This is a genomic window from Lentzea roselyniae (genome assembly GCF_039537795.1).
GTDB classification, from domain to species: Bacteria; Actinomycetota; Actinomycetes; order Mycobacteriales; family Pseudonocardiaceae; genus Lentzea; species Lentzea atacamensis.
In genome coordinates this window covers 227,364-339,402 of record NZ_BAABBE010000001.1, presented here as the reverse complement: position 1 = coordinate 339,402, position 112,039 = coordinate 227,364, and the positions used below count along the sequence as shown (strand labels likewise).

The 112,039-nt window shown below is 68.6% G+C and carries 114 protein-coding genes, 2 tRNA genes and 3 pseudogenes (2 of these 119 only partly in view); 53 read left to right on the top strand and 66 right to left on the bottom strand.

Annotated elements, in window-relative coordinates:
• Window positions 1-624 carry the 5' portion of an HAD family hydrolase gene (locus tag ABFX45_RS01705; RefSeq protein WP_233442570.1) on the bottom strand. The gene continues 180 nt to the left of window position 1, outside the view, so only the first 624 of its 804 coding nucleotides appear in the window; the start codon lies at window positions 622-624; its stop codon lies beyond the left edge, outside the window.
• Between the two features lie 71 nt (window positions 625-695).
• Between ABFX45_RS01705 and ABFX45_RS01700 the strand changes: the two genes are divergently transcribed.
• Window positions 696-1,577, top strand: a complete 882-nt coding sequence (locus ABFX45_RS01700) for an LLM class flavin-dependent oxidoreductase (protein ID WP_109630512.1) — start codon at window positions 696-698, stop codon at window positions 1,575-1,577.
• A 32-nt stretch (window positions 1,578-1,609) separates the two neighbouring features.
• Window positions 1,610-2,782 carry an L-2-hydroxyglutarate oxidase gene (gene lhgO / locus ABFX45_RS01695; protein WP_346127033.1) on the top strand — a complete coding sequence of 391 codons (1,173 nt, stop codon included), beginning with the start codon at window positions 1,610-1,612 and terminating at the stop codon, window positions 2,780-2,782.
• A gap of 48 nt (window positions 2,783-2,830) precedes the next feature.
• Here lhgO and ABFX45_RS01690 read toward each other — a convergent pair whose 3' ends face one another.
• The 3 genes from ABFX45_RS01690 to serS form a co-directional block, all read right to left on the bottom strand.
• Window positions 2,831-4,177 (bottom strand): FG-GAP repeat domain-containing protein, encoded by a 1,347-nt coding sequence (locus tag ABFX45_RS01690; protein ID WP_346127031.1) that lies wholly within the window; start codon window positions 4,175-4,177, stop codon window positions 2,831-2,833.
• A 32-nt stretch (window positions 4,178-4,209) separates the two neighbouring features.
• The gene (locus tag ABFX45_RS01685) at window positions 4,210-5,529 is read right to left on the bottom strand and encodes an FG-GAP repeat domain-containing protein (protein WP_346127029.1); all 1,320 of its coding nucleotides are present in this window, start codon (window positions 5,527-5,529) and stop codon (window positions 4,210-4,212) included.
• A gap of 130 nt (window positions 5,530-5,659) precedes the next feature.
• Window positions 5,660-6,913 (bottom strand): serine--tRNA ligase, encoded by a 1,254-nt coding sequence (gene serS, locus ABFX45_RS01680; RefSeq protein ID WP_346127027.1) that lies wholly within the window; start codon window positions 6,911-6,913, stop codon window positions 5,660-5,662.
• Between the two features lie 114 nt (window positions 6,914-7,027).
• Between serS and ABFX45_RS01675 the strand changes: the two genes are divergently transcribed.
• Both ABFX45_RS01675 and ABFX45_RS01670 read left to right on the top strand, forming a co-directional pair.
• Window positions 7,028-7,507: a hypothetical protein gene (locus ABFX45_RS01675; protein ID WP_346127025.1), complete on the top strand. Its 480-nt coding sequence runs from the start codon at window positions 7,028-7,030 to the stop codon at window positions 7,505-7,507.
• Between the two features lie 5 nt (window positions 7,508-7,512).
• Window positions 7,513-7,968: a hypothetical protein gene (locus ABFX45_RS01670; RefSeq protein WP_346127023.1), complete on the top strand. Its 456-nt coding sequence runs from the start codon at window positions 7,513-7,515 to the stop codon at window positions 7,966-7,968.
• Window positions 7,969-7,994: 26 nt separating this feature from the next.
• On the opposite strand, the gene ABFX45_RS01665 is transcribed toward ABFX45_RS01670, so the two are convergent.
• From ABFX45_RS01665 to ABFX45_RS01655, 3 genes are read right to left on the bottom strand one after another with little or no spacing between them, the layout of a single operon-like run.
• The gene (locus tag ABFX45_RS01665) at window positions 7,995-8,447 is read right to left on the bottom strand and encodes a DUF350 domain-containing protein (RefSeq protein ID WP_109630489.1); all 453 of its coding nucleotides are present in this window, start codon (window positions 8,445-8,447) and stop codon (window positions 7,995-7,997) included.
• A gap of 21 nt (window positions 8,448-8,468) precedes the next feature.
• The gene (locus ABFX45_RS01660) at window positions 8,469-9,632 is read right to left on the bottom strand and encodes a glutathionylspermidine synthase family protein (RefSeq protein ID WP_112226358.1); all 1,164 of its coding nucleotides are present in this window, start codon (window positions 9,630-9,632) and stop codon (window positions 8,469-8,471) included.
• A 4-nt stretch (window positions 9,633-9,636) separates the two neighbouring features.
• On the bottom strand, window positions 9,637-10,320 hold the full coding sequence (locus tag ABFX45_RS01655; RefSeq protein ID WP_346127020.1) for a hypothetical protein: 684 nt from the start codon (window positions 10,318-10,320) through the stop codon (window positions 9,637-9,639).
• A gap of 192 nt (window positions 10,321-10,512) precedes the next feature.
• Here ABFX45_RS01655 and ABFX45_RS01650 point away from each other — a divergent pair, with 192 nt between their 5' ends.
• Both ABFX45_RS01650 and ABFX45_RS01645 read left to right on the top strand, forming a co-directional pair.
• Window positions 10,513-11,532 carry a septum formation family protein gene (locus ABFX45_RS01650; RefSeq protein WP_346127018.1) on the top strand — a complete coding sequence of 340 codons (1,020 nt, stop codon included), beginning with the start codon at window positions 10,513-10,515 and terminating at the stop codon, window positions 11,530-11,532.
• Window positions 11,529-11,879 (top strand): metallopeptidase family protein, encoded by a 351-nt coding sequence (locus tag ABFX45_RS01645; protein WP_112226360.1) that lies wholly within the window; start codon window positions 11,529-11,531, stop codon window positions 11,877-11,879. Before ABFX45_RS01650 ends, ABFX45_RS01645 begins: the two co-directional genes overlap by 4 nt.
• 290 nt (window positions 11,880-12,169) lie before the next feature.
• Here the strand turns inward: ABFX45_RS01645 and ABFX45_RS01640 are convergent, their stop codons facing one another.
• Window positions 12,170-12,763 (bottom strand): histidine phosphatase family protein, encoded by a 594-nt coding sequence (locus ABFX45_RS01640; RefSeq protein ID WP_346127015.1) that lies wholly within the window; start codon window positions 12,761-12,763, stop codon window positions 12,170-12,172.
• Window positions 12,760-13,650, bottom strand: coding sequence for a prephenate dehydratase (gene pheA / locus ABFX45_RS01635; protein ID WP_109630472.1), 891 nt, complete (start codon window positions 13,648-13,650; stop codon window positions 12,760-12,762). Before pheA ends, ABFX45_RS01640 begins: the two co-directional genes overlap by 4 nt.
• A gap of 135 nt (window positions 13,651-13,785) precedes the next feature.
• On the opposite strand from pheA, the gene ABFX45_RS01630 reads away from it, so the two are divergent.
• Complete coding sequence (locus ABFX45_RS01630; protein WP_109633007.1) at window positions 13,786-14,304, top strand: macro domain-containing protein; 519 nt, start codon at window positions 13,786-13,788, stop codon at window positions 14,302-14,304.
• Window positions 14,305-14,352: 48 nt separating this feature from the next.
• Here ABFX45_RS01630 and ABFX45_RS01625 read toward each other — a convergent pair whose 3' ends face one another.
• Entirely contained in the window at window positions 14,353-14,757 is a 405-nt protein-coding gene (locus tag ABFX45_RS01625) for a GNAT family N-acetyltransferase (RefSeq protein ID WP_233439133.1), read from the bottom strand.
• A 151-nt stretch (window positions 14,758-14,908) separates the two neighbouring features.
• Between ABFX45_RS01625 and ABFX45_RS01620 the strand changes: the two genes are divergently transcribed.
• Window positions 14,909-15,526 carry a response regulator gene (locus ABFX45_RS01620; RefSeq protein WP_267899846.1) on the top strand — a complete coding sequence of 206 codons (618 nt, stop codon included), beginning with the start codon at window positions 14,909-14,911 and terminating at the stop codon, window positions 15,524-15,526.
• Here ABFX45_RS01620 and ABFX45_RS01615 read toward each other — a convergent pair.
• From ABFX45_RS01615 to ABFX45_RS01600, 4 genes are read right to left on the bottom strand one after another with little or no spacing between them, the layout of a single operon-like run.
• On the bottom strand, window positions 15,504-16,610 hold the full coding sequence (locus tag ABFX45_RS01615; RefSeq protein ID WP_112226363.1) for a GAF domain-containing sensor histidine kinase: 1,107 nt from the start codon (window positions 16,608-16,610) through the stop codon (window positions 15,504-15,506). The genes ABFX45_RS01620 and ABFX45_RS01615 overlap by 23 nt on opposite strands.
• Window positions 16,611-16,615: 5 nt before the next feature.
• Window positions 16,616-19,612 carry a thiol reductant ABC exporter subunit CydD gene (cydD, locus tag ABFX45_RS01610; protein ID WP_346127011.1) on the bottom strand — a complete coding sequence of 999 codons (2,997 nt, stop codon included), beginning with the start codon at window positions 19,610-19,612 and terminating at the stop codon, window positions 16,616-16,618.
• A 1-nt stretch (window position 19,613) separates the two neighbouring features.
• Window positions 19,614-20,582, bottom strand: coding sequence for a cytochrome d ubiquinol oxidase subunit II (gene cydB / locus ABFX45_RS01605; protein WP_109630457.1), 969 nt, complete (start codon window positions 20,580-20,582; stop codon window positions 19,614-19,616).
• A gap of 12 nt (window positions 20,583-20,594) precedes the next feature.
• Window positions 20,595-22,049: a cytochrome ubiquinol oxidase subunit I gene (locus ABFX45_RS01600; protein ID WP_109630454.1), complete on the bottom strand. Its 1,455-nt coding sequence runs from the start codon at window positions 22,047-22,049 to the stop codon at window positions 20,595-20,597.
• A 327-nt stretch (window positions 22,050-22,376) separates the two neighbouring features.
• Here ABFX45_RS01600 and ABFX45_RS01595 point away from each other — a divergent pair, with 327 nt between their 5' ends.
• Window positions 22,377-22,955, top strand: a complete 579-nt coding sequence (locus ABFX45_RS01595; RefSeq protein ID WP_346127326.1) for a TMEM165/GDT1 family protein — start codon at window positions 22,377-22,379, stop codon at window positions 22,953-22,955.
• Here the strand turns inward: ABFX45_RS01595 and ABFX45_RS01590 are convergent, their stop codons facing one another.
• On the bottom strand, window positions 22,956-23,405 hold the full coding sequence (locus tag ABFX45_RS01590; protein ID WP_211337124.1) for a MarR family winged helix-turn-helix transcriptional regulator: 450 nt from the start codon (window positions 23,403-23,405) through the stop codon (window positions 22,956-22,958).
• Window positions 23,406-23,481: 76 nt separating this feature from the next.
• Here ABFX45_RS01590 and ABFX45_RS01585 point away from each other — a divergent pair, with 76 nt between their 5' ends.
• Window positions 23,482-23,832: a cupin domain-containing protein gene (locus tag ABFX45_RS01585; RefSeq protein WP_112226365.1), complete on the top strand. Its 351-nt coding sequence runs from the start codon at window positions 23,482-23,484 to the stop codon at window positions 23,830-23,832.
• Window positions 23,833-23,993: 161 nt separating this feature from the next.
• On the opposite strand, the gene ABFX45_RS01580 is transcribed toward ABFX45_RS01585, so the two are convergent.
• The 6 genes from ABFX45_RS01580 to ABFX45_RS01555 are packed head-to-tail and all read right to left on the bottom strand — an operon-like array spanning window position 23,994 to window position 31,280.
• The gene (locus tag ABFX45_RS01580) at window positions 23,994-24,131 is read right to left on the bottom strand and encodes a hypothetical protein (protein ID WP_170154706.1); all 138 of its coding nucleotides are present in this window, start codon (window positions 24,129-24,131) and stop codon (window positions 23,994-23,996) included.
• A 35-nt stretch (window positions 24,132-24,166) separates the two neighbouring features.
• Entirely contained in the window at window positions 24,167-26,305 is a 2,139-nt protein-coding gene (locus tag ABFX45_RS01575) for a DUF5682 family protein (RefSeq protein ID WP_233442005.1), read from the bottom strand.
• Window positions 26,298-27,383, bottom strand: a complete 1,086-nt coding sequence (locus ABFX45_RS01570) for an ATP-binding protein (protein WP_109630445.1) — start codon at window positions 27,381-27,383, stop codon at window positions 26,298-26,300. Before ABFX45_RS01570 ends, ABFX45_RS01575 begins: the two co-directional genes overlap by 8 nt.
• A 43-nt stretch (window positions 27,384-27,426) precedes the next feature.
• The gene (locus tag ABFX45_RS01565) at window positions 27,427-28,851 is read right to left on the bottom strand and encodes a DUF5691 domain-containing protein (RefSeq protein ID WP_109630442.1); all 1,425 of its coding nucleotides are present in this window, start codon (window positions 28,849-28,851) and stop codon (window positions 27,427-27,429) included.
• A gap of 58 nt (window positions 28,852-28,909) precedes the next feature.
• A complete protein-coding gene (locus ABFX45_RS01560; RefSeq protein ID WP_112226368.1) occupies window positions 28,910-30,073 on the bottom strand; it encodes an SWIM zinc finger family protein in 1,164 nt (387 codons plus the stop codon).
• 34 nt (window positions 30,074-30,107) lie between these two features.
• Window positions 30,108-31,280: a homogentisate 1,2-dioxygenase gene (locus ABFX45_RS01555; RefSeq protein ID WP_109630436.1), complete on the bottom strand. Its 1,173-nt coding sequence runs from the start codon at window positions 31,278-31,280 to the stop codon at window positions 30,108-30,110.
• Window positions 31,281-31,350: 70 nt separating this feature from the next.
• Here ABFX45_RS01555 and ABFX45_RS01550 point away from each other — a divergent pair, with 70 nt between their 5' ends.
• The 4 genes from ABFX45_RS01550 to ABFX45_RS01535 are packed head-to-tail and all read left to right on the top strand — an operon-like array spanning window position 31,351 to window position 35,145.
• Window positions 31,351-32,214, top strand: coding sequence for a hypothetical protein (locus ABFX45_RS01550; RefSeq protein ID WP_109630433.1), 864 nt, complete (start codon window positions 31,351-31,353; stop codon window positions 32,212-32,214).
• Entirely contained in the window at window positions 32,211-33,374 is a 1,164-nt protein-coding gene (locus ABFX45_RS01545) for a fumarylacetoacetate hydrolase family protein (protein WP_109630429.1), read from the top strand. The genes ABFX45_RS01550 and ABFX45_RS01545 overlap by 4 nt, the downstream gene beginning before the upstream one ends.
• Complete coding sequence (locus ABFX45_RS01540) at window positions 33,374-34,006, top strand: IclR family transcriptional regulator (protein ID WP_346127005.1); 633 nt, start codon at window positions 33,374-33,376, stop codon at window positions 34,004-34,006. The genes ABFX45_RS01545 and ABFX45_RS01540 overlap by 1 nt, the downstream gene beginning before the upstream one ends.
• Window positions 34,003-35,145 carry a VWA domain-containing protein gene (locus tag ABFX45_RS01535; protein WP_346127003.1) on the top strand — a complete coding sequence of 381 codons (1,143 nt, stop codon included), beginning with the start codon at window positions 34,003-34,005 and terminating at the stop codon, window positions 35,143-35,145. The genes ABFX45_RS01540 and ABFX45_RS01535 overlap by 4 nt, the downstream gene beginning before the upstream one ends.
• Here the strand turns inward: ABFX45_RS01535 and ABFX45_RS01530 are convergent.
• Together ABFX45_RS01530 and ABFX45_RS01525 are read right to left on the bottom strand one after the other, a co-directional pair.
• Complete coding sequence (locus tag ABFX45_RS01530) at window positions 35,142-35,606, bottom strand: hypothetical protein (RefSeq protein ID WP_109630419.1); 465 nt, start codon at window positions 35,604-35,606, stop codon at window positions 35,142-35,144. The two genes, ABFX45_RS01535 and ABFX45_RS01530, sit on opposite strands and share 4 nt — an antisense overlap.
• Window positions 35,603-36,067, bottom strand: a complete 465-nt coding sequence (locus ABFX45_RS01525) for a hypothetical protein (RefSeq protein WP_346127000.1) — start codon at window positions 36,065-36,067, stop codon at window positions 35,603-35,605. Before ABFX45_RS01525 ends, ABFX45_RS01530 begins: the two co-directional genes overlap by 4 nt.
• Window positions 36,068-36,145: 78 nt before the next feature.
• Between ABFX45_RS01525 and ABFX45_RS01520 the strand changes: the two genes are divergently transcribed.
• The 4 genes from ABFX45_RS01520 to ABFX45_RS01505 all read left to right on the top strand — a co-directional run bounded on the left by ABFX45_RS01520 (window position 36,146) and on the right by ABFX45_RS01505 (window position 39,686).
• On the top strand, window positions 36,146-36,910 hold the full coding sequence (locus tag ABFX45_RS01520) for a DUF2470 domain-containing protein (RefSeq protein ID WP_346126999.1): 765 nt from the start codon (window positions 36,146-36,148) through the stop codon (window positions 36,908-36,910).
• Window positions 36,911-36,995: 85 nt separating this feature from the next.
• Window positions 36,996-37,694 (top strand): CPBP family intramembrane glutamic endopeptidase, encoded by a 699-nt coding sequence (locus tag ABFX45_RS01515; protein WP_109632998.1) that lies wholly within the window; start codon window positions 36,996-36,998, stop codon window positions 37,692-37,694.
• 147 nt (window positions 37,695-37,841) lie between these two features.
• Complete coding sequence (locus tag ABFX45_RS01510) at window positions 37,842-39,029, top strand: arginine deiminase (protein ID WP_109632996.1); 1,188 nt, start codon at window positions 37,842-37,844, stop codon at window positions 39,027-39,029.
• 99 nt (window positions 39,030-39,128) lie between these two features.
• Window positions 39,129-39,686 carry a ferritin gene (locus tag ABFX45_RS01505; protein ID WP_109630413.1) on the top strand — a complete coding sequence of 186 codons (558 nt, stop codon included), beginning with the start codon at window positions 39,129-39,131 and terminating at the stop codon, window positions 39,684-39,686.
• Window positions 39,687-39,735: 49 nt separating this feature from the next.
• Here the strand turns inward: ABFX45_RS01505 and ABFX45_RS01500 are convergent, their stop codons facing one another.
• The 9 genes from ABFX45_RS01500 to ABFX45_RS01460 form a co-directional block, all read right to left on the bottom strand.
• Window positions 39,736-40,887, bottom strand: a complete 1,152-nt coding sequence (locus ABFX45_RS01500) for an RNA polymerase sigma factor (protein ID WP_346126996.1) — start codon at window positions 40,885-40,887, stop codon at window positions 39,736-39,738.
• Between the two features lie 2 nt (window positions 40,888-40,889).
• Window positions 40,890-41,297: a YciI family protein gene (locus ABFX45_RS01495; protein WP_109632994.1), complete on the bottom strand. Its 408-nt coding sequence runs from the start codon at window positions 41,295-41,297 to the stop codon at window positions 40,890-40,892.
• 44 nt (window positions 41,298-41,341) lie between these two features.
• A complete protein-coding gene (locus ABFX45_RS01490) occupies window positions 41,342-42,007 on the bottom strand; it encodes a hypothetical protein (RefSeq protein ID WP_346126994.1) in 666 nt (221 codons plus the stop codon).
• A gap of 95 nt (window positions 42,008-42,102) precedes the next feature.
• Window positions 42,103-42,699 carry a hypothetical protein gene (locus ABFX45_RS01485; protein ID WP_346126992.1) on the bottom strand — a complete coding sequence of 199 codons (597 nt, stop codon included), beginning with the start codon at window positions 42,697-42,699 and terminating at the stop codon, window positions 42,103-42,105.
• A 253-nt stretch (window positions 42,700-42,952) separates the two neighbouring features.
• Window positions 42,953-43,768 (bottom strand): hypothetical protein, encoded by an 816-nt coding sequence (locus ABFX45_RS01480; RefSeq protein WP_346126990.1) that lies wholly within the window; start codon window positions 43,766-43,768, stop codon window positions 42,953-42,955.
• 3 nt (window positions 43,769-43,771) lie between these two features.
• Entirely contained in the window at window positions 43,772-44,296 is a 525-nt protein-coding gene (locus tag ABFX45_RS01475; RefSeq protein ID WP_267900049.1) for a SigE family RNA polymerase sigma factor, read from the bottom strand.
• Window positions 44,297-44,383: 87 nt separating this feature from the next.
• A complete protein-coding gene (locus ABFX45_RS01470) occupies window positions 44,384-44,719 on the bottom strand; it encodes a DUF952 domain-containing protein (protein ID WP_109630394.1) in 336 nt (111 codons plus the stop codon).
• 38 nt (window positions 44,720-44,757) lie between these two features.
• Window positions 44,758-45,693 carry a DUF5926 family protein gene (locus ABFX45_RS01465; protein WP_109630391.1) on the bottom strand — a complete coding sequence of 312 codons (936 nt, stop codon included), beginning with the start codon at window positions 45,691-45,693 and terminating at the stop codon, window positions 44,758-44,760.
• A gap of 27 nt (window positions 45,694-45,720) precedes the next feature.
• Complete coding sequence (locus ABFX45_RS01460) at window positions 45,721-46,461, bottom strand: glycerophosphodiester phosphodiesterase (protein ID WP_233439131.1); 741 nt, start codon at window positions 46,459-46,461, stop codon at window positions 45,721-45,723.
• Between the two features lie 90 nt (window positions 46,462-46,551).
• On the opposite strand from ABFX45_RS01460, the gene ABFX45_RS01455 reads away from it, so the two are divergent.
• Window positions 46,552-47,736 (top strand): cytochrome P450, encoded by a 1,185-nt coding sequence (locus tag ABFX45_RS01455; protein ID WP_109630385.1) that lies wholly within the window; start codon window positions 46,552-46,554, stop codon window positions 47,734-47,736.
• Here the strand turns inward: ABFX45_RS01455 and ABFX45_RS01450 are convergent, their stop codons facing one another.
• The 11 genes and pseudogenes from ABFX45_RS01450 to ABFX45_RS01400 all read right to left on the bottom strand — a co-directional run bounded on the left by ABFX45_RS01450 (window position 47,737) and on the right by ABFX45_RS01400 (window position 57,839).
• On the bottom strand, window positions 47,737-48,750 hold the full coding sequence (locus ABFX45_RS01450) for a glycerophosphodiester phosphodiesterase (protein WP_346126986.1): 1,014 nt from the start codon (window positions 48,748-48,750) through the stop codon (window positions 47,737-47,739).
• 67 nt (window positions 48,751-48,817) lie between these two features.
• Complete coding sequence (locus tag ABFX45_RS01445) at window positions 48,818-49,726, bottom strand: DUF4328 domain-containing protein (protein WP_233442006.1); 909 nt, start codon at window positions 49,724-49,726, stop codon at window positions 48,818-48,820.
• Window positions 49,727-49,728: 2 nt separating this feature from the next.
• On the bottom strand, window positions 49,729-50,067 hold the full coding sequence (locus ABFX45_RS01440) for a rhodanese-like domain-containing protein (RefSeq protein ID WP_233439129.1): 339 nt from the start codon (window positions 50,065-50,067) through the stop codon (window positions 49,729-49,731).
• Between the two features lie 59 nt (window positions 50,068-50,126).
• Window positions 50,127-51,017, bottom strand: a complete 891-nt coding sequence (locus tag ABFX45_RS01435; RefSeq protein WP_346126983.1) for a hypothetical protein — start codon at window positions 51,015-51,017, stop codon at window positions 50,127-50,129.
• Window positions 51,017-51,502 (bottom strand): SigE family RNA polymerase sigma factor, encoded by a 486-nt coding sequence (locus tag ABFX45_RS01430; RefSeq protein ID WP_109630373.1) that lies wholly within the window; start codon window positions 51,500-51,502, stop codon window positions 51,017-51,019. Before ABFX45_RS01430 ends, ABFX45_RS01435 begins: the two co-directional genes overlap by 1 nt.
• A 118-nt stretch (window positions 51,503-51,620) precedes the next feature.
• Window positions 51,621-53,214 (bottom strand): annotated as a pseudogene (locus tag ABFX45_RS01425) (solute symporter family protein).
• The gene (locus ABFX45_RS01420; RefSeq protein WP_109630367.1) at window positions 53,211-53,561 is read right to left on the bottom strand and encodes a DUF485 domain-containing protein; all 351 of its coding nucleotides are present in this window, start codon (window positions 53,559-53,561) and stop codon (window positions 53,211-53,213) included. Before ABFX45_RS01420 ends, ABFX45_RS01425 begins: the two are co-directional and overlap by 4 nt.
• Window positions 53,562-53,819: 258 nt before the next feature.
• The gene (locus tag ABFX45_RS01415; protein WP_109630364.1) at window positions 53,820-55,619 is read right to left on the bottom strand and encodes a sodium/solute symporter; all 1,800 of its coding nucleotides are present in this window, start codon (window positions 55,617-55,619) and stop codon (window positions 53,820-53,822) included.
• Window position 55,620: 1 nt separating this feature from the next.
• The gene (locus ABFX45_RS01410) at window positions 55,621-56,049 is read right to left on the bottom strand and encodes a hypothetical protein (RefSeq protein ID WP_109630361.1); all 429 of its coding nucleotides are present in this window, start codon (window positions 56,047-56,049) and stop codon (window positions 55,621-55,623) included.
• Window positions 56,046-56,912 carry a LytR/AlgR family response regulator transcription factor gene (locus tag ABFX45_RS01405; protein ID WP_109630357.1) on the bottom strand — a complete coding sequence of 289 codons (867 nt, stop codon included), beginning with the start codon at window positions 56,910-56,912 and terminating at the stop codon, window positions 56,046-56,048. The genes ABFX45_RS01410 and ABFX45_RS01405 overlap by 4 nt, the downstream gene beginning before the upstream one ends.
• Window positions 56,913-56,975: 63 nt before the next feature.
• Complete coding sequence (locus ABFX45_RS01400) at window positions 56,976-57,839, bottom strand: S49 family peptidase (protein ID WP_109630354.1); 864 nt, start codon at window positions 57,837-57,839, stop codon at window positions 56,976-56,978.
• 103 nt (window positions 57,840-57,942) lie between these two features.
• On the opposite strand from ABFX45_RS01400, the gene ABFX45_RS01395 reads away from it, so the two are divergent.
• Complete coding sequence (locus ABFX45_RS01395) at window positions 57,943-58,110, top strand: hypothetical protein (RefSeq protein WP_166048541.1); 168 nt, start codon at window positions 57,943-57,945, stop codon at window positions 58,108-58,110.
• A gap of 302 nt (window positions 58,111-58,412) precedes the next feature.
• Here the strand turns inward: ABFX45_RS01395 and ABFX45_RS01390 are convergent, their stop codons facing one another.
• On the bottom strand, window positions 58,413-59,675 hold the full coding sequence (locus ABFX45_RS01390) for a sensor histidine kinase (protein ID WP_346126978.1): 1,263 nt from the start codon (window positions 59,673-59,675) through the stop codon (window positions 58,413-58,415).
• 111 nt (window positions 59,676-59,786) lie between these two features.
• Between ABFX45_RS01390 and ABFX45_RS01385 the strand changes: the two genes are divergently transcribed.
• Genes ABFX45_RS01385 through ABFX45_RS01375 form a run of 3 tightly spaced genes read left to right on the top strand, consistent with a single transcriptional unit; the run spans window position 59,787 to window position 62,465 of the window.
• A complete protein-coding gene (locus ABFX45_RS01385) occupies window positions 59,787-60,494 on the top strand; it encodes a (Fe-S)-binding protein (RefSeq protein WP_346127322.1) in 708 nt (235 codons plus the stop codon).
• Window positions 60,476-61,894 carry a LutB/LldF family L-lactate oxidation iron-sulfur protein gene (locus ABFX45_RS01380; protein WP_109630345.1) on the top strand — a complete coding sequence of 473 codons (1,419 nt, stop codon included), beginning with the start codon at window positions 60,476-60,478 and terminating at the stop codon, window positions 61,892-61,894. The genes ABFX45_RS01385 and ABFX45_RS01380 overlap by 19 nt, the downstream gene beginning before the upstream one ends.
• Window positions 61,887-62,465 carry a LutC/YkgG family protein gene (locus ABFX45_RS01375; protein ID WP_109630342.1) on the top strand — a complete coding sequence of 193 codons (579 nt, stop codon included), beginning with the start codon at window positions 61,887-61,889 and terminating at the stop codon, window positions 62,463-62,465. The genes ABFX45_RS01380 and ABFX45_RS01375 overlap by 8 nt, the downstream gene beginning before the upstream one ends.
• Here the strand turns inward: ABFX45_RS01375 and ABFX45_RS01370 are convergent.
• The 3 genes from ABFX45_RS01370 to ABFX45_RS01360 all read right to left on the bottom strand — a co-directional run bounded on the left by ABFX45_RS01370 (window position 62,458) and on the right by ABFX45_RS01360 (window position 65,185).
• On the bottom strand, window positions 62,458-63,324 hold the full coding sequence (locus tag ABFX45_RS01370) for an Fpg/Nei family DNA glycosylase (protein ID WP_112226381.1): 867 nt from the start codon (window positions 63,322-63,324) through the stop codon (window positions 62,458-62,460). The genes ABFX45_RS01375 and ABFX45_RS01370 overlap by 8 nt on opposite strands.
• A gap of 15 nt (window positions 63,325-63,339) precedes the next feature.
• Window positions 63,340-63,777, bottom strand: coding sequence for a DUF983 domain-containing protein (locus ABFX45_RS01365; protein WP_109630336.1), 438 nt, complete (start codon window positions 63,775-63,777; stop codon window positions 63,340-63,342).
• A gap of 94 nt (window positions 63,778-63,871) precedes the next feature.
• Entirely contained in the window at window positions 63,872-65,185 is a 1,314-nt protein-coding gene (locus ABFX45_RS01360) for a sigma-70 family RNA polymerase sigma factor (protein WP_109630333.1), read from the bottom strand.
• Window positions 65,186-65,358: 173 nt separating this feature from the next.
• On the opposite strand from ABFX45_RS01360, the gene ABFX45_RS01355 reads away from it, so the two are divergent.
• Window positions 65,359-65,757, top strand: a complete 399-nt coding sequence (locus ABFX45_RS01355; protein WP_109632990.1) for a DUF7674 family protein — start codon at window positions 65,359-65,361, stop codon at window positions 65,755-65,757.
• Between the two features lie 31 nt (window positions 65,758-65,788).
• Window positions 65,789-65,861, top strand: a tRNA-Gly gene (locus ABFX45_RS01350).
• A gap of 74 nt (window positions 65,862-65,935) precedes the next feature.
• Here the strand turns inward: ABFX45_RS01350 and ABFX45_RS01345 are convergent.
• Window positions 65,936-66,079, bottom strand: coding sequence for a hypothetical protein (locus tag ABFX45_RS01345; protein WP_346126974.1), 144 nt, complete (start codon window positions 66,077-66,079; stop codon window positions 65,936-65,938).
• Between ABFX45_RS01345 and ABFX45_RS01340 the strand changes: the two genes are divergently transcribed.
• On the top strand, window positions 66,078-66,506 hold the full coding sequence (locus tag ABFX45_RS01340) for an OsmC family peroxiredoxin (RefSeq protein ID WP_346126972.1): 429 nt from the start codon (window positions 66,078-66,080) through the stop codon (window positions 66,504-66,506). The two genes, ABFX45_RS01345 and ABFX45_RS01340, sit on opposite strands and share 2 nt — an antisense overlap.
• Here ABFX45_RS01340 and ABFX45_RS01335 read toward each other — a convergent pair.
• On the bottom strand, window positions 66,481-67,272 hold the full coding sequence (locus tag ABFX45_RS01335; RefSeq protein WP_170154705.1) for a cytochrome P450: 792 nt from the start codon (window positions 67,270-67,272) through the stop codon (window positions 66,481-66,483). The two genes, ABFX45_RS01340 and ABFX45_RS01335, sit on opposite strands and share 26 nt — an antisense overlap.
• Window positions 67,273-67,584: 312 nt before the next feature.
• On the opposite strand from ABFX45_RS01335, the gene ABFX45_RS01330 reads away from it, so the two are divergent.
• The 3 genes from ABFX45_RS01330 to ABFX45_RS01320 are packed head-to-tail and all read left to right on the top strand — an operon-like array spanning window position 67,585 to window position 71,230.
• Window positions 67,585-70,377, top strand: coding sequence for an AfsR/SARP family transcriptional regulator (locus ABFX45_RS01330; protein WP_346126970.1), 2,793 nt, complete (start codon window positions 67,585-67,587; stop codon window positions 70,375-70,377).
• 58 nt (window positions 70,378-70,435) lie between these two features.
• Window positions 70,436-70,828 carry a contact-dependent growth inhibition system immunity protein gene (locus tag ABFX45_RS01325; RefSeq protein ID WP_346126968.1) on the top strand — a complete coding sequence of 131 codons (393 nt, stop codon included), beginning with the start codon at window positions 70,436-70,438 and terminating at the stop codon, window positions 70,826-70,828.
• 45 nt (window positions 70,829-70,873) lie between these two features.
• The gene (locus ABFX45_RS01320; RefSeq protein ID WP_109630323.1) at window positions 70,874-71,230 is read left to right on the top strand and encodes a septal ring lytic transglycosylase RlpA family protein; all 357 of its coding nucleotides are present in this window, start codon (window positions 70,874-70,876) and stop codon (window positions 71,228-71,230) included.
• Between the two features lie 130 nt (window positions 71,231-71,360).
• On the opposite strand, the gene ABFX45_RS01315 is transcribed toward ABFX45_RS01320, so the two are convergent.
• A complete protein-coding gene (locus tag ABFX45_RS01315; RefSeq protein WP_146231375.1) occupies window positions 71,361-71,582 on the bottom strand; it encodes a hypothetical protein in 222 nt (73 codons plus the stop codon).
• A 130-nt stretch (window positions 71,583-71,712) separates the two neighbouring features.
• Window positions 71,713-72,372, bottom strand: a complete 660-nt coding sequence (msrA, locus tag ABFX45_RS01310) for a peptide-methionine (S)-S-oxide reductase MsrA (RefSeq protein ID WP_346126965.1) — start codon at window positions 72,370-72,372, stop codon at window positions 71,713-71,715.
• A 156-nt stretch (window positions 72,373-72,528) separates the two neighbouring features.
• On the opposite strand from msrA, the gene ABFX45_RS01305 reads away from it, so the two are divergent.
• The 8 genes from ABFX45_RS01305 to ABFX45_RS01270 all read left to right on the top strand — a co-directional run bounded on the left by ABFX45_RS01305 (window position 72,529) and on the right by ABFX45_RS01270 (window position 82,547).
• Complete coding sequence (locus ABFX45_RS01305) at window positions 72,529-74,193, top strand: hypothetical protein (protein WP_346126963.1); 1,665 nt, start codon at window positions 72,529-72,531, stop codon at window positions 74,191-74,193.
• Window positions 74,194-74,291: 98 nt separating this feature from the next.
• On the top strand, window positions 74,292-75,470 hold the full coding sequence (locus ABFX45_RS01300; protein WP_346126961.1) for a flagellar basal body-associated protein FliL: 1,179 nt from the start codon (window positions 74,292-74,294) through the stop codon (window positions 75,468-75,470).
• A complete protein-coding gene (locus ABFX45_RS01295; RefSeq protein WP_346126959.1) occupies window positions 75,470-77,059 on the top strand; it encodes a class I SAM-dependent methyltransferase in 1,590 nt (529 codons plus the stop codon). Before ABFX45_RS01300 ends, ABFX45_RS01295 begins: the two co-directional genes overlap by 1 nt.
• A gap of 28 nt (window positions 77,060-77,087) precedes the next feature.
• Window positions 77,088-78,971, top strand: a complete 1,884-nt coding sequence (locus ABFX45_RS01290) for a glycosyltransferase family 4 protein (RefSeq protein WP_346126957.1) — start codon at window positions 77,088-77,090, stop codon at window positions 78,969-78,971.
• On the top strand, window positions 78,968-79,492 hold the full coding sequence (locus ABFX45_RS01285; protein ID WP_170154704.1) for a hypothetical protein: 525 nt from the start codon (window positions 78,968-78,970) through the stop codon (window positions 79,490-79,492). The genes ABFX45_RS01290 and ABFX45_RS01285 overlap by 4 nt, the downstream gene beginning before the upstream one ends.
• Window positions 79,489-81,234, top strand: a complete 1,746-nt coding sequence (locus tag ABFX45_RS01280; RefSeq protein ID WP_346126955.1) for a glycosyltransferase family protein — start codon at window positions 79,489-79,491, stop codon at window positions 81,232-81,234. The genes ABFX45_RS01285 and ABFX45_RS01280 overlap by 4 nt, the downstream gene beginning before the upstream one ends.
• A gap of 351 nt (window positions 81,235-81,585) precedes the next feature.
• Entirely contained in the window at window positions 81,586-81,960 is a 375-nt protein-coding gene (locus ABFX45_RS01275) for a hypothetical protein (protein ID WP_346126953.1), read from the top strand.
• 242 nt (window positions 81,961-82,202) lie between these two features.
• Complete coding sequence (locus tag ABFX45_RS01270; protein ID WP_346126951.1) at window positions 82,203-82,547, top strand: hypothetical protein; 345 nt, start codon at window positions 82,203-82,205, stop codon at window positions 82,545-82,547.
• Between the two features lie 78 nt (window positions 82,548-82,625).
• Here the strand turns inward: ABFX45_RS01270 and ABFX45_RS01265 are convergent, their stop codons facing one another.
• Window positions 82,626-84,407: a gamma-glutamyltransferase family protein gene (locus tag ABFX45_RS01265; protein ID WP_346126949.1), complete on the bottom strand. Its 1,782-nt coding sequence runs from the start codon at window positions 84,405-84,407 to the stop codon at window positions 82,626-82,628.
• A 19-nt stretch (window positions 84,408-84,426) separates the two neighbouring features.
• Window positions 84,427-85,728, bottom strand: a complete 1,302-nt coding sequence (locus ABFX45_RS01260) for a UDP-glucose dehydrogenase family protein (protein ID WP_346126947.1) — start codon at window positions 85,726-85,728, stop codon at window positions 84,427-84,429.
• Window positions 85,729-86,021: 293 nt separating this feature from the next.
• Here ABFX45_RS01260 and ABFX45_RS01255 point away from each other — a divergent pair, with 293 nt between their 5' ends.
• Window positions 86,022-86,780 carry an SDR family NAD(P)-dependent oxidoreductase gene (locus tag ABFX45_RS01255; protein WP_109630286.1) on the top strand — a complete coding sequence of 253 codons (759 nt, stop codon included), beginning with the start codon at window positions 86,022-86,024 and terminating at the stop codon, window positions 86,778-86,780.
• Window positions 86,781-86,793: 13 nt separating this feature from the next.
• Here ABFX45_RS01255 and ABFX45_RS01250 read toward each other — a convergent pair whose 3' ends face one another.
• Entirely contained in the window at window positions 86,794-88,437 is a 1,644-nt protein-coding gene (locus ABFX45_RS01250) for a TM0106 family RecB-like putative nuclease (protein WP_109630283.1), read from the bottom strand.
• Window positions 88,438-88,519: 82 nt separating this feature from the next.
• Here ABFX45_RS01250 and ABFX45_RS01245 point away from each other — a divergent pair, with 82 nt between their 5' ends.
• On the top strand, window positions 88,520-88,954 hold the full coding sequence (locus tag ABFX45_RS01245; protein ID WP_109630279.1) for a DUF6474 family protein: 435 nt from the start codon (window positions 88,520-88,522) through the stop codon (window positions 88,952-88,954).
• Here the strand turns inward: ABFX45_RS01245 and ABFX45_RS01240 are convergent.
• The gene (locus ABFX45_RS01240; protein ID WP_109630276.1) at window positions 88,932-90,581 is read right to left on the bottom strand and encodes a BCCT family transporter; all 1,650 of its coding nucleotides are present in this window, start codon (window positions 90,579-90,581) and stop codon (window positions 88,932-88,934) included. The two genes, ABFX45_RS01245 and ABFX45_RS01240, sit on opposite strands and share 23 nt — an antisense overlap.
• A 58-nt stretch (window positions 90,582-90,639) precedes the next feature.
• Between ABFX45_RS01240 and ABFX45_RS01235 the strand changes: the two genes are divergently transcribed.
• The 4 genes from ABFX45_RS01235 to ABFX45_RS01220 are packed head-to-tail and all read left to right on the top strand — an operon-like array spanning window position 90,640 to window position 93,469.
• Window positions 90,640-91,155 (top strand): hypothetical protein, encoded by a 516-nt coding sequence (locus ABFX45_RS01235; protein WP_109630273.1) that lies wholly within the window; start codon window positions 90,640-90,642, stop codon window positions 91,153-91,155.
• Window positions 91,156-91,200: 45 nt separating this feature from the next.
• Entirely contained in the window at window positions 91,201-91,932 is a 732-nt protein-coding gene (locus ABFX45_RS01230) for a YcnI family copper-binding membrane protein (protein WP_346126943.1), read from the top strand.
• On the top strand, window positions 91,929-92,453 hold the full coding sequence (locus ABFX45_RS01225; RefSeq protein WP_109630265.1) for a copper resistance CopC family protein: 525 nt from the start codon (window positions 91,929-91,931) through the stop codon (window positions 92,451-92,453). Before ABFX45_RS01230 ends, ABFX45_RS01225 begins: the two co-directional genes overlap by 4 nt.
• Entirely contained in the window at window positions 92,450-93,469 is a 1,020-nt protein-coding gene (locus ABFX45_RS01220; RefSeq protein ID WP_109630261.1) for a copper resistance D family protein, read from the top strand. Before ABFX45_RS01225 ends, ABFX45_RS01220 begins: the two co-directional genes overlap by 4 nt.
• Here the strand turns inward: ABFX45_RS01220 and ABFX45_RS01215 are convergent.
• Window positions 93,447-94,210, bottom strand: a pseudogene (locus ABFX45_RS01215) (LysR family transcriptional regulator). The gene ABFX45_RS01220 and the pseudogene ABFX45_RS01215 sit on opposite strands and share 23 nt — an antisense overlap.
• Window positions 94,211-94,280: 70 nt before the next feature.
• Here ABFX45_RS01215 and ABFX45_RS01210 point away from each other — a divergent pair.
• Window positions 94,281-95,016: pseudogene (locus ABFX45_RS01210) on the top strand (SDR family oxidoreductase).
• A gap of 57 nt (window positions 95,017-95,073) precedes the next feature.
• On the opposite strand, the gene ABFX45_RS01205 reads toward ABFX45_RS01210, so the two are convergent.
• The gene (locus ABFX45_RS01205) at window positions 95,074-95,355 is read right to left on the bottom strand and encodes a hypothetical protein (RefSeq protein WP_109632983.1); all 282 of its coding nucleotides are present in this window, start codon (window positions 95,353-95,355) and stop codon (window positions 95,074-95,076) included.
• A 152-nt stretch (window positions 95,356-95,507) separates the two neighbouring features.
• Window positions 95,508-96,890, bottom strand: coding sequence for a helix-turn-helix domain-containing protein (locus ABFX45_RS01200; protein ID WP_109630256.1), 1,383 nt, complete (start codon window positions 96,888-96,890; stop codon window positions 95,508-95,510).
• A gap of 217 nt (window positions 96,891-97,107) precedes the next feature.
• Between ABFX45_RS01200 and ABFX45_RS01195 the strand changes: the two genes are divergently transcribed.
• Complete coding sequence (locus ABFX45_RS01195; RefSeq protein WP_407656811.1) at window positions 97,108-97,371, top strand: hypothetical protein; 264 nt, start codon at window positions 97,108-97,110, stop codon at window positions 97,369-97,371.
• Between the two features lie 13 nt (window positions 97,372-97,384).
• Window positions 97,385-97,744 (top strand): hypothetical protein, encoded by a 360-nt coding sequence (locus ABFX45_RS01190; RefSeq protein WP_035909125.1) that lies wholly within the window; start codon window positions 97,385-97,387, stop codon window positions 97,742-97,744.
• 246 nt (window positions 97,745-97,990) lie between these two features.
• Here the strand turns inward: ABFX45_RS01190 and ABFX45_RS01185 are convergent, their stop codons facing one another.
• Genes ABFX45_RS01185 through ABFX45_RS01175 form a run of 3 tightly spaced genes read right to left on the bottom strand, consistent with a single transcriptional unit; the run spans window position 97,991 to window position 101,218 of the window.
• Window positions 97,991-98,770 (bottom strand): SDR family NAD(P)-dependent oxidoreductase, encoded by a 780-nt coding sequence (locus ABFX45_RS01185; RefSeq protein WP_346126939.1) that lies wholly within the window; start codon window positions 98,768-98,770, stop codon window positions 97,991-97,993.
• Window positions 98,770-99,930, bottom strand: coding sequence for an MFS transporter (locus ABFX45_RS01180; protein ID WP_109630249.1), 1,161 nt, complete (start codon window positions 99,928-99,930; stop codon window positions 98,770-98,772). Before ABFX45_RS01180 ends, ABFX45_RS01185 begins: the two co-directional genes overlap by 1 nt.
• Window positions 99,931-99,970: 40 nt before the next feature.
• Window positions 99,971-101,218 (bottom strand): GH1 family beta-glucosidase, encoded by a 1,248-nt coding sequence (locus tag ABFX45_RS01175; RefSeq protein WP_109630245.1) that lies wholly within the window; start codon window positions 101,216-101,218, stop codon window positions 99,971-99,973.
• A gap of 82 nt (window positions 101,219-101,300) precedes the next feature.
• Between ABFX45_RS01175 and ABFX45_RS01170 the strand changes: the two genes are divergently transcribed.
• Window positions 101,301-101,945, top strand: a complete 645-nt coding sequence (locus tag ABFX45_RS01170) for a TetR/AcrR family transcriptional regulator (RefSeq protein WP_407656810.1) — start codon at window positions 101,301-101,303, stop codon at window positions 101,943-101,945.
• Here ABFX45_RS01170 and ABFX45_RS01165 read toward each other — a convergent pair.
• The gene (locus tag ABFX45_RS01165; RefSeq protein WP_346126936.1) at window positions 101,942-103,123 is read right to left on the bottom strand and encodes an amino acid deaminase/aldolase; all 1,182 of its coding nucleotides are present in this window, start codon (window positions 103,121-103,123) and stop codon (window positions 101,942-101,944) included. The genes ABFX45_RS01170 and ABFX45_RS01165 overlap by 4 nt on opposite strands.
• A gap of 86 nt (window positions 103,124-103,209) precedes the next feature.
• Here ABFX45_RS01165 and ABFX45_RS01160 point away from each other — a divergent pair, with 86 nt between their 5' ends.
• Window positions 103,210-104,490: a D-arabinono-1,4-lactone oxidase gene (locus tag ABFX45_RS01160; protein WP_109632978.1), complete on the top strand. Its 1,281-nt coding sequence runs from the start codon at window positions 103,210-103,212 to the stop codon at window positions 104,488-104,490.
• Here the strand turns inward: ABFX45_RS01160 and ABFX45_RS01155 are convergent.
• The 4 genes from ABFX45_RS01155 to ABFX45_RS01140 all read right to left on the bottom strand — a co-directional run bounded on the left by ABFX45_RS01155 (window position 104,487) and on the right by ABFX45_RS01140 (window position 107,074).
• A complete protein-coding gene (locus tag ABFX45_RS01155; RefSeq protein WP_109630234.1) occupies window positions 104,487-105,143 on the bottom strand; it encodes an NAD(P)H-binding protein in 657 nt (218 codons plus the stop codon). The two genes, ABFX45_RS01160 and ABFX45_RS01155, sit on opposite strands and share 4 nt — an antisense overlap.
• A gap of 14 nt (window positions 105,144-105,157) precedes the next feature.
• Entirely contained in the window at window positions 105,158-105,775 is a 618-nt protein-coding gene (locus tag ABFX45_RS01150) for a hypothetical protein (RefSeq protein WP_109630231.1), read from the bottom strand.
• A 315-nt stretch (window positions 105,776-106,090) separates the two neighbouring features.
• Window positions 106,091-106,903, bottom strand: coding sequence for an NADP-dependent oxidoreductase (locus ABFX45_RS01145; RefSeq protein WP_346126932.1), 813 nt, complete (start codon window positions 106,901-106,903; stop codon window positions 106,091-106,093).
• A gap of 88 nt (window positions 106,904-106,991) precedes the next feature.
• Window positions 106,992-107,074 (bottom strand) — tRNA-Leu (locus ABFX45_RS01140).
• Window positions 107,075-107,191: 117 nt separating this feature from the next.
• Here ABFX45_RS01140 and ABFX45_RS01135 point away from each other — a divergent pair.
• The 5 genes in view from ABFX45_RS01135 to ABFX45_RS01115 are tightly spaced (at most 50 nt apart) and all read left to right on the top strand, a layout consistent with a single transcriptional unit that may run on beyond the window.
• Complete coding sequence (locus ABFX45_RS01135; protein WP_109630221.1) at window positions 107,192-108,418, top strand: FhaA domain-containing protein; 1,227 nt, start codon at window positions 107,192-107,194, stop codon at window positions 108,416-108,418.
• A gap of 50 nt (window positions 108,419-108,468) precedes the next feature.
• Complete coding sequence (locus tag ABFX45_RS01130) at window positions 108,469-108,930, top strand: FHA domain-containing protein FhaB/FipA (RefSeq protein ID WP_030465595.1); 462 nt, start codon at window positions 108,469-108,471, stop codon at window positions 108,928-108,930.
• Window positions 108,927-110,330: a PP2C family protein-serine/threonine phosphatase gene (locus ABFX45_RS01125; RefSeq protein ID WP_109630218.1), complete on the top strand. Its 1,404-nt coding sequence runs from the start codon at window positions 108,927-108,929 to the stop codon at window positions 110,328-110,330. Before ABFX45_RS01130 ends, ABFX45_RS01125 begins: the two co-directional genes overlap by 4 nt.
• Before the next feature lie 3 nt (window positions 110,331-110,333).
• Complete coding sequence (locus ABFX45_RS01120; protein ID WP_109630215.1) at window positions 110,334-111,806, top strand: FtsW/RodA/SpoVE family cell cycle protein; 1,473 nt, start codon at window positions 110,334-110,336, stop codon at window positions 111,804-111,806.
• On the top strand, window positions 111,803-112,039 hold the 5' portion of the coding sequence (locus ABFX45_RS01115; protein ID WP_109630211.1) for a peptidoglycan D,D-transpeptidase FtsI family protein. The gene runs 1,239 nt beyond the window's last position; the window shows 237 of its 1,476 coding nt (coding positions 1-237); the start codon lies at window positions 111,803-111,805; its stop codon lies off the right edge, out of view. The genes ABFX45_RS01120 and ABFX45_RS01115 overlap by 4 nt, the downstream gene beginning before the upstream one ends.

The window sequence follows — 112,039 nt, the reverse complement described above, 5'->3', positions numbered from 1 at the left end:
GCCGAACCGTTCCGCGACGTCGGCCAGCCCGGACGCCTTCGTGACGCCGTGGACGGAGGCCTCGATCAGGCCGTTGTTCGTGGAGAAGGTGAGGTCGACCTCGCCGTGCAGCACCTCGTTGATCGCGGCCGCCATCTCCGCGCTGGTCATGGCCCGGTGCCTGATCAGCAGCTTGGTCGCGGGGTGGCCGAGCGTCTCGGCGCGGGTGAGGCCGCTGTGCGGGCCCTCGGGCCACGGGTGGGTGTAGCTGAGTTCGGCGACGAACGTTCTGTCGTCCTTCGGCGTGCCGACGAGCTCCACCGCGTACGTGCAGTCGTCCAGCACGCTGTCGACGGCGGACACGATGTCGTGCAGCTGCACCGGGCTGAGTGTGCGCGCCCAGACGATCTCGTCGCGGCCGATGTCGTAGAGCACCGCACCGTTCGCGCAAACAGCGAGCCCGTCGAGGCCGGCCTCCTCCGCGATCCGCGGGATCCAGCGCGGCGGCCTGCCGGTCGCGAGCACGAACGGCACACCGGCCGCGAGCACGCGTGCGACCACCTGTGCGGTGCGCGGACTCACCGTCTCCTGAGGGTTGAGCAGGGTTCCATCGACGTCGGAGGCGACCAGGCGCGGCTGTTCCACACCGTCATCTTGCCTTCTCGACTACGCGAGCCAAGTTCGTAAGCAGCTGAACAGCTGGTTACCTTACGTGCGTGCGCGTAGGCATCGTGATTCTCCCGGAGCACCGCTGGTGGATCGCCGAACCCAAGTGGCGCGCGGCCGAGGAGTACGGGTTTCACCACGCGTGGACCTACGACCACCTCGGCTGGCGCACCCTGGTCGACGGTCCCTGGTTCGGCGCTGTCCCGACCCTGACAGCAGCCGCGCTGGTCACCTCGCGCATCAGACTCGGCACGTTCGTCGCGAGCCCGAACTTCCGTCACCCGGTGCCGTTCGCCCGTGAGCTGCTGGCGGTCGACGACGTGTCGGACGGACGGTTCACGCTCGGCGTCGGCGCAGGTGGGGACGGTTACGACACGGTCGTGACGGGGTCGAAGCCGTTGCTGCCGCGCGATCGGACGGCCCGGTTCCGCGAGTTCGTCGAGCTGCTCGACCAACTGCTGATCAAGGACCGCACGTCGTGGAGCGGGGAGTTCTTCTCGGCCGAGGAGGCCCGCAGCGCACCCGGTTGCGTGCAGCGGCCGCGGCTGCCGTTCGTGGTCGCCGCGAACGGGCCCAAGGCGATGGCCGTGGCGGCCAGGTTCGGGCAGGGGTGGGTCACCACCGGACCGCCGACCGAGGACGTCGATGCGTGGTGGCAGGGCGTGGCGCAGCTCTCCGAACAGTTCACTGAGACGTTGGCCACGCAGGGCCGCACGTCGCGGGTCAACAGGTACCTGAACCTCGACTCGTCGCCGGTGTACTCGCTGTCGAGCGTCGAGTGCTTCGTCGACGCCGTGGGCAGGGCTGCTGAGCTGGGCTTCACCGACGTCGTGGCGCACTGGCCGCGGCACGACGGCATCTACATGGGCAGTGAGCAGGTGGTCGAGGACGTCGCCGCCGAGGTGCTGCCGACGCTCGATCGGCACCTGTAACGGCGGACGGCCGGAAACTAGATTCCGTCACTGTGCGCTCAGTTGTGGTGATCGGTGGCGGAATCGTGGGGCTCGCGGTGGCGGCCGAGCTGGCCTCGCGCGGCGATCGCGTGACGGTGCTCGAGAAGGAGAAGCGCTGGGGCGCACACCAGACGGGCCACAACTCGAACGTCGTGCACGCCGGCCTCTACTACAAGCCGGGATCGCTGAAGGCGCGGATGTCCGTCGCGGGCAACGCGTCCATGGTCGCCTTCGCCCGCGAGCACGGCGTGCCGGTCGACGTGTGCGGCAAGCTCGTGGTCGCGACCTCGGAGGACGAGCTCCCCAGGCTGCACGACCTCGCGGCGCGCGCGGAGGCGAACGGCGTCCCGGCGAAACTGATCTCGGCCTCCGAGGCGCGCGAGTACGAGCCCGAGGTGTCGTGCGTCGCGGCGTTGCGTGTGGAGAGCACGGCAATCATCGACTTCCCCGCGGTGTGCTCCGCGCTGGTGGACTTGCTGTCATCGCACGACCTGCGTCTGCAGTCGCCCGCGCTGGCGATCCGTTCTGCTTCTGGCGGCGTGGAGGTGGCGACGCCGCAGGGCGTGATCCGGGCGGACGCGCTGGTGAACTGCGCCGGCCTGCACAGCGACCGCGTGGCGCGACTGGCCGGGCTGACGCCGTCCGCGCGCATCGTGCCGTTCCGCGGTGAGTACTTCGAGCTGCGCCGCACGTCCCTGGTCCGCGGCCTGATCTACCCGGTGCCGGACCCGACGCTGCCGTTCCTCGGCGTACACCTGACCCGCATGCTCGACGGCAGCGTGCACTGCGGCCCGAACGCCGTGCTGGCACTGCGCCGCGAGGGCTACCGCTGGCGCGACATCTCGCTGGCAGACCTCGCCGACGTCGCCCGCTTCCCCGGCACGTGGCGGCTCGCCCGCAAGTACGCCCGCACCGGCGCCGAGGAGGTCCTTCGCTCGCTGTCACGCAAGCGGTTCGCGGCCTCGTTGGCGCGGCTCGTGCCCGCCGTGCGCGAGGACGACCTGGTGCGCGCGGAGGCGGGCGTGCGGGCGCAGGCGATGCTGCCGGACGGGTCACTGGTCGACGACTTCCTGATCGAGATGGCGACGCGCCAGGTGCACGTGTTGAACGCGCCTTCACCGGCCGCAACGGGTTCACTGGAGATCGCCAAGTACGTCGCTGACCGCGTGGTGCTGCAGTCCTGACGACAGCGCGCAGGGCCGGACGAGTGTCCGGCCCTGCGCGCTGTCATGTCAGACGATCGCCCGGTGGCTCGCCCAGTGGGCGCCGGTCCACATCGGGCCGCCCCAGCCGAGACCGCCTGCACCGTTGCCGACGTAGTAGGCGAGGTTGCCGTCGGCGTCGATACCGGCAACATCGGTCTTGCCGTCACCGTTGTAGTCGGCGGCCGTGATGAGGCGTTGGCCAGCCCAGTGCCCAGCTCCGCTCATCGCGTTGCTGTAACCGATACCACCGACACCATTACCGGCGTACAGCTCCATCGTGCCGGTGGCCGAAATCGCGGCGATATCCGCCCGCCCGTCACCGTTGAAATCACCTGCGGCGATAGCTCGCTGACCGGCCCAGTGCCCAGCTCCGCTCATCGCGTTGCTGTAACCGATACCACCGACACCATTACCGGCGTACAGCTCCATCGTGCCGGTGGCCGAAATTGCGGCGATGTCCGTCTTACCGTCACCGTTGAAGTCGCCCGCAGCAATAGCCTTCTGGCCTGACCAGTGCCCGGCCCTGCTCATCGCGTTCGAGTAGCCGAGATCGCCGGCACCATTACCGGTGTAGAGCTCCATCGTGCCGCTCGACGAGACAGCGGCAATGTCCGCCTTACCGTCACCGTTGAAATCACCTGCGGTGACGAGTCGCTGCCCAGCCCAGTGCCCGTTTCCGCTCATGGCCTTGCCGTAATGGACCCGCCCAGCACCATCACCGACGAAAAGAACCATGGTGCCGTTGGGGTCGATCGTCGCGATGTCAGTCTTGCCGTCGCTGTTGAAGTCACGACCGGGTGACGTGCCCATCCTGTTCCAGACGAAGTTTGCGATGGTCAGCCCCTTTTCGAGATCTGCACGATAGTTCGACCCGTCCGGAAAACCCGATTTCTGAATTTTCTGGCAGATGGTGGGAATGTCGCCGCTCTGCCAAGCATTGTTCGGATAGTGACCGTTCATCGCGTTGAGAAAGGCGTTCGTGGCGTAAGCCGGGTCGATCAGCTGTTCGGGCGTCCCCCAGCCCATGCTCGGCCGTTGCTGGAACAGCCCCAGGCTGTCCGCGTCCTCTGGAACACTGACGTTGTCCAGGTCCGTCTCGGTGACCACGGTCGTGAGTGCAATCTGCAATGCACGCAAGCCAAGGCCTCGTGACTGGACCTGCCGGGCAACCGCTCTGGCACATGACATCTTGTACCCGGTCATCCAGCTGATCTGAGTGCGCAGCTGGCTCGCCAGCGCGTTGTCCTCAGCTGTTACTCCGGCAGAACTGCACGGAGCAGTCGAGCGAGCGGATGCGGTCGTGGTGAGGCCCAACACGAGAGCACCGGCAACGCCGACAACAGCGGTGACTTTGGTGAGCAGCGTTGATTTCATGATCCCCCCTTGACAAATCTCGAGTACGGACATCACGCGAGAGCGCGATGGTTGGACCAGTGAGTGCCGTCCCACATCGAGCCGCCCCAGCCGAGGCTGCCTGCACCATTTCCGGTGTAGTAGGCAAGGTTGCCGTCAGCGTCGATACCGGCGATGTCCGTCTTTCCATCGTTGTTGAAGTCACCCGACGTGATAGCGCGCTGACCGGACCAGTGGCCTGTACCACTCATCGCGGCGCTGTAACCGAGACCGCCTGCACCGTTACCGGTAAACAGAGCCATCGTGCCTGCGGCGTCGATGCCCGCAACATCGCTCTTGCCGTCACCGTTGAAGTCGCCCGCAACGATTTTGGTGAAGCCGTTCCAGTGGCCGGCACCGCTCATCGCGTTCGAGTAGCCGAGACCACCAGCGGCATTACCGGCGTACAGCTCCATCGTGCCGGTGGCCGAAATCGCGGCGATATCCGTCTTACCGTCACCGTTGAAGTCGCCAGCGGCAACCGCACGCTGACCAGACCAGTGTCCGGCCCCGCTCATGGCGTGCGAATATCCGAGATCGCCGGCACCGTTACCGGTGTAGAGCTCCATCGTGCCACTCGACGAGACAGCGGCGATGTCAGCCTTGCCATCACCGTTGAAATCACCCGTGGTCACGAGTCGCTGCCCAGCCCAGTGCCCATTTCCGCTCATGGCCTTGCCGTAATGGACCCGCCCAGCACCATCACCGGCGAAAAAAACCATGGTGCCGTTGGGATCAATCGCCGCGATATCGGACCGACCGTCGCTGTTGAAGTCCTTGATGTTCGCGACCGACTCCAGCACATTGTGGTAGCGGCGCGGTTCGTAGCCCGCAGCGGTGCTCGCGGACCAGGTGCGCTCGACCGTCGGTGCGCCGTTCGGCGCCGCCTGCTCGCGGACGACGGGCTGCGTCTTCGCGACGTCGGCCCAGCGGACGAAGAGCGCCACGTGGCCGTCGTTGAGCAGGGCGTCACCCGTGCGCAGGTCGGCGCGGTTGATCAGCGACGAGAAGTTCCGCAGGGTGAGAGTGGTCTCGGACCGGCCTAATCCCCAGATGAGCGAGACGTAGCCAGAGCAGTCGGTGCGGTAGCTCCCGTACTGGTTGGAGTAGCACGCTCCCTGGCTGTACGGGACGCGGGCGTCGATCCACGCCTGCGATCTGACGATCATCTGGCTGCGGGTCACACCGCCAGGAACGCCGATCTCCTGGCAGTAGAGCATCGCGTGGAAGTCATCGGTCTGAGGAGCTGGTGTGCCAGCGGCGGCAGCGGGTGCGGTGAACAGAGCGACAGTTGCAGCCGAGAGCAAAGCGGCAATGACTGTGTTGCGTGACATGTTGCCCCTTCGGTGACGGAGAGTTCTTCTCTCGCACCAAAGAGTGGCGATCACGCCTTCAAGCCACCTCCAAGTCGGCTGCAGCCGCCCTTACAGGTCACTTACAGGCACAGGATGTAGGCAGGCCTGACTACACCGGCTTGAGCACTTCCTGGCCGCCCATGAACGGACGCATGGCCACCGGGACGGTGACGGAACCGTCGGCGTTCTGGTGGTTCTCCAGGATCGCGACGATCCACCGCGTGGTCGCCAGCGTGCCGTTCAACGTGGCGGCGATCTGCGACTTGCCGTTCTCGTCCCGGTAGCGCACGTTCAACCGGCGCGCCTGGAACGTGGTGCAGTTCGACGTCGAGGTCAGCTCGCGGTACTTCTGCTGCGTCGGCACCCACGCCTCGCAGTCGAACTTGCGGTGCGCCGACATGCCGAGGTCACCCGTGGCCGTGTCGATGACGCGGTAGGGCACCTCGATCTTGGCGAGCATCTCCTCCTCCCACGCGAGGAGCCTGGCGTGCTCGGCCTCGGCCTCCTCGGGGCGGACGTAGGAGAACATCTCGACCTTGTTGAACTGGTGCACGCGGATGATGCCGCGGGTGTCCTTGCCGTACGACCCGGCCTCGCGCCGGTAGCACGACGACCAGCCCGCGTACCGCTTCTCGCCGTCGATGATCTCGTCGGCGTGGTAACCGGCGAGCGGCACCTCCGACGTGCCGACGAGGTACAGGTCGTCGGCGGGCAGGTGGTAGATCTCGCTCGAGTGCGCGCCGAGGAAGCCGGTGCCCGCCATGATCTCCGGCCGCACCAGCGTCGGCGTGATCATGAGCTGGAAGCCGTTGGCCGTGGCCTGCTGCGCCGCCATGTTGAGCAGCGCGAGCTCCAGCTGCGCGCCGACACCCTTGAGGAAGTAGAACCGGCTGCCGCCGACCTTGGCGCCGCGCTCCATGTCGATCGCGCCGAGCTTCGTGCCCAGGTCCAGGTGGTCCTGCGGCTCGAAGTCGAACTGGCGCGGCTCGCCGACGGTCTTGAGGACCACGAAGTCGTCCTCGCCACCGACCGGCGCATCCGGGTGCACCAGGTTCGGGATCTTGGCGAGGAGCTCGTTGACCTCCAAGGCGGTGGCGGCCTGCTCGGCCTCGGCGGTCTTCACCTCTGCGGCCAGGTCTTTGGCCTTGACGAGCAGGGCGTTGCGCTCGTCGCCCTTGGCCTTGCCGACCTCCTTGCCGAGGACCCGCTGCTCGGCGCGCAGGGTGTCCGCGCGGGAGATGGCGGTCCGCCGGCGCTCGTCAGCGGACAGCAGGGAGTCGACGACGCCCTCGTCCTCGCCACGGGCGCGCTGCGAAGCGCGCACGATCTCCGGGTTCTCGCGCAACACCTTGAGGTCAATCACCCGGAGAAGGGTAGTCCCCGTCCGTTGCGTCCTTCACGCGGATATCCCGTCCGCCCTGTTCAACGGACGATGGCGCGACGGCGTTGGAGGGTGGACGCCACAGGGGAGGTCCGCTTGCGGGACAGGTTTCTGCCCGATCCCAACGCCGCCGAGTTCCGCGATGAGGCCGTGCGCGACACGCGCGCCGGCTTGGCGATCCTCGTCGGCATCGCGGTGCTGGTCATCGCCGGGTGGGGGATGCCGTTCGCCATCAGGGTCATCGCCGAGGACGGCGTCCACGGCACCTACGTCGTCCAGGACACGTCGTTCGACTGCCAGCCCTCCCGCGGCACCTGCTACAGCCGCACCGGCACGTTCACGAGCGACGACGGCAAGGTGGTCCGCACCGGCGTGCACGTGCGCAACAGGCTGCCCCAGCCGGTGCGGCACGGTGATCGCATTCCGGCGTTCGACCTGGGCAAGCCGGACCGGGTGTACACGAAGGTGGGCAGCAACGGGCCGCCGGTGGCGCTGCCGTTCCTGGGCCTCGTGGTGGGGCTGTTAATCCTCGGCGGCGGGTCGAGGTACTTCTGGCTCAAGCGGAAGCGCAGGTGAGTGCGGTGCTGGAGCTCTGGTACAAGAACCGCCTGGTCAGGTGGGCCGGAACCATCGTCGGTTTGCTGCTGATGGTCTTCGGCGGACCGGCGCTGGTGAGGTCGGTCAAGATCGCAGGGGGCCACGGCATCCCCGGCTACTACCAGGTCACCGGCGAGCCCGACTGCAGCGGAGTCACCTCCAACTGCTTCTCCCCCGACGGCACGTTCACCAGCGACGACCGCACGGTGACCCGCACCTCGGTGCAGGCGCGGCTGCCCAAGCCGGTGAGCCGTGGCGACCTGTATCGCACGTACGACGTCGGTGACGACGACGAGGTGTATGTCAAGACGAACAAGGGCTGGCACATCGCGTGGCCCTACTGGGTGTTCCTGACGGGCCTGTTCCTGTTCGGGCTGGGCGTGCAGCACTTCTGGCAGAACTGGAGGTCCCGGAAAAGGCAGGAACCCGATGCCACGTGAGCACCGGGTTCCTGGGAAACGTGTGACTAGATGATGGCGACGGCCACCACGAGGCCGAGGGCCACGTGCGCGGAGGCGACGACGACCGAGGCCGGGGCGAAGCGGTCCGACTCGATCAGCGCGCCGATGTCCAGGCGGGTCACCCACTCCAGCAGCCGCACGGCCGCCACCTGCACGATGATGCCGAGCAGGCCGTAGATCAGGGACGAGAGCAGGCCCTCGTCGAGCTTGCCGGCCGAGCTGTAGATGGCGACGACGACGATCAGCGCCATCGAGACGAGGCCGGAGGCGGTCACGATGACGGCGTTCGGGGCGCCGTTGCGGACGAGGGCGGACAGCTTGCCCGGCGTCGTCCAGTCGATCGCGTAGAAGCCGAAGACCATGAGGACCAGACCGACGACGGCGTACAGCGCGATCGCGCCGATGCCCCGGCCGATGGCTGAACCGAAGCCGGGGTCCAACGCGAGGTTGTACATCATTTGCTGTTCCCTTTCGGAGTCTTACTCAACAATTCGATGCGGCACGAACGCCGCGCCATCGTCGGTCACTAGGCCGACTGTTTCCCGGATGCCGAGGCCGGCGGACGTGTCGCCGACGACCCAGGCGCCCAACGCGGGGCGGTAGCCGTCGAAGTCCGGAAGCGGATCGAACAGCTGGTACACGAAACCCTCTTTGCCGTACACGCCACCGGTCTGCGTTTCGTAGCCGGGGGCGACGATCTGGATGTTCGACCCCTCACGGCCGAGCAGGGGCTTGCGCACGTACTCGGTGAGCATGCCGGGGTCGTTCAGGTAGGCCGGGAGCAGGTTGGGGTGGCCCGGGTACATCTCCCACAGGATCGCGAGCAGCGCCTTGTTGGAGAGCAGCATCTTCCACAGCGGCTCGATCCACAGGGTGCCCGGCAGCGACTCGACGGCGTGGCGGCCGAACTGCTCCTCGACCACCCACTCCCACGGGTAGAGCTTGAACACCGTGTTCATCGGGACCTCTTCGAGGTCGACGAACCGGTTGAGCAGGGTGTCCCAGCCGATGTCCTCCATCGAGATGCCGACCGTGTTCAGGCCGGCCTCCGCCGCGGTCTCCTGCAGGCAGGCGGCGGTGAGGTGGTCCTCGCCGGACGGGTCGGCGCTCGACCAGCTGAAGTGCAGCTCACCGGAGGGCAGCTTGGCGCCGATCTCGGTCCAGCGCTCGACCAGGCGCTCGTGCAGCGAGTTCCACTGGTCGTCGTCCGGAAAGACGTCGGTCTTCCAGTACCACTGGATGTACGCGGCCTCCAGCAGTGACGTGGGGGTGTCCGCGTTGTACTCGAGCAGCTTCGCCGGGCCGGACCCGTCGTAGCGCAGGTCGAAGCGGCCGTAGACGTTCGGGTCGCGGCGGCGCCACGACTCGGCGATGTGCGGCCACACCCACTCGGGGATGCCGAAGTCGCGGTACCGCTCGGTGATCACCACGTTGTCCACCGCGTCGAGGCACATGGAGTGGAGGAGCTCGACATCGGCTTCGAGCGAGAGGATCTCGCTCATCTCGAACACGTAGTGCACCGACTCGTCCCAGTAGGGGCGGTCGGCGCCGTTCGCGTACTTCGCGGGCAGGCCGAAGACCAATCCCTGGTCAGAGACCGTGCGCTGCCAGTTCGGCCGCGGTTGCGAGGTTTCACGCCGCAACTGCTCAGCCTCCGCTGCTCTTCGAGCCGCTGCTGATGCCGAACCCGCCGCGCTGGATGGACGTGCCCGACTTCGTGGTGACGTTGGCGCCCTTGGGAACCGTGTAGCTGCCGCCGCTCACCTTCTGACCGACCGCGCCCGAGCCGCCGTAGTTGTAGCGGTACGAGTTGCTGCCGATGTAGATGAAGCCGCCGCTGCTGTACCCGCCGTGGCTGCGGTAGTAGGTGTCGTCGCAGTAGTCGTCGTCGACGATGACGTTGTTCTGGTCCGTGCACTGCGCCGTGACGTTCTTCGGGCTCGCGGCCGCGTACCAGATCGCCACCAGCGCGACGACGCCCACGGTGACACCGCCACCGATGAGCAGGCGTTTGCGCGTCTTGCGGCGCTTCTCGAACGCGGCGGACTCGGCGGCGAACCGCTCCTGCTGCGCCTTCAACGCGGCGGCACGAGCGCGCTGCTCGGCGACCGTCGGCTGCCGAGGCTGCGTCAGGCCGGCCTGCTGCTGGCGCACGCTGCCCTTGCCCTTCGCCGGCGCGGGCGGCGGACCCGGCTGGTGGGGCCCTGGCTGCGGTACCGGCACCTGCGGAGGCAGCTGCTGGTACGGCTGTTGCGGCTGGCCGTGCGGTCCCGACGGTCGCCCAGGTTGGGGCGTCGGCTGGCCAGGTCCTGGCACGTTGTTGTCAGTCATCACCACTCCCGCGGGCAAGGTACCGAGCGATTCGGCTGAACGATGGCCGATTGAGTGACGAGTGTCCTAATAGCAACACTCCACCCAACCCGGCGAACAGCCGTCTCACACAGCACGGGCATCATGGATGAGATGTCTCCGAGCGCCGGTTGGTTGAGTCGATCAGGTCACATCCGCGACACGCGGCTTGTGATGGTTGGCGCATTCGTCGGCGCGTTCGCCCTGTTGATGTTGTCCGCGTTCACGTCCGTGCTGGCAGGAGGCCCGCTCAGCACCAAGCGTGAGCTCGTCAACGCGGCTTACCAGGCGAACGCGGGCGAGTGCCTGAACTGGGAGCGCAAGGACCTCTCCGACGCGCAGAAGGTCGACTGCGGCGCCGCCCACCGCTTCGAGGTCACCGGCACCGCGGACATCACCACCGCGTACCCCAAGGATGCGCCGTTCCCGAACGCCGAGGCCTGGGAGAAGATCTCGCAGGAGCACTGCGCGCAGGCGGCCACCACGTACATGGCCGGCAAGCTCGACCCGGAGGGCAAGTACGGCGTCAGCACGCTGAACCCGGACGAGAAGCGCTGGTCGGACGGCTACCGCCAGATCCGCTGCGGCCTGCAGGTCACCGCGCCGTCCGGGGCCGCCCTGCCGTCGTACGGCAGCGCCAGGACCCAGGACCAGTCGAACGTCTACGACCCCGGCATCTGCCTGGCCCTCGGCGAGGGCAACACGGTCGGCGACCCGGTGGAGTGTGCCCAGCCGCACGCGTTCGAGATCGTCGGCGTCGTCCAGCACCCCGAGGGCGAGTTCCTGGCGATCGACAAGCAGGACGCGATCATGTCGGAGAAGTGCGCGGCCATCGCCGCCGAGTACACCGGCGGCGCCGACCTGAAGGCCAAGGGCCTGCTCGTCACCTGGGACACCCGCTCCGAGAAGAGCTGGGCCGTCGGCTCCCGCAAGGCCAACTGCAAGATCGGCGCCGTCCCCCAGGGCAACAACCTGGTGGCGTGGAAGGACAGCGTCCGCAACCCCAACGGCGCCCCGCTGACCACGGCGAACCCGCCCCAGACCACCTCGGTGAGGCCCCAGGACGAGCCCACCGGCGCCCCGCTGCACTCGGAGTCCGGCAAGCCGCCGTCGGAGTCGGGCAAGCCCTCCGACTCGGGCAAGCCCGACAAGCCGTCGTCGAGCGCGCCCACCACCACCAGCGAGAACCGATGACCGTCGAGATGACCAGGGCGCGCTTCGACGAGCTGGTCGAGGAGGCCCTGGATCTGGTCCCGCCCGAGTTCACGCACGCGATGAACAACGTGGTGGTGCTGGTCGAGGACCGCAACCCGGACGAGCCGTCACTGCTCGGGCTGTACCAGGGGATCGCGCTGACCGAGCGCAACACGGACTACGGCGGCTCGCTGCCGGACCACATCTTCATCTACCGCGAGGCGATCCTCGACATCTGCGACTCGGAGGAAGACGTCGTGGAGGAAGTGATCATCACCGTGGTGCACGAGATCGCGCACCACTTCGGGGTGGACGACGCGCGGCTGCACGAGCTGGGCTGGGGCTAGATTTCGACGCCCGCCCGCTGGACGGCTGACTCTTGCACCCTCCGCTGACGCCAGCGATCCGACTGAGACACGACGCCGTCAGCAACTCGGGGCTGGCGCAGGTGGAGTGTGCTCGGATGGCGTGCTGGGCAACCCTGTTCGGCGGGTCTTTGGCGGACGTGGCTTTCTGACGCGCGTGACGTGACCCGGCGCCCGTCCGAGCGGTCTCGGAACGGAAGCAGCCGAAGGCGATCGAGTCCGGGAGCGCAAGGGCTTCCGAAGCTGGCTCCGAGCCGCCGTAGATCGCGCGGCTAGACCTCGACGCCGGCCCACGACCGGCACACCCAGCCGTCGCCCTCGGTCTCCAGCACGACGACACCGGTGTTCGGCAGCAGGTTCTCGGCCAGCTCCACCGGCACGTTGTCCGCCAGCGCGAGCGCGCCCATCCGGCCGGCGCCGCCGTGGGTCACGACCATGACCGTGCCGTCCTGGCGGATGCTCTCGATGGCGCCGAGGAACCGGTCCAGCACCTGCTGCCCGGTCTCGCCGCCGCCGGGGAACGGCACGTCCAGCGCACCCTCGGCCCACTGCATCACGGTGTCCAGGTAGGTCTTGTAAGCCTCGATGTCGTTGCGGCCCTCAAGCGAGCCGACCTGGATCTCGTGGATTCCGTCCAGGATCTGCACGGGCAGGCCGAAGCGTTCGGCGGTGGGGAGGGCGGTCTGCTGGGCGCGCAGGCCGATGCTCGCGTAGACGGCGACGATCTCTTCGCCGGCGAGGGTGTCGGCCAGTTCGCGGGCCTGCTTGTGGCCGAGTTCGGTGAGCGGAGGGCCTGGCATGGCCGTGTCCAGCTTGCGTTCGATGTTCGACGCCGTCTCACCGTGCCTGACCAGCAGCAACCTCACCCGCGTTCGCCCTTTCTGACAGCATCGACCCAGGTGGCAGCTGCGGCGAACTCGTCGTTGCGAGCCTCTACGGGCTCGTGGTCGGCCTTCGGGAAGGACCCGAGGAACCTGATTTCGCGCGAGTGTCGGTGCAGCGCGGCCAGCGCGTCACCGATCCTCGGTTCTGCGATGTGCCCCTCAACGTCGATGTAGAAGCGGTACTCCCCCAGTTTGCCCTTCGTGGGGCGCGATTCGAGGCCGGTGAGATTGATGCCACGCAACGCCAGCTCGGTCAGCAGCTCCGACAGCACGCCCACGCGGTTCGGGGTGGTCACGACGACGCTCGTGCGGTCTGCTCCGGTCGGCTCAGGCAATGAGCCCGGTCGGCGCAGCAGCAGGAAGCGGGTGCGTGCGTCGGCCACGTCCAGCACGTCCGTCGCGTACTCGTCCAGCTTGTAGTGGTGCACGGCGACGGGGGCGGTCACGGCGGCGTCGAACTCTCCGCGTTCGACGGCGGCCGCAGCGGCCGCGGTGGACGACGTGGCGATCGAGGTGACGCCGGGCAGCGAGTCGGCGATCCACTCGCGGACCTGCGCCAGGGCGTGCGGGTGCGACGCGATCGTCTTGATCTCCGTCGTGCCCGGACGGACCAGGACGCTGAAGCGGACGTCCAGCACCGTCTCGGCCACCGCCACGACCGGCTCGTCGCGCACGAGGGCGTCCAGGGTCGCGGGCACGGCGCCCTCGACGGAGTTCTCGATCGGCACGCACGCGAACTCGGTTTCGCCCTTGCGCACCGAGGCGATGGCGAGCTGAATCGTGTCCACCGGGACGAGTTCGGAGCCGAAGCGAAGCGCGGCCTGCTCGGTGAAGGTCCCTTGTGGTCCGAAGTACGCAATGCGCGGCATCGCGTCAGCCTAGAGGCGCACATCACGCGTGTGTCAGCGGCCAAACCTGGGTTCCGTCAGGACCGTTCGAACTGGAATGCTTGGGGCGTGCCCGCTCTAGCGCCAGAACTCGTGTTGTGCGCGGTCGACGAACCGATGGCGAACGCTTGGCTCGCCGTCGCGGACGGACGCACCGGAGTGCGGGTGCATCGCGGGTCCGTGCTGGACATCCACGCGCAGGCCATCGTCAGCCCGGCCAACTCCCAGGGCTGGATGCGCGGTGGCATCGACGCCGTCTACGCCACGGCGTTCCCACACGTCGAGAACAACGTTCGCAGTGCGGTACTCGCGCTGCACGGTGGTGAGCTGCCGGTGGGCGAGGCGCAGATCGTGGCGACGGGCGAGACCGAGCCAGCGTGGCTCATCAGCGCGCCGACGATGCGGCTGCCCGGTGAGCGGCTGCCGGTCGACACCGTCCACCCGTACCTCGCCGCGCGGGCCGTTCTGCGGCTCTGGCTCGAAGGTCGCCTGGAGGACGGCACGCTCGTGCGCGACGCCGTCCGCACCATCGCGATGCCGGGGCTCGGCACCGGGGTGGGAGGCGTCGCGCCGTCCACGTGCGCGCATCAGGTCGCGGCCGCGTGGGACGAGGCGTTCAACCCGCTCCACGTGTGACCGGCACTTGTGCACAACCCTGTGGACAAGGGTGTGGACACCTGTGGACTACTGCCTGGGGGCGACCCATCGCTCCAGGTCGAGCTCATCTGTGATGGGGATGCCGTAATCCCCAACCGCGGGGATCTCCGGCTTGAGCTTGCGCGCTTCCCGCACGGCGTCCGGCCTCAACGCCGACAGCTTGAACCCGCGCCGCTGATAGAAGCGGATCGCGTCGAGGTTGTCGTTCGTCGTCGTGAGGCGCACCCGAGTGCAGCCGAGGGTGCGCGCTTGGCGAACCGCGGCGTCGACCAGCGCGGTGCCGACGCCGCGGCCCCGCCGCAGCGCGTCAATCGTCACGATCTCCAGCTGGTTGTTCGCCACCGCGTAGGTCAGCAGACCCAGGACGTGCCCCTGCTTCTCCACGAGGAAGCCCGGCAGACTCGCGGGAAAGAACACCTCGCCGTGCGCCACGGCCGTGTGTGCTCCCCATAGCTCCAGTACCAATCGGGCGACAACTATGCGATCTGCTTCCTCGACCGGTCGTACCGAGCCTTCTGCCATGCCAAGAACTGTCTCAATCCGAGGCGTACTCGTGAACAGCCATTCGACGTACGGTGGATTCGTGCCAGTGCGCGTTCTGTTGGTTGACGATCACGAAGTGGTGCGCAGGGGGCTGCGCGAGATGCTGGACGACGAGGAGGACATCTCCGTCATCGCCGAGGCCGGCTCGGTCGACGAGGCGGTGACCCGGGCAGGGAAGACACCACCCGATGTGGCCGTCGTGGACGTTCAGCTGCCCGACGGCAGTGGCGTCGACCTGTGCCGGTCGTTGCGGGATCTCGGCATCCGCTGTCTCGTGCTGACCGCCTTCGACGACGAGGAGGCACTGGTCGGGGCCATCATGGCCGGGGCGTCGGGCTATCTGCTCAAGCAGGTTCGCGGCCAGGACGTCGTCACGGCCGTGCGGGAGGTCGCGGCTGGACGGTCCCTTCTGGACCCCGCGACGACGGCGCGCGTGCTCGAACGGATGCGCAATCCGGCCCCGGTCGGCCTCACCGATCAGGAACAGCGCGTGCTGGAGCTCATCGGAGAGGGTCTGACAAACCGCCAGATCGGTGAACGTCTCTTCCTCGCGGAGAAGACGGTCAAGAACTACGTGACGTCCGTGCTCGCCAAACTCGGCATGGAACGGCGCACGCAAGCCGCCGCCTGGGTGGCTAAACGGGGACGGACCAGGTGAGCGTCGTCCCGTTCGGCGAACTCACGACCCGGAAATCGCCACTCGCGGACTTCGCCCGCTCGGCGAGATGCCGCAATCCGCGCTGAGTCACACCGGACGGGATGCCGCACCCGTTGTCCGCGACTCGCAGCACCAGGTGCCGCTCATCGCGCCGTACGTCGATCTGCACGTGCGTCGCTCCTGAGTGCCGCACGACATTCGACAACGCCTCGCGCAATGCCGCCCGTGCGTCGTCGGCGTGCTTGCGCGGCACGTTCGCCAGATCGCCGGCCACGTGCAGGCGCGGCGAAAATCCGAGGAGCTCACCGGCCGTGCGGACCTCGGCGTTGATCGAGTCGAGCAGATCGGCGGAGCCGGCGGGGTCGGTATTGCGCAGCTTGCGGACGGTCGCACGGACCTCGGCGATCGTCTCGTCCACCAGCTCCACGGCCTCCTCGATCCTGGCGCGCTGCGAGGCGTCGAGCTTCTTGCCCAGCCGTCGTTCCAGCAGGCTGAGCTGCACGCCGGCGCCGTAGAGGCGCTGGATGATCACGTCGTGCAGGTCGCGGGCGATGCGTTCGCGCTCCTCGTAGACCGCGACGCGCTGCCGTGCCGTGAAGCCTTCCGCGAGCACGACCGCGAGGCCCGCCTGAGCCGCGAACGCCGTCAGCACGTCCACCGTCTCCTGTGTGAACGGCGGCTTGTCGCGCCTGCGGTAGACGGCCAGCGCACCGATCTTGCGGTCCGACGTGCCGAACGGCGCCACCGCGAACGGCCCGTAGCTCCGCAACGCCTGCGGCACGTACGGAGCGGTGCGCGGGTCGCTCGTCACGTCGTCGGCCATCACCGGAACGCCCGTGCGCGCTGCCTTCGCGGCGGCACTGCGCGGGCTGAGCGTGGCGACGATCGGTTCGCCGCTGGACGCCTCGACCGTGAGGGTGCCGTCGTCGTCGGCCGTGGCGAGCATGGCGAGGCCGAGGTCGGCGTCCGCGATCTCCGCGGCCGCCTCCACCACGAGCCTCAGCACGTTCTCCGGGTCTTCCAGCGCCGCCGACGTGATCTCGGTGGACGCGACGAGCACGCGCCGCGCCAAGGAGGGGTCCATGGTCCTCAACGGTATGCGGGCGTGCCGAGGTCCAGCACGAGGTCCGCCCTAGCCGCCTCGTCCGGGCGGTGGGTGATGTGCAAGATCGTCCGGTTGTCCTGCCTGAGCTGCTCCAACAGCTTCCGCGCGGTGGGTTCGTCGAGGTGCGCGGTGGGTTCGTCGAGCAGCACCACGTCGGCGTCGTGCAGCAACGCCCTGGCCAGCGCGAGCCTTTGCGCCTCACCGCCCGACACCTGGTCGGGGCGGATCACCGTGTCCAGCCGGTCCGCCCACTCCGGCAGGCAGGCCTTGCGCAACGCCTCCCGCAGCTCCTCGTCGTCGTGCGGGCCCGACATCCGCAGGTTCTCCCGGACCGTCGTGCTGACCAGCATCGGCTCCTGCGGGCACCAGGTCGCGCGCGGCAGCTCGACGATGCCGCGCTCCGGCGGCAGGAAGCCCAGCAGCAGCGCGAACAGCGTCGACTTGCCGCTGCCCGACGGTCCGACGATCGCGACGTGCGTGCCGGGCTCGATGTTGAGGTGGAGGTCCTTCAGCGTCGGCTCGGTCGCGCCGGGCCAGCGGACGTCGACGTTCTCCAGCCGGACCCGCTTGCCCCTGGGAGCTTCCGGACGTTCTGGAGCGTCGAACTGGAGCCGTGCGCTGGCCTCCTGCAACGCCTTGCGCTGCTGAGCGGCCAGCGGCAACGCCGCCAATGGTTCGGCGAGGGCGAGCGGGACCAGGCCCAGCACCGGATTGCCGGTCGTGGCGCAGACGAGGGCCGCCACACCGGTCGCGAGCAGGACGATCGCCGTGGCAGCGCCCGTGCCAAACGCTTGCTTGCGGGTCTCCCCCGCGAGCTCGACGTCCTCGGCGTGGAGCTGCGCCAACAGGCGGTGGTGGGCGTCGTGCGCGATGAGATCCGGTGCGGCGGCGAGTGCGTTGATCGTGTCGCGGGCGATCTTGCGGCGACCTCTGGCTAGCTTCGTGCTGGCCCGGCGTTCGGTCCAGACGGCGACGGCCGGAGCGGCCAGACCCGCCGCGAGCAGCAGGCCACCGAGCGTCAGAGCGGCAACCGGGTCGATGAACACGAACAGGATCGTGGTCGCGACGCCCGCACCGATGGCCACGACCGGCGGCACGAGGACGCGCGGCACCAGGTCGCGAACCGTGTCGGTGTCCTCGACGAGCCGCCGCAGGCCGTCACGGCGCTGGGTGCGGACGAGCCGCAGCCACAGCTCGGCACGCAGGTCGGTGGCGAGCTTGAACGCCTCGTGGTGTGTAACCAGGCGTTCGAGGTAGCGCAGCACGCCCTTGCTCAGCGCGAACGTCCGCACGCCCACGACCAGCACCGTCAGCGTGAGGATCGGCGGCTGCTCCGACGCGCGGAAGATCAGGTGCGCGGCCAGTGCTGTCAGCGCGATGCCGGCCAGCGTGGCGAGCACCCCGAGCCCTGCGCCCTTCCACGGGATCGGGAGGCGCTTCGGACGTTCCTGCTGCGTCTCCTCGGTGACGATCTTGACGATCGTCTCGTCCTCGTCCGACTCCTTGTCGCGGTGCGAGGCGAGCACGACAGCGGCCGTGGCGCTTGCTCTCTTGATCGCTTTGTCGACTTTGCGACTTGTCACCGGGTCGAGGTGCGCGGTCGGCTCGTCGAGCAACAACACCGTGGCGCCGTGGCGCACTCTCAGCAGGGCGCGCGCGACTGCGACGCGTTGGCGTTCACCGGTCGAGAGATCGGTGATGCGGCGGTCGAGGAGGTGTTCAGCCGCGACCTCGTGCGCGACCTCCTCGATGTCCTCGGCACCGGGGACGGTCAGTTCCAGCTCGGCGCGCGGCGTGGCGGCGGCGAACGCGGGCTTCTGCGGCACGTAGGCGATGTCGCCGGCCACGAACGCGGTGCCGTCCGTCGGCTCCAGGAAGCCGAGGAGCACCTGGAACGTCGTCGACTTGCCCGCGCCGCTCGCACCTTCGAGCCGGTGGATCTCGCCCGGCCGCACGTCGAAGGTGAGGCCGTCGGGAGCGAAGCCACCACGCCGGAGCACGCGCAGGTTGTCGACGTGGACGGCCCCGCCGGGCAGGCCCGGCCGGGTGCCGGGCTCGTGGTCGACGACCTCGGCGACGCGGCGAACGGCTTCCAGACCGTCCTCGCTGGCGTGGTGCGCGGCGCCCGCTGCCCGCAGCGGCAGATAGCACTCGGGCGCCAGGATCAGCACGACCAGTGCGGTCATCAGGGTCATGTCGCCGTGGACCAGCCTGACGCCGACACCGACCGCGATCAGCGCCACCGACAACGAGGCGGCGATCTCCAGCACCAGGGCGGACAGGAACGCGATCTTGAGCGTGCCCATCGTCGCCTTGCGGTGCTGTTCGCCGATCTGCCGGACGGCGGTGGCCTGCTGCTTGGCGCGGCCGAACACCGTCAGGACCGGGAGCGCACGGAGGAGTTCGAGGAGGCGGGCCGACAGGAGCTCGGTGACGTCCGCGGCCTTCTGCACGCGCTTCTCGGTGTACCAGCCGATCAACGCCGCGAAGAGCGGGATCAGCGGCACGGTGACCGCGATCAGGATCGCCGACGGCCAGTCCGTGAAGAGGATCCACGCGCCGACCAGCGGCGGCACCACCACTGCGGTGACCAGCGCCGGCAGGTAGCGGGTGAAGTACGCGTCGAGCGCGTCCAGGCCCTTGGTCGCGAGCACCGACAGCTCGGCCGTGCCGCGTTCGGCGATCCACGCCGGCCCGCGCTCGAACGACTTGGCGAGCAACTGGGTGCGCAACTCCTCCTTGGCACCGGCGGCGGCGCGGGCAGCGGCCGACTCCGTGGCCCAGGAGAGGCCGGCACGGGCGACGACCGCGACGGCGAGAAGCGGCAGCAGACCGGTGTTGCCGGTGATCACACCGGCGAGTGCGACCGCCTGGGCGACCAGCGCGAGGGCGTTGAGGAACGCCAGCGCGCCCACCCCGACGAGGGCGCGCCTGGCGTTCTTCGAGAGCTGGGGCAGTGCGCCCAGCGGGCCTCTGTTCATCTCAGTTCACCGGGATGTGCCGCACGCCGATGCGCTTGCGGAACACCCAGTAGGTCCAGCCCTGGTAGATGAGCACGGCGGGCGTGCCGAACGCGGCGACCCAGGTGATCACCTGCAGTGTGTACGGGCTGGAGGCGGTGTTGGCGACCGTGAGCGACCAGGCGTCGTTCAGCGTCGACGGGAGGACGTTCGGGTAGAGCGCGCCGAACAGGATCGCGACGCTCGCCGCGATCGCCAGTCCCATCAACGCGAACGACTGGCCGTCGCGGTTCTTGAGCAACCGCCACATCGCGGCGGCGAGAACCAACACGACCACGCCGGCCCACATGCCTGCGACGATCGCGAGCAGCGCGACCAGCGGCAGCAGTGCCACCGGCGCCAGCGTCAGCGCGACGCGGCGTGCCCGTTCGCGGATCTCGCCCTCGGTCTTCAGCGCGGTGAAGACAGCGCCGTGCACCAACGCGTAGCCCGCGAACGCAAGCGCGCCAACGACCGTGTCGAGCCGGATCGCCGCGAAGACCGAGCCCACGCGGTCGCCGTTCGCGTCGATCGGCAGGCCCAGCACCGTCGTCGAGATCAGCAGGCCGACGCAGAGGGTCGCGGTCCACGAGCCGACGATGATCACGGTGTCCCAGGCCTTGCGCCAACGCACCGACTCGACCTTGCCGCGGTAGTCGAACGCGACACCGCGGCCGATCAACGCGACGAGGAACAACGTTAGTGGCAGGTACGCGGCGCTCAGCAGCGCCGCATACCAGCCGGGGAAGGCCGCGAACGTGGCACCGATCGCGACGATGAGCCACACCTCGTTGCCGTCCCAGACCGGCCCGATGGTGTTGATCATGACCCGGCGTTCGGCGTTGTCGCGCCCGAGGACGGGCAGCAGCATGCCGACGCCGAAGTCGAAACCTTCGAGGAACAGGTAGCCGAGCCACAGCACGGCGATGAGCACGAACCAGAGCGTTTCCACGTCGCCTCTCCCCTAGTACGCGAACGCCAGGGCGCCGTCGTCGGTCTTCTGGGGCAGTACGCCGGGGATCCCGCCTCTGACGTACTTGCGGATCAGGTAGAACTCCACGACCGCCAGCGCGCTGTAGACCGCGGTGAGCGCGATGAGCGAGGTCAGGATCTCGCCGGGGGCGCTGTTGCTGACCGCCTGCGCGGTGAACATCCAGACACCGTCCACACCGGTCGGGTTCGGCACGACCACGAACGGCTGCCGCCCCATCTCCGTGAAGATCCAGCCGAAGCTGTTGGCCAGGAAGGGCGTCGCGATGCCGGCGAGGCCGAGAGCCGGGAACCACCAGCCGGTGGGCGTCCGGTTCCTGCGGGTCAACCAGAGCATGAACACGCCCAGTCCGGCCGAGATGGCACCGAACCCGATCATCAACCGGAAACCCCAGTACGTCACGGGAAGCGCGGGCACGTAGTCGATCGGCTTGCCGCTGAGCTCACCCAGCCGTTCGTCGACCGGGTAGAACTCCCCGTACTTCTCCTGGTACATCGGGACGAGGTCCTGGATGCCCTTGACCTCGCTGCTGAAGTCGTTGTGCGCCAAGAAGCTCAGCAGTGCGGGCACGGTGATGCTCTTGACGTTCTCGCAGTCGGGCCTGCTGACGTCGCCGATCGCGAAGATGGAGAAGCTGGCCGGCTGTTCGGTGTGGCACAGTGCTTCCGCCGCGGCCATCTTCATCGGCTGCTGCTCGAACATCAGCTTGCCCTGCAGGTCACCGCTGATGCTCAGCGCCGCGAACGCGACCACGCCGACCCACGTGCCGAGCTTGAGCGAGCTGCGCCAGACGCCCTCGTCCTGCGACTTGCGGTGGAGGTGCCAGGCGGCGATGCCCACGAGGAACGCTCCAGCCACCGCGAACGCGCCGGCGATGGTGTGCGGGAAGGCCGCGAGCACCGTGTTGTTGGTCAGCACGGCCCAGATCGAGGTGAGGCGAGGACGACCCTCGTGCATCTCGATGCCGACGGGGTGCTGCATCCACGAGTTGGCGGCGAGGATGAAGTACGCGCTGGCCATCGTGGCCAGCGAGAAAGCCCAGGCGCAGGCGAGGTGGACCTTCTTCGGCAGCTTGTCCCAGCCGAAGATCCACAGACCGAGGAACGTCGACTCGACGAAGAAGGCGACGAGCCCCTCCATCGCGAGCGGGGCGCCGAACACGTCACCCACGAACCGCGAGTAGGCGCTCCAGGCCATGCCGAACTGGAACTCCTGCACGATGCCCGTGACGACACCCATGGCGAAGTTGATCAGGAGGAGCTTCCCCCAGAACTTCGTCATCTTGTAGTAGCGCTCGTTGCCCGTGCGCACCCACGCGGTCTGCATCGCAGCGACGAGCAGCGACAAGCCGATCGTCAACGGCACCATCAGGAAGTGATAGACGGTGGTGATGCCGAACTGCCACCGCGCGAGTTCGAGTACGTCCACGTCAACGAGCGTATGTGTGGATCATGGCCCCGATCAGGTACGACGGTCCTGTCCGGAGTCGGGACCAAGGTCCCGTGCGCGAAGTCACCACTGTCGGGTGACATTCGTTCGGTAAGATGCTGGGTGCCAGAGGGGAGTAGTTCCCGGCGAGCTGTCAGCGCCGGCGTGGTGATCGACATACTGATCCGCCTTCGAGCAGATCCGGTCCCACACCCGTCTTGTACGGGCGAACGAGACCTCCGGCCGGGCTGCAGCATGCCCGGTCGGGGTCTGTTGCGCCTCCGTCCGGGCTCGTATTCGGACGTGGAGGACCTCTTGGCCACCTCAATGCTCGCGTTCATCACCGCTTTCGCGGTGGTGTTCCTCGTCGAGCTTCCCGACAAGACCATGGTCGCGACCCTGGTGCTGACCACGCGCTACCGCGCCTGGCCGGTGTTCACGGGCGTCGTGGCGGCCTTTGCCGTGCAGAGGGTGGTGGCGGCGGCCTTCGGGTCAGCGCTGACGTTGCTGCCGGACCGCGTGGTGTCCGGCGTCGTCGCCCTGCTCTTCGGCGTGGGCGCGTTCCTGCTGTTGCGCGAGGGGTTCTCGCGTGACGACGACTCTTCCGACGAAGCTGGGACGCGCGCTGACGTGCCGTTCTGGCGGGCGGCGCTGACGTCGTTCGGCGTGCTGTTCGCAGCGGAGTGGGGCGATGCCTCACAGCTGGCGACGGCCGGGATCACCGCTCGGTACGGGGCACCGTTGATGGTCGGCCTCGGCGCTTGGCTGGCGCTGGTCGCCGTCGCCGCACTGGCCGTGCTGGTGGGGCGGAAGCTTGCCGGGCGGCTGCCGACGCACTGGATCCAGCGGGTGGCCGGGGTGATCTTCTCGGTGTTCGCGGTGGTGGCGCTGGTCCAGGTGTTCTGATCACCAGACGGGGCGAAGTCCTGGCTGGTCGTCACCGTGGACGTGCTGCAGGTACGCGGTGAGACCGGTCTTGATGGTGGCGAGGCTGTCGGGCCCGATGGCCTCCGCCATCTCACTCTCCAGGTCTGACCACAGGTTGTCGGCGAACTTCAGGTAGTCACGCCCCTTCGTGGTCAGCGTGACGTACTGCGCCCGCTTGTCCGTCGGGTGCGGTTCGCGGATGACGTAGCCCCACTCGTCGAGCTCGTTCACGATCTTGGCGGCGGCCTGCTTGGTGACACCGAGGTGCTGTCCGATGTCGACCGTCGTCGCCCGCCTCGCTTTGAGGAAGCGGAAGACGTAGCCGTGCGCGGGGCGGAGCGGCTCCAGGCCGATCTGCGCGAGACGGTCGTGGAACTGGTCGCCCATGGCGCGGTACGTCATGGCCAGCAGCATCGGCACCGGTTCCATTGCGCACTCCTAGTAGACAACCTGGTTGACCTTATTCTAGGGTTAGACAACTTGGTTGACTACTTTGGAGGTTGTCTTGCTGGTCACGGGGGATTCCGCTGCTCGGCACGAGTTCGGCGGGTTCGTGTTCAGGCCGTTGGCCGCGCCGTCGACGGGCAGCTCGGAGATCGCGTTGTGGACGGTCGATGTGCCGGACGGGGGCGACGGGACGCCGCACTCCGCTTCGAAGGAGGAGGTGTTCTACGTGCTGTCCGGGTCGGTGACGATCCAGGAGCAGACGGCCGGGCCCGGTGACGTGATCGTGGTGCCCGCCAACACCGAGCTGTCGCTGACCGGCGGGCCGGCGCGGGTCCTCGTCGCCACTTCGGTGGGGATCAAGGGCACGCTGGCCGACGGGACGACGATCACGCCGCCCTGGTCGCTCTAGTGCCGTGACCGGCAGCCTTTGCCCCGTATTTCGACGTTCGGACGGGTGCATCGTGGCACCGGCCCCACGTCCTCATCCTGGTTGGCTGTGGGCGCGGGGCCGGTGTCACGAGGTGCCCTGCTGAGCGCCGGAAGACGCGGTGAAGGTTGCCGGTCACGGCACTAGTTTGCCGGGGAGCCTTCTTCTGGCGGCTCGGCCTCGGTGTCCGGGACTTCCTCGCGGAGTTCGCGGGCGATCTGCTTGGCCTCGTCGATGAGGTGCTGCGTGTCGTCGAGGCGTTCTTCGTCCGGTGCAGTCACGGGCATGGGATCGGCGGATTCGGTGATCGCCAAACTCAGGCCAGCAGGCTCCGGACGTGGGCGGCGAGGCGTTGCGCGATCTCGGTGTCCCACTCGTCGTCGGCGGCGGGTTGAGGGGTCTCGCCCGCGACGACGCGTTCGCCGAGCAGGCGCCGCTCGGCGGGCGTGAAGTCGGTGATGGCGCGGCGGAGCAGGGGCAGGGCGTCGTCGAATGCCTCGCCCCGCAGGCCCGTCAGCCACTCGTCGATGAGGCCGAAGAGGCGGGGGTCTGCGGCCAGGAGGGTGGCTGAGCCTCGGAGGAAGCCCGCCACGAATGCCGAGGCGACTGATCTGTGCAGGCGGGCGGCCACGTCGTCGCTGGTCAGCTCGCCCGCTTCCCAGAGCAGGCGGGTGGCTCTGCCCGTCGGGAGGCCGTGGGCCTCCGCCTTGACGAGGGCGTGGAGGGCTCGCCACCAGGTCTTCTGGTGGTCGTCGTCGGCCGCCAGACGGGTGGCCTCGTGGGCGCCGTCGATGGTGGAGAGTGCGTGCTCCGCGGTCTCGTCGTCGACGTTGCGGCAGGCGAGCGGTAGGCCCACGGCGCCTCGGGTGAGGAGGCCGTGCAGCGCGACGCGCAGGAGTTCGGGGTCGGTGCCGCGGACCGATCCGTAGCGGACCGTCCTCGCGAGGTCAGGGAGTGCCGCGAGGAGTTCCAGGGCGTCGGTGGCCATGGCCGCGCACCGGTCGAGGGCGTTGCGGGACTCGATCACCGCGCTGGGCAGTTCGCAGCCGACCGACTTGCTCAGGGTGGCCGCGGCGTCGGCCACTCGCTTGGCCTCCTGTGCCGCCTGGGTCAGGACGGTCTCGGCTGCAGTGTGGACGGTGGTGCCGTGGCGGGCCGCCACCGCCACGGACACCGCGAAGATCGGGTCCCAGCGGAGCTGCCACATCTCGGCGAACGTGCCGAGCGAGTTGGAGCGGTCCGGTTTGCCCCAGGGGACGCCCAGAACTTCCAGCCGTTGCAGGAGCTTTGAGCGTTCGCGGTCGGTGTCCTTGCGGAGGTCCAGCTTCAGCTGCTTGGGCTGGACGTCCGCGGGGAGGCGGAGTTTTCGTTGCAGGCGCTGGAGATCCGCCGCGAGCGGGGAACGCGGAACCGCCTCGCCCACCTCGCCGAGGCGTTCGCCGACGACGAGCTTGCGGTGGACGAGCTGAAGCGGGACCTCGTCGCCACCGCAGAGGACCGCGAGCGCCGCCTCGTTCACCTCGCTGAGGCCCGCGGACGGGCGTTCCCTCAGCGCCGCAAGCGTTTCGGCCAGGCGGACGGCTTCCACCGCGCTCGCCGTCGAGGCCGGGAGGTCTTCTTCCCGAAGGACGGCGGCGGCTTTCGCGAACCAGCGCGGGACCACGTCGTCCTGGTGCTGCCACAGGTGCGCGTACCAGCCCGGGGAGTCGACACCGGCGCCGTACCCCGACTCCGCCGCCAGCTGACCGTGGCTCCACGGCACCCAGGTACCGGAGATCTTGCGGCGGCGCAGTCCTTTGAGGAGTGCTGTGTCGGCGGCGACGGTCGGCTTGGTGAGCAGTGCCGGGACGTGCCAGGCGCCGCAGACCACCGCGATCGGGCCGTCGGTTTCCTTGCGCGCCTTGCGGATCGTCTGGCGCATGAACGCTTCTCGCCGCAGCGTTCGTTCGCCCACCTCGTCCTCGAACTCGGCGCGGACGGCCACCATGGCCTCGGCGATGGCGCCGGCGAGGTCGATCGGGTCGCTCGCGCTGTGCTCGACGACGTCCTCCCACCAGCGTTCCGGGTCGTCGAAGCCGGCCGCCTCGGCGAGCAGGCCGATGGGATCGACGTTGCCGCTCGGGCCGTCGTCACCGATCGAGGCCGCTGCCGGCAGGTCGAAGAAGCGTGCGGTGGCGCCGTTTTCGTCGGCGTAGCGCAGGGCCTGCCACTCGGGGGAGAACTCCGCGAACGGCCAGAAGGCGGCGTTCTCCGGCTCCGCCTCGTCGTGCAGCAGGATCGCGACGGGCGGGGTGAGGGCGTGGACGTGTTCGAGGAGTGCGTCGGCCTCTGGTGGCCCTTCGATCAGGATGAGGCTCGGCCGGACCTGCTCGAGAGCTCTCTTGACCATCCGGGCCGAGCCGGGCCCGTGGTGCCGGATGCCGAGGAGGACCGGCCCTGGATCCGGATCAGTCACCGCTCACGTCCAGACAGGCCCGGTAGAGGTCGCGCCACTCGGCGCGCTCCTTCAGCACGGTCTCCAGGTACTCCTGCCAGACGGTCGCGTCCGACACGCGGTCCTTGATGATCGACCCGATGAGCCCCGACGCGAGCTCGTCCGCGCCGAGCGTGCCGTCGCCGAAGTGGCCGGCGAGCGCCATGCCGTTGGCGATCACCGAGATCGCCTCGGCCGTGGACAGGCTGCCGCTGGGCTTCTTCAGCTGCGTGCGACCGTCCACGGTGGAACCGTTGCGCAGCTCGCGGAAGATCCGCACGACCCTGCGCACCTCGTCCAGCGCCGGCGGCTCGGCCGGGAGCTGGAGCGCCTTGCCGAGCTGCTGCGCGCGGGTCACGACGATCTCGACCTCGGCGTCCTCGGTCGCGGGCGGCGGCAGCACGACGGTGTTGAAGCGCCGCGCGAGCGCCGACGACATCTGGTTGACGCCGCGGTCGCGGTCGTTGGCCGTGGCGATGACCGTGAAGCCGGACACGGCCTGCACCTGGGTGTTGAGCTCCGGGACCGGCAGCGACTTCTCGCTCAGGATGGTGATGAACGAGTCCTGGACCTCGGACGGCATGCGGGTGAGCTCTTCGACCCGGACGACCGAACCCTGTTGCATGGCCTTGAGAACCGGGCTCGGCACGAGTGCCCGCTCGCTCGGGCCTTCCGCGATGAGGCGGGCGTAGTTCCAGCCGTAGCGGACCTGGTCCTCGCTCGTGCCGGCCGTGCCCTGGACGACGAGCGTGGAGTCGCCGCTGATCGCCGCCGCGAGGTGCTCGGACAGCCACGACTTCGCCGTGCCGGGGACGCCCACGAGGAGAAGAGCGCGGTCGGTGACGAGCGTGCCCACGGCGACTTCGACGAGCCTGCGCGCCCCGACGTACTTCGGCGTGATCACGGTGCCGTCGGGGAGGGTGCCGCCGAGGACGTAGGTGACCACGGCCTGGGGGGACAGGTTCCAGTTGGGCGGCCGCTGCCGGTCGTCCTGAGCCGCCACGGCTGCCAGCTCGGCGGCGTACTGCTGTTCGGCCGTCGGCCTGAGCACGGCGGTCACTGGGCCTCCTGGATGCGTTGCCGAGGTGGGAAAGTCTGCCGGGTCACTGAGGGTCGCCGGCCGGTGGGGCGAACGACTCGCGCAACCGGATGCGGAGGCGGAGCACTTCCAGCTCCAGGGAGTTCTCGGGCCAGCGGCGAGTCAGGCCCTCCCAGTTGGCGCCGAGCAGGTCGGCGTCACCGCGGGCCAGCAGCACGGCCGGCGGGCGTCCCGATCGCCAGCGCGGGTCGGGCAGGGCCGCGTAGCGGTGCAGGAGCGCGCGAGTCGTTTCCGGTGACCACGGGGCCGGGAGCTGGGCGCAGGCGTGGTCGAGGAGGTCGTAGTGCCAGTTCACGGAGACGGCGACGACCGCCTGCTCGGCCACGCTCGCGGGCAGGGCCGCGAGCATCTCGAGCTGTTCCATGCCGGTGAGCGTTTCCGCGGCGGCCACGGCCCACGGGCGGGGGTCGGTGGCGGCGGCGAGCTGATCGGCGATGCCGCGCAGGAGGGCGCCGGCCCAGGGACCGCGGCGGAGGACCTTGGCGGCGCCCCTGTCGTCGGTCTGCAGGCGGGAGGTCCAGTAACTCGGCGGAACGCTGGCCGCCGCGGCCCGGATGCGCCCGGCCACGCCCTTCTCGGTGCCGTCGCGCATGAGATCGCGTTGCTCGTCGAGGTCGGGCTGGGTGGTCCAGAGCTCCTCGGTCTGGACGTCGAACCCGTCGTCGGTGCGCCACAGACCCCGGCCGAGGCGGTCGGCCGCCCTCGTCGCCACGGCTGAGCCGGGGAGTTTGCGGAGGAGGCGGAGGGCCTCGTCGTGGACGGCGGAGGCCTTGTCGTCCAGAGCCGATTCGAGGAGTTCCTCGTCGGCGGGGCCGAGCGCGGTCTCGAGGGCGCTGATCAAGACCTGGCGGTCGGCTGAGCGGCGAGCGGTCTCGAACTCCGCGGTGATGAAGGCGCGCACCGCTGCCGGGTCGGACCTGCGTTTGCGGCGAAGCGCCCTGACCCGTTGGGCGCTGGGGAGGTCGAGGACCTCGTCGAGCGGGACCTCGTCGATCAGCGGCGCGGCGCCGGAGGCCCAGGACCAGCCTTCACGGGTGTTGGCGAGCCAGCGGCCGCGCGTGCCGAGGACCTCGACGACGGCGGAGCGGAGACCCGGCCGGGCGGTGCCGAGGGCCAGGAGGGCCGGGAGCATGCGGTGGTCGGCGACCACGTTGTTGGCCTTGGCGAGGGCACACCACTCGGTGAGCAGGACCTCGTCGTCAACGCTCATGATCGCTTCCAGGACCGCTCGCACGGCCGGGCGCGGGAGGTTCGCGGTTTCCGGCGGGGCTTTCGGCAGCGGCTCGGCGGAGACCTCCTGCGGGAGGGTGGCGCCGAACGCGGCGACGCCCAGGGCGGCGCAGTCGGAGAGCAGGTCGGTCGGGGAACCACCGCCGCGGGTGGTGCCGATGAGGAGGTCCTGGACGGTCTTGGACCACTCGGCCTTCACGCCGCCACCTCCCGGGAGGGAGCGAACACGGGCTGAGCGGGCCGTGGCGGTCCGATGATCACGAGACCACCTCCGGGGTGCCGTCGACCGCCACGGCGCCCAGACGGAGAGCGTGGCCGTCCCAGAGGCCCCATGCGTCGAAGGGTGCGCCACCCGTCAGCGCCAGGGCCATGTCCAGGCCGCTGTCGTCGCGCACCGGGATGCCGTGCCCGGACTCGTCGGCCAGGAAGGTGCCGCAGAGGCGAACTGCGGCGCAGCCGAGAGGCGCCAGGCGTTGCCACGGGTCGGCCATCAGGATCGGTTCCAGGGTGGCGAGGGAGGCGCGCCACGTCGGCGGGACCGGCACGGGGTCCGGGGCGCGGGAGCCGGCCAGTTCGCCCAGCGCCACGCGGTCCGAGCCCGGATAGGGGTGGACCAGGGCGGAGGACTCCTGGCCGTGGGGCAGGAGCGGGACCGGGGCGCCCACCGCCGAGTGGCGGATGGCGACCACCCAGCGGCCGGTCTGGCGGCCCCAGCACCACTGGCGGACGGTGCGGACCCGGCCGTCGTCGGTTTCCAGGCGGAGCAGGGCGACCCAGCGGTCGCTGATGCCGGGAGAGGCCTTGACGGTCTCCTCCGGGACGGTGACGCCCAGCCTGGAGCGCGGCTGGACGTGGCACAGCAGGTGGAGGCCGCCCAGGCGGTCGGCCACGTCGGCGGTCCAGCGCGGGCCGGAGCGCGCGACGATCTCCTGGATCTCCGTCACCGCTGCGGCCACGCCGGGCACCTGGGCGTCGATCATGCGGGCCGTGAAGGCCTGCCACCACGAAGCCGGGCGGCCCGGCAACGAGGCCACGCCGGCCGAGGCCACGTCCAGGAGCCAGTCGCGCAGGCCCTCGATGCCCGACGACATCGCGGCGGCTCTGCGGTCGGCCGTCTTCTCGCGGGCACGGGCCCGACGGGCGACGGCTTCCGGGGACGAGTCGAGCTCGCGGGTGGCGCGGCGGGTGGTCCACTCCTCCACCCAGTCCGGCGGCAGGGCGTCCGGGATGTCGAGCTCTTGCAGGCCCACGGCGTGTTTGCAGGGGAACCTGCGGGAGGGACACGTGCACTTCGCGGAGCCTGCGGCCAGATCGACGCACACGCGGTACGGCGTGGTGCCGGAACCCGTGTAGAGGCCCCACAGCACCGGCAGGGCCTTGCCCAGGCCCTGCCAGCGCGTTGGAACGGCTCGTGTCCTCACGGAACCAAAAGTAGCGAGGGCCACCGACAGAAAATCAGGCCGGACCGCGACGGGCCCACGTCCACGCATAAGCCGGGTCCTCACAGGCCTCTGCCGCCTCGCCGAGCTCCAGCGGGCGGAACGTGTCGACCATGACCGCGGTCTCGTCGAAGTAGTCCACTCCCAGGGACGCCTCGACGGCACCGGGCTGCGGTCCGTGCGTGCATCCCGACGGGTGCAACGACATCGAGCCGATGCCGATGCCGGAGCCCTTGCGCGCCTCGTAGTTGCCGCCCACGTAGAACATCAGCTCGTCCGAGTCGACGTTCGCGTGGTTGTACGGCACCGGCACGGCCAGCGGGTGGTAGTCGACCTTGCGCGGGCAGAACGAGCACACCACGAAGTTCGGCCCCTCGAACGTCTGGTGCACGGGCGGCGGCTGGTGCACGCGGCCGGTGATCGGTTCGAAGTCGCGGATGTTGAACACCCACGGGTACAGGTGCCCGTCCCAGCCGACGACGTCGAACGGGTGGTTGGCGTAGGTGAACTTGGTCAGCCCCGCGCGGTGCCGCACGATGACGTCGACGTCGGTGCCCTCGACGAGCAACGGCTCCTCGGGCCCGCGGATGTCCCGCTCGCAGTACGGCGAGTGCTCCAGGAACTGACCGGCCTTCGACAGGTACCGCTTGGGCGGCCCGATGTGCCCCGTCGCCTCCAGCACGAGGAGCGACATCGGCGACGACGGCACCACGCGATACGTGCACGAGGTCGGGATCACGACGTAGTCGCCGTCGCCGACGGTCAACGCGCCGTAGATCGTCTCGATGACGCCGGAACCGGACTGCACGTACAGCAGCTCGTCACCGAAAGCGTTGCGGTACAACGGCGAAGGCACGGAAGCGACCACAAAACCGATGGTCACGTCCGGGTTGCCGAACAGCTTGCGGCGACCGGTCACCGCATCGACCTCGTCAGAAGCCCAGGTCAGATCGGTCGTCTTGAAGTGCCTGGGCTTCAGCGGCAGGTTCGGCGTGACCGTCCCGCGCTCGTCCTTCAGCGTCTCCGCGTTCACGATCGCCGTGGGCAGGTACCGGTGGTAGAGCAGGGCCGAATCGGCCGAGAACCCCTCGACTCCCATCAGCTCTTCCGCGTAGAGCCCACCGTCCGGTTTGCGGAACTGGGTGTGGCGCTTTCGGGGGATCTCCCCGACTTGGCGGTAGTAGGCCATGACCTCTCCGAGGGCGTTCGACTATCGGACATCTTTGTTCAGTTGGCGGTACACGGCTAGCGTGTCAGCCGTGTCAAGCGCTGTCGAACTCCGTGCGCCCGGTCCGCGCGGTACTCCGCCCCTGCTCGCGAGGCTTGTGGACGATGCCGCGCTCTTCCCTCCGGGGAACGCGTCGATGCCCGACGCGGTGCGTGGCCACCTGGACGGACGGGTCGGCGAGTGGTCCGGCGTCATGGGACTGTTCCTGTGCCCGGCGTCCCGTCTCGCCGAGCTCATCACCGAGCTGATCAAGGTCAAGCCACCGAAGCCGATCGCGCTCAGCCTGGTGATCGACACCGGCCTCGGCGGTGTGCCGAAGGCGGTGTCCATCGTCGAGAGCAGAAGCGAGCTCCTGGCGTTGCGCATGGTCGAGATGCCCGCACCGTCCGATGTGGACGAGGTGTGGCTCGAGCGCGTGTCCGAGTTCGTGCCGGAGGACGTCATCCGCGTCGTGGAACCACGTCGCGGCGGCCCTGAGTGGCTCGACGGCGTCCGCAGGGTCATCGAGCACGGCAGCTGGCCCAAGCTCCGCTGCGGCGGGCTGAGCCAGGAGAACTTCCCCAGCGTCGACGAGGTCGCGGACTTCCTGTCCGTCGTCAGCGGTGGCGGCGTCGCGTTCAAGGCGACGGCGGGCCTGCACAAGGCCGTCCGCTACACCGACGAGCAGAACTTCACCCACCACGGCTTCCTGAACCTCCTCGTCGCCACGGCGCGCAGCCTGTCGGGCCGCGACGTGCGGGAGGCGCTCGCGAGCACCGACGCCGAGGCGCTCACCGCCGAGGCCAAGGCCCTGAGCGACCAGGCCGCGCACGCCGTCCGCGGCGTCTTCGCGAGCTACGGCTCGTGCTCCCTCGCCGAACCGATCGCCGACCTCGAGGAGCTTGGACTGCTGTGAGCTGGATCAGCGACCCGAACTTCACGGAAGACCAGCCGTTCGGACCGCAGACCCTCCCCTACGGCGTCGTCGACGGGGGTGTGGCCGTCCGTGTCGGCGACCAGGCGCTGCTCCTCAAGAGCCTCGCGCTGGGCAAGTGCAGCGAGCTCGTCCAGGGCGACTCGCTGGACCCGCTGCTGAAGGCGGGCAGGCCGGTCTGGAGTGCGCTGCGAGCCAAGCTCAAGGAGATCGTCACGGCGACCTCCGCGCCGAAGGGTGCGGAGCTCGTCGGGATCGACACCGCGAAGCTGCCGTTCACCGTCGGCGACTACGTGGACTTCTACTCGAGCAGGCACCACGCGGAGAACGTCGGCCGGATGTTCCGCCCCGACGGCGACCCGCTCACCCCGAACTGGACGCACCTCCCGATCGGCTACCACGGCCGCGCGGGCACGGTGTACGTCTCGGGCACGGACATCGTCCGCCCGAACGGCCAGCGCCGCGGTAGCGAGGGCCCGAAGTTCGGCCCGTCCGAGCGGCTCGACATCGAGGCAGAGGTCGGGTTCGTCTGCGGTGGCCCGACGGCCGCGAACGTGTCCACGAGCAGGGCCGCCGAGCACGTCTTCGGCGTCGCGCTGGTCAACGACTGGTCCGCCCGCGACATCCAGGCGTGGGAGTACCAGCCGCTCGGCCCGTTCCTCGCGAAGTCGTTCGCCACGTCGATCGGCGCCTGGATCACGCCGCTCGAAGCGTTCTCAGTTGCACGCGTCCCGACGCCGCCGCTGCCTAACAAACTGCACGACTACCTCACCTGCGATCAGCCGTGGGGCCTGGACATCACCATCACCGTCGAGCTGAACGACACGATCGTCGCGAGGCCTCCGTTCCGGGAGATGTCGTGGTCATTTGTGCAACAGCTGGCGCACATGACCGTGAACGGCGCTACGGTGCGCCCAGGCGATCTGTTCGCGTCCGGCACGGTCTCCGGACCGGAGAAGGACGAGCGCGGCTCGTTCCTCGAGCTCAGCTGGGGTGGCAAGGAACCGTTCAAGCTCGACGACGGCTCCACGAGGTCTTTTCTGGAGGACGGCGACACGGTCAGGTTGACCGCGACGGCTCCTGGTGAAGGCGGTTCCGTGGTCGGTCTCGCCGAGGTGGTGGGCACAGTTCGGAGTGCGTGATGGTCGGAGCGACGAAGGAGAGCTCGCTGACCCTGGAACGGGGTCTGGCGCTGCTCCAGGCGGTCGCTGAGGCGGAGTCCGAGGCACCGTCGATCTCGGAGCTCGCCACGGCCATCGGCGCGTCCAGGGCAGCCGTCTACCGGCTCCTCGTGCCGCTCCAGGCGCGCGGTCTCGTGCGCAGGGAGGGCTCGAAGGTCCGGCTCGGCCTCGGCGTGCTGAGACTCGCCTCCAACGTCCTCCCCCAGCTGCGGATGGCGGCGAACCCGGCGCTGCGCGAGCTCGCGGAGAAGGTCGGCGCCACCGCTCACCTGACGGTCGCGGACGGCACCGAGGCCCAGGCCGTCGCCGTCGTCGAACCGTCGTGGACCGCTTTCCACGTCGCGTACCGGGTGGGTTCCCGCCATCCGGTGCACCGCGGGGCGGCCGGCAAGGCCATCTCGCAGCCCGTGGAGACGTGGGTCGTCTCCACCGGTGAGCTGCAGCCCAACGCGTGCGGCGTCGCGGCTCCCGTCCGCGGCGTGCCGGGCCTTCGGGCGTCCGTTGGCGTGGTGGCACTGGAGAAGCTCGACGCGGACATCGTCGGCCCGCATGTCGTGCGTGCGGCCGAAGAAGTGGCGGCAGCGCTCAAATGACAGAAGAGCGGCTCAGGCGTTGGCGGCTCCTGCTCGGTCCAAGCGCGGAAGACGTGGCGCAGCTGGGCGATGACGACCAACGGCGTGACGGCGCGCTCACGGGTCTCTACGGCGGCGGCAGCGACCGCGGTGCCGGTTTGGGCGCCAGCTCCCCGCAGCTGCACCGGTGGCTCGGCGACGTCCGCAAGTACTTCCCCACGTCCGTCGTCCAGGTGATGCAACGGGACGCGGTCGAGAAGCTCGGCCTCAGGCAGCTCCTGCTCGAACCCGAACTGCTGCAGTCCGTCGAGCCGGACGTGAACCTCGTCAGCACCCTGCTTCAGCTCTCCCGCGCCATCCCCGCCCGCACCCGCGACACCGCGAAAGCCGTGGTGCGCAAGGTTGTGGAGGACATCGAGAAGCGGCTGAAGGACCGGCTCGTCGAGGCCGTCCGCGGCGCTGTCGACCGTTCCAGGCGCACCCGCCGGCCGCAGCTGCAGGACGTCGACTGGGCCACCACGATCAAGGCCAACCTCAAGAACTACCAGCCGCAGCACAAGACCGTCATCGTCGAGGACCTCATCGGCCACCGCAGGCGCAGCAGGACCGCGGCGATGCGGGACGTGATCCTGCTCGTCGACCAGTCCGGCTCGATGGCGGAGTCGTTGGTGCACGCGGCGGTGCTCGGTTCGGCACTGGCGAGCATCCGCTCGGTCTCGACCCGGCTCGTCGTGTTCGACACCGAGGTCGCGGACCTGACCGACCAGCTCAGCGACCCGGTCGACCTGCTCTTCAGCGCCCAGCTCGGCGGCGGCACGGACATCAACCGCGCGGTCGCCTACGCGCAAACGCAGGTCCGCAGGCCCACCGACACGGTCATCGTGATCATCAGCGACCTGTACGAGGGCGGCTCGGAGGCCGAGCTCCAACGACGGGTCCGCGAACTGGTCGCGAGCGGCGTCACCGTCGTGAACCTGCTGGCGCTCACCGACTCCGGCACACCGGCCTACGACCACGAGCTGGCGGCGAAGCTGTCCGCGTTGGGAGCCCCGGCTTTCGCGTGCACGCCGGACAAGTTCCCCGAACTGCTGGCGGCCGCGCTGCGCAAGGACGACCTCACGCAGTGGGCGGAGTCCGAAGGCATCGCAACGGGCCGTTAGCGCTCCACGACCCGTCCACGGGTGAGGAACGCCAGCCCTCGCGTCATCGCCACGACCCGGCCGCGTTCGTCCGGTCCCGCGATCCAGACCCGTCCGGTGTGCCGGATCAGCACGCGCGCCCGCTCCGGCAGCTCGGGCAGCCGCAGGTTGTTCTCGGAGCCGTCGACCCTCAGGTACGCCTGGCGCCCGATCCGCCGGCCGGGCACGAAGGCCACCGAAACCGGCCGCCACGGAAACCGCTCGATCAGCTGAAGGGTGCCGCGCCGCGTGATGAAGTGCCGCAGTCCCGGCGCCGCCAGTTCCAGCACCACCGGCACGGACAGCACGGTGAGCCACAGCCAGTCGATCATCAGCACGACGCCGAACACCGCGACAGCGAAGAGGATGTGCCCCACCGCGCGACGATCCGCCCGCGCGAGGCAGGTGCCGCTCCAGTTCTCGAGGCCGATCTGCGGGATCATTTCTGGACACGCGCCGGGATGAGCTGCGGCACCCCGCGGAACGTGACCACCGTGTTGCCGGCCGAGTCCGGCGGTACGAACCACACGCGCCGATGGCGCGCGATTCGACCGCGGAGGAGAGGACCTACGCGCAAGGTCAGCAAAAGCGGCGGCGAAGACAGCACGACCAGACGCCCTCCTTCCCATTGCACATGGGCGAAATGCCACGGTTCACCTTCCGGTAAACGCACCGGACGGCGAAGCGTCACCACCCACAGCACTGCAGCGGCGAAGAACAGCAGAACCAGCGCCACCGGTGAGGACCACGACCACACGAGTACCAGGACGAACTGGAGGGCGAAGGCCGCGCCGGCCAGAACTGTCCACATCAGGGCACGACGGCTCGCCCGGTCGACACAGTGCCGGGTCCACCGATCGTCGAGCGCCGTCACCTCGGTGGACGGCTTGTTGGGCACGACCACCTGTCCACCGTACAGGTGACACTTCCCTTCCCGAGCGGAGCTAAGTTAGGCTTGCCTAACCTTCGAGGAGGTGCAGCGGTGACCGACACCCAGACCAAGCGCCCGCCGGCGCCGCACGCCGCCGAGCGCGCTCGCACGATCGCGGCTCGCGGTGGTCATACCGCACTGCTTCCTCAGGCTGGTTCCCGCACCAGCCCGTTGTTCCACCACGTGCACCCGTGCGGAACCGCGGTCTTGCTGCTCCCCGACGAACATCCGCTGGTCGGGCAGCTGTGGCAGACCCCGCGGGCCGAGGTGACGGCCATGCTGGAGATCGCCGACCAGGCGCCGGTGCCGTTGCGCGAGCCCGTCCGCGGCCTGCTGTGGCTCACCGGCTGGGTCGCCGCGCTGGACGGCCGGGAGGCGCGCGACGAGATCCTCGCGGTCGCCGACGTCCGGCCCGACCACCGGCTGCTGGACGCGGGCCACGGCGTCTCCGTGCTGAGGCTCACACCCGCGTCGATGGTGATCGCGGACGCCGAGGGCACGTCGTCGATCCGGCCGGAGCAGTTCGCAAGCGCGATGCCGGACCCGTTCTGCCGCAACGAGGACCACTGGCTGCGGCATCTGGAGGCCGCGCACCGCGACGTCGTCGGCCAGCTCGCCCGGCACCTGCCGGAGGAGCTGCAGAACGGTCACGTGCGCCCGCTCGGGCTCGACCGGTTCGGGCTGCGGCTGCGCGTCGAGGCCGAATGCGACGACCACGACGTGCGGATCGCGTTCTCCAAGCCGGTCAGCACGCCGACGGAACTCGCCGCCGAGCTGCGACGACTGATGGGCTGCCCGTTCCTCTCCCAGAGGTAGCCTCGCGCGGGTGACCTTGATTCCCGCTGCGATTCCGACTGACGAGAAGCGCGGTTACCAGCTCGAGCTGCTGATCGTCTTCAGCATGACGCTCGGGTTGTCCGGCCTGCGCAGTCTCGTGCGGCTGATCGACAGCCTCCTGCAGCCGACCCCGCTGAACCAGCAGTCGGTCGCGATCAACGTCCCGCAGGCGCGCGCGGATCTGCTGGACCTCGTGGCCCAGCTGCTCGGCGTGCTGCAGCTCGCCGCGTGGGGCGGGATCGGCCTGTACCTGTTGTGGCGCACCGGGATCAAGCTGCGCGTGATCGGCCTCGACGGCACCCGCAAGCTCGCGGACTCACTGGGCGCGCTGGGACTCGCCGCGATCATCGGCATCCCCGGCCTCGCGTTCTACTTCGCCGCGTGGGCACTCGGGCTGAACCTCGCCGTCCAACCGTCCACTTTGGACAACGCGTGGTGGATGAGCCTGGCGCTGATCCTCGCCGCCGCCGGCAACGCGTGGGCCGAGGAGGTGCTCGTCGTCGGATACCTGATCACGCGGCTGCAGCAGCTCGGGTTGCGGCAGTGGACGGCCCTGTTCGCGGCCGCCGTGCTGCGCGGCTCGTACCACCTCTACCAGGGCTTCGGCGGGTTCGTCGGCAACCTGGTCATGGGCCTGGTGTTCGGCTTCTACTGGCAGCGCACCAGGCGTCTGTGGCCACTGGTGATCGCTCACACGATCCTCGACGTGGTCGCTTTCGTCGGTTACACAATGTTGCGCGGCAAAGTGAGCTGGTTGCCGTAATGATTCGACCGTAGAATCTGATATTTCACACCATTCGTTGCGAGTTCAGGCCCAGCAGCGGCGATTTGTGCTGTTCAGGGTTACGCTCGTTCGGTGACTGCGCACACGATCGCCGAGACCGAAGCACTCCCGGACGCCGCGCCCCGTGTGGACAGCGAGGTCGGCCCGCTGCGCACGGTGCTGCTGCACCGGCCGGGCAACGAGCTCAAGAGGCTCACCCCGCGCAACAACGACCAGCTGCTGTTCGACGGCGTCCCGTGGGTCGGCAGGGCCCAGGAGGAGCACGACGCGTTCGCCGCGACGCTGACCTCGAAGGGTGTCGAGGTCCTGCTGCTGGCCGACGTGCTGGTCCAGGCGCTGGAGGACAACCGCGCGCGCATCGCGGGCATCCACAGCGCCGTCAACGAGCGCCGCCTCGGCATCGACCTGGCCGATGCGCTGCGCAGCCACCTCACCTCGCTGGACGCGCCACAGCTCGCGCAGGTGCTGATGACCGGCATGACGTTCGAGGAGCTGCCCGCCGCCGAAGGTGCGTCGCTGGTGCGCAGGATGCACCTGCCGATCGACTTCGCCGTCGACCCGCTGCCGAACCTGCTCTTCACCCGCGACTCGTCGGTCTGGGTCGGCGACCGCGTGGCCATCACGTCGCTCGCGCTGCCCGCCCGCGACCGCGAGACGACGCTGACCGACCTGATCTACGCCTACCACCCGCGGTTCCGCCGCACGGGCCGCGCGTACGGCGCCCACTCGGCCCCGCTGGAGGGTGGCGACGTGCTGCTGCTCGCGCCGGGCGTGATCGCCATCGGCGTCGGTGAGCGCACGACCCCGGCGGGCGCCGAGTCGTTCGCCCGCTCGGCGCTCGCGGACGGTCTCGCGCACACGGTGCTGGCGGTGCCGATCGCGCAGGAACGCGCCACGATGCACCTCGACACCGTCTGCACGATGGTCGACCGGGACGCCGTGGTGATGTACCCGGCGATCAGGCACAACCTGTCCGCGTACCCGATGCGCCTCGACGGCAACGGCGGCGTGCGCGTCGACGGCCCGGTGCCGTTCCTGGAGGCGGCAGCCGAAGCGATGGGCATCGAGCGGCTGCGGGTGATCGACACCGGCCTCGACCCCGTCACCGCGGAGCGCGAGCAGTGGGACGACGGCAACAACACGCTGGCAGTCGGTCCTGGTCTCGTCGTGGCGTACGAGCGCAACGTCGAGACGAACGAGCGCCTGGAGGCCGCGGGCATCGAGGTGCTGCGCATCGCCGGTTCGGAACTGGGCTCCGGCCGCGGCGGCCCGCGGTGCATGTCGTGCCCGATTGACCGCGCGCCATTGGTGTGACCGTTAGGAATGCCTAACCTTTGTTTGGTTCACCTTTCCAAACAAAGGTTAGCTTTTCCTGGAATGCGGGGGTCTCTCTTTTGAGCTAACGTACTCCGCATGGCCTCGAACGTGAAGAAGATTGCCCTGAAGAAGTCCAAGTTCCACGAGCTCCTGCAGACTCAGGTCGGCAACGAGTTTTCCGCCTCGCAGCAGTACATCGCGCTCGCCGTGTGGTTCGACAACGAGGACCTCCCGCGCCTCGCGTCGCACTTCTACAAGCAGGCTCTCGAAGAGCGCAACCACGCGATGATGATCGTGCAGTTCCTCATGGACAACGACATCCCGGTCGCCATTCCCGGCACCGCCGAGCCGATCAACGAGTTCAAGGCACCGCGCGACCTCGTCGACCTGGCCCTGCGCCAGGAGCAGCAGGTCACCGACCAGATCGTCGCCCTCGCCAGGGCCGCCCGCGAGGAGGGCGACTACATCGGCGAGCAGTTCATGCAGTGGTTCCTCAAGGAGCAGGTCGAGGAGGTTTCCTCGATGAAGACGCTGCTCACGATCATGGACCGCGCGGACGGCAACATGTTCTACGTGGAGACGTTCCTCACCCGCGAAACCGTGGGCGACGGCGGCGACTCCGGCGCCCCGACCGCCGCCGGTGGCACGGTCTGAGTTTTCTTCACACGCTTGAGTGCCTGTTTTCTTCGAGCCCGCCTCACCTTCACCGGTGAGGCGGGCTTTTTCGGTTGAGCCGGGCCGCCTGCCGCGTGAGGTATTCTCGCTCGGCGAGGTTCGACGCTTTTTCAGCCGCCTCAACGTAAAGCCGCGCCGCCGTTTGCTCGTCACCGTCCCGCTCGTGGAGGTAGGCGGCCACAGCCGTGTAGCGCGGCAGTGAGTCGTCGAGCTCTCCGAGCGCTTTCAGCCCGGCGCGCGGCCCGTCCGCCTCACCCACGGCCACGGCGCGGTTGAGCCGCACGATCGGGCTGTCGGTGAGCTTGGCGAGCTCGTCGTACCACTCGACGATCTGCACCCAGTCCGTTTCCCCGGCTTCGGGTGCGTCGGCGTGCAGTGCCGCGATGGCCGCCTGGGCCTGGAACTCGCCGAGCCGGTCCTTCGCGAGCGCTGCCTGCAAGATCTCCACGCCCTCCGCGATCATCCTGGTGTCCCACCTGCGCCGGTCCTGGTCCGCGAGCGCGACCAGACTGCCGTCGGCGGCAGTTCTGCTGGCACGCCTGGCGTGGTGCAGGAGCATGAGGGCGAGCAGGCCGGCGACCTCGGGATGGTCGATGGCAGCGGCGAGCTGCAGGGTGAGCCTGATGGCCTCGGCGGCGAGGTCGACGTCGCCGGAGTAGCCCTCGTTGAAGACGAGGTAGAGCACGCGCAAGACGGTGGCGACGTCGCCCGGCTGGTCGAACCGCACGTCGCCGACCGTCTTCTTGGCGCGGCTGATGCGCTGAGCCATGGTCGCCTCTGGCACGAGGTAGGCCTGGGCGATCTGACGGGTGGTCAGGCCACCGACGGCCCGCAGGGTGAGCGCGACCGCCGATGAAGGTGTGAGGGACGGATGCGCGCACAGGAAGTAGAGCTGCAGCGTGTCGTCAGTGTCCGACGCCGCCCCCGGCGCCGGTTCCGCCTCGACGAGGTCCTCACGACGCTTTCGCGCCGTCTCGGCCCGGGTCGCGTCGAGGAACTTGCGCCAGGCCGCCGTGACCAGCCACCCCTTCGGATCCCGCGGCGGATCGTCCGGCCACACGCGAACAGCCTCGATCAGCGCGTCCTGCACGGCGTCCTCGGCCGCCGCGAAGTCGGCTCCGCGGCGGACGAGAATCCCGAGCACTGCCGGCGTGAGGCTCCTGATCAGCGCATCGTCCATGCTCACTCCGTGATCGTCGGCGGGTTGCCGTAGAACGGACGGACCTCGAGCCACTCGTGGATCGGCTTGCCGTCCTTACCCGGCGCCGCCGACAGCTCTCCCGCCAGCTCGATCGCACGCTCGTAGCTGTCGACGTCGACCACCATCCACCCGGCGATCAAATCCTTCGTCTCGGCGAACGGCCCGTCGGTGACCGGCGGCTTGCCCTCACCGTCGTACCGGACCCACGTGCCCTCCGTGGAAAGCGCCTGGCCGTCGACGAACTCGCCGGTCCCCTCCAGCTTGGCCGCGAAGTCGCGCATGTACTGCACGTGCGCGGTGATCTCGTCCTGCGTCCACTGGTCCATCGGCACGTCGTTGACCGCCGCCGGGGCGCCGCGGTAGTGCTTGAGCAGCAGGTACTTGGCCATCTCCGGTGTCTCCCTCTGTGCGTTGCGACCCATCTTGGTCGGTTTCACAGCGGGGACGGAGCCGTGCGGAGCTTCTCGACACCCCTCTTCAAGATTTTTCCGCTAGTTGTGGCAGTCCTGGTCCGCGAGCGAGATGAACGCTGCAACGACCTTGCCCTTGTCCAGGCCGAAGACGAACCTTGCTGCCGGGTTGTTGTCGGCGACGGCGCTGTAGAGTAGTTCGGACCGATCGGCTTGAGGTTGGTGTATTCGGCCTTGAGTTTCGCCTCGGTCACCCCGATGCCGACGCCATCGGACGACATCGCGGGGGAGAAGGTGATGGTCGAGACGCCCAGTTTCGTGGACACCCACGTCTTCTCGCTGGTTCCGATGACGTCGTGAAGCGTGCAGGTGTGGGCACCCGTGTCGCTACCGTGGAGTTGAGGGCCGATCAGCTTGGCGTCCAGGGCCTGCTGCCGCGTCATGCCGAGCTTGAGCTTGCCGTAGCCGAACGAGTCGATCACCGGTCTGGCCGGTGGCGCCGGCGCGTTCGTGACGGTCTGGGTCACGACCTCGGTCACCACCGACACGGCGGGCTCCGGCACGGGCGGCGTTGAAGTGGCGTTGTTGTCGGGCGTCGGCGTCTGCGTCGGCGTCGGCGTGGACGTGCAGGCAGCCAGGCCGAGAGCCGCGGCGACGGTGACGAGGATGAGGATGAGCGAGCGGTTCATTTCTTGTTCTCCAGATGTGGGTTGGTTGCTGAGAACTCTGCTGGAGCCGCCTCCAAGGAACCTGCAGACGGCCTGCAAGTCCCTGCACGGCGGTGTCAGAGCAGGTACATCGAGCAGTCGGTGGCCTTGACGCCGAGCTTGGCGGTGACGACCTCGTTCGCGTCGTTGCCGGGCTCGCCGGTGAAGGAGTAGAGGTGGGTGCCGTCCAGGTCGACGGACCAGCCGCTGCGGTACTCGGTGGCGTTCGGGTAAGCACGCCTCACCTCGGCGAAGGTCGAGCCGGTACCGATGCCCCTGGACGTCCTCGCGTCGGCGGGCAGTGAGATGCGGACGACGCCGTGCTTCCTCGAGACCGCGATCCTGTCGTCGCCCACGCAGATGCCGTCGCCGTCGCTCTCCCAGGTCAGGGTGGTCAGACCGGCGGCCCTGGCCTCGTCGAGCGTCATGCCGAGCTTCAACGCGCCGTAGCCGAGGCGTCCGTCGGACTTCACAGCCTGCGGCTTGGGCGGGTGGGTGACCGTGGACGTCACAACCTCGGTCACCACGGAGGGCGGCGCCGGCGTTTCGGCCGGGGCGGAGGAAGGCGTCATTTGCGGCGCGGCGTTGTTTTCCGGCGCGGGCGCGGAAGTGCACGCGGCGATTCCGGCGACTGCGACAGCGGCAAGGAAGACGAGCTTGATCAAGCTGTTCATTCAAACCCCCAGGCTTGTTCAGAAGACATCCATAAGACGCCATTCCTGACTGGTGGTTGCGAAGCCTGCTGTCACAGAAAAGTCACGACAAACGCCCGCCAAATGGGCGCATAAAAGGCATAGGACGTCGCCTGAGCTGGACGGTTGCCAGCAAGGTCGTCACGAGAATGTCACGACATCGGCGAGGCGAAAAGGGGCTGCTGAAGTCCCGCCGCACCCCCAAGAACGGCGGGACCTCAGCAAGATCAAATGGTCAGGCCGCCGAGCAGTCGTTGGCGTTCAAACGCATTCGAACGGTGGTAACCGTGACGCCATCGGTTTCGAACACGTACGTCCATTTCGGCGTTGCCGCCATTTCCACCCGCAGTTCCGAACCGTTCTGCGTGGCCGTCGGATAGGAGGTCTTCACGTCGGCCACCTTCGAGCCCGCGCCGACGCCCCGCTGCGTCTTGGCGTAGCTCGGCAGAGTCAGCCGGACGATTCCCCTGGCCGGCGAGATGATCGTGGCGTTGCTGTCCGGCACGGTCGTCGTGGCGTAGGCGACGCACCTGCCTTCCGCGTCGGCGGGGCTGCTCGGCTCGACCAGCGAGCCGGTCTTCAGCGCGTCCGCCTCGCTCATCCCGAGCGCGAGCTTGCCGACCGCGCCAGGCTCGGCGGGCGGCGGGGCCGGCGGAGTGGTCGTGCGCGGTTTGGTGGAGCTTGATCCCGTGGTGCCGCCGGGAGTGCCTGGGGTGTTGCCGTTGGAGTTCGGTGCAGGAGGGTTGACCGTCACGATCGTGGTCTGGGTGATGGTGCTGACCGACGGCGAGGGCGGGGTCGAGGAGGAGGTCGGCAGGGAGGTCGGCAGCAGGTCACCTGCCGTGCGGTCCGTCGACGAAGGCAGCTGGGTCAGTCCGATCCCGGCACCGATCAGGGTGACCACGGCGAAAGCGGTGGTCACGGCGGAGCGTCGTCGTCGCCGGCGATCGGCACCGCGAAGCACCGCGTCGGTCGCGTCCGGAGTCACGTGGACGTCCAGCCGATCGTCGCTGAAGAGCCTGCGCAGCTCGTCGTCGAGGTCGTCGCCCACCGGTCAGTCCTTTCCCAGGCGTGTCCGCAGACTCGCCATCGCCTTGCTGCTCTGGCTCTTCACGGTGCCGCACGAGATGCCGAGCGCGTTCGCGATCTCGGCTTCGGAGAGGTTCTCGTAGTAGCGCAGCACGATCACCGCGCGCTGCCGCGGCGGCAGTTCGCGCAGTGCTTGCCAGAGCGGTTCGTTTTCGAGCCTGCTCAGCTCGGGAGCCACGGCACCGCTGTCAGGGAGGTCCGCGACGAGGCTCTCGCGGCGACGACGGCGCCAGATGCTGATGTGCGTGTTGGCCATGGCCCTGCGGACGTACGCGAGCGGGTCGTCACCCTTTCGCTGCACCGACATCCAGCGTGAACCGACCTTCTCCAGCACGGACTGCACGAGGTCGGCCGCGTCGTGCGGGTTTCCGGTCAGGGCGTGTCCATAACGCAGAAGTCCGGGCATGGACATGCGCACGAACTCCGCGAAATCCCCCACGGCTTCTGCTCTTCCCCCGCCGCGTTCGGCGGCCGACTCCAGCTGCAGCACCGCCGTCACGGAAACGCCCCCTCCCCGAAGCGACAACTGGCTCCGGGAAGGTCACGCTCGGGTGCGCGAAACGGTTGCCCTACTTAATCACAGAACGGCAACGGCTTCCGGCAGAACGAACGAACCGTCCTGCTCACAGGGGAAGGCGTGCACCTCGGCGACGGCCTGCACCGGAATCGGCCCGTACACGTGCGGGAACCACAGCGGCGAGTCCGCCACCGCCTCCCACCTGACCGGCACGCCGAGCAGCTTCGGATCGATCACGAGCAACAGCAGCCCGCTCTGCCCGTGGAAGAACTTGCCGGCCGTCACGTGCACGACGCCCCGGTCGGAGCAGTGCACGAACTCCTCGCCCACCGGCGAGATCGAACCGGCCGACTGGGCCGCAGCCCAGTCGGCCGTCGAGATGATGTGCAGCAGCACTTATCCACAGCCCCTTGTGGACAACCCTGTGGACAGAGTCATCGGAGCGTGATCTGACGGCCCCGCAGGCCGTCACGGGCCCGGCGCTCGGCGTCGGTCAGCGGCTCGTCGGACGCCAGCGCCTCCAGCAAACGCTTGCCCAGCGTCTCGGCCGGCTCCGCCCACTCGCGCGCGTGCATCTCGCGGTCGAGGTCCCAGACCGGCACGAGCAGGCCGTGCGCGCGGAACGAACCGGCATAGCGGGAGCCTTCGCCGAGGTCCAGCTCACCGCGGGCGGCCAGGCGCGCCATCGCGGGCACCAGCTTCTCCTCCGGCTCGGGACGGACCCAGCGCAGGTGCGCCTTGTCGCCCGCGTCCACCCAGTACGCGGCCTTCACGCCGGGAGCGTCGAGGCGCTCGGTCGGCAGGATCGCCGCGTTCGCGCGCTCGAGTGACAGCGCCACCTCACCGGTCGGCTCGGTGCCCTCCGGCATCCACCACACGAAGTCGCTGTGCAGCTCCGGCGTGATCTCGGCCTCGGGGTCGAGCAGGTCCTGCAGGCGGCCGGGGTTCTCGCCGTTGTCGGGGCCGACGACCGGCAGCACGTCACCGGTCCTGGCCTGCTGCGCCCACTGCAGCGCGCGAGCCAGGTCGCGGCTGATGTCGCCGGACCGCGTCTGCACCTGCAGGCCGATGAACGGCACGTCGTCGCCGCGGATCAGACCGGCGGCCGCCATCGGCAGCACCGTGGCCAGCGTGACCTCGCGACCGTCCTTGACCGGCAGCTTGGCGATCGCGGACGGCACGAACTCGCGCAACGCGATCAGCTCGCACTCGGCGGCCAGGCCCTCGAACGGCCGGGAAACGATCACGTCGGTCGCGCCGCCGGGCGCGCCGTGACAGGCCTTGTAGCGCTTGCCGGACCCGCACGGACAGGGCTGCTTCGGGTTGATCCCGTCCTTGGGTGCGTCCTTGACCGCGGTCCGCTTGGCCACCTTGGCCCTCCTCGTGTTCAGGCTTGGTCAGGTCGCCAAGTTAGCCGTCAGCAGGCGGCGGGTGTTCGCCGGGGCGTTCGTCGCGAGGTAGCGGACCCCCAGGTCACGGCACAGCGCGACGTCCTCCGCGCTGTCCACCGTCCACACGTACGTCTCGTGCCCCGCCCGGCGCGCCCGATCGACGTAACCGGGGTCGTTGCGCAGAACGTGCACACCGGGCCCGGTGTAGTCGGCGAACGACGGCAGCGCGCCACTGCGGTACCGGCCGAGGCGGTCGAGCAGCAGCACCGTGCGGATGTCCGGCGCCTGGTCGCGGAACGCCTTCACGGCAGTGGGCGAGAACGACATCATGACGATCTGGCTGTCGAGCTTGTGCCTCTTGAGTGCCTCGACGAGCTTGCGTTCGATCTCGTTGCGGTAACGGACCGGGTGCTTCGTCTCGATGAAGAGCTGCACGTTCGAGCCCTTGACCAGCTCCAGCAGCTGGTCCAGCACGAGCAGCTCGGCCGGCTGGCCATGACGGTGCCAGCTGCCGTAGTCGTGCTTCTTCAGCTCTTCCAGCGTGAGCGCACTGACCGTGCCACGGGCGTTGGACGTGCGGGTGAGCGTGCGGTCGTGCACACACACGATCTCACCGTCCTTGGAGAGGCGGATGTCGCACTCGAGTCCGTCCGCACCCTCCTTCAAAGCCAGCTCGTAGGCGCCGATGGTGTGCTCGGGACGGTCGGTGGACGCGCCACGGTGCGCGACGATCGATGGCAGCTGCACAACCCCGAACGATAGTTCGTAGGCAACAATTTGAGGCATCAATCAAATGGACGTGGACGAAACGCGGATCGCGACTTACCGTCCCGCCTTGTGACGTTCGACCAGCGTGATCCCGCGTTCATCGCCGACCCGTACCCGGCCTTCGCCGCCCTGCGCGAAGCCGGTGAGGTGCATCACCATGAGCAGATGGGCGTCGCGGTCGCCGTCTCGCACGCCGCCTGTTCCGCCGTGCTGCGGCACCGCTCGCTCGGCCGGATCTGGTCGGACGTGAAGCCGGTGGAGCAGTTCATGGCGTTCAACCTGCTGCACCGCAACTCGCTGCTGGAGAACGAACCGCCCACGCACACCCGCCTGCGCCGACTGGTCGCCGCCGCGTTCGGCCGCGGTCACGTCGAGCGCCTGCGCCCGTGGGTCGCCGACCTGGCCGACCGGCTGGTCGACGAACTGGTCGCGAAGATCGACGACCAGGGCCAGGGCGACCTGCTCGCCCACGTCGCCGCGCCACTTCCGGTCGAGGTGATCGCCGAGCTGCTCGGCGTCCCCGGCCAGGACCGCTACCTGCTGCAGCCGTGGTCGAACGCCATCGTGAAGATGTACGAGTACGGCCTGCCCGCCGAGCAGCAGGAGGCCGCGGAACGCGCCGCTGCGGAGTTCGTCGCCTACCTGCGCGAACTGATCGCGCTGCGCCGCAAGACCCCCGGCTCTGACCTCGTCTCCGACCTGGTCGCCGTCACCGACACCGACGGCGCCAGGCTGACCGAGGACGAACTCGTCGCCACCGCCGTGCTCCTGCTGATGGCGGGCCACGAGGCCACGGTCAACGTCATCGGCAACGGCGTCTACGCCCTGATGTGCCACCGCTCGCAGTGGGAACGCCTCTCGCCCGATCTCATGCCCACGGCTGTCGAGGAGCTCATCCGCTTCGACTCGCCGTTGCAGCTCTTCGAACGCACCGCCACCGAACGCGTCGAGATCGCCGGCCACGTCGTCGAGCCGGGCGAGAAGATCGCCGCGCTGCTCGGTGCGGCCGCGCGCGACCCGCTGGTCTTCGAGAACCCGGACACGCTCGACGTCGGCCGCGAGAAGAACCAGCACCTCGGGTTCGGCATGGGCATCCACTACTGCCTGGGTGCGCCGCTGGCCCGCATCGAGGTGGAGGCGGCGCTGTCCTCGTTGCACCGCAAGCTGCCCGGTGCCGTGCTGGCCGAGGAACCGAACCGGCGCGCGGAGTTCGTGATCCGCGGCCTGCACTCGCTCCCGCTCGGCGCGGAGTAGCTATCGCTTGGGATAGCGCTTGGGGAGCTTGAGACCCCGTTCCTTCATGACGGTGCGCAAGCGGTCCGGGTAGTCGGTGATGATGCCGTCCACGCCGTCGTCGATCAGCTTGTGCATCGTCGCCGGGTCGTTCACCGTCCACGGGATCACCTTCAGCCCGTGGCGCTGAGCGTCAGCGACGAGTTCCTTCGTGGTGAAGGGAACGTAGTTCGGGTCGCCGACCTTGCCGTTCTGCGGATTGCCGTGAACCGGCGACAAAGCCTTGGCGCCGAAGGACTTCACGGCGCGGGCGACGCTGCCGCCGAAGTCGTCCAGGTTCAGTCCACCCGTCCACGGCGAGCCGGGACGCAGGAACTCCGGCTGCGTCAGCGCCACCAACGGGACGCGCGGCTCGACCTCGCGCAGCCGCATCAACGTGCCCCAGTCGAACGACTGGATCGTCACGTTGGGCAGGAAGCCCGAACGCCGGATCTCACGGACTGCGCGCTGCACGAACTGCTCACGCGGTGCGGTCTCGTACGGTGCGGCGGCCTCGACCTTGGTCTCGATGTTGAAGCGGATGCCCCACGCGCGGTGCTTGCGCGCCAGGTCGAACAGCTCGGCGAGCGTGGGCATGCGGGCGCCGGGCGAGAGCTCCTGGTCCGGGTACTGCGACCACCGCGTGCTGCCGCAGTCGAGGGTGCGGACCTGGGCGAACGTCAGGTCCTTCACGTACTTGCCCGCGTAGGGGAACTCGGGATCACCTGCGAACGCAGGCTTGGTGTCGAGGCACTTCGCCGGGTTCGTCCTGCGGTCGTGGGTGATGACCTCACGGCCGTCCCTGGTGATCTGGAGGTCGAGTTCCAGCGTCGTGACGCCGAGTTCGAGCGCCTTGCCGAACGCCTTGACCGTGCTCTCCACCGTGAGACCGATGCCGCCGCGGTGGGCCTGCAGGTCGAAGTCCCTGTGGTGGTTCGCCTCAGCTGCCGACGGTGTGGCCATTGCGATCACCAGAGCCCCGACGAGTGTCCGCATCCACCCAACCTGGCACTCGCGCGGCGTGGCGGGAAGGTCCTGACGTACGAACGTCGCCTGAACAGATTCAGCGGGGCGAGCCGGAGGCGCGGACCGAACGAAGTGGCGGTTCCGGCGCGTCCTTCACCTCGACGACGCGCATCAGCCGGACGGACGCGGCGTCCACCGGCAGCATCAGGGTGGTGATGCGGCGGATGACCAGCGCACCGGCCACCAGCGCGCCGACGAGCACCAGGTTGGCGACCGTGTGCACGAGGATGGCGTCGGCCTGGGACTGGATGCTGTCGCCGACGATCCGCCACAGCCAGGTGATCACGACCATCAGGTACGACGCCGCCCACAGGCCCCACCACCAGAGCAGGAGCTTGGAGGGGCGGGGACGTTCGTCGGCCGGGCGGCGGGCGACGGCGTGCTCGAGCTCGGCCATCACCGAGCCGGGCACGACGAGGTTCACGCCGGGCACCAGGAGACTGAGCAGGGCGGAGCGGCCGGAGCGGGAAGGGCCGTAGCCCACGATGGTGGCGGCGACCTTGCGGGCGCGGTGGACCCACAACGCGCCGAAGAGCAACGCCAGCTGCCAGCCGAACATCAGGATGATCTCGGAGGTCAGGACCATCGCGTCGGAGGTGGCGACGACGTTCGGGGAGAGCGCGCCGTACCGGCTCAGCGCGAGCAGGACGTAGCGCCAGATCTCGGAGCCCGCTGCCCACAGCGCGAGCCCTGCGACGAGCCAGAGGGTGTTCTGCGCGGTCTTGCCCAGCCTGCGCACACCGTCGACCGAGTCGGCCTGCTCGACGGTGCCGGCCACGGCCGTCGGCCAGCGCCACGCCAGCAGCGGGAAGCCCCAGCGCGGCGGGACCGGGTAGTTCGGCGGGCCACCGTAGGACAACCGCTGCGACCGGCGCGAAGGCTGCGGGTACGCACCGGATGGCGGCGTCGCCACCCAGTCCACACGCATCGGCTGCAACGGCTGCACGATCAGATGACCTCGGGTTCCATGCCGTCGACGCCGCCTTCGAGAGGACGGCCGTGAGCGTCCCAGTGCTGCATGCCGCCCTCGACGTTGACGGCCTCCCAGCCGTTCTCGTTGAGGTACTGGGTCACGCGGGCGGAACGGCCACCGGCCCGGCACACGACGTAGAGCTGCACGTCGTTCGGCACCTCGTCGAGCCGGGCACCGATCTCGCTCATGGGGATGTGCAGCGCGCCGGGCGCATGGCCGGCGTCCCACTCGTCCTGCTCGCGCACGTCCAGCAGGACGGCGCCCTCCGGCAGCACGGCGGGAACGTCAGCGATCTCCACGCTTGGAACAGTCACGCCCTAGATGTTGCCATGCCGGAGGTTGCACGGACGTGAACCTCCGGCACGGCACACCCTCAGGCCACCCCCGCGATGGCGGGCCCGAGCCTCGCGAACTGCTCCTCGGTCAACGGCAACGTGGCCCGGCCGGCCCCGAAACGTTCCCAGGAACCCGGCTGCTTCGGGTCAGGGCGCACGTCCGGGCTGCCGTAGTTGCGCAGTTCGACCCGCACGAACAGACCGTCCTTGCGAAACACCTCCAGCACCTGCTTGAGCGACTGGAACGGCTCGTACGGCCGCACGCTGTGCAGCTGCATGACCGTGCCATCGGCGCTGGACAGCCGCCTGGCCGGTTCGCAGTCGCCGGTCGCCCAGAGCATGTCGTCCGCATGAAACTGCGGGGTACCGGCGAACCTGCCGGCGGAGATGCTGATGCTGCCGGTCCCGCCGGAGTCCGTCACGTCGAACTCGATGGCGTCGCGAATGGAGTTGCCCGGCGCGTTGCTGATGGTCATCTCCGGCAACTCCCGCCGCACCACATCGATCAACCCGTCGACGGACTTGGCGGACAGCTCCTCTGTGCCGAGCCCGAACACCTCGATGGGTTCCCTCGAGTTGCACAGCGGAATCTGCAGCACTTGGCGACCGGCGGGCGGAGGCGCGCTCGTCGCCGGCTGCCAGGTGCGGTAGGGCTGCTGGGCCGGTGTGTTGACCCGTGGCCAGCTCAGCGAGTGCTCCACGGTGGCGGGACCGTTCGGCTGGTCCGCCGGCGTGGAGTCCGGGGCGGCGTGGTTCAGCGTCGTGGCACCGATGCCGATGCCGGCGACCACCGCCACCACACCGAGCATCGCGCCCGCGCGCTGGGCGAACACCCGGCGTCGGCCGCGCTTGAGCACGTGGTCCAAGGTTGTCGTGGGAGGCGGGGCGGAGACGTCGAGAGCTCCGCGCAGCTTCTCTTCGATGTTCATCAAGCACACTCCGAGTTGACCGGCTCGCCGTACGCCTCGCGGAGCGTCGCCAAGCCTCTGGCTGTCTGGCTCTTGACGTTGCCCACCGAACAGCCCAGCTCAGCGGCCGTCTGCTCGATGGACAGGTCGTGCACGAACCTCAGCACGAGCGCGGCCCGCTGCTTCGGGGGCACCTGCCGCAACGCCGCGTGCAACCGGGCGTCGGGATCGTCGTAATCACCGTCGACCCCGTGCTCGGGCAGGTCGGCGACCGGGTCCTCGCGACGACGGCGCCTGCTGTCGAGGAACAACCGCGTCACGATGGTGCGGACGTAGCCCACCGCCGTTTCGCGCCTGATGCTCGGCCACTTCGCGTACGCCTTCACGAATGCGTTCTGCGCGAGCTCTTCCGCCTCCGACCAGTCGCCGCACAGCGCGTAGGCCGTACGTCGTGCCCAGTCGAATCTGCTCGTGAAGAACTCCGAGAACTCCTCGTCTCGTCGCACTCCGGTCCCCCAAGCTCGTGCTGTGTACGCGTTCAATACGCGGTCAGCGTCAGCAGGGTTGCACGCACGAAAAACGGGCCGCCCCGCAGGGACGGCCCGTTCTTCGAAGGTGAAGCGGTCAGTGCGCGATGGCCTTCTCGGCGCCCGCACCGGTGAGGGAGCGGACCTCCATCTCGGCCTGCTTGATCGGGTCGGCCTTCTCCTTGGAGAGGATCGTGCCGACGTAGCCGAGCAGGAACGCGACCGGGATCGACACGATGCCGGGGTTCGACAACGGGAAGAGCGCGAAGTCGGCGTTCTTGAACATCGACGTCGGCTGGCCGGAGACCGCGGGCGACAGGACGATCAGGGTGATCGTCACGATCAGACCGCCGTAGATGCTCCACAGCGCGCCCGAGGTGTTGAACCTCTTCCAGAACAGCGAGTAGAGGATCGTCGGCAGGTTGGCGGAGGCCGCGACCGCGAACGCCAGCGCCACGAGGAACGCGATGTTCTGGCCGTTGGCGATGATGCCACCGACGATCGACACGATGCCGATCACGATCGCGGTCAGGCGGGCGACCTTGACCTCGGAGTCCTTGTCCTCCGCCTGGCCCTTCTTGATGATGTTGGCGTAGATGTCGTGCGCGAACGACGCCGACGCCGTGATCGTCAAGCCGGCCACGACCGCGAGGATCGTCGCGAACGCCACCGCCGCGATCAGGCCGAGCAGGATCGGACCACCGAGCTCCAGTGCGAGCAGCGGAGCAGCCGAGTTCGCCTTGCCGGGCGCCGCGTTGATCTTGTCCGGACCGACCAGCGCACCGGCGCCGTAGCCGAGGACCAGCGTGAACAGGTAGAAGATGCCGATCAGCCAAATGGCCCACACGACCGAGCGACGGGCTTCCTTCGCGGTCGGCACGGTGTAGAAGCGCATCAGGATGTGCGGCAGACCCGCGGTGCCGAGCACCAGGGCGAGGGCCAGCGACAGGAAGTCGAGCTTCGTCGTGCCGTTCTTGCCGTACGCGAGCCCGGGGCCGAGCAGCTTCTCGCCGGCCTTCGGCGCGTTGTCGACCGCGGCACCGAGGACGGAGGAGGAGGTTGAAGCCGTACTTGCCGAGCACCCAGAGGGTCATGATGCCCGCACCGGCGATCAGCAGGACCGCCTTGATGATCTGCACCCAGGTGGTGCCCTTCATACCGCCGATGAGGACGTAGGCGATCATCAGGGCGCCGACCACGGCGATGACGAGAGCCTGGCCGCCGGTGCCCGTGATGCCGAGCAGCAGAGCGACGAGACCACCGGCACCGGCCATCTGGGCCAGCAGGTAGAAGAACGAGACGGCCATCGTCGACGTGGCGGCCGCCGCGCGGACCGGACGCTGACGCATCCGGAAGCTCAGCACGTCGCCCATCGTGTACTTGCCGGTGTTGCGCAGCAGTTCGGCGACCAGCAGCAGCGCGATGAGCCACGCCACGAGGAAGCCGATCGAGTACAGGAAGCCGTCGTAGCCGTTGAGGGCGATGGCGCCCGCGATGCCGAGGAACGACGCGGCGGAGAGGTAGTCACCAGCGATCGCGACGCCGTTCTGGGGGCCGGTGAACGCGCGGCCGGCGGCCAGGTAATCGGCAGCGGTCTTCGTGTTGCGGCTCGCCCGGATGACCACGAACAGCGTGACCAGGACGAAGACACCGAAGATGCTGATGTTGAGGATCGGGCTGCCGTTGTTCACTTGCCGTCTCCCTCGATCTCACCGCGGAGCTTCTCCGCCAACGGGTCGAGGTGCTTGTTGGCGTGCCGCACGTACAACGTCGTGATCACGAACGTCGACACGAACTGCAGCAGACCGAAGATCAACCCGACGTTGATGTTGCCGATCACCTTGGTGGACATGAAGCCGTGCGCGTAGTCCGCGAGCAGCACGTACAGCAGGTACCACGCGAGGAACAGCCCGGAGACCGGGAACACGAACTTGCGCAGCCGGTGCTTCAGCTGGGCGAAGTCCTCACTTGCTTGTACGTCGACCCACTTCTGCGCATCGGGGCCCGACTCGCTCGGGGTGTGCTCGACAGTGCTCACAGTCCCCTCCTCGCCGTACTCGTCGTAGGTGCCAGCAACGTGACGTGCACGTAGTGCCTCCAGGTGCGGTCCGTTCTTGGTCAGGAACCGTATGGAGACTTGAGTCACTCAGGTAAGACCCCGTTCGTGCCCATGCGCCCAGCAGTCGGGTGATGCGACGAACGGTCAGTATGCGTAGACGAACAGCACTCTGCGTGACGGGATTCACCGTTCACCGATTCGAGTGACCAATTTTCACCCATTTGAAACGTTGACCACTCACCGTGTCCGACCAGCTCCCCTGCGCTTGTCCTCGTCCATCCTGGCCTTCTCCTCGGCCGTGCCGAAGCGTGCGATGTCGCGGTCGCGGATGAAACCGAGCGGGTCGGGAGCGTGCAGTCGCAGCAGGATCTGGTTGACGTCCGCCGGAGCGCGTCTGCGGGTCGCCTTGCTGACCACGATCATGGTCGTGAACGCGATCGGCACCGTGATCAGCGCTGGTTGGCTGATGACGGCGGGCGCCCAGCGACCGGTGTAGGAGCTGATCACGCTGATCACCTGCGCGGTGATCACCATGCCGCCGCCGCCGACGAGACCGCACACGGCGCCGACCCACGTGAGGCCGCGCCACCAGATTCCGAGCACCAGCAACGGGCAGAACGTCGACGCGGCGAGCGCGAACGACATGGCCACGGTGAGTGACGCATCGGAGCGCGGAAGCAGCAGAGCAAGACCGATCGCGACGAGTCCGGTGAACACGGTCGCCCACCGGAAGTCACGAACCTTGCCCGGCATGATGTCCGTCGAGACCACGCCGGCGACCGACACGACGAGCCCGGACGAGGTCGACAGGAACGCCGCGAACGCACCGGCGGCGACGATCGCGCCGAGGATCTGACCGCCCAGGTTCGGCACCATCGTCTCCGGCAGCATCAGCACCGCGGCGTCGGTCTTCCCGTTCACCAGCAGTTGCGGCAGGTAGAGCCGGGACAGCACCCCGAGCACCGTCGGGAAGATGTAGAAGAGGCCGAGCAGGTAGAGCACGTGCAGCGCGGTCCGGCGGGCCGCCTTGCCGTCCGGGTTGGTGTAGAAGCGGACCAGGACGTGCGGCAGGCCCATCGTGCCGAGGAACGTCGCGAAGATCAGCGAGTACGTCTTGAGCAGGTCGGAGATGCCGCCGGTCTGCGGCCGGATCCAGTCGTGGTTGTTCGTGGGCGAGCCCTCGACCACCGGCACCGGGCTGCCGGCGGCGAACTCCATGACCGTGCCGGGGCTGAGCTCGTAGACACCGCGCCCCCAGAACACCGGCCCGTCCGCGTTCCTGCCGTCGATCTCGCCGTGCACCTTCAACGTGAGCGGCTCGTCGACCCTGACCTTGATCACCTGCTCGGCCACGGTGATCGTCTCGGCCTTGGGGAACCTGACCACGCCCTCGTCGCTGATCGGCTGCGTGCCGCGGTCCGGCGAGGCGAGGAACACCACGAAGAGCACGAACGTCGGCGCGGCGATCGCGAAGAGCTTGCCCCAGTACTGGAAAGCCTGCACCAGCGTGATCGCGCGCATGCCGCCGCCGAGCACGTTGATCACCACGATGACCGTGACGATCAGGCCGCCGAACCACGCGGGCAGGCCGGTGATCGTGGTCAGCGTCAGACCGGCGGACTGCAGTTGCGGCACCAGGTACAGCACGCCGATGCAGACCACGAAGAACGTGCTGAAGTGCCGCACGTTCGCCGACCCGAGCCTGGCCTCCGCGAAGTCGGGCAACGTGTAGGCGCCCGACCTCCTCAGCGGCGCGGCCACGAACAGCAGCAACGCCAGATACCCCGCGGTGAAGCCGATCGGGTACCAGAGCGCGTCGATGCCGTCCTTGAGCACGAGCCCGGCCACACCGAGGAACGACGCGGCGGACAGGTACTCGCCAGAGATCGCGGCGGCGTTGCGGGTGGCGGGGATCGCGCGGCGCGCCACCAGGAAGTCCGGGGTGGTGTTGGCCTTGCGCGACCCGACGTAACCGAGGAGGAACGTCACGAGCGCCATGGCGAGGATGGCGGCAAGGCTCCAGATCGTGGCGTTCACGTCAGCGGTCGACCATGTTCACGAAGTCGCGCTCGTGCCGTTCGGCCTTCCGGCGGAACACCCAGCCGACCCCGTAGAGGATGGGGAAGGGCGCGAGACCGAGCACGAGCCAGGGAATGGGGATGCCGAGGATCTTCAGGTCCCCGATCTGAGGGAACAGGTAGAAGGTGATCGGCAGCAGGCACATTCCGATCAGGACCGCGAACGCGAGCCCGAACGCGGACTTCAGCTGCTGCTTGATGAGGTCGCGCACCAGCTTCTCGCCGACGCTGGTCTGCTCCTCAAGCTCGATGATCGTGCGCAGTGCCTTGCCACGCGACTTCGTGGAGTCCGCGAGCACGACCCTGCGCCTGCGTGGTTTGCGGGCCTGCTCACCGAGCCAGGCCTCGCGGGCGGCCTGCTCGGGCTTTCCCGCGTCGTGCCTGCTCACCAGCCGCTCTTCGGCGGTCGCACGATCCGTTCCTTGAGCTCCTTGGTGTGCCGGCGGCTGACCGGGAGCTCCTTGGCGCCCTCACCGGTGCCGATGACCACCGCGTAGCCGTTCGCCGTCATCCGCAGCTCGCTGACCAACGGCAGCGCGACCAGGTACGACCGGTGGATGCGCACGAACCCCGCGTTGGCCCAGCGTTCCTCCAGCTGCGCGAGCGGGATGCGCACCAGATGGCTGCCGTCCTGGGTGTGCAGGCGGGCGTAGTCACCCTGCGCCTCGACGTACCGCACAGATGCCCGCGGCACGAGCTTGATGGTGCCGCCGAGTTCGACGGGGATGACCTCGTCGTCGCTCTGATCGGCAGCGGTCGCGGGCGAGACCGGGGTCGGCGCCTGCGGTGCCGACGTGCGGCCCACGCGGTCCGCGACCCGGGAGATGGCCTTGAGGACGCGCTCTTCGTTGATCGGCTTGTTGATGAAGTCGAGCGCGCCGACGTCGAACGCCGTGACGAGCGCGTCGCGTTCCTCCACACCCGTCACGAAGACGAGGGCGGGCGGATACCTGAACGCGCTGAGCACCCGCGCGAGATCCATGCCCGAAAGCCCGGGCATGTTGATGTCGGCGAACACCGCGTCGACCGGCGGCAGGCCGGCCTTGGTCCTCGCCATGACCTCCTGCTCGTAGTCGCCCCTCAGGATGCGCAGTGCCTCGGCGGCGTCGAAAGCCGTGAGGACGCGCCGGATGTGGGGGCTGCTCTCGAGCAGGTACTTGATCTCGCTCAGGCCAGGAGCCTCGTCATCGACTGCGAGGACGAGGAGACCGGCGTTGTCTTGGGTACTCACTGTGTCGGGCATCTTGCCCATCAATGTGCGATCATGTCTACGTCATGCGTTGACTCGACACGCCCGGTGAAACCGAACTGATGCTCACAGCCCGAATCGGGACCAGCGAGCACGTTCCTCGAGGCTCGCGAGCACCTGCGTCACGAGATCGCCCGATCGGGTGGACGCGCCGGTCAGTCCGAGCTTGGCCAACAACGGCTTGCGTGGCTCGGCGACGGTCAGCTCGGCATCGGGAAAGCGCTTGGCGAGGACGCTCCGGATGGTGCCGATGCCGTCGACCAGACCGAGTTCCACGGCCTTGCTGCCGGTCCACACCTCACCGGCGAACAGCTCGTCGTCGGTCGCCTTGAGCTTGTTGTTCCTGCGCTCCTTGACCCACGCCTTGAACTGGTCGTGCAGATCGGCGTGCAGCCCCTTGAGCCACTCGACGTCCTCGGGCTTCTCGGCCTGGAACGGGTCGAGCCGCACCTTGTTCTCACCGGCGGTGTAGACGCGGCGCTCGACACCGGCCTTGTCCAGCAGCCCGTTGAGCCCGAAGCCCGCGCTGACGACGCCGATGGACCCCACGAGGCTCGTGCCGTGCGCGTAGATCTCGTCGCCGGCGCACGCCAGCCAGTAGCCGCCGCTCGCCGCCACGTCCTCGCAGAACGCGAGCACCGGCACGTGCTTCTTGTTGGCGAGCTCGCGAATCCGCTCGGCGATGAGAGCGGACTGCGTCGGCGCACCACCGGGCGAGTTGATGAGCAGTGCCACGGCGATCAGGCGCTCGTTGTCGAACGCGCGGTTGATCGCCGTCTCGACGTTCTGGAGGCTGATCGTGTTGCGCGCGACCGGCGAGGACTGCGGGGTGATCACCCCGTGCAACCGCACCGCAGCGACGACCGGTGGCCGCTCACCCCGGTCCATGACCCTCGGGAGACGGGCCGCGATCTTGTCCGTGACGCTCATGTACTCGACAGTACGTGCGTTTCGCGGCCACGCGGGAGCCCAACTGCGCTGTCGGTTGCTCCCGCGTGACGTTGAACACGTGTTGTCCGGTTAGCATCGGGGGGTGACGTTCAACCCCATCCGCTGGCTCGAACGGTACGTCGAGTGGTGGGACGACCGGGGCAGGCAGAACGCCGCCGGGCCGACGCCGATGCACATCTACTGGATGTGGGTGAGCTGGAGCGTGTGCGCCGTCGTGCTGATCACGACTCTGGCGGTTGCAGCACGCTGACCTGCGGTGCCGTGGTGCTTCAGCTCAGCACTTGCAGCTGTTGTAACCCTTCGCGGTGCACTTGATGCAGACGCGGACGCGCTCGGGTGCTTGTTGTTCGTGCAATGGATGATGCCCTTAACTCGCGGCCGGCCTCGACCCTTGGAAGTGCCGGCTGTTCATTGGTCAACACCACAATCGGCAGGTTCGACCGTCGGGTTGAGGATGGTTGACCGCTCAACTTTGACGAAAGCCCTCAGCGCCCGCCGTTGGACCTCCACGCGAGGTCAGCCGGACAGCGTCGTCGCTGAGTCAGGCCTGAGTCAGGCGCGGATCGCCGGCTGCTCGTTCGTCATCGGCTCGTCGGTGAGCTGCGACCCCAGGTTCAGGTTCGGCAGCACGTTCCGCGCGAACTTCGGCACCTTCAGGATCACCTTGGTACCCGCGTTGGGCGCCGTCTCCACGACCAATGCGTACTCGGCGCCGAACACCGTCCGCATCCGGTCGTTGATGTTGCCGATGCCGACGTGCGCGCCCGTCTGGTGGGCGTCCTTGATGTCGTCGAGCCGGTCCGGGTCCATGCCGACGCCGTCGTCCTCGACACTGATCAGCGCCTCGTTGCCGTTGTCCTCAGCGGTGATCGTCAGCATGCCGCCGCCGGGCTTCTTGGCCAGGCCGTGCCGGACCGCGTTCTCGACCAGGGGCTGGAGCACCAGGAACGGGAGGACGACCTGCAGGACCTCGGGGGCGATCCGCAGCCGGACGTTCAGGCGGGAGCCGTAGCGGGCCTGTTCGATGGTCAGGTAGCGGTGGATGTTCGTCAGCTCGTCGGCCAGCGTCGTGAACAGGCCGTCGGTGCGGAACGAGTCGCGCGTGAACTCGGCGAACTCCTGCAGCAGCTCGCGGGCGTGCGAGGGGTCCGTGCGGATGAGCGACGAGATCGTGTTCAGGGCGTTGTAGACGAAGTGCGGCGAGATCTGGGCTCGCAGGGCCTTCACCTCGGCCTGGGCGAGGGCCTGCCGTTGCTTCTGGACCACCTCGAGCTCGAGCTGCGTCGAGACGAAGCGGGCGGTTTCCTCGGCCATGCGGATCTGGCGCTTCGAGGCAACACCCGAGACGACGATCAGGGTGCCGGCCACGTCGCCCTCGACAACCAGCGGAACTACAACAACGCTGTGCAGGGAGCACGGGCCCTGCAGCTCGCAGCCGAGTTTGCGGTGGTCGACGTGTTCCTTGTGGCAGTTGTTGATGGCACGGGCGACCGTGTCGCGGAGGTACTCGTAGTGGTCGTTCGCGCCGCCGTCCCACGACAGGACAGTGCCCTCTTCGTCGGTGATGGCGACCGCGACGCACCGCAGCATCTCGCGCAGGTGCGGGGTGGCCTTGTCGGCGGCCTCCTGGGTCAAGCCCGCGCGAAGGTCGCTCGACGCCTTGGACATGCGGTCGAGCATGTCCATCACAGCATCCTCGACGGAGGTGCTGACTCGTCGAGCGCGGCACAGCATCACGAAGAGGCCCAGCACGGCCAGGGTCGCGATGACACCGAGCACGGCGCGCTCGGTCAACAGGTCGCCCACAGGGCACATGCTGTGCTGTGGGGCGCCCCGATAGCAAGAGGCGCGCCCGGCGTACCCCCGTACGGTCCACCGATCCGGGTAGACATCCGATGATTTTGGGGAGAGGGTGTGCGCGTGAAAGTGGCCCTGTTCGCAACCTGCCTGACCGACACGTTCTTCCCGTCGACGGCGCGTGCCGTGGTGCGCCTGCTGGAGCGGCTCGGCTGTTCGGTGGAGTTCCCGCTCGATCAGACGTGCTGCGGGCAGATGCACTTCAACACCGGCTACCGGGACCACGCGAAGCCTCTGGCGCGCAAGTACACCGACGTGTTCAAGGGTTACGACTTCGTGGTTGCGCCGTCCGGGTCATGCGCGGGCATGGTGCGGGAGATCCATCCCACGCTGGGTGAGTCTCCGCCGCGGACGTTCGAGCTCGCGGAGTTCCTCGTGGACGTGCTCGGCGTGACGGACGTGGGGGCGTGGTTCCCCCACCGGGTCACCTATCACCCCACCTGTCACTCGCTGCGCATGCTGGGCGTCGGCGACAAGCCGATGGCGCTGCTCAGGGCGGTCAAGGGACTCGATCTGGTGGAGTTGCCGGACTCGACGCAGTGCTGCGGCTTCGGCGGCACGTTCGCGATCAAGAACACCGAGACGTCCACGGCGATGCTCGCCGACAAGATGCGCTGCGTGCTCGACACCGGTGCCGAGGTGCTGAGCGCCGGTGACAACTCCTGCCTCATGCACATCGGTGGTGGCCTGTCACGGCTGCGCGCGGGCGTCCGGCCGGTGCACCTGGCGGAGATCCTGGCTTCGACGGAGGAGGACCCGTGGCGCGCAACCCCGTGACGTGGCTCGGCAGCCCGACGTTCCCCAAGGCCGCGCACAAAGCGCTCGCCGACACCCAGCTGCGGCAGAACCTCCGCAAGGCGACCGGGACCATCCGGGCAAGACGAGCCGCGGCCGTCATCGAGATGAACGACTGGGAGCAGCTCCGCGTCGCCGGCGAGCAGATCAAGGACGACGTGCTGGCGCGCCTCGACACGCTGCTCGTCCAGCTCGAGGAGTCGGTCACGGCGAGAGGCGGTGTCGTCCACTGGGCACGGGACGCCGCCGAGGCGAACCAGATCGTGCTCGACCTCTGTCGCGAGGAGAACGCGAACGAGGTCGTCAAGGTCAAGTCCATGGCGACGGCAGAGATCGGGCTCAACGAAGCCCTCGAAGCCGGTGGCGTCCACGCGATCGAAACCGACCTGGCCGAGCTGATCGTGCAGCTCGGCGACGACCGGCCGTCGCACATCCTGGTGCCCGCGATCCACCGCAACCGCTCGGAGATCCGCGAAATCTTCCAGCGCCGCATGGGGGTCGAGGTGTCGGACGAGCCCGCGGACCTCGCCGAGGCGGCACGGGTCTACCTGCGCCAGAAGTTCCTCACCACCAAGGTCGCGGTGTCCGGCGCGAACTTCGCCGTCGCCGACACCGGGTCGATCGTGGTGCTGGAGTCCGAGGGCAACGGCCGGATGTGCCTGACGCTGCCGGAAACCCTGATCACCGTGATGGGCATCGAGAAGCTCGTGCCGACGTGGCAGGACCTGGAGGTCTTCCTCCAGCTGTTGCCCCGGTCGTCCACCGCGGAACGGATGAACCCGTACACGAGCGTGTGGACCGGCGTGACGCCCGGCGACGGCCCGCAGAAGTTCCACCTGGTGCTGATCGACAACGGCCGCACCGCGACGCTCGAGGATTCCATCGGGCGCCAAGCACTCAGGTGCATCCGGTGTTCGGCGTGCCTCAACGTCTGCCCGGTCTACGAACGCACCGGCGGCCAGTCGTACGGCTCGGTCTACCCCGGTCCCATCGGAGCGATCCTGACGCCGCAACTGGTCGGGGACATGCACGACCCGCAGGCGGCGTCACTCCCTTACGCCTCTTCACTTTGCGGCGCGTGCTTCGAGGTCTGCCCGGTGCGGATCGACATCCCGTCGGTCCTCACGCACCTGCGCGCGGAAGTCGTCGAAGCGAAGGGCCGCACGGCGGAGTCCATCGCGATGGCGGCCGCCGCGTGGATGTTCAGGGAGGCCTCGCGCTACGAGAAGGCGCAGAAAGCCGGTGCTCTCGCCAGGTTCCTGGCCAGGGACGGGCGGATCACGTCGTTGCCCTGGCCGGGTTCGAAGTGGACGTCCTCACGCGACGTACCCGCACCTCCGGCCGAGTCGTTCCGCTCCTGGTGGAGGAAGAACCGTGGCTAGCGCACGCGAAGAGATCCTGGCGCGCATCAGGAACGCGAAGGTCCCGGCGGCCCCGCAGGTCGTCCGCGGCTACAACCGCAAGGGGCCCGGCGGCGTCGAGATGTTCGCCGAACGGGTCGCCGACTACCGCGCGATCGTGCACACCGTGTCCAGCGTGCCCGAGGCGCTGGCGCCGCTCAAAGGCAAGCGGATCGTTGCGCCGCAAGGTGTTCCGCAAGAGTGGCTGATCGACGGCGTCACGTGGCTGCACGAGCCGTTGTCGATCGAGGACCTGGACCGGGCGGACGGCGTGCTGACCGGGTGCGCGGTGGCGATCGCCGACACCGGCACGATCGTCCTCGACGGCGGGGAGGCGCAGGGCAGGAGGGCACTCACCCTTCTCCCCGACTACCACCTGTGCGTGGTGCGCGCGGACCAGATCGCCGCGTCGGTGCCGGAAGCTCTGGAACGGCTGGAGTCCACGCGGCCGTTGACGTTCATCAGCGGTCCGTCCGCGACGAGCGACATCGAGCTCAATCGGGTGGAGGGTGTCCACGGCCCCCGCACCCTGGAAGTGCTGATCGTCACTTGAGCAGGCGGGACAACCGGCGGTCGGCCAACGGCTTACCGCCGGTCTGGCAAGTGGGGCAGTACTGGAACGCCTTGTCCGCGAACGACACCTCACGAACCGTGTCGCCGCAGACGGGACACGGCAGCCCGGTGCGCGCATGCACCCGCAGGCCCGACCGCTTCTCACCCTTGAGCCGCGCGGCGTCCTGACCGACGGACCGCGCCACGGCGTCGGTCAACGTGCTGATCATGGCCTCGTGCAGGCGGTCGAGCTGCTCGGAGTTGAGCTTCCCCGCCGTCGCGTACGGCGACAACCGGGCCATGTGCATGATCTCGTCCGAGTAGGCGTTGCCGATGCCCGCGATCAGGCTTTGCTCCGTCAGCGCCGTCTTCAGCCGCTCGGTGCGCTTGTCCAGCAGGTCTTCCAGCTGCGTTCGGGTGATCCCCAGCGCATCGGGGCCCAGCCTGGCGACGCTCGCGATGGTCTTCGGGTCGCGCACGATCCACGCCGCGAGCCCCTTTTTCGTACCGGCTTCCGTCAGGTCGAACCCAGGCCCCTGCCCCGGCGGCCCGAGGTGCACGCGCAACGCCAGCGGACCGCGGCCCTGCTTCGGCGGCGGCGCGGACATGGTGTCGGCCCAGCGCAGCCACCCGGCTCTGGCGAGGTGAACGACCAGGTGGAGGCCGTCGGCAACTTCCAGATCGAGGTGCTTGCCGTGCCGGTGCGCGGCCACGACCTCCTGGCCGTGCAGCGCCGTCCACGGCGGGTCGAACGTCTTGAGCACCTGCAGTGACGCCACGTCGACGCGGTGCACGGTTCGGCCCACCGCGTTCTCACGCAGGTGGTGGACCAGTGCTTCTACCTCGGGTAGCTCGGGCACCGGTCCAGTGTCGCATCAGTCGACGGGTTGCAGCGGGCCCTCGACGTCGGGCAGCGAGTGCATCTCGATCGTGCGGGCGACCCGCGCGGCCTCCTGGCGCACCGCGAGCGGGCCCCTGACCTGGCCGATCCACCGCTCGGGTGGCAGCTCGTCGGCGGTGGCCTTGCTCTCCGCGACCAGCGTGTGCGGCCGGCGCAGCGCCCAGCGGACCGGGAAGAACGCGAACAGCAAGACCAGCGCGAGGATGAGCCACGCGGGCACGACCACCTGCTCCGGTGTCCACGCGATCAGCACGACGGTCATGACGACCAGCATCCCGGCCATCATGATGCCCGGCAGGGCGCCACCGCTGACGTCGTGCTCGAAGTCGTCGGATTCCACCGGGTTGCGCCACTCGATCCGGCTGTGGACCGTCCACATCCGCCCGTCGGCACCGCGCACCAGCCGCGTCATGTACCCGTCTCCCACGCTCGGTCGGTCTTGGTCAAACCGTACCTGGCGCGAGGCGAGCCTTGTGGGTGAACTCAGCCGTCCTTGATCGTCACCGTCAGTTCTCGACGGCCGGCCTCGGGTAGAGCGTGATCGTCGTGGTCGTGGTTTGCGGCGGCGGTGGCGGCGGACACGGGTCAGAGGGCTCCTCTGACGTCGAGGGCGCCGAGTTCAGCGACTTCACGTCCCGCGAGGTGGTGACGACCGCGTTGCTCACCTCTGAAGAGACGGACGACGACCCGGTGACCGGCAACGCCCGCTCGACCGGCGGCTCCCGGCGCTGCTCGCTGGCCGGCGGCGGCGCGTAGGAGGTCGTCTTGCGCACGGTCTCCTGATGGCGCTGTCCGGCACCGGGGTTGACCACGTTCTCGCGCACCTTCTCCGGCTGCTGAGCCTGCTGCGGCGGTGGCGCGACCACGAGCTCCTTGCTGTGCCCTGAGCTGGCAGAACCCGACGTGATCATGGCGATCACCGGCTTCTGGTCCGGCTGCAGCACCGCGACGCCCGGCCCGCCGTCGAACACCGCGGCCATCGTCCCGAACAGGCCGATGGTCGCCACGCTCGCGGCGGCGAAGGCCATCTTCGCCTTGCTGATCAGCATGTTCCCGGCGAACGCGAGGCCGAGCGTGGACGGCACGATCAGGAACGCCGCGTTGGCGCGCAGCGTCGCGCAGACCTCGTTCAGCTCGGTGTGGAGCTGTGCGCAGGACGAACAGGTGTCCAGGTGGGCGCGGATCCGGCGTTCCTCGACGCCCTGGACCCCACCCGCGGTGTAGGTACCGAGCTTCGACCGGATCGCCGCACACGACGAACGTCCGTCGTCAGCGGCGAGGTGCGCCTGCAGATACGCCGCACGCAGTCCCTCACGCGCGCGGCGGGCCAACGCCGACATGGCGTTGGGCGAGAGTCCGAAGTGCGGTGCCACGGTGGCTGGGCGCTCGCCCTCCACCTCGACGCGCCACAGCACGACCCGCCAGCGTTCCGGCAGGCTGGAGAAGGCTCTGGTGATCAGGTTGTGCTCGGCCCGGCGGTTCGCGTTGTCGCCCACGGGCTCGACGCGACGACCGAGCTCCTCGTCCTCGACAGGGACGTCACGCCGCCTGCCGCTCCACTCCCACGCCACGCGGCGAGCCACGGTCAGCAGGTAGGTGCGGACGTGGTCCGTGGGACCGCTGCCGCGCCTGATCGCCTGCAGCATCCGGAAGAACGCCTCTGCGGTGAGATCGTCGGCTTCGGCCGCCTCGCGGACGTGCCTGAGTGAGAAACGGCGGATCGCGTCCGCGTGCCGGGAGAACAGTTCGCCGTAGGCCGAGTCGTCTCCCTCGCGCACCCTGGCGAGCAGGTCCCGGTCGACCTCGTTCTCGTCGACCATCACGGGTTCAACATGCCACAAGGGGCCAGAACTGCTCCTGGTCGAGAACAGGTCGATATACAAGACCATCCGTTCGTAGTGGGCTGATCAGCGCAACGCATTCGGTGACGAGACGGTCACATGTGGGCGTCGGGCCGTCGGACGAAGAAGATCCAGCGACTATCGTCACGGCCGTGGTGGATTGGCGGGAACGGGCTTCGGCACTCGTGCCGGAACTTCGTGCTGTCGCCGAGACCGAGGAGTGGTCCTGCCACGTCTTCTTCTCCGAGCTGTCTCAGTTGGCGATGGAAGCGCACCGCGAGCAGGACGACGACGTGCTGCGCCGCGCGTACGGGTTCGCACACTGGTGCTTCCACCAGCCGGAGCAGTTCCTGGAGAACGCCGCGTTGATCAGCTTCTACGAGCACGTGTTCGACGACTGGGATCTGCGCGAGGAGGTCGCGGCCTGGTTGCCGTGCGACGTGCTGCCCAAGGTCAGGGCGCTGTGGGAGTGGCGGTGGCCCAAGGAGCAGTTGGACGAGGTAGATCAGCTGCTGGCCGGTTTGCAGCCCCCCGGTCGAGATGCCGTTTGAGGCTGTTGTATAGTTGCTCCCGTAAGACGGTGCGGATGTAGCGCAGTTGGTAGCGCATCACCTTGCCAAGGTGAGGGTCGCGAGTTCGAGTCTCGTCATCCGCTCGCTGAAAGGCCGGAACCCAGTCGGGTTCCGGCCTTTTTCGTTCGGCAGACCGCGCCGGATCACAAGAGTTGCGTCAGCTGCCGGTCGACGCCCGGCCGCGCGCTGCGCCCGTCTCGGCCCGTGGTCCCGGGGTGATCGCCAGGCCCGCACGTGGAAAGGTGGTCATGTCCGCTCGGATCAACCGTTCGAGCTCGTGCGAGAAGGACTTGGAGACCATGGCAGTCACCCAATCGGCAAGCGCGCACTGGGAAGGCTCTCTCATCGAGGGCAAGGGCAACGTCAACCTCGACACGTCGAAGAGCGGCAGCTACGACATCGACTGGAAGGCGCGCGCCGAGGAGGCCGGTGCCAAGACCAGCCCCGAGGAGCTCATCGCGGCGGCGCACTCGTCGTGCTACTCGATGGCGCTCTCCCACGGCCTCACCGGCGCGGGTACGCCGCCCACCTCGATCGACACCAACGCCAAGGTGACGTTCGTGGCCGGTCAGGGCATCACGGCGATCCACCTGACCGTGCGCGCCAACGTACCCGGTCTCACGCAGGAGGCCTTCGTCGAGGCCGCCGAGGGCGCCAAGAAGAACTGCCCAGTGTCGAAGGCGCTCGCGGCCGTCGAGAACATCACGCTGGACGCCGCCCTGGTCTGAACCTCAACGCCGCGGGCCCGTGACTGATCAGGTGCCTGCGGTAACGCACGCCGCCGGGCTGCTCGGCCACCTCGGACGAACGGTCGAGCAGCTCTTCGGCGACGATCCGGCCTTCCAGCCGCGCGAGCTGGGCGCCGAGGCAGTGGTGTGGCCCGTACCCGAAGCCCAGGTGCGGGGGCACGGACGGCCTGCCGGGGTCGAAGTCCTCGGTGAACACGCGCGGGTCGCGGTTGCCGGCGGCGTAGTCGAGGAACAGGTGCTCGCCCTCGGCGATCTTCACGCCGGCCATGGTCACAGGACATGTCGCCGTGCGGAAGAAGCCGATGAACGGCGCGTCGAGCCGCACCACCTCCTCCACCACGCCTCCTAATCGGCGTTCGCGGCGGTCGAGGCGCAGCAGCATGCTGGACAGCAGGTTCGTGGTCGAGTCGGTACCGGCCACCACGACCGCCAGGCACAGCGACAGTCGTTCCTGTTCGGACAGCTGGCCGCCCTTGAACGTGTTCGAGCGCCCGAAGTAGGCGCAGAACTCGTTCATGGCGGCGAAGTACGACCCGAGGACCCGCTCGCTCACCTCCTCGCCGCTGGTCAGCTCCAGCACCGGCGCCACGAACTCGCGGAACAGCGGGAAGTCCTTCTCCGGCACGCCGAGCACGTCACCGACGACGCCCAGCGCGAACGGCGCGGCGAACTCGCTCACGAAGTCGGCCTCCTCCGGCAGTTCGCCGAGCTGGGCCCGTGCCCGTTCACGAATTGTGTCAGCCATTCGGCGCACGGCCGATGGGGTGAATTTCTGGTTCGCCGCCGCACGAATTCGGGCGTGCCTGGAACCGTCCGACGCGTTCAGCGACGACATCAATTCCAGCAATCGCCGCTGCTCCGGCGGGAGCAGTACCGCAACGGCCGCTACCTGCGGACCTGTCATGTTCCGGGAGGAGAACGTCACCGGATCAGCCAGTACTGCGCGCAGATCCGCATATGCGGTCACCCGCTGGGCGTTGATTCTCGGGTCGAATTCCATTGCGATATCTTGGCGCGGTTCCAGCCTTTGTCGGGGGCTGACGACAGGACCAACAACGTGATCATCCGGCTGCTCGGACCGCTCGAACTCACCGGTCCGAACGGAGCAGTCCAGCTCAGCAGCGCGGGACAGCGGACCCTCGTGGCCCGGCTCGCCCTCAATCCCGGGGAGACGGTGCCAAGGACCGCGCTCATGGACGTGCTCTGGTCGGACGAGGCACCAGCGAGCGCCACGAAGACCCTCCACAGCCTCTTGGCGCGCCTGCGCAACCAGATCCGGGACGCGGGGCTCGGTGAGCTGATCACGACCAGCGAACCCGGCTACGTGCTGAACGCGTCCGCCGACACCGTCGACGTGGCGCGGTTCGAGGCGCTCGTCGCAGCAGCATGGGAGAGCGACGACCCTGTGCAGTCCGCACGGCTGTTGCGTGAAGCGCTCGCGTTGTGGACGGGTGATCCGCTGGCGGACTGCCGGCCGGGCGAGTGGACGCGGCAGGAGTCGGCGCGGCTCGTCGAGCTGCGGATGAACGCGACCGAGCACCTGATGGAGTCCTCGCTGGCGCTCGGGGAGCACGCCGCGGTGGCGCCGCTGGTGAGCTCGCTGGTCGAGCAGCACCCGTTCCGCGAACGGCTGTGGGAGCAGCTGATCATTGCGCTCTACCGGTGCGGGTGGCAGGCGGAGGCGCTGGCCGCGTTCCACCGGGCGCGCAGCGTGCTGGTCGACGAGGCCGGCACGCGGCTGCTCGATCTCGAGCAGGCGATGCTGACCTCCGATCCACGGCTCGACCTGCCCGAACGCGTCCCGGTGCTGGTGCGCGGGAACCTGCCGGCCGACCGGTCGAGCTTCGTGGCACGGCAAGAGACCGAGCACGTCGCGGACCTGATCAAGCAACACCGGCTGGTCACGCTGATCGGTGTCGGAGGGGTGGGCAAGACCCGGCTCGCGGTGCACGTGGCGCGGGGAGAGCAGCCACCGGACGGGGTGTGGCTGGTCGAACTGGCGGCGTTGCGCGATCGGGCGCTGGTCCCGCACGCGGTGGCCGAGGCGCTGGGCGTGGTCGACCAGACGGGGCGCGGGCAGCTGACCGTGCTCACCGAGTTCCTGGCCGACCGGGACGCGTTGCTGGTGCTGGACAACTGCGAGCACGTCGTGGACCACTGCGCGGTTCTGGTCGACACGCTGCTGCGGGTGGCGCCTCGGTTGCGTGTCATCGCCACGTCCCGGCGCGCGCTGCGGGTCTACGGCGAGCAGGTGCTGTCCGTGGCGCCGTTGTCCGTGCCGTATCCGGCCGCGACGCTGTTCGCCCAGCGCGCCAACGCCGCGGTGCCTGGCACGTTCGTCATCACGGGGGCGAACGAGCAGGCGGTCGCGGACCTGTGCCGGCGCCTGGACGGCATCCCGCTGGCCATCGAGATGGCCGCGTTGCGGGTGCGCACCCAGACGCCGGCACAGCTGCTGGAACGGCTGGACGACCGGCTCAATGTGCTGACGGACAACGGGCGAACCACTTTGCCGCAGCACCAGACCCTGCTCGCGACCATGGAGTGGAGCTTCGACCTCTGCTCGCCGCGCGAACAGCTGTTGTGGGCGCGCGCGTCGGTCTTCGCCGGCAGCTTCGACCTGGCCGCGGCGGAGGCGGTGTGCTCGGACGACACGCTGACCGCGGACTTCATGTTCGACGCGATCGACGGTTTGGTCGACAAGTCCGTGCTGCAGCGCGAAGAGCACGCGGGTGCGGCGCGCTATCGGTTGCTGGAGACCATGCGCCAGCACGGGCAGACGCGGTTGCGCGCGACCGATGAGGAGTCACGGCTGCGCTTGCGGCATCGCAACTGGTACGCGGGCATCGCCGAGCAGGGCGAGCGTGCCTGGTTCACGCCGCGGCAGGCCGCGACCATCGGGGCGATGACGACCGAGCGCGGCAACATCCGTGCCGCGCTGGAGTACTCGCTGACGACACCGGGCGAGGCCGACGCGGGACTGCGGCTGGCGGCGACGCTGTGGTTCTACTGGGTCGGCTGCGGGCGGCTCGCAGAGGGACGGTACTGGCTGAACCGGGCGCTGTCGCTGGAGGCCGAACCGTCACGGGCGCGTTGCAAGGCGTTGTGGGTCGCGGGGTACGTGGCGACCTTGCACGGCAACACGTCCGCGGTGCCGGCGCTGCTGGCGTCGTGCCGCGCGGAGGCCGCTCTGCTGGACGACGCGGACGCGGACGTCTACGCGACCTGTGTGCAGGGTGCGGCGACGGTGTTCGACGACGATCTGCCGCTGGGCGCGTCGTTGCTGGCAGAGGCCGACCGGCGGCACTCAGAGCTGGGGCACCTGGACAGCAACGTGATCATGGCGCGGGTGGCGTTGGCGATCACCGCGGCGTTCGGCGGTGAGCTCGACCGGGCGGCTGCTCTGTGCACCGAGGCTCGGTCAGTGTGTGAGGAGAACGGCGAGCTGTGGGCGCGCGCGTACGCGTTGTACGTGCTGGCCTTCGTCGCAATGAGACGGGGTGACGTCGTCGAGGCCCGTGAGCTGGCTACTTCTTCGTTGCGCATCAAGGAGAAGTTCAACGACTTGCTGGGGATCGCGGTGTCGGTGGAGCTGCTGGCGCTGATCTCGGTCGTCACCGGGTCTGCCGCGCACGCGGCGTTGCTGCTGGGCGGGGCCGACCGGGTGTGGCAGTCGGTCGGCCTGCCGCTGTTCGGATCGGCCGGCTTCGCGGCGTCCCACGACCAGTGCGTGGCGTTGTGCCTGCAGGCGTTGGGTGACGAGGCTTATGCCGCCGAGTTCGCGCAAGGTTCGGCGATGACCGTGGCTGCCGTGGTCGCGGCAGCGCAGAAGGAAGTCGCGCGATCGTGACGCGCTGAAGATCGGTGGTCACGGCACCAGGTCTTCCCCCGGCGTGGACCATGGGCGCGTGAACCGCGACAGAACGCTCGCGCACCTGAGCGACGACGCCTGGCTGAGACCGGACTCGTCGTCGACCCAGCTGTACCGCGACCTGTGCGAGTTGCGCGACCTGCCGGTGCGCGAACTGACACCGACCTCGCTGTACCTGCTGGTGACGCACCAGGTGGGCCTGGACGTGACCGCACTGCTGGCGCTGGAACACGTCGAGTCGGACCCGCTGCGCTCGTTCGCGCTCTACCCCGGCGACCTGCTCGCAGCTCTACTGAGAGTTGACCACTCCTTCTGGGCCGATCACCCGGAGTTGCTGACCAGGATGACGGTCCTGCTGGACCGGCTGCGCACGTTGCCGGAGGGCGACTGGCAGCTCCTGGTGTCCGCGGCCGAGCAGTTTCCCGGTTAGGCGCGCGTTAGGCGTCTCTTTGCCGCCCGGTGAGTTGCTGGTGCCATGGCAAAGACTCTCGCGGCCGCCGGCCTCACGCTGGCCTCCCTCGCCGCTACTGCAGTGTTCTTCTCGCCCGTGGCCTCGGCCGAGACGTGCAAGGCCTCCTACTACACCGGTGGCGGCACGACGGCCAGCGGCGAGCGCTTCGACCCCAACAAGCTCACCGGCGCGCACAAGACGCTGCCGTTCGGCACGAAGGTCAAGGTCAAGAACCGCTCCAACGGAAAGACCGTCACCGTGCGGATCAACGACCGCGGTCCGTTCATCGCCGGACGCTGCGTCGACCTGACCCCGAAGGCCTTCAAGGCCATCGCACCGTTGTCACAGGGCGTGGTCGGCGTGACGGTTAACAAGGTTTAGTTGAGTAGAAAACGATCGTTCTGCTTGACCCGATCGAGTGAACGAGATAGGCAATCCGGGTGTTGGCGGCGATGAGCGGGCCGGGTCGGCTCGCAACCGGGGCGCTCCTTGGTGCGGTCGCCGCCGCGTTTTACGTGCTAGCACCGCATGTCGGATCGCTCGCCTCGGGCGATCCGACATTGCCGGACGGCGACAGACCGGCGCGTGTCTCGCTGATCAACACGCCTTCTCTGCTGCCCACGCCAACTGAGACGCCATCACTGACAGTGTCGTCCGCACCGTCGTCGTCCGCACCGTCTTCTTCTTCCAAGACAACGACTACGACCACCACCACGACGACCGCCGCGGTCACGACGACAACGACTCAGGCGCCGCCCCCCGCCCCCACGACGACCACGCGGCCGCGGCCCACCACCACGACGACCACGACCACGCGGCCGTGTGGACTCATCTTCTGCTGATGTGTCGCTAGTGGACTGCCGTTACGCGTGCAGGCCCACCGGGCAGGAGACACCGGTACCACCGAGACCGCAGTAGCCGTACGGGTTCTTCGCGTCCGACAGGTACTGCTGGTGGTAGTCCTCGGCGTAATAGAACTCGCCGACCGGCACGATCTCCGTGGTGATCTGCCCGTATCCAGCCGCGGTCAACGCCCCCTGATAGACGTCGCGAGAAGCGACAACCGTGACCCGCTGGCCCTCGTCCGCGTACAGCACCATCGACCGGTATTGAGAGCCGATGTCCGCCCCCTGCCGCATGCCCTGCGTCGGGTCGTGCCCGTGCCAGAAGACGCGCAGCAGGTCCTGAAAGGGCAGTTCGGACGGGTCGAACACGACGAGGACGACCTCGGCGTGCCCCGTCCGTCCAGAACAGACCTCTTCGTAGGTGGGGTTGGGGGTGTGCCCGCCCGCGTAGCCGACGGCGGTGGTCCAGACGCCGGGGGTTTGCCAGAACAGGCGTTCGGCGCCCCAGAAGCAGCCCAGGCCGAACACGGCCGTGCGGTGGCCTGAGGGGAAGGGTGGGGTGAGGGTCCGTTCGGGGAAGACCGCGTGGGATCCCGGTATTTCGACCGGTGTCGAGCGGCCCGGTAGCGCTTCCTCGGGCGCTACCGCGCTCTGCTTGTCGCGACCGAAGAGCGCCATGCGGCCAATGTAGTCATTTCCGCACGTGAGACGAGTTACAGAGGCCGAACGGTAACAATCCGTGGTTTCGCGGCGGCATACCCGGTGCGCCAGGTACTTTGTGGCCGCCGGGGGTCACCCGGTCTTTCACCATTCCCGCAAGTCAAGGACGGCTCGATGGCGGTTGATGTAACGGAGGCGATCCCCGAGGTCGCTCCTGTCGAGGGCCGCAGGAGACCGTCCTTGCTCAAGTGGGGACTCTGGGCACTGGTCGCCGTGCCCGTGCTCATCGCGCTGGCCGAGGCGATCCGGTCGCCGAAGCTGCACTTCTGGGACTACTGGGTCGTCATCGCCAAGTCCGTCGACAAGTCGGGTGAGTTGACCGACGGGGTCTGGCGCCTGCACAACGAGCACCCGGCCGTGCTCGCCTCGCTCGCCTTCTGGGCCGACGCCAAGTACTTCAACGGCTACAACTACGTGCTCGGCGTCTTCTGCGTGCTGATGTCGATCGTGATGCTGTTCGCGCTGATCAGGATGCTGCCGGCCCGGCTGACCGGGCTCCCGCGCGCCGCCGTCGCCGTGGCTGTCTCCTTCCTCGTCTTCTCGTCGTCGGCGCTCGAGTACTACGGCATCGGCATGAGCGGCACGCACTGGCTGCTCGGCCTCATGCCGTCCGTCGTGGCGATCTCGTTCGCGCATCACGGGTGGACCGTGCCGGCGTTGGTGTTCGCGCTCATCGGCAGCTTCGGGCACGGCTCGGCCTACCCCGTGTGGTTCACGCTCGCGCTGATCGCGTTCCTGCGCCGCGACCACTGGTGGCGCATCGTCACGCCGGTGGTGCTCGGCGCCGGAGTCATGATCCACTGGATGACCCAGGAGCACCCGGTCGCTCCGACGATCCAGCTGGTCGGCGCGGACACGTACCTGGCGACGGCGCTCACCATGCTCGGTGAGGCCTGGGTGTCCCGTGCCATCGACCTCGCGTCGATGGTGGGAGCGGTGATCGTGGTGCTGTACGGGATCTTCACCGTCCGCGCGGTGAAGGAACGGCAGGAGCCGCAGACGCCGCGGATCGACTACTCGGGCTGGATCGGGCTCGGCGTGCACACCGTGCTCGTCGCGGCGCTGATCGGGTTCGGGCGGGCGCGGTTCTCGGTCAACGAAGGACTGGCTCCGCGGTTCGCGATGGTGTCGCTGCTCGCGGCCAGCGCCGTCGTGGTGCTGCTGGCCGTGCTCGGCCCCAGGTTCCTGCGCACCCGGATCATCCCGTTCGCGCTGGTCGTCGGCATCGGCACGTTCGCCGTCGGCACCTACCAGGCCGGCGCGACCCGCAGCTATTACCCCAAGCAGCCGGTGCTCGCCGTCGCGATGCACCTCGAGGCGAAGTCCGTCATGTTGAAGATGTCCGCGACGCCGATGTCGCTGGCACCGATGCGCGCGTTGAAGGCGTATCCGTTCACCGACGACTTCACTCTCGGATGTCACGGTCCCGAGCTCGGCACCACCGTCGACCTCAAGACGGCGAAGGACCTGCCAGCGCCCAAGTTCGAGTCCGGGTCGACGATGGGTGCCGTGGAGACCGGTGAGGTCCGCGGCGACACCGAGATCACCGGCTGGGCCCAGGTGAACGCGAAGTCCGTCGACTGCGTCTTCATCACGGACCAGACGGGCCTCGTCGTGGGCGGTGGAGCGGTCGGGCTGCCGAGGCCCGACGTGCGTGAGGTGATCTCCAACGGCTCCGGGCGCTCCGGCTGGGCCGCGGTCGCCAAGCCGGGAACGAAGGACCTGATCGTGCTGGTCAGCGCGGAAGGCCAGCTGTACAGGATCGTCACCGTGATCTGACGCGGAAGAAGACATCGTGCAGAGCGGCTCGGCGGAAATCCGCCGGAAGTGATGCGCAACAATGGCACTCGCCCAGCAAGACCCGGAGGAGCCGGAAGATGGCCTGGCAAGACGACCTGCGCGAGCTCGACAACGCTCTCGCCGAGGGGCGGATCTCAGCAGACGACTACCGTCGCCGCCGAGACACGATCCTCGCAGGCCCTGCTGCACCGCAGCAGCCTGCCGCCGGTCAGCAGGCACCGTTCGCACCCCCGTTCCGCTGGCAGGCGGAGCCGCCGACGCAGCAGGCCGCGCCGCCGAGTGCTGACGCGACTCAGGTCGTGCAGACGAACCAGCCGCCGGTGAACCAGCCGCAGCCGAACCCGGAGGCCACGCAGGTCGTGACGGGCGGCGGGCAGCGCAACCCGGACTCCGAGCGCACCCAGTTCGTCCAGCCCGTGGCGCCGCCGAACCAGGGCGGCTGGCAGTCGGGGCCGCAGAACCAGCAGATCGGCGCGCCCCCGCCGTGGACGACCGGCGGCGACGGGTTCAGCATGGGCGACGCGTCCCCCGGCTGGATCGCGCAGGGCCCTGAGGTCTTCGACGACAAGCCGTCCAGCGGTGCCGGCAAGAAGATCCTGATCGTGCTGGTCGTCATGCTCCTGCTCGGCGGTATCGGCACCGGCGTGTACTTCCTCGTCAACCGCCAGGGAGGCGGTGGCGGCGAGACGCAGGCCCAGTCGACGTCGCAGACGCCGACCACCACCAGCAAGCCGAAGCCGACCGAACCGCTCGAGATCCTGCTCGAGCAGCTCCCGGAGCCCGGCGGCAAGAAGGACCTCAAGATCGAGGTCGCGGCGACCGCGCGGCTGGTCGAGCTGAAGATGCTCGACCAGGGCGAGGCCGACCTGCTGACCGCACTGAAGATCACCAAGGTCCCGTTCAAGTCCGGCCAGAAGGAGCCCGACCAGTTCGGCCCGACGCCGGATGCCTTCTCGGTCATGGTGTTCCCGACCAACAGCGAGGCCGAAGCCGAGACGCTCGTCGCGCAGCTCAAGGCGTACCAGGAAGCCAACGGCCTGGTGTTCATCAAGGAACCGCTGCCGAAGATGCCCCTCTCTGTGATCTTCGAGAAGAAGGTCGACAACGACGCGGCGCTCTACCGCGGCCTCTGGGCCTCCGGCAAGAACGTCGTGCGCGTCAACGTCGACCAGATCCCCATGACCGGCGAGGCCAGCCTCAGCGGCAGCTACCAGCGTCAGGTCCAGGCCGCGCTGAAGTCCTTCCCCGCCCCGTAATGACGCCACTGCGCAAGCTGGATCTGGTCGAGCGCGATGGCTGCCGGTTGCTCGGCAGCCACCACGGGATCACCTATCTCGACGGGGCCGAGCAGATGGTCGGCGCCATCATCGCCGAGGCGGGCGATCGCGGTTCGCTGAGCGACGAGCTGCACCACGCCGCCGGCGAGAGCTGGGCCGAGCGGTATCACCTCGATCGAGGGCGTGTGAACGTGTTGCGCGCTCTCGATCTGCCCGCCGGTGCGACGGCGCTGGAGATCGGATCTGGTTGCGGCGCGATCACCCGGTACCTCGGCGAGAACCTGGCGCTGGTCGACTCAGTCGAACCGGTGGCCGCGCGTGCGGCCGTTGGTGCGCAACGGGTCTCGGACCTGGACAACGTCCAGGTGTTCGTCGGTGTCGTCGACGACGTGCCGGACGAGCAGGCGTACGACCTGGTGTTCGTCATCGGCGTGCTGGAGTACGTGCCGGACCGTCCCGCGTTCCTGGAGTCGTTGCGGCGCAAGCTGAAGCCGGGTGGCGCGCTGGTGCTTGCGATCGAGAACCAGCTCGGCGTGAAGTACCTCGCGGGCGGCCGCGAGGACCACAGCGGAATCCGCTGGGACGGTGTGCAGGGTTATCCCGACGGCGGTCCGGCGAGGACCTTCGCCCGGCGTCCGCTGGAGAACCTGTTGTCCGACGCGGGTTTCCGGCCGGTGCGCACGCTCGGTTGCTTCCCGGACTACAAGATCACCCGCGCGGTGCTGACGGCTGAGCTCGCCGAGCGGCACCCGGCGCTCGCGACGGTGATCCCGCACTTCCCCAGCCCGGACTGGGGTTTCACGGACGAACGCCCCGTCGACGAAGCCCTGCTGTGGCGCCAGTTCGTCGACGCGGGCATCGCCGCGGAGGCGTGGAACAGCTTTCTCGTCATCGCCACCACCGACACGAGCGAAAGCCCGTTGTGGCCCGACGATCGCCTCGGTGTGTACTTCAACACCGACCGGGCCGCGCGCTGGTGCACGCGTTCCGAAGTGCTCGACGGCGGAATCGTCCGCCGTTCCCCGCTCATCACCCCGGTCGCCGACGACGTGTCGGTGCGCGGCTACGACGAGCCGCTCGTCCAGGGCACGCCACTGATCACCTTGCTGGTGAACGAGCCGTGGCGGCTGGAAGAGCTGCTCACGGCGTGGCGAGAGTTGCTGCGCCGCGACGCAGCCGACCTGGGCCCGGCGATCTGGGACCTGTTGCCGCACAACCTCCTCATGACCGGTGATGAGCTCATCGCCGTCGATCTCGAGTGGTGCGTCGAGGGCATGAGCATCGAGGACGTCGAGCAGCGCGGGTTGTTGCTGACCGCGGACAAGCTCGCCGCCGTCGGCTGGCGTGGTGCCGGCGAACGCACGACCGTTCGCGATCTGGCCGGGTGGCTCGGGGTGCTGCTCGGGCACGCGCCGTCCTACGTGGACGCGGTGGTCGAGAGGGAGGCGTGGTTCCAGGCAGTGCGGATCTGCGGCTCGACCAACGGCGCGGGGCTGCGGCGGGAACAGGACTACCTGAGGACGGCTTGGCAGAACCGCCTTGCCGAGCTGGTTGGGGGGACAACATGAGAGCGATCGAGAACGTGCGGGCAGAACGATGATCAGCGCGTTCGTCGACCTGCCCGCAGGGCCGGTCGGGCACCAGTTCGAGCTGACCGGCTGGGTTCGCGGGATCGCACCGGCGGATGTCAGCGTGCACATCGCGGGCCGCCCGACGACCCTGCGCGAGCGCGAGGGCGCACCGCAGGGCGCCGCCGGCTGGGCCGCGCACACCACTCAGCCCGTGCCCAACGGCGTGCAGCCGGTCAGGGTGTTCGGGCCGGCCGGTGAGCTGCTGCTGGAAGAGATCGTGGTCGTCGGCAGCAACGAGGGCGACGACCCGCTCGCACTGGTCGAGCTGGACGGCCCCGCCCCGGACGCCGAGGTGACCGGTGACCTGGTCCTCGTGACCGGCTGGGCGATGCTGAACAGCCGCGCGCCGAGCATGGTCGAGGTCTTCGTCGAAGGCAGCGGCGTCACGCGTGCCCGCACCCGCCTGCCACGCCCCGACGTCGGCGCCGCTTTCCCCGACTTCCCGGACGCGGTCGTGAGCGGGTTCGAGGCCCGCGTGCCGGTCGACATCCCGCCGGGTGGCGCGCGCCGGGTCTCCATCCGCGTGCGGCTGACCACGCACGGCGTGGGCGAGTGGACCTCGCCGACGCGGTTCGTGACGGTGCGCAACCCGGCGGGCGACGCGGCGGACGAGCTGCTCGCCGACGAGCTCGAGGCGCAGTCGCTGTCGCTGCTGGAAGGCGTGCGCGACCGTCGCGACCCGAAGCACGTGCTGGTGCTGACGCACAGCCTCGCGATCGGTGGCGGTCAGCTGTGGCTGCAGGAGCTGCTGACCGGGCTGGTGAAGAAGCACGACTGGCGCGCGACCGTGGTGACGCCGGTCGACGGACCGTTGCGCGACGACTGCGCGGCGCTCGGCGTGCCGGTGCACCTGACCTCGCACTACCGGATCGGTGACATCGCGTCCTACGAGGGCCACGTCAGCGAGCTGGCCATGATCGCCCGTGCGTCCGGTGCCGGTGTCGCGCTCGTCAACACACTCGGCGCGTTCTCCGCCGCCGACGCCACCAAGCGCGCCGGCCTGCCGACGGCGTGGGTCGTGCACGAGAGCTTCGAGCTGGCCGACTTCTCGTTCCAGAACTGGGGTCCCGCAGGCCTCGCGCCCGCGGTGAAGCAGCGCTGGGAACGCAGCCTCGGCACCGTCGACCGCCTGCTTTTCGTGGCGGACGCGACCAGGGAGATGTTCGTCGGTCACTCGACGCCGCAACGCTGCCGCACGATCCGCTACGGCACGCCGATGGTCCGCTTCGGCGGCCGGATCAGCGAGCACCGGCGGCGTGAGGCACGTGAGCGACTCGGTGTGCCAAAGGACGCGTTGCTGCTGCTCAACGTCGGTGTCGTCGAGCCGCGCAAGGGCCAGGCGGGACTGATCGCGGCGGCGGAACGGGTGCGGCACGTGGCGCCGAACCTGGTCGTCGCGATCGTCGGCCAGCACCCGACGCCGTACGGCCTCGCGCTCGACGACCTCGTCGCACGCGGCGGGCTGGAGGAGTCGGTGCGACTCGTGCCGATCCAGCGCGACCCGACGCCGTGGTTCCACGCGGCCGACCTCTTCGTGAACGCCTCCGACATCGAGTCGCTGCCGCGTTCGATCCTCGAAGCCGTGTGCTGCGGCCTGCCGGTGCTGGCCAGTGACGTCTTCGGTGCGCGCGAAATGATCGAGGACGGCCGCACGGGTTGGCTGTTCGAGCCGAACAACGCCGACGCACTGACGGTGGCGCTTCTGCGCGCCCTCGACACACCCGCCGAACGCCGCCGCGAGTTCGCGGACAACGCGTTCGCCAAGCTCAGCGACTGGCTGGAGCCGACGGGGTACGCCGACGAGTACTCCGACGTGCTGTCCGAGATCGCGAACCAGGGGGAACGATGAACGACGATCTCAGCGACCTGCCCGGCCCCGTGCGCGCCGAGCTGACGAGGCTGCGCGCCGAACGGGTCGTGTTCGTGTCGGAACGCGAGAAGCTGCTCGGTCAGCTGCAGGAGGCCGACACCTCCACCCGCGAGCTGATCGCCGAACGCGACCGCCTCGCCGCGCGACTGGCCGAGCTGCCGGAAGCCGTGCGCAGCTCGGAGGAGCAGGCCGCCGCCATCGAAGCGCTGCAGGCGGAGCTCGCGGTCGCCCGGCAGGAACGCGACGCGCTGCGCAACGAGCTGACCGGCACGCGCGCCGAGCGCGACGCGTTGCGGCTTCGGCTGCTCGACGCCGAAGTGGTGCTGGGAGGCAGGGAACCGTCCGCACCGGTGGTGACCACCTCTGCGGCCGGCGCCGACCGGATCGCCGCCGCCGAGGCCCGGGCCGCGCACCTCGCGCGTGAGCTGGCCGCCACCCGCGCGACGATCAGCTGGCGGGTCACCGCACCGCTGCGCGCCGTTCGCAGGAAGACACGATGACCTCACCCGACCTCTGCCTCGTCTCGGCGGCAGGCGGTTCGGTGTTCATGGAGGAGCTGCTGGAGGTCGTCGCGGACGCCGTCCGGCGTGCCGGTGGCCGCGCCCGCACCGCGCGGGGCCGCTTCCCGGAGCCCGCCTCGGACACCGTCTACGTCGTCGTCCCGCACGAGTACTTCTACGTCACGCCCGTCGCCGACCGTCCCGCACCGGAACTGCTGCGCCGCACCATCGCGTTCTGCGTCGAGCACCCCGGCACGATGACGTTCGACCGCACCGCGTCCCTGGTCCCGTCACTCGCCGGGGCCGTGGACATCAACGTGGACTCGACCGAGGAGCTGCGCCGCCGCGGTGTCGCGGTCGAGCACTTCCAGCTCGGGTACACCCCGTTGTGGGACAGGTGGGGTGGCGATCCGGACGCCGGCCGTTCCATCGACGTCACCTACCTGGGTACCGCGGAACGACGGCGCGCGCTGCTGCTCAACGGCTACTCGCGCGACCTCGACGATCTGCGGGTCCGCCTGCTGACCCCGCCGCACGAGCCGATGGGTCCACAACGGATCGACTTCCTCCCCGGCGAGGCCAAGTTCGCGCACCTCGCGGACTCGCGTTTCCTGATCAACCTGCACCGCGAGCAGTCGAAGGCGCTCGAATGGGTGCGGGTGCTGGAGGCGCTGACGAACGGCTGCGTCGTGCTGACCGAGCCGTCGACCGACGTCGAGCCGCTGGTGCCGGGCAAGCACCTGGTGGTGGCCTCGGCGGCGTCACTGGGCGCGGTGGCCGCGGCTCTGGCCTCTGACGTGGCGCGTGAACGCGAGCTGCGGGCTGCCGGGTACGACTTCGTGCGCAACGGCCTGGACATGCTGGGCTCGGCCAGGACTCTGATCGAGCTCGCGGCGTCCCTGGTGGACGGCCGCGCTTCGGTCGCGCCGCTGCCGTCGTTGCCGGAACCCGCCGCCGCGACCGCGGAGAAGCCGCTGGCCGTCGACACACCCTCGTGGGACCCGAAGTTCGCCGGTGTCGCGTCGCTCGGCCGCGCGGTGACCGACGCCGAGGTGATGGCGTGCGCACTGGCCGTGGAGCGGACGACGTTCGCCCAACGCGCCGCCGGCCGCGAGTGGCACGACCACCGGCCCGTGACGCCGGGGTCCGGAGTGGACGTCCTGATCGTGCAGCGGCCCGGCGAACCCGACCCGGACGAGCTGATCCTCGACCTGCTCGGTGGGACGGTCCGGCCGGAACGGATCCTGCTGTGCGTGGACGGCACGTCCACACCTGCACGGAGCAACGCGACCGCTGTTCTGCACCACGAGATGCCGCTGGGGCGCGGCGTCGCGCGCAACGGCCTGCTGGAGCGCTCGGGCGCGGACCACGTGCTGGTGCTCGACTCGGGCCTGCGCGCCTCGCGTCACCTGGTGTCCCGGCTGCTGGCTGCCGACGCGGACGTGGCGCACTGCCCGATCGGCGACCCGCAGGCCGGCTTGGTCGCCGCGCTGCCGCCGGAGCCGCGCCGGTTGGCCCAGACCCCGTACCTCGGCTGCGGCTACCTGGTCCGGCGGCCGGTGATCGACAAGCTGGGCGGGTGGACGGCCGACCCGTTGCTGGAGGGTCTGGAGGACCACGTCTTCTGGCGGTCGGTGGAGTCGTCGGTGCTCGTTCAGCAGGTGTTGCTGCAGCGTCAGCGCCCGGACCCGCCGATCCGTCCGGTGGATCTTCACCCGCATCGGGTTTGGGCGTCCCTGTGATGGGCACTGTGAACGGGTTCTGTTAAGAAGGCGAGTCGGAGCGAGCTGCAACCCGCGACGAGTGCTACACGTCTACTACCTGTGTAGGTCACCACTCGGAGGCGACACATGTGGATCAGCGTGACATTAGTCACATTGGGAGGTTTGGCGTTCCTGACGCGAACCGTAATGGCCCTCCTGGCCGTTTCTCCCAACAAGGACGCCAGTGATTACCCTAAGCCACTAACGTCCACCAATTGAGATACTCGTTCGGACTACGGCTTACGGACGAACGTTGACTTACCGTACGATCCTTTCGGGTCGTATGACTGAACGGTCACCCGAAGGGGACCTCACAGGGGTAGGTGCGCCATGGACCACGCACTGAGCAAGGTCATCGAGCTGCGCGAGAGTGGCTTTCAGTTCCTCCACCTGAGGGACGACTCCGGCCAGCTCGACCGCATCATGGCGTTCAAGCAGCGCAGAGGGTTCATCGACTCCATCCTGTTCTGGTCCGAGACCGAGGCGCGCGCGGGACGTCTGCCCGCGGTTCGCGACTCCGCCAGGCCCGCGCAGGCCGTGTGGATCTACGAGGGCCCGCTCTGCGAGGCCGTGGACCGACTGCTGGACCTGCCGGAGCCAGGGGCTCGCAACGCTCCCACGTTGATGAAGGCGACCGCTTCGGATTTGGCTGTCGTCACGACGCTGCCATTCAAGTTGAAACTTCCACCGGGCGCGATCGCCTAGTTCGGTCAATCATTTTCGAAGTCGCCGCGCTTGATGGCGCCGCTGAACGCTGCCCGATCGGGCGCGGCGATGACCGATTTCGCCCGATTTCTGAAGTCGCACATACGCGTGACTGAGCCGTTCAGCGCAATCCCACTTCGCCTCGTCGGCGCGGTGCCTCGTGCCCGTAATGGATGAAGAAGTTCCCCCTCCCGAGTTACAGAGCTTGATGTAGAGGGGGCCGATGCGACACTTTCGCGCCCATGAACCTCAGGAAGACCATCACAGGGGCCGCTGTTGCCCTCGGCAGTGCCACCGTAATGCTCGGCCTGGGTGGCACCGCACACGCCGACATCGCCAACGCCGACGCGCAGACCCAGCCCAACCTCGGCGACCAGCTGGGCGACGTTGCCAGCGTGAGCGACCTCGCCTCGGTGAACACCGAGGACGCGACCGGCAAGATCCAGGCCATCAACACGCAGGACTGGGACGTGACCGCGCTCGTGGAGAACGTGGACGCGGGCGCCAACGGCGTTCCCGGCGCGACGCTTCTCGGCCTCAACGAGCCGCAGGGTCCGATGAACGCCCTCGCCGGCGTCGACATCTGATCCAACCAGTACTTCCTGGCCGGGGCGGCGCCCGATTCCCTCCCCCCTCGAATCGGGCGCCGTTCCACTTTTCGGCGGCTAGCGACCGACCGCGTAGCCCTGCGTGCCGCGCGGATTCGCACCGGCGCGCAGGAGTCCGTCCGCGGAATCCCTCGCCACGGCCGACATCCGGCCCAGGGTCCACTCGCCGGCGTCCACGACCTGGTGGCCCATGCTCTGCAACGCTGCCAGGACGTCCGCGCCGGCGCGTGACTCGATGACGAGTTCGCCGGGGGTCCAGGCGCGGGGGTAGAACGAGCTCGGAAACGCGTTCGAGTGCCACATCGGTGAGTCGATCGCCTCCTGCAGGTTCAGGCCCGCCATGTGCGCCAGCCAGAAGCCGAGCTGCCACTGGTCCTGCTGGTCACCGCCGGGCGTGCCGAACGCCATGGCCGGTTCGCCGTCGCGCAACGCCATCGACGGCGACAGCGTGATCCGCGGGCGCTTGCCGGGGGCCAGCGAGTTCGGCAGATCCTTGTCCAGCCAGAACATCTGGGCGCGGCTGCCCAGGCAGAAGCCGAGTGACGGGATCGTCGGCGAAGACTGCAGCCAGCCGCCGGACGGGGTCGCCGACACCATGTTGCCCCAGCGGTCCACGACGTCGACGTGCACGGTGTCGCCGCGCGTCACGCCGGAGCGGGCCACGGTCGGTTCGCCGATCGCGCCGGTCAGGTCGGAGGTCAGCACCGACGGGCCACTGATGATGTGCTTGGGCAGCAACGGTTCCCGGCCGTCGGGCGAACCAGGACGAAGCTCGAACGAAGCCGAGTCCCCGATCAGCACACGCCGTTCGGAGGCGTAGGAGCGCGACAGCAAGGTCTCGAGCGGAACGTCGTCGACGTCGCCGTACCACGCCTCGCGATCGGCGAAGGCGAGCTTGGCGGCCTCCACGGCGAGATGCACTGTCTCAGCGGTGGGCCTGCCGTCCACATAGGACAGGTCGTAGCCCTCCAGCAGCCGGAGCTGTTGCGCCAGAACGGGTCCCTGCGTCCACGCGCCGGCCTTCACGAGCGACCACTGACCGAAGTCGACAGTGAGAGCGTCCTCGTACGACGCTTCCCACGACGCCATGTCGGCACCGGTCAGCGCACCGGCGTGGTCGCGACCCGAGTCGTCGCGGAAGGCCGAACGGCAGAACTCGTCGACCTGCGCGGCGACGAAACCCTGCGACCAGGCCCGTCGCGCGGCCTCGATCTGCGCCTCGCGGTCAGAGCCCGCGGCCTCGCCGGCGGCGAGCAGCCACTCCCACGTGTCGGCGAGCTTCGGATTGCGGAAGCGGCCGCCGCGCACCGGCAGAGAACCGCCGGGCATCCACTGCGCGGCCGAGGTCGGCCAGTGGTCGCGGAACAGGTCGGAGACCATCTCGATGGTGTCGACGACGCGGGCCACGAGCGGGAAGCCGTCACGGGCGTAGCCGATCGCCTTGTCCAACACGTCGCGCAACGACTTGGTGCCGTAGTCACGCAGAAGAGTGAGCCAGCCGTCCCATGCGCCCGGCACGGTGGCGGCGAGCAACCCGCTGCCAGGAACGAGGTCGAGCCCCAGCGACGTGTAGTGCTCGATCGACGCACCCGCCGGTGCCACACCCTGCCCGCACAGCACGCGCGGAGCGGATCCGGCCGCCGCGAAGATGATCGGAACCTCGCCACCGGGGCCGTTGAGGTGCGGTTCCACGACCTGAAGAACGAATCCGGCTGTGACAGCGGCGTCGAAGGCGTTGCCGCCGTCCTCCAGTACAGCCATGGCTGCCGACGAGGCGAGCCAGTGGGTCGAGCCGACCATGCCGAAGGTGCCGACGAGTTCGGGGCGCGTGGTGAACACCCCATAAAGGTACGCGAGGCTAACTAAATTGCGTGACTCCGAGTGATGCACGACCCACACCCGAATGGAGTAGTCCGGCGCGTCCCAACGCATCGGCATCGAGATGGTTGCGAGCGTCGACGACGACGTGGCCGTCCATCAGTTCGGCGACGCGCACCCAGTCCAAAGTCCGGAACACCGGCCAGTCGGTCAGCAGCACCACGGCCTCGGCGCCCTCGACCGCCTGGTACGGGTCGTCGACCAGCAACATCCCGGCCACCGGCCCGGTCACCTCGGGGTCGAACGCGGTCAGGTCGGCGCCGTCCAGCACCAGCTGCTCCGCGACGGCCAGCGCCGGCGAGTCGCGCAGGTCGTTCGTGCCGGCCTTGAACGCGAGCCCGAGCACGCCGATCCGGGTCCCGGCCAGCGAACCGCCGCAAGCAGCACGAACCTTGTCCACGACACGCAGCTGCGCCCGGACGTTGGCCTCGATCGTCGACCGGATCAGCCCGAAGTCGACTCCGACCGCCTCGGCGATCTGCACCATCGCGTGCGTGTCCTTCGGCAGGCACGAACCGCCCCAGCCCGGCCCCGGCCGCAGGAACGACTGCCCGATCCGCTTGTCGTAGCCCATGCCCTCGGACACCGACTCGATGTCGGCGCCCAGCAGTTCGCACAGCTCAGCGACCGCGTTGACGTACGAGAGCTTCATCGCGAGGAAGCAGTTCGCGGCGTACTTGACCATCTCGGCGCTGGCCGCGTCCATCAGCACGGTCGGTGCACCGAGCTTCGCGAACAAGGCGGCGACCCGCTCAGCGGCAGACGGCGAGTCCGAGCCGACCACGATCCGATCCGGGTGCAGGAAGTCGCGCACGGCGGTTCCCTCACGCAGGAACTCCGGGTTCGACACCACAGCGACGTCCTCACGGCCGAGGAGCGCGCGCACCCGCCCAGACGTGCCCACCGGCACCGTCGACTTGGTGACGATGACGGCCCCGTACGGCAGCACCTCGGAGATCTCGGCGGCCACCGACTCCACCGCGCTCAGGTCGGCCGCGCCGCTCGCACCCATCGGCGTCGGCAGGCAGAAGAACACGACCTCGGCATCAGCGACCGCGGCAGCGGCCCCGACGACGAACGCCAGCCGACCGGCGGCCTGTCCCTCGACGACGAGCTCGGCGAGCCCAGGTTCGAGGATGTCGACCTGGCCGGCACGCAGCCGGGCCACCTTGAGCGAGTCGACGTCCGCGCACACCACGCGGTGACCGAGAGAGGCGAGGCAGGCCCCGGTGGTCAACCCGACGTAGCCGGTGCCGACGACGGCGATACGACGCGCGAACATGAGATTGACCCTGACAGGCCCAGTTGTCCGCCGAACGAACTCCGTACGACTTTCGTTGTAGCTGACCGTGACAGATCTCCTACCAGAGGTCTACCGGCGCGGCCGATGTTTCGAACACCTTCGAACGGCACAGTTCAGGGCATGGGAATTCTGACGATCGCGACGATCTTCATCGGCCTCGCGCTGCTGGCGGCGGTGCCGCTCGTGGCGCTGCTCCACTGGTCCGACCGTTGATGTTCAGGTAACGAGCGTTAACCTCCTCGCGAGCAGTTCGCTTCGAGGAGGATGAAGGCATGGAGATCTCGGGTACCGCGGCCATCGTCACCGGTGGCGCGTCCGGTCTCGGCGGCGCGACCGCACGTGCGCTGGCGGCGCGTGGAGCGCAGGTGTTCGCGCTCGACCTGCCCAGCGCGATCGAGAAGGCCGACGTCGTCGAGAACGTCACCTACCTGGCCGCCGACGTGACCTCCGGTGAAGAGGTCCAGGCCGCCGTCGACACCGCGGCAGGCTCCGGGGCCCCGCTGCGCATCACGGTGAACTGCGCGGGCATCGGCCCGTCGTCCCGCACCGTCGGCAAGACCGGCCCGCACGACCTCGACCTCTACCGGAAGGTCATCGAGGTCAACCTGATCGGCACCTTCAACGTGCTTCGCCTGGCCGCCGCCGCGATGGGCAAGACCGAGGAGCTGGAGCACGGCGCCCGCGGCGTCATCATCAACACCGCCTCGATCGCCGCGTTCGACGGCCAGATCGGCCAGGTCGCCTACGCCTCGTCCAAGGGCGGTGTCGTCGGCATGACCCTCCCTGCCGCCCGCGACCTGTCGAGCGTCGGCATCCGCGTGCTGACCATCGCGCCCGGCATCGTCGACACCCCGATGCTCGCCACGGTCTCCGACGAGTTCCGCGCGGGCCTGGCCGCCGGCGTGCCGTTCCCGAAGCGCCTGGCCCAGCCGTCCGAGTACGCGCAGCTCGCGATCTCGCTGGTGGAGCACGACTACCTGAACGGCGAGGTCGTCCGCATGGACGGCGCTCTCCGGATGGCTCCTCGCTAGCGCGGCGATCGCACTAGAGGTCGCCCGCGTACGGCAGGTTCGACATGGCGTCCGAGGTCATCCACTCGCGCAAGCGGTGGGTGGCCCGGACGTCGTCCTCGTTGTACTCCAGCAACCGCCGCCGCTGCTCGGTGTCGAGCGCGTCGCCGTTCATCCCCACCGCCGCCCGGTACCAGCGCATGGAGTTCTCGCCACCGGCCTCCGGATCACGCCACTGGAAGCCCGCGACCGGCGCGATGATCTTCAGGCCCTTGCCGTGCGCGCACAGGAACTGCTCGCGGACGATCCCGAACAGGTCCACCCACGAGTCCGACCCGATGAACTCCTTGACCTGCGCGACGGTCGGAATGCCCGGCTTGCCCGCGAACCGCTCGGCCGACGCGAGCAGCCAGCGGTTCTCCGCGAGCTCGTTGTAGCAGTAGGCGCGGAAGCTCAGCCCACGCGCCTTCGCCCGCAGCCTGATGCCCGTGAGCCACGTCCAGAACTCGGCGAACGACCGAGCCTCGTCATCACACGGCAGCGCGTCCCACGTGACGAACGCGCGGTAACCCTGCTCCTCGTCGATGTCCTTTCCGGACAGCAGGCAGCCCCACATGTACGCGCCGAGATCGCCGAAGCTCTCCATGTCGACGTCGACCTCGACGTCCGCGCGGGGCACCCTCATCTCGGGCACCCGCCGCACCAGGGTCAGATCCCGTAGCCACGCCCGCGCCAGCACGACCGCGTCCCCGAACGGCATGCCCACGAGCTGCAGCGGCCCTTCTGCCAGCGGGTCCAGCTCGGCCAGCTTGTCCACAGTGGACAGGCCGGCCTTCCGCAACGCGACCGCGTCCTCACCGCGCACGACGAGACTGACGTCCCGGTCCTGCTTGAGATCGTTGTCGCACGTCGGCCACCACGGGCACGTCTTGCAGTCGACGATCCGCGACGGCCTGGCGAGCGGGTCCTTCTGGTTCACCGCCGCCAGCGCCACGGCCAGCCGATCGGAGAACCGCGCGTCGTACTCGGCCAGGGCCGTGCGGCCACCGGGCCACGTGGGCGCTTCCAGGTCGTGCCACAGCACGACGTCCGCGTCCATGCCGATTACGCCACCGGTCGCCCGCCCGTGGGCCGCGTACCCGGCGGCCTGCAGCTGCCGCTGGGCGTGGGCGAGCCTGAGCTGGTCACGCGGCTGGGGGCGGACCTTGCGGTGCGGGTCCGTGCGGCTGCCACCGGGCAACGGCATGGTCAGCGGACTGGTGCGCGCGCCCTGACCGGGATCGGTGATCTTGTGCCGCACCACGAGCACCGGCACGTACCCGGTGGAGTCCTTGACCAGCAGGTCGATGCCACCGCGACGCCCGCCACGCGGATCACGCGGCAGTGCGGCACCCCAGATGTAGGGCGCCCCCATCTCCATCGCGGCGAGCGTGACCCGTTCCCGGTCCGCGCTGCGCACGTCGGGTCCGTTCGGCACCTCGAAGAAGTCCGAGCCGACGATCCGCCCGAGCGCGTCCGCCACCGCGCGACGATGGTTCGTCGCGTCCGCTTTCCGTTGTTCCGAAGCCGGATCCGGCGCCGCCTTGGGAGCGTCGCGCATCTCCGGATCGTTTTCGAGGTGCACCCGCCGCCGACAACGAGTGACCACGCCGGCGTCTAGCTGCACCTGGGAAGTCACTGATGCAGCGTATGTCGCGCGTCCTCCTGATGTGTCAGCAACCTGGGCAGTAAGTTTCATCTGACGGAGGAGGTGTACCCGAATGGCGCGCAAAACCGGGCATCTGATCACGCCCAAGAGGGCCAAGAACCTGGTCGGAGTGGCAAAAGTGATCGCCCCGGCACTCATTCCGGTCCTCGCTCCGGTGATCGCCCGCGGTGCTGGGATGCTGAGCGAGCAGTACGACCGCTATCGCGCCCGCCGCCTCGGCATCGACGTCGCCGACATCGGCAAGTACTCCGGCTACGGCGCCCGTCTGCACGCGCGAATTGTGGGCTTTTCGGACTCCCTGGAGTCTTTGCGCGCTTCCGACGCCGCCTGGGTTTCGAAGACAGAGGCACGCCTCGCCCAATTGCTGGCCGCCGTGCGTGCTTCCGAACGCATGCCGACGGCCCGGCGCAAAGCCGCGCACCGGGCCGTCGGAACCGATCTGGACGTGTTGGAGCAGGAACTGCTCAGGCGCCTGGACGTGCGGTGACTTCCGGGGTCTTCCCCGTCACCTCGGCCACGGCCCTGACCGCCGCCTCCTCGACCACCTGTCCGGGGTCGAGGTGCGCGGTGACCTCCTCCATCACCTCGGCGACCCGTTCCTCGCGCCTGATCATCGGGTCGGATCGCAGGTCCTTCGCCAGCGACACGCACAACCCGACCATCACGACCATGAACGGCAACGCCGCGATGATCGTCAGGTTCTGCAGGCCTGTCAGCGCGTTCGAGCCACCGACGAGCAACATCACTGCGGCGACGGCACCGGTCAGCACACCCCAGAAGATCACCACCGGCTTCGTCGGCCGGATCGTGCCTTCCTGGGAGAGCGTTCCCATCACGATCGAGGCGGCGTCCGCACCGGACACGAAGAAGATCGCCACCAGGATCATGACTACGACGCCGGCGATCGTCGCCAGCGGGAACTGGCCGAGCAGCGCGAAGAGCTGCGACTCCGGCGTGGTCTGGCCGGCAAGGTCGACTCCGGACCGCTGCTCGAAGATCGCCGTCCCGCCCAGGATCGCGAACCACACCAGCGACACCGCGGACGGCACCAGGATCACGCCTGCCACGAACTGCTTGATCGTGCGGCCACGCGAGATCCGCGCGATGAACATGCCGACGAACGGCGTCCACGAGATCCACCACGCCCAGTAGAAGATCGTCCACCCGGACAGCCAGGTCTCGGTCGCGTCGCCGCCGGAGGCAGCGGTACGACCCGCCATCGTGGCGAGTTCCCGGAAGTAGTCGCCCAGGGCGGTCGGCAGCAGGTTCAGGATGAACACGGTCGGCCCGACCACGAACAGGAACAGCGCCAGCGTCACCGCCAGCACCATGTTGATGTTCGACAGCCACTGGATGCCCTTCGCGACACCCGAGACGGCGGACGCGACGAACGCAGTGGTCAGCACCGCGATGATCGCGACCAGCACACCCTTGCCGACGTTGCCGGCCCAGCCGGCGGCCTCCAGACCGCTGCCGATCTGCAGCGCACCCAGTCCCAGCGAAGCAGCCGAGCCGAACAACGTCGCGAAGATCGCCATCACGTCGATCGCGCGACCCCAGCCGCTGGCCGCCCGACGCCCGAGCAACGGCGCGAACGCGGCGCTGATCAGCGAAGACCGGCCGCGGCGGAAGCTGCCGTACGCGATCGCGATGCCGACCACCGCGTAGATCGCCCACGGATGCAGCGTCCAGTGGAAGAGCGTGGTGGCCATCGCGGTTTCCAGCGGGTCACCGTCGGTGCCGGGCGGTGGCTTCACGAAGTGGGTCAGCGGTTCGTTGACGCCGTAGAACATCAGGCCGATGCCCATGCCGGCGCTGAACATCATCGCGACCCACGAGACCGTCTTGAACTCGGGTTTCTCGTCATCACGGCCGAGCGGGATCTTGCCGTAACGGCTGAACGCGAGCCACAGGGCGAAGACCACGAATCCGGAGGCCGAGATCACAAAAGCCCAGCCCAGATGCTGGATGATCCAGCCGAGTGCCGACTTGGAGAAGGACGCCAGACTGGACGTGCCGACGATTCCCCAAGCCACGAACGCAAGCGTCAGACCAGCGGCAACGCCGAACACGACCTTGTCGGTACGGCCCGGCTGGTCGCATTGGTTGTGCATGCGGTCCCAGTTACCCGCTCATGGACCGCGGCAAACTCCTCCGATTACTCTCACGGCCGTGAGCACACGGTCGAGTGAGTTGCGCACCCTGCGTGGTGCTGCACTTGCGCTGACCTCATCCGCGCTCACGATCGCCGCGCACGGACTGGGCGGCGGAGAGCTGTCGGAGTTCATCCACGCGTTGCCGCTCGTCGTGCTGATCGCGTTCGCCGCGGCCAGCCTCGCCGACAAGCGCACCGGGAGGCTCTCGGTCATCGCCGGGCTCGGCACGGCCCAGCTCGCGCAGCACCTGCTGCTGACCTGGGTCAACCACGAGCACAACGACACGCTCACCGGGCAGATGTTCGTAGCGCACCTCGTCGCCGCGACGCTCACCGGTCTGCTCCTGTTCCACGCGGAGAACGCCCTGTTCAGGCTGTTCTCCGCGGTCACACGCCTGATCCCCCGCAGGCTCACGCCGCTGCCGGTCACCAAGCCGGTGCGGACGTTCACCAGCACGCCGTACACGCAGCAGCAGCACACGACGCTGTACACGCGTGCACACGGGCGGCGCGGCCCGCCCTGTGGTTCCTGATCACCCAATCCCCCAATCCCTTTGGCAATCAGGAGCCACAACTTCATGTCGACAAATCGCTTTGGCGTGCGCGCGCTCGCCGTTCTCGGTGTGGTCGGACTCGCAGTCCTCGGCACCCCGACCATCGCATCGGCGCACGTCAGCGCCCAGCCCTCGGAGTTCACGCAGGGCGGCCGCGCGACGTTCGCGTTCCGCGTCCCGAACGAGCGGGACAACGCCGGCACGATCAAGCTCGAGATCACGCTGCCGCAGGACACCCCGCTCACCTCGGTGCGCACCAAGCCGCTGGCCGGATGGAAGTCCGAGGTCGTCAAAGGCAAGCTCGACAAGCCCGTGACGGCCGGCGGCAAGGAGATCACCGAGGCGTACAAGACGATCACCTGGACCGCCGAGCCCGGCGTGAAGATCGGGATCAACGAGTACCAGGAGTTCTTCGTCTCGCTCGGCACCCTGCCGGAGAAGGACAAGCTGGAGCTGCCGGCGAAGCAGACCTACGAGAACGGCGAGGTCGTCGACTGGGCCCAGTCGACCGGTGCCGACGGCAAGGAGCCGGAGCACCCGGCGCCCGCGCTGAAGCTCGCCCCGAAGAAGGCAGGCGAAGACGGCCACGGCGGTCACGGCACGACGCCCGCCGCCAACAGCAGTGCCGACACCCACGAGGCGTCGGTCGGTTCCGACAAGACCGCCCGCTACCTCGGTGGCGCCGGTCTGGCCGTCGGTGCGCTGGGCCTCGGCTTCGGCGTCGGCGCCATCCTGCGTTCGCGGCGCAAGGCATGAAGCGGGCGCTCATCGCGTGCCTGATCGCTGGTGCGGCCGTGCTCGGCACGGCCGCCCCTGCGGCGGCGCACAACTCGCTGATCAGCAGTGATCCGAAGGACAAGACCTCGCTGGAGGTCGGCCCGTCGACGGTCACGCTGACGTTCGACCAGGAAGTGCAGGGCGGCCAGGGCATCAACACGATCTCGGTCGTCGACGCCAACGGCGGGCACTACGAGGTCGAGGGCGACCCGACGATCAAGGACAACGCCGTCTCCGCGAAGGTCAACGCGCTTGGCAAGGCCGGGCAGTACAAGATCGGCTACCGCATCCTGTCCGCGGACGGCCACCCGGTGTCCGGTGAGCTGACGTTCACGCTGACCAAGGACGGCACCGGCACGCCCCGCCAGGTCGACGCCAACGCAACGCCCGACAGCGGTTCGGGGGACGGCCTGCCCATCTGGGTGTGGATCGTCGGCGCCGTGGTCCTCCTCGGCGGTGGCGTGTTCTTCGCCCTGCGCGGCGGAGGAACCAAGGCATGAGCGACGTCCGGACCGCCGCCCCCTCCCACTACCGCGTGCTCACCGGGCTCGTCCTCGGCGCGCTCGCGGGCATCGCGCTCGGCCTCGTGCTGGCACCGCCCGCCGTGGTCGCCGGGGTCGTGGACGCCGGGGCGGCGGTCCGGTACGGACTGCCGGTGACGCGGGTGCTGCTCGACGTCTCGGCGACGATCGTCGTCGGGCTGTCGATCCTGCCGAAGCTGCTCGGCTTCGACCGGCCGACGCACACCGAACCGGTGTTGCGCCTCGCTCGGCCGGCCGCGGTCGTCGCCGCGGTCGTCTGGGTGGTCACGGCACTGCTCGCGATCGTGCTGCAGGCCGCCGAACTGCGGCCGGGCAGCGACGTCAGCATCGGCAACGCCATCGACTACATCGCGACCGTCGGCGCGGGCAAGGGCCTGCTGTTCAGCGCGGCCTGCGCGTTCGTCTACCTGCTGGTCGGCGTGATGGCGGTGCGCAGCGGCGAGTCGGTGCCCGCTGAGCTGCGGATTCTCATCTCGATGTTCGGACTGCTGCCGATCCCGGTGACCGGGCACGCCTCCAACTGGAAGTACCACGACTACTCGATGGTCTCCATGGAACTGCACGTGCTGGGCGCCGCGGCGTGGACGGGCGGGCTCGGCGCGTTGATGGCGCTGGTCGCCTACCGCAAGGGACTGCTGGCGGTCGCCCTGCCGAAGTTCTCCAGGGTCGCGACCGTCAGCCTGATCGTGGTGACGGTGACCGGCCTGTTCAACGGTCTGCTGGAGCTGATTCTCAACCCGGTCGTGCCGTTCCCGCAGTCGATGTTCACGACCGGCTACGGGTTGCTGTTCATCGGCAAGGCGGTCTGTGCCGCGGCGATCGCGGTGCTCGGCGCGCACATCCGGTGGCGATTGCTGCCGAGGATCTCGCAGCACAAGGTCACCGCGATCGTCCAGTGGGCGATCCTGGAAGTGACGATCATGGGAGTGGCGTTCGGGCTCGCTGTGGTGCTCAGCCGTGCACCGGTGAGCTGAACCCCGTCGCCACGCGGACCAGATCGGCAACAGCGCGCGACCTGCTGTGCGGCGGCCACGCGATGACAGTCGTCATCTTCGGCGCGTCCACGACCGGCACCGCGACGACCTCCGGCATGACCGCGACGGCACGGCCGAGCGCGATCATCTGGAACAGCTGCGTCAGGTTGTGCACCTCCACGCCGGGGCCTTCCAGGTAGGTGCCGTCGGGCTCCGGCCAGCGCGCGAGCTCCGGCAGGTCGATGACGTCGGCCATCCGCAACCGCGCCGCACCGGCCAGTGGGTGCGAGGTCGCGAGGATCGCGAACTGGCTCTCGGTGTGGAGCGCCTCGGCGTCGAGGCCTGCGGTCGAGTCGTACGGCTCGTGCAGGATCGCCACGTCCGCACGGCCGTCGAGCAGCGGTTGCCAGGTGCGGATCTGCTCCGCTTCGCCGGCAGCTCGCTGGAACCACCTGCCTTGGCGGCCAACACCAGCGAAGGCCGGTCGACGCCCCGCGTACGCCTCTCCGCCGCGGCGACCGCACCGAGGATCGCCCTTCCCTCGGCCAGCAGCACCGCGCCCGCCTCGGTGAGCGACACCTTGCGGCTGGTCCGGGTCAGCAACGCGACGCCGAGCCGGTGTTCGAGCTGGGCGATCGTCCGCGACAACGGTGGCTGGGCGATGCCGAGACGGTCGGCAGCTCGGCCGAAGTGCAGTTCTTCCGCGACCGCGACGAAGTACCGGAGCTCTCGGGTCTCCACCGGACCACCGTACTGATACCAGGCCGAAGTGATGTTGGTCCGGAGAGCCCGCGAGACCACGATCAACTGCATGAGCGAACAGACGATTGCGCTGGTCACCGGCGCGAACAAGGGCATCGGGTACGAGATCGCGGCAGGGCTCGGGATGACTGTCGGAGTCGGCGCGAGAGACGCCCGGCGTGGCGAGGAGGCGGCGGCGAAACTGCGGGCGAACGGCGTCGATGCGTTCGCCGTGCCGTTGGACGTGACCGACGACGGGAGCGTCAAGGCAGCAGCAGCGCTGTTCGAGGAACGGTTCGGCCGCCTCGACGTGCTGGTCAACAACGCGGCGATCGCCGGAGGATGGCCCGCGGCGCCGTCCGCCGCCACGCCGGAAAGCCTGCGTGAGGTGCTGGAGACCAACGTGATCGGCGTCGTCCGGGTCACCAAGGCGATGCTGCCTCTGCTGGCCCGTTCCGCACGACCGCGGATCGTCAACCAGTCGAGCCACCTCGCGTCACTGACGCTGCAGACCACGCCAAGGGGTGGAGTTCGGCGAGGTCAACGGGGCCTACACGCCGTCGAAGACGTTCCTGAACGCGCTCACCGTCCAGTACGCCAAGGAACTTCCGCACATGAGGATCAACGGCGCCTGCCCCGGCTACGTGGCGACCGACCTCAACGGCTTTCAAGGAACCAGCACGCCGGCCGAGGGGGCGAAGATCGCGATCAAACTGGCCACCCTGCCCGACGACGGTCCGACCGGCGGCCTGTTCGACGACGCCGGAACCGTGCCCTGGTGTGGGACGAGCAATTGTTCAACGTGAAACATCCACGCACTCGGTGAGTGGTCTGATCGGCACGACGAGCTGCGCGCGAACGGACTAATCGGTGATCAGTCGAGCCGAAGATTCTTCACGCATGCGCGCCAGCCGGTTCATCGTCCGCTGGCCGCGACGGTCCAGCTCGCGGCTGTCGATCCAGCCGTTGGCGTAGTAGCGGTAGTCCTGCGCCAGTGCGACGAGCTCCGCCAGGTAGTCGGCAGAACGCCGCCGCCGCTCCTCGTCGAACGCCGCCAGCAGCGGCAACTGGGTGTCGACCACCTCATCGAGCAACTGCGCGGATCGCAGCGCTCTCTTGGAACGCCACCTCCGAGTAAGGCTCACGCGCCGCACCTCGTCCTTCGCCCCGACCTGCCGCACACTAGGCGTCGATTTCTCGCCCGTCGATGCTGCATTCGTGGGAGAAGGCCCTCGCGTTACCGGTTCGTGTCCCACACCATCCAAAAGAGGTGCTATAGGACCCAAACGAGATTGGCTCAGGCGGCCGTGTCGGCTCCGGTGAAGCGGGCGACGCGGTCGGCCAGCTCGCGGGCCTCGGGGTTGTTGCGGCGCTTCTCGGCTTCCTGGCGCAGCGGCTCCATGCGCTGCTTGGTACGCACCGACTTGAGGCTTTCCGACAGGTCGACGGCCTGGCGGCCGATCTTGGCGCCGTGGTCGATGTCGCCTTCGAGCAGGTGGTTGATGGCCATCGAGGTCAGGTTGAACGAGCGGCTGCGCGCGTACTCGTCACCGAAGTTGTTGATCGCCTTGGACAGCGCGGGGATGGCCGTCCTCGTGTACTTGGCGTCCACCGTCTGTGCCAGCTCCGTGTGCACCGTGCCGATCATGGACGAGAGGTCGATCTCGTTGAAGAACTTGGCCCAGGCGGGGGCTTCTGCGACGTTGGCGCGCGAGAACTCGTCGCGCGCGCGGCCGAGCAACTTCAACGCCTGCTCGTCGGAACCCATCTTCGCGTAGGCCCAGGCCTCGTTCGCGCACAGGATGCCGACCGCCAGCTCGGAACCGGAGTTCTGCGCGGCCAGCTGACCCAGCTGGAACACCTTCAGCGCGTCGTCCGGGGCGTTCTGGTGCAGGTAGACGCGGCCCATGCGGTACAGGATGTTCGCCATCAGCGCCTCGTTCTCGCCCTGCTTGGCGAGGTCGAGGGCCTGGCCGAAGTGGTTGCGGGCCGAGTCCATCAGGCCCGTGTCGAACGACGTCCAGCCGGCGAGGTTGTGCAGGTCGGCCAGCGCGACGTAGAGGCGCTGGCGAACGACATCAGTGGAACTCGCACCGAGCATCTGCTGTCCCCAGGACAGCTGGGCGACAACGGCGTCGCGGCAGGAGCCGCCGCCGTACTGGTAGTCGAGGGCACGCAGGGCTCGCGTCGCCGCTTCGACCTGGCGCACATCGGTCATGCCGATGCGTCCCGGAGCCGGAGTCTGTGTGGGGTGTGAAACCCACGACCCGGAGTCCGCTCCGAACACGGCCGCGCCGACTGTCACGGCGGCGGCGTGCGCGAGGAACTTCCGACGCTTCACCGACTCGTCCTCCTCAGGATGGGGTGAGTCCGCGGTTGCGGCCACCCTCACTGCCGTTGTCTCGTCATAGGCGAGACCCATGTATCCACGTGGGACACCCAGGCCGACGGCGATCCTGGTGAGGACGTCATATGCCATCACCTGGCGTCCCTTGAGGATCTCCGAGACCTCGGACTGCGACTGACCAGTGAGCGCCGCGATCTGGCGCTGGGACACGCCGTGCCGTCGGAGCAGCCGGTAGACCGAGCTGATCTCTCGTCGGGCAAGTGCGTCCCGCATCTCCTGCTGATCCCACACGTCGGCGGGAATCGGAGAGCCCTGGGAACCCATGGTGTTCATCGCGCACCCTCACAGTCCGTTGGGCGTCATCGGCAGACTAGGGGCAGGTCCCCGAGCCCGAGAAGTCCTCTTCGGTGAGGCTGATCGGCCCTACCGAACACCGCTTACCGCTCACCGTAAGACTTCCACCGGTCAGCGCTGTGACGTCCCGTTCCGGCATGAATCATCGCAATCTAGATTCCGGTAAGCGAGTGAGCACGGAGAGGAACGACCGATCGTGGACAGCTCCTCCCCAAGCTCCACCTCCATTGTGGAGACGGGTGACACCGAATCCACATGGCGCGGCACGACCGGGCAGCGTCGGACGTGGCAGATCAGCTGCGGCGACGTGGTCGACCGGGACCGCCAGCTCACCGTGAAGGTCGTTCAGGGCCAAGTGGTTCTGGTCGGACCTCCCGGTGAGACGGCAATCTTGTCCCACGACCAGCTCGTACAGCTCAGGGCTGCGCTACGCGAAGCCGCCGACCAGGCGGAAAGGTGACGGTGACGTTTCGATGGACGCGATCCTCGGACAGGTTCTTCGCAACGCTGTGTGGGAACGCCTCGACCTGCTCACGGAGCTGGCGAGCCGCGCGGACGCCCCGTCCCTGCTGTCGGTGGCTCGATCCGAGCTCCCTCGGCTGACCGAGGGATGGCGTGCTCTGCTGGCAGCGCACGAGCCGGACGAGAAGGGCAACTGCCCTGAGTGCTCCGGCCGTTGGCGCCAGCAGAAGTCACCTTGCTCGGTGTGGCGCGCCGCGTACGAACACCTGGTTGCGGGCGGACTCGCCCCGCGCCCGGCTCGCCACCTGCGCGAGGCTCCGGTGACCCCTCCTGTCACCAGGACCCGCCGCGCGGTGGCTCGAGCCCACTAACGGGCCTTTGCGACTGACCTGGCGTCCCCCCGACACGACCAGGTCTGCAAACGGCCTACTGACCGGTGGTCCGCGATGCGCGAACCCCCGACCGCGACATCGCGGACCCCGGTCAGCTCGACAACTCCACAGATTCCCGCGGGCCGGTGACGTGCACCTTCCCTCCCCGACCGGCACCGGTCCGCGGTCACCAGCCACGGCCCTTGTCTGCACCTCCCGCGCAGGCAAGGGCCGTTTTCAGCGCTTCTAGCGGTGGGTGCCGGTCTTCCAGGTCAGATACGAGGTCAGGCCGGGGAAGAGCCGGCCGGAGAGCTCGAACGCCTTGAGCTGCCACGGGAACAGGTGCTCGGCACGTTCCTTCTCGACCGCGTCGACGATCGCCTTCGCGCACCGCTGGGGCGTCACGGTCGGGATCAACCGCGCGATCGCCGGGATCCGTTCCTCCGCACCGGGGTTGTTGTTGAAGTACTCGCTGGAGACCTTTCCCGGCACCACTTCGCTGACTCCGACGCCGGTTCCGCGCAGGTCGAGCCGCAGTGACGCGGTCAGTCCGCGCAACGCCCACCGCGACGACTGGTAGCCGACGCAGCCGGGAATCGGCAGGCGGGACACCGGCGAGTTCACGTTGACGATCCAGCCGGAGCGCCTGGCACGCATGGCGCCCAAGTACTCCCTGGTCAGCAACAACGCCGCCAGGTACGGCACGGCGGTCATCGTCTGCAGTTCGTCGGCCGACGTGTCGTCGAGGAACAACCAACGGCCCACGCCGGCGTTGTTGACCAGCACATCGGGCGTCTCGACCTCCTCGGCGAGCGCACGGATCCGCGCGGCGTCCGCCAGATCGGCCACGTGAGCGGACGCCGAGCCGCCGAACTCGATGATCCGTTTGACCTGTAGATCGAGCAGTTCGGCGCTCCGAGCCACAAGGTGGACGTGCGCGCCGTGTGCCGCGAACCGGAACGCGGCCTCGGCGCCGATCCCCTGGGACGCTCCCGTGACCAGAACCCTCTTGCCCGCCAGCTGCATCAGACCACCGATCGCACTCGACTCATCAACACCGCCGCCAGCGCGGTCGCCAGCGCCGACGCCGCGAACAGACCGCGGTAGCCACCAAGGTTGGCCAAGATCAAGGCAGCCAGCAAGGGGGCCACGACCTGCGGCAACGCGTTGGCAACGTTCACGACGCCGAGGTCTTTCGCCCGATCGGCCGCGGACGGCAGCACCTGCGTGAGCAACGCGATCGCGACCGCCATGTAAATGCCGAAGCCGAAGCCGAGCAACGGTGCGGCGACCAGCACGGCCTCCCACGTCGGCCACACCGCCAGCAACAGGGCGGCCAGCGCCATGACCGCCGACGCGAGGTAGACGTACGGCTTGCGGCGCCCAGAACGATCACTTCGTGCGCCGAACAGCACTGCTCCTGCGGTGAGTGCCACGCCGTAGAGCGCCATCAGCTCCAGCAGACCTGTCTCGGGTGCCGGATGGTGCACCACGTCACCGAGGAAGAAAAGGAGGTACAACGTGCCGAGCGCGTTACCCACGTTGAGCATGAAGTGTCCGAGCCAGGCCCAGGCGAAGTCGGGGTGCTCGCGCGGTGAGATCCAGAGCGTCAGCCGCACCGGCTTCTCGACCAACTTCGTGTCCGGTGTCCTCAGCACGAAGAACAACGCACCGGCCACGACGATCACCGCGCACGCCAGGTAGCCCGCCGGCAGACCGCTGACGAGCTCCGTCACCACGACTGCGCCCGCCAGCGTGCCGAGCATCTGGCTGATCCCGATCAACCCGCCGACTTGCGCCCGCTGCACGACGGGCACCCGGTCGGGCACGGTCGACATCAGCGCGGCGAGCATGCCGCCGATCCCGGCCTGCACCAGGCACCAGCCGATCGTCATGACGTGGACCGAGTCCGCTTCGGCGAGAACGCCGAGACCGACGGCCCCCACGGCGGAACCGCCCAGCGTCCACGGATGCCGGCGGCCGAAACGCGAGGTCGTGCGGTCTGACAAGAACCCGATGAGCGGTACCACCACCATCGACACAAAGGCGCCGACACCGGTGACCACGCCGAACACGAACACTTTGTTCGCCTTGTCCAGCTGCTCGGCCTGCTGCGGCAGGAGGATCTGGATCGGCGCGTAGATCGCGAGCCACAAGCCGAGGTTCGCGACGAAGAGCCAGGCCATCCAGCTCCTGCGAACCGGGACGACCGGTTCGGCCACTGTTTCACTCACCACTGATCACCCTTCTGTACCAGTGGAACGAGTTGCGAGGCGTGCGCCGCTGCGTCTCGTAGTCGACGTGGACCAGGCCGAACCGCTGCGAATAGCCGGCCTCCCACTCGAAGTTGTCGAGCAGGGACCACACGAAGTACCCGTTGACGTTCGCTGCCTGCGCGGCCTTGAGGTGGCCCTCCAGATAAGCGATCCGCTCGGCGTCCTCGATCTCGTCCGGGAAGCTGCAGCCGCTCTCGGTGACGTACACCGGTGGCAGGTCCGGGTGCCGTTCGCGGAGCTGGGTGATCATCTCGGTCAGCCCGGACGGCACGACCGGCCAGCCGAAGCCGGTGCGCGGGTACTCGTCGATCTCCACCAGCTCGAACGGCAGCGGGTTGCCCTCGGACGGCATCTTCAGCCGCGTCGGGTTGTAGTAGTTCACGCCGTAGAAGTCGAGCGGCTGGTGGATCGTCTGCAGGTCACCGTCCTCGATCGGCAGAAGATCGGCGACTGCGTCGGGATATCGGCCCGACAGAACGGGATCCGCGTACATCCAGTTGTGGATTTCGCTGTAGGCCTCGGCAGCGGGTACGTCGTTCGGAGTAGCCGGCCAGGCGGGCGTGTGGTTGTTCGCCGTGCCGACCCGGTGCGCGTTGAACGACCGGAGCACCTCGACCGCACGACCGTGAGCCAGGTTCAGGTGGTGGGCGGTCGGCAACGCGTCGAAGAGCAACGTCTTGCCCGGCGCGTGCTCACCGATCGCGTAGCCCTGCAACGTCACCATCGCGGGCTCGTTGATCGGGATCCACATCTGCACCCGGTCGGCGAGACGGTCCGCGACCAGCGCGGTGTAGTCGGCGAACCGGTCGGCGATGTCGCGGCCCAGCCACCCGCCCTCGGCTTCGAGCTCCAGCGGGGTGTCCCAGTGGTACAGCGTGGCGACCGGCGCGATGCCGACGTCGACGAGCGCGTCGACCAGGCGGTCGTAGAAGTCGAGGCCCTCGGCGTTGACAGGTCCCTTGCCGGAGGGCTGGATGCGCGGCCACGCGATGGAGAACCGGTACGCGTTCACGCCGAGCTGTGTCATGAGCGCAACGTCTTCGCGCCAGCGGTGGTAATGATCGCAAGCAACGCTGGCGTTCTGGTTCTCGTGTACCGGAGTGAACTCGTCCCACACGGAGGGACCCCGGCCGCCGGCGCCGAACGCGCCCTCGATCTGGAACGCGGACGTGGACACTCCCCAAAGGAAGCCGCTCATCGATCCTCCAAATGTGAAACTTATTCGGATCGTAGGCGTGTTGACAGGCTCAGGGAAGTGAAAAGGCCGTACAACAGGCAAGATGGATGTACCCGAACTACTGGGAGTCGCCGTGACGAGCACCACCCCGCTTCGCCGTCAGCCAGTCCAGCAGCGCAGCGCCAAGAGAGTAGAGCGAATGCTCGAGGCCTGCGCGACCCTCATCGACGAGGTGGGCTACGACGGCGTCACAACGACGTTGATCGCGGAGAGAGCAGGTGTCGCGGTCGGCTCGCTGTACCAGTTCTTCCCGGACAAGAGAGCCGTCGTGCAGGCGCTGACCCTGCGCAACGTCGACAGGTTCTCCCAGGGCATCACCGAACGGCTCGAGCAGGCGACGCTGGAGCACTGGTGGGACGCCGTGGACACGGTGTTCGACGTCTACGTGACGATGCACCGCGAGATCCCCGCGTTCGGGAGGCTGCACTTCGGTGACGTCGTGGACATGCGGCTGCTGGACGACCGCCGCGACAACAACGCGGTCATCTCCGACAAGATCTCCGAGCTGATCTCCGTCAACTTCGGAATTCCGATGAGCGAGGTCCAGCTGCCGATCGCGATCGCCGTGGAGGCGGCCGACGCCGTGATGAAGATGGCGTTCCGCAACGCCCCGACGGGCGACCAGGCGATCCTGACCGAAGCGAGGGCACTGGTCAGGGGTTACCTGTCGTCGCGGTTGCCCGCCTAGCCGAAGTTGTGCCGCTCGCCGCGGTACGTCGGCACGGTGCGCTCGATGCGGTCACCGTGCACGAGATGCACCTCGTCGAACCGCTCGAACAGCTCACCGGCCTTGGCGTGCCGCATCCAGACGCGGTCACCGATCTTCAGCTGCTCCGCGGCCTTGCCGGTGACCGGTGTCTGCACCTCACCCGCGCCTTCAAGGCCGAGCGTCTTCAACCCCTCCGGCAGGTACGGCGACGGCTGCCGGTCGGGCGTCGGTGTGCCGGACGCGATGTAGCCGCCGGCGAAGAGCGTCGCCGTGCGCTTGTTCGGCTTGCGGACCACGGACAGCGCGAAGAGCGCAGCGGGTTCCGGCTTGAACGCCTGGTAGCCGTCGAAGAGCGTCGGACCGAAGAGCCCGGAGCCTGCCGCGAGCTCCGTGACGGACGGGTCGGTGCCGGTCAGCTCGAGGCTGCCTGTGCCACCGCCGTTGACGAACTCCAGGTCGGCTACCTGCCGGATCGCGGTGACCGCGGCGGTGCGACGGGCGATCAGCTCGGGTCCGGACTTGGACTGGATGAGCCGGATGCCGATGGCGCGCAACGGCTGCCCCGGCGGGTTGTCGCCGAGGCCCGCGATCTGGCCTTCGTACGCCATGACGCCGACGAGCTTGAAGCCCCGCCTCTGGTTGATCTTGGCTGCCAGGACCTTCGCCTGCTGCGGGGTGTGGACCGGCGAGCGGCGAGGGCCGATGTGCACGCCGGGCAGCGGACGCCACGAGACGTCCAGCTCCAGGCAGACGCGGAGGTCCGAGTGCGGGCCGGTCGCGGCGTCCACAAAGTCGAGGTGCTCGATCGAGTCGACCATGATCGTGACGCGCTGACGTGCGATTTCGTTCGCCGCGAGCTTCTGCAGCGAGGCGCGGTCGGCGGTCGGATAGGCCACCAGCAGGTCGTCGCTGACGTTCTGCTCGGACAACCACAGCGCCTCGGCCAGCGAGTAGCACATCACGCCCCGGTAGCCGGGCCGTTCGAGCGCCCGGCTCACCAGGTCGCGCACACGGATCGACTTGCTCGCGACCCGGATCGGATGACCGGCAGCGCGACGGGCGAGGTCCGCCGCGTTGTAGTCGAAGGCGTCCAGGTCGACGATCGCGAACGGAGGATCGAGATCCTTCGTCGCGACGTCGAGTCGTGTTCTGCGCATGCGTTGACGGTACGTCGTAAACCCTTGAAACGTGAAGAGCTTTCACTTACGTTACTCGCAGGTCACACTCTCTCGTGGAGGAACGCGTGTGGACGAACTGGGCTAGAACGGCTTCGTGCACGCCTACGCGCGTGGTCCACCCGTCGAGCACGGACGAGATCGCAGCGGCGGTCGTGTCCGGGGGCCGTGTCCGCGCGCGGGGCAGCGGTCACTCGTTCAACGACATCGCGGTCGCGCCGGAAGTGGCGCTCGACCTCGACCGCTGGACGGGAATCGTGCGCGCGGACACGGAGACCGGCCTGGTGACCGTCCGCTCCGGCACGCCGTTGCGGGTCCTCAACGCCGACCTGCACCGCCTCGGTCTCGCCATGCCGAACCTCGGCGACATCGACGCCCAGACCATCGCGGGTGCCGTCTCGACCTCCACCCACGGCACCGGCGCCAAGCTCGGCGTGCTGGCCACGGCCATCGCCGGGCTGGAACTCGTGCTGGCCGACGGATCCGTCGTCACGTGCTCTCGTTCGGAACGCCCGGACCTCTTCAACGCCGCCCGCGTCGGCCTCGGCGCGTTGGGCATCATCAGCACGATCACGCTGCAGTGCGTGCCGTCGTTCGTCTTGCGCGCCTCGGAAGCGCCGGGCCGGCTGGACGCGGTGCTGGAGCAGTTCGACGACCTGTGCGCGGTCGAGGACCACGTCGAGTTCCACTGGTTCACGCACTCGGACCGGGTGATCCTCAAGCGCAACAACAGGATCCCGGAACCGGCCGAGCCGCTGTCGCGCGCACGTCAGCTCTGGGAGTACGAGGTCATGGAGAACGCCGCGTTCGGCGCGGTGTGCAAGGTGGCCAAGGCGTTCCCGCGCTACACCAGGAAGCTGAACGAGGTCTGCGGTTCGCTGATCTCGGAGCGGTCCTATTCGGACTACTCGCACAACGTCTTCGTGACGCCCCGGCGCGTCCGGTTCGTGGAGACCGAGTTCTCGATCCCGCGCGAGACGCTGATGGACGTCATCGCGGAGCTTCGCGCGGTCGCGAACAGGCTCGGTGACCGGGACGCGCTGATCGTGCCGTGCGAGGTGCGGGTGGCGCAGGCCGACGACATCTGGCTGTCCACCGCGTCCGGCCGCGACACCGCCTACATCTCGATGCACCAGGCGCTCGGCATGCAGTACAAGGCCTTCTTCGACGCCTACGCGAGCATCGCCGCGTCCGTCGGAGGACGTCCGCACTGGGGCAAGATGCACGACCTGACCGCCGAGCAGCTGCGGCCGCTGTACCCGCACTTCGACGACTTCCTGCGGGTGCGCGACGAGGTCGATCCAGGCAGGACGTTCACGAACCCCTACCTGGACCGGGTGCTCGGCTAGAGGATCTCGCGAACGGCGTCGGCGACGGGCGTCTCACCGTTCACCAGTTCCAGCGTCTTGCCGATCGTGTTGGGAGCGTTGAGCAACTCCGCCAGCACGGCGGCCACGTCGGCCCGAGTGACGGACGCACGCGGCAACCGGGGCGCGGCCAGCGTGACCAGTCCGGTGGGCGGGTCGTTCACCAACGGCCCCGGCCGCAGGATCGTCCAATCGAGATCCCGCGGCTTCAGGTCGTCTTCCGCCGCGCGCTTGGCCTTCAGGTAGACCGCGAACTCGGGATCCACGGAAGGCGAGTCGGCGGACTCGATTCCGACGGTCGACACCTGGAGGAACCGCCGCACCCCCGCCTCGGCCGCAGCCGAGGCGAACAGGGCGGCGGCCCCGAAGTCCACGGTGTCCTTGCGGGCGGCTCCTGAGCCTGCCCCTGCGCCTGCGGCGAAGACCGCGGCGTCCGCGCCGTTCAAATACGCGGCGACCGAGTCGACTGTGGCCGACTCCAGATCGCACAGCACCGGAACGGCTCCGGCTTCCTGCACGTCGCTGAAGTGATCCGGGTTGCGGACCAGTGCGGTTGCCGCGTCTCCACGGGTGGCCAGCAGCTGCTCGAGGAGCAGCGCGATCTGCCCGTGTCCGCCGGCTATGACTACTCGCATGCCCCGACCGTAGATCAGGAAGCGGTGGCGAGCACCTGCTCGTAGACCAGCTCGTTGACCCAGCGGGTGATGGCGGTGTCCTCGGCGGGCACGTGCTCCTGGCGGCCGGAGACGTCGACCGAGAGGTCCTTCTCGTCGTCGGCCAGGAGCACCGAGACGCCATAGCGACGCACGCGCGGCAGGCAGTTCGACAGGTAGTCGTGCGAGAAGGCGACCGACTCCGGCAGCACGACCGCGGCGTTGCCGTAGCGCGCGAAGGGGACGGCGGACGCGAGCGCGGTGCGCCAGTGGCGGGCGACGGCCAGGACGCCGACGATGCGGACGGCGGCCGGCGGGACGCGGCCTTCCATCTCCGGCCACACCCACGTGGAGACGGTGGTCTTGTCGGCCTCAGGGCCCGCACCCACGCACACGCGCTCGGCGTGGGCGTCGGCCAGGAGCTCGGCCACGACGACGACCTTGCGGCCCATCAGGACCATCTCGGGGAGAACGACGCCGTGCCAGCCGAGGCGGATCGCCGCGGCGGCTGCCAACTCCTCGACGGACGCGGGCAGTTCCGGAACCGGGAGCGCGGTGGTCGACAGTCCCTGTGCGCTGCCGGGTGCCGCGATCCTTGCTGGGGTGCTGCTCACGCCAGTGCCTCCTCGCAACCCGCGGCGGTCGATCCGCCGCGTTTCGACTCGTGCTCTGGATAAGGCGTACCAGGAAGCGCGCGGCCCGCCCCCAGGTCGCCACACCCCCTGCGATCGACGGCGCCGACCGGTCGGTGACCGGTCGAAGAGTGGCGCGGGGAGTTCGGTCCTACGGTGCTGCCGTCTGGGTGACGTTAATCCGGTTGGACGCACCAAAAGTGCTGCTCAGAGTGGGTGCTCTACGCGTGAGGACGAAAAGCCGGTCAGCGTCGCCGGTCACCGTCCGTCGACCGTTCACCGCGCCAGAACGACCACCTACATGATGATCACTGTCTTGCCAGGCCCGTGACCTGCGAAAACGTCAGTCGCCTCGCGCAGCGGCACCCGGCGGGCGATCGGCACGGAAAGGTCTCCCGCCTGCACCATCGACGCGAGGCGCACGAGCGTTTCTCGCGACCCCTTCATGCCGAAGTTCTGGGCCGGATCGCTGGAGACGTAGTTGGTGTTGAAGGCCAACGGCGCGTAGCGCGCGTTCGCCTCGAACGACGAACGGTCGGCGCTCACGAGGTCGATGAGAGCGTCGGCCTCGACGGGAGAGTCACCGCGGCCGACGGGGATGACCCGCTTGCCGGCCGCACGGGCGATCTGGACGGCGAACGATCCGACGCCACCGTTCGGTCCGATGATCAGCACGGATTCCGCGGACCCCAGTGACTCGACCAACTGCAACGCAGTCATACCCGCGGTCGGCAATGCGGCGGCAACGGCGGGATCGAGATCTTCCGGCAACGGAGCCAACGCGTTCCCGGCCGGAACTGTGACGTACTCGGCGTATGTACCGACGCCGACGGGACGGTGGAAGAAGGTGCCGAAAATCCTCTCTCCGGAACCGACGACCTCACCAGCCCCATCAGTTCCCGGAACCAACGGGAACCGGTGTTCACCAGAACCGCGAAGCATGCCGTCGACGACTTTCCGGTCGAACGGGTTCACGCTCGCCGCGAACAAGCGCACCTTCAACTCGTTCGGGCCCGCCTCCGGCTCGGGAAGCTCCACCAGTTCGAGTTCCGCGCCGAAGTCCGCCCCCGCTATCGCCCACATGCCGACCCCCGAACGAGTGACAGACATCACCTGTTGGATCAAGGAATCTGATACCGCAGATCAACGAAAGAACCCCTCTCGCGATTCCGCGAGAGGGGTTCCATCTGTCTTTCGATGGGCAAGGGGGGAGTTGAACCCCCACGTCCTTTCGGACACACGGACCTGAACCGTGCGCGTCTGCCATTCCGCCACTTGCCCCTGGAGACGTGGAGAACACTAGCACGCGTCCAAACCGGGTTCCTAATCGCCCCCTGTAGGCCGGGTCGTACCCGGATACGATCGGTACAGGAGCCCGTCCGAGCGGAAGGAGTTGACGTGGGCCTGCAACGCTTCGAGCGCAAGCTGGAAGGTCTGATCGGCAACACCTTCGCGCGCGTGTTCGGTGGCAGTGTCGTGCCCCAAGAGGTGGCACAGGCGCTGCAACGGGAGGGTGAGAGCAACATCCGTGAGCTCGCGGGTGGCAGACTGCTAGCCCCCAACCACTACAAGGTGTTGCTCGGACCTCAGGACCACGAGCGTCTTGCGGGCGATGAGCAGGATGAACTACGCATCACCCAGCTTCTCGCAGAGGGCCTGCGAGAGCACCTGGCCGAGTCCGGATGGGATACCTATGGTGACGTCGTAGTCTCCCTGGAGCGCTCCGAGGCGCTGCACACCGGACAGTTCCGAACCAGCTCGTCCGTCGACCCCGACGTGAAAGCGGCCAGCCGACGGTCAGCACCACCTCGCACCGCAGGAGACCGATCCATGAGCCAGCCACCCGGCTACGGACAAGGACAGGGCCAGCCCGGCCAGGACCCTTATGGTCAGGGCGGCTACGGCCAGCAGGGCTACGACCAGCAGGCCTACGGCCAGCAACAGGGCTATGGCCAGCAGGGGTACGACCAGGGCTACGGCCAGCAAGGCGGCTACGACCAGGGCTACGGCCAGCAGGGCGGCGGCTACGGCGGCGGCCAGCAGGGCTATGACCAGGGCTACGGCCAGCAGCAGGGCTACGACCAGGGTTACGGCGGCGGCCAGCAGGGCGGCGGCTACGACCAGGGCTACGGCCAGCAGCAGGGTTACGGCCAGCAGGGCTACGACCAGGGTTACGGCCAGCAGGGCGGTGGCTACGACCAGGGGTACGGCCAGCCGGCCGGCGGATATGACCAGGGTTACGGCCAGCAGCCGGCCTACGGTCAGCCCGGCGGCTACGACCAGGGCTACAACCAGGGCGGATACGCCCCTCCGGCCACCCAGGGCGCCAACCGCCAGCTCAACGCGACCCTGCACCTCGACGACGGTTCCAACCGCACGTACAACCTCAAGCAGGGTGGAAACGTCGTAGGACGTGGGCAGGAAGCCGACTTCCGCCTCCCGGACACGGGTGTCTCCAGGCGCCACCTGGAAATCTCCTGGGACGGGCAGAATGCGATGCTCGCTGATCTCGGTTCGACCAACGGCACCACGGTGAACGGCACGCCAGTGCAGACTTGGCAGCTCGCGGAGGGCGACGTCGTCCGCATCGGCCACTCGTCACTGGTCTTCCGCACCGCGGGCTGAGGTCGATACGGGCGTCGGTAAGCAACTCAAGGCAGGAGCGGTTACAACCGGTGCCAGAGCTGGTGATGCAGCTGACCAGAGCGGGCTTTCTCGTGCTCCTCTGGCTCTTTGTGCTGGCCGCCCTACGTGTGGTCCGCTCTGATCTCTACGCAGCCTCAGGGCTCCGGGCGTCAGGTCTGCCCGGATTCCGGAGGTCCGAGAAGTCGGCGAGGGGAAGCAAGGCGCCTCGGCAACTCGTGGTCACCCACGGGGCGCTGACAGGCACCCGCATCTCGCTCGACGGCAGGCCGATCCTGATCGGCCGCGCTGACGACTCCACTCTCGTCCTGGACGACGACTTCGCGTCGACCAGGCACGCGAGGCTGTCCATGCGCGGAACCGACTGGTACGTGGAGGACCTCGGCTCCACGAACGGCACCTACCTAGACCGAGCCAAGGTCACCGCACCCCTGCGAGTACCTCTCGGCACCCCGATCCGCATTGGCAAAACGGTGATCGAGCTGCGCTCATGACCTTGGTTCTTCGATACGCGGCCCGCAGCGACAGGGGCCTGGTTCGCTCCAACAACCAGGACTCCGTGTACGCGGGCCCCCGCCTGCTCGCAGTCGCCGACGGCATGGGTGGCCACGCCGCCGGTGAAGTCGCGAGCAAGGTGGTCATCGCCTCGCTGGCCCACGTCGACGACGACGAGCCGGGCGACGACCTCCTCGGCAAGCTCCGCGACGCGGTCGCGGCCGGCAACGGCGCCATTTCCGAACTGGTCACGAGCGACCCGGACCTGGAGGGCATGGGCACCACGCTCACGGCCATCCTGTTCGCGGGCAACAGGCTCGGGCTCGTGCACATCGGCGACTCGCGCGCGTACCTCCTCAGGGAGGGCATGTTCGCGCAGATCACGCACGACGACACGTTCGTCCAGTCGTTGATCGACGAGGGCCGGATCACGCCGGACGAGGCCGCGAGCCACCCACAGCGTTCACTGCTGCTGCGTGCCCTCACCGGCCACGACTTCGAGCCGAGCCTCACCGTGCGCGAGGCACGCGCCGGCGACAGGTTCCTGCTCTGCTCGGACGGTCTGTCCGGGGTCGTCTCGCAGGAGACGCTGGACGAGGCGATCCGCATCCCCGACCCGCAGGCCTGCGCGGACCGGATGATCGAGCTCGCGCTCAAGGGCGGCGGACCCGACAACGTCACGGTGATCGTGGCGGACGTCGAGGACGTCGACTTCGGCGACGACTACCCGATCGTCGGCGGCGCGGCCGGTGACGGCAGCGAGGAGCACAACACCCCGCCGGACTCCGCGGCGTCGCGAGCGAGCGCGCTCACGCAGCAGCGCCCGCCGATGCCGCAGCGCATGGAGGCACCGCCGCCACCGCCGCAGGACCCGAAGCGCAAGAAGCGCAACGCGATCAAGGCGTTCGCGATCATCTTCGTGCTGCTCCTGCTGACCGGTGTCGTGGCGGTCGGCGGCAAGCTGTGGCTCAACACCCAGTACTACGTCGGCGCCACCGAGGACGGCCAGGTCGCGATCTTCCGCGGCCTCAACGGCACCGTGCTCGGCTTCAAGCTGTCGTCCAAGGTCGAGGACTCGTGCCCGCCGGGATCGACGGGGTGCACCCCGATCACGCTGAAGGACCTGCAGGAAGCCGGTCGCAAGACCATCACCGCGGGTATCCGCAGCGATAACGGGATCGACGGCGCCCGCGCCGCGGTCAGGCTGCTGCGCACGGAGCACATGCTGCCGTTGTGCAAAGACACGTCGTCAACGTCGAACAGCACGACGACGACGCCCACGAGCCCGACCAGCACTCCGCCGGCGAACGGTTCGCCGAACCCGGAGACCGGCGCGACCGAGCCTTCACTCACCCCCTCCCAGCAGAAGCCGGGTGTGGAATGCCGGGAGGGTCCGTAGTTGATGGGCTCGCCCGTCCCCGTCGGGGAAGGCTCACCAGGCGCGTCGGTGGCGACGAGCACGTCGCCAGGACTGCGAGCGCCGACGCGGCGCGGCACCGAACTGGTGATGCTCGCGTTCGCAGCCGGTCTCGTGACGCTGGCGCTGATCCTGGTGGAACTCAACCAGGAGCGGTCGCTGAGCCTGAGGATCCTCTACCTCGGTCTCGCCTACCTCGGTCTCTTCGCCTGTGCCCACCTCGCCGTGCGCAGGTGGGCGCCCTACGCCGACCCCGCGATCCTGCCGTGCGTCGCCCTGCTCAACGGGCTGGGCCTGGTGGTGATCCACCGGATCGACCTCGCGCTGGAAGGCACCGTCTTCCCGGACGGCTCGACCTGGGATCCGGTGGCGTTCAAGCAGGTCATCTGGACCGCCATCGGGTTGTTGCTGTTCGCGGCCACGCTGAAGTTCCTTTCGGACCACCGCACGCTGGCGCGGTTCGGCTACACGTTCGGCCTCGTCGGACTGGTCGCGCTGATGCTGCCCGGTGTGCTGCCGGGGTTCATCGCGCCGGAGATCAACGGCGCGAAGATCTGGCTGCGAATCGGCCCGCTGTCCATTCAGCCGGGTGAGTTCGCCAAGATCCTCCTGATGGTCTTCTTCGCCGCGTTCCTGGTGTCGAAGCGGGACCTCTTCACCACCGCCGGTCGCCGGTTCCTCGGCATGGACCTGCCGCGCGCCCGCGACCTCGGCCCGTTGTTCGCCGCGTGGGGCGTCACGGTCGCGGTCATGGTGCTGCAGAAGGACCTCGGTTCCTCGCTGCTGTTCTTCGGCATCGTGCTGGTGCTGCTCTACGTCGCCACCGAACGCGCGGCCTGGGTCGTGCTCGGCCTCGGTCTGTTCACCGGTGGCGCGATCATCGCGTGGAAGCTCTTCACGCACGTGCAGCAGCGCGTGGCGAACTGGCAGGACCCGATCTCGCGCTACGACCTCATCGGCGGCGGCTACCAGATCTCCCAGTCGCTCTTCGGGCTCGCGACCGGCGGCATCGGTGGTGCCGGACTCGGCGCCGGCCGCCCGGAGATGATCCCCGAGGCGAACACCGACTTCATCACCGCCGTGATCGGCGAAGAGCTCGGGTTCGTCGGTTTCGCGGCACTGCTGCTGATCTACATGATCTTCGCCCTGCGCGGCCTGCGCAGCGCCATCGCCGTGCGCGACAGCTTCGGCAAGCTGCTCGGCGGCGGTCTGGCCTTCGCGGTGTGCTTCCAGGTGTTCATCGTCGTCGGCGGTGTCACCAAGCTGATCCCGATGACGGGTATCACCGCGCCGTTCCTGTCCTACGGTGGTTCGTCCCTTCTCGCGAACTACATCCTGGTCGCGTTGCTACTGCGAATTTCTGCCGCAGCGAGGGCCCCGCAGCGGGCTCCCAAGCCGAAACCGCAACAACCGGCAATCGCCGACCAGCACACTGTGATGGTGGAGCGTCCCAAATGAACACACCGCTCCGCCGCGTCGGCATGGCCATGATGGTGATGATCATCTTGCTCCTGGGCAACGCGACCTGGGTCCAGGTGATCAACGCCGACGAGTGGCGCAAGAACCCCTACAACAGGCGGGTGCTGCTCGACGAGTACGCCCGCAAGCGCGGCCTGATCACGGTCGCCGACGGCACGGTGATCGCGGACGTCAAGGAGACGACTGACCGTCTCCGGTATCTGCGCACCTAC

Excerpts from the sequence above, each read along its gene's own strand:
- ABFX45_RS01690 (WP_346127031.1), bottom strand. The coding sequence starts at position 4,177 with ATGAAATCAACGCTGCTCACCAAAGTCACCGCTGTTGTCGGCGTTGCC.
- ABFX45_RS01685 (WP_346127029.1), bottom strand. The coding sequence starts at position 5,529 with ATGTCACGCAACACAGTCATTGCCGCTTTGCTCTCGGCTGCAACTGTC.
- ABFX45_RS01665 (WP_109630489.1), bottom strand. The coding sequence starts at position 8,447 with ATGATGTACAACCTCGCGTTGGACCCCGGCTTCGGTTCAGCCATCGGC.
- ABFX45_RS01655 (WP_346127020.1), bottom strand. The coding sequence starts at position 10,320 with ATGACTGACAACAACGTGCCAGGACCTGGCCAGCCGACGCCCCAACCT.
- ABFX45_RS01650 (WP_346127018.1), top strand. The coding sequence starts at position 10,513 with ATGGTTGGCGCATTCGTCGGCGCGTTCGCCCTGTTGATGTTGTCCGCG.
- ABFX45_RS01645 (WP_112226360.1), top strand. The coding sequence starts at position 11,529 with ATGACCGTCGAGATGACCAGGGCGCGCTTCGACGAGCTGGTCGAGGAG.
- pheA (WP_109630472.1), bottom strand. The coding sequence starts at position 13,650 with ATGCCGCGCATTGCGTACTTCGGACCACAAGGGACCTTCACCGAGCAG.
- ABFX45_RS01630 (WP_109633007.1), top strand. The coding sequence starts at position 13,786 with ATGGCGAACGCTTGGCTCGCCGTCGCGGACGGACGCACCGGAGTGCGG.
- ABFX45_RS01615 (WP_112226363.1), bottom strand. The coding sequence starts at position 16,610 with ATGGACCCCTCCTTGGCGCGGCGCGTGCTCGTCGCGTCCACCGAGATC.
- cydD (WP_346127011.1), bottom strand. The coding sequence starts at position 19,612 with ATGAACAGAGGCCCGCTGGGCGCACTGCCCCAGCTCTCGAAGAACGCC.
- ABFX45_RS01595 (WP_346127326.1), top strand. The coding sequence starts at position 22,377 with ATGCTCGCGTTCATCACCGCTTTCGCGGTGGTGTTCCTCGTCGAGCTT.
- ABFX45_RS01590 (WP_211337124.1), bottom strand. The coding sequence starts at position 23,405 with ATGGAACCGGTGCCGATGCTGCTGGCCATGACGTACCGCGCCATGGGC.
- ABFX45_RS01555 (WP_109630436.1), bottom strand. The coding sequence starts at position 31,280 with ATGGCCTACTACCGCCAAGTCGGGGAGATCCCCCGAAAGCGCCACACC.
- ABFX45_RS01540 (WP_346127005.1), top strand. The coding sequence starts at position 33,374 with ATGGTCGGAGCGACGAAGGAGAGCTCGCTGACCCTGGAACGGGGTCTG.
- ABFX45_RS01535 (WP_346127003.1), top strand. The coding sequence starts at position 34,003 with ATGACAGAAGAGCGGCTCAGGCGTTGGCGGCTCCTGCTCGGTCCAAGC.
- ABFX45_RS01530 (WP_109630419.1), bottom strand. The coding sequence starts at position 35,606 with ATGATCCCGCAGATCGGCCTCGAGAACTGGAGCGGCACCTGCCTCGCG.
- ABFX45_RS01515 (WP_109632998.1), top strand. The coding sequence starts at position 36,996 with ATGACGCTCGGGTTGTCCGGCCTGCGCAGTCTCGTGCGGCTGATCGAC.
- ABFX45_RS01505 (WP_109630413.1), top strand. The coding sequence starts at position 39,129 with ATGGCCTCGAACGTGAAGAAGATTGCCCTGAAGAAGTCCAAGTTCCAC.
- ABFX45_RS01500 (WP_346126996.1), bottom strand. The coding sequence starts at position 40,887 with ATGGACGATGCGCTGATCAGGAGCCTCACGCCGGCAGTGCTCGGGATT.
- ABFX45_RS01495 (WP_109632994.1), bottom strand. The coding sequence starts at position 41,297 with ATGGCCAAGTACCTGCTGCTCAAGCACTACCGCGGCGCCCCGGCGGCG.
- ABFX45_RS01490 (WP_346126994.1), bottom strand. The coding sequence starts at position 42,007 with ATGAACCGCTCGCTCATCCTCATCCTCGTCACCGTCGCCGCGGCTCTC.
- ABFX45_RS01485 (WP_346126992.1), bottom strand. The coding sequence starts at position 42,699 with ATGAACAGCTTGATCAAGCTCGTCTTCCTTGCCGCTGTCGCAGTCGCC.
- ABFX45_RS01450 (WP_346126986.1), bottom strand. The coding sequence starts at position 48,750 with ATGCGGACACTCGTCGGGGCTCTGGTGATCGCAATGGCCACACCGTCG.
- ABFX45_RS01435 (WP_346126983.1), bottom strand. The coding sequence starts at position 51,017 with ATGAACATCGAAGAGAAGCTGCGCGGAGCTCTCGACGTCTCCGCCCCG.
- ABFX45_RS01405 (WP_109630357.1), bottom strand. The coding sequence starts at position 56,912 with ATGGGCAAGATGCCCGACACAGTGAGTACCCAAGACAACGCCGGTCTC.
- ABFX45_RS01400 (WP_109630354.1), bottom strand. The coding sequence starts at position 57,839 with ATGAGCGTCACGGACAAGATCGCGGCCCGTCTCCCGAGGGTCATGGAC.
- ABFX45_RS01390 (WP_346126978.1), bottom strand. The coding sequence starts at position 59,675 with ATGTGCCCTGTGGGCGACCTGTTGACCGAGCGCGCCGTGCTCGGTGTC.
- ABFX45_RS01365 (WP_109630336.1), bottom strand. The coding sequence starts at position 63,777 with ATGACGCGGCTGGTGCGCGGTGCCGACGGGCGGATGTGGACGGTCCAC.
- ABFX45_RS01360 (WP_109630333.1), bottom strand. The coding sequence starts at position 65,185 with ATGGTCGACGAGAACGAGGTCGACCGGGACCTGCTCGCCAGGGTGCGC.
- ABFX45_RS01340 (WP_346126972.1), top strand. The coding sequence starts at position 66,078 with ATGGCAGTCACCCAATCGGCAAGCGCGCACTGGGAAGGCTCTCTCATC.
- ABFX45_RS01345 (WP_346126974.1), bottom strand. The coding sequence starts at position 66,079 with ATGGTCTCCAAGTCCTTCTCGCACGAGCTCGAACGGTTGATCCGAGCG.
- ABFX45_RS01335 (WP_170154705.1), bottom strand. The coding sequence starts at position 67,272 with ATGGCTGACACAATTCGTGAACGGGCACGGGCCCAGCTCGGCGAACTG.
- ABFX45_RS01320 (WP_109630323.1), top strand. The coding sequence starts at position 70,874 with ATGGCAAAGACTCTCGCGGCCGCCGGCCTCACGCTGGCCTCCCTCGCC.
- msrA (WP_346126965.1), bottom strand. The coding sequence starts at position 72,372 with ATGGCGCTCTTCGGTCGCGACAAGCAGAGCGCGGTAGCGCCCGAGGAA.
- ABFX45_RS01305 (WP_346126963.1), top strand. The coding sequence starts at position 72,529 with ATGGCGGTTGATGTAACGGAGGCGATCCCCGAGGTCGCTCCTGTCGAG.
- ABFX45_RS01300 (WP_346126961.1), top strand. The coding sequence starts at position 74,292 with ATGGCCTGGCAAGACGACCTGCGCGAGCTCGACAACGCTCTCGCCGAG.
- ABFX45_RS01295 (WP_346126959.1), top strand. The coding sequence starts at position 75,470 with ATGACGCCACTGCGCAAGCTGGATCTGGTCGAGCGCGATGGCTGCCGG.
- ABFX45_RS01290 (WP_346126957.1), top strand. The coding sequence starts at position 77,088 with ATGATCAGCGCGTTCGTCGACCTGCCCGCAGGGCCGGTCGGGCACCAG.
- ABFX45_RS01285 (WP_170154704.1), top strand. The coding sequence starts at position 78,968 with ATGAACGACGATCTCAGCGACCTGCCCGGCCCCGTGCGCGCCGAGCTG.
- ABFX45_RS01280 (WP_346126955.1), top strand. The coding sequence starts at position 79,489 with ATGACCTCACCCGACCTCTGCCTCGTCTCGGCGGCAGGCGGTTCGGTG.
- ABFX45_RS01275 (WP_346126953.1), top strand. The coding sequence starts at position 81,586 with ATGGACCACGCACTGAGCAAGGTCATCGAGCTGCGCGAGAGTGGCTTT.
- ABFX45_RS01270 (WP_346126951.1), top strand. The coding sequence starts at position 82,203 with ATGAACCTCAGGAAGACCATCACAGGGGCCGCTGTTGCCCTCGGCAGT.
- ABFX45_RS01260 (WP_346126947.1), bottom strand. The coding sequence starts at position 85,728 with ATGTTCGCGCGTCGTATCGCCGTCGTCGGCACCGGCTACGTCGGGTTG.
- ABFX45_RS01255 (WP_109630286.1), top strand. The coding sequence starts at position 86,022 with ATGGAGATCTCGGGTACCGCGGCCATCGTCACCGGTGGCGCGTCCGGT.
- ABFX45_RS01245 (WP_109630279.1), top strand. The coding sequence starts at position 88,520 with ATGGCGCGCAAAACCGGGCATCTGATCACGCCCAAGAGGGCCAAGAAC.
- ABFX45_RS01240 (WP_109630276.1), bottom strand. The coding sequence starts at position 90,581 with ATGCACAACCAATGCGACCAGCCGGGCCGTACCGACAAGGTCGTGTTC.
- ABFX45_RS01230 (WP_346126943.1), top strand. The coding sequence starts at position 91,201 with ATGTCGACAAATCGCTTTGGCGTGCGCGCGCTCGCCGTTCTCGGTGTG.
- ABFX45_RS01225 (WP_109630265.1), top strand. The coding sequence starts at position 91,929 with ATGAAGCGGGCGCTCATCGCGTGCCTGATCGCTGGTGCGGCCGTGCTC.
- ABFX45_RS01220 (WP_109630261.1), top strand. The coding sequence starts at position 92,450 with ATGAGCGACGTCCGGACCGCCGCCCCCTCCCACTACCGCGTGCTCACC.
- ABFX45_RS01200 (WP_109630256.1), bottom strand. The coding sequence starts at position 96,890 with ATGAACACCATGGGTTCCCAGGGCTCTCCGATTCCCGCCGACGTGTGG.
- ABFX45_RS01190 (WP_035909125.1), top strand. The coding sequence starts at position 97,385 with ATGGACGCGATCCTCGGACAGGTTCTTCGCAACGCTGTGTGGGAACGC.
- ABFX45_RS01185 (WP_346126939.1), bottom strand. The coding sequence starts at position 98,770 with ATGCAGCTGGCGGGCAAGAGGGTTCTGGTCACGGGAGCGTCCCAGGGG.
- ABFX45_RS01180 (WP_109630249.1), bottom strand. The coding sequence starts at position 99,930 with ATGGCCTGGCTCTTCGTCGCGAACCTCGGCTTGTGGCTCGCGATCTAC.
- ABFX45_RS01175 (WP_109630245.1), bottom strand. The coding sequence starts at position 101,218 with ATGAGCGGCTTCCTTTGGGGAGTGTCCACGTCCGCGTTCCAGATCGAG.
- ABFX45_RS01170 (WP_407656810.1), top strand. The coding sequence starts at position 101,301 with ATGGATGTACCCGAACTACTGGGAGTCGCCGTGACGAGCACCACCCCG.
- ABFX45_RS01165 (WP_346126936.1), bottom strand. The coding sequence starts at position 103,123 with ATGCGCAGAACACGACTCGACGTCGCGACGAAGGATCTCGATCCTCCG.
- ABFX45_RS01155 (WP_109630234.1), bottom strand. The coding sequence starts at position 105,143 with ATGCGAGTAGTCATAGCCGGCGGACACGGGCAGATCGCGCTGCTCCTC.
- ABFX45_RS01145 (WP_346126932.1), bottom strand. The coding sequence starts at position 106,903 with ATGTCTGTCACTCGTTCGGGGGTCGGCATGTGGGCGATAGCGGGGGCG.
- ABFX45_RS01125 (WP_109630218.1), top strand. The coding sequence starts at position 108,927 with ATGACCTTGGTTCTTCGATACGCGGCCCGCAGCGACAGGGGCCTGGTT.
- ABFX45_RS01120 (WP_109630215.1), top strand. The coding sequence starts at position 110,334 with ATGGGCTCGCCCGTCCCCGTCGGGGAAGGCTCACCAGGCGCGTCGGTG.